The sequence below is a fragment of the Mycobacterium sp. HM-7 genome (assembly GCF_053852335.1).
The window spans coordinates 1,808,984-1,921,991 of record NZ_CM132657.1; the positions used below are offsets into that span (position 1 = coordinate 1,808,984).

At 67.5% G+C, this 113,008-nt stretch carries 112 protein-coding genes, 1 tRNA gene, 1 other RNA gene and 1 pseudogene (2 of these 115 cut by a window edge); 60 read left to right on the plus strand and 55 right to left on the minus strand.

Annotated features, from left to right (window positions below; genetic code table 11):
• On the minus strand, positions 1–425 hold the 5' portion of the coding sequence (locus ACWW1C_RS08640; RefSeq protein WP_455983048.1) for an S-(hydroxymethyl)mycothiol dehydrogenase. It extends 661 nt beyond the left edge of the window; only the first 425 of its 1,086 coding nucleotides appear in the window; its start codon is at positions 423–425; the stop codon falls past the left edge of the window.
• A gap of 112 nt (positions 426–537) precedes the next feature.
• On the opposite strand from ACWW1C_RS08640, the gene ACWW1C_RS08645 reads away from it, so the two are divergent.
• A complete protein-coding gene (locus tag ACWW1C_RS08645; protein WP_455983049.1) occupies positions 538–1,356 on the plus strand; it encodes a serine hydrolase domain-containing protein in 819 nt (272 codons plus the stop codon).
• 8 nt (positions 1,357–1,364) lie between these two features.
• On the opposite strand, the gene ACWW1C_RS08650 is transcribed toward ACWW1C_RS08645, so the two are convergent.
• Positions 1,365–2,783, minus strand: coding sequence for an NCS2 family permease (locus tag ACWW1C_RS08650; RefSeq protein ID WP_455983050.1), 1,419 nt, complete (start codon positions 2,781–2,783; stop codon positions 1,365–1,367).
• Positions 2,784–2,976: 193 nt separating this feature from the next.
• Here ACWW1C_RS08650 and ACWW1C_RS08655 point away from each other — a divergent pair, with 193 nt between their 5' ends.
• A complete protein-coding gene (locus ACWW1C_RS08655; protein WP_061006284.1) occupies positions 2,977–3,492 on the plus strand; it encodes a DUF3145 domain-containing protein in 516 nt (171 codons plus the stop codon).
• 83 nt (positions 3,493–3,575) lie between these two features.
• Here the strand turns inward: ACWW1C_RS08655 and ACWW1C_RS08660 are convergent, their stop codons facing one another.
• The 3 genes from ACWW1C_RS08660 to ACWW1C_RS08670 are packed head-to-tail and all read right to left on the minus strand — an operon-like array spanning position 3,576 to position 6,828.
• Positions 3,576–5,033 (minus strand): flavin-containing monooxygenase, encoded by a 1,458-nt coding sequence (locus ACWW1C_RS08660; RefSeq protein ID WP_455983051.1) that lies wholly within the window; start codon positions 5,031–5,033, stop codon positions 3,576–3,578.
• Positions 5,033–5,947, minus strand: coding sequence for a patatin-like phospholipase family protein (locus ACWW1C_RS08665; protein WP_455983052.1), 915 nt, complete (start codon positions 5,945–5,947; stop codon positions 5,033–5,035). Before ACWW1C_RS08665 ends, ACWW1C_RS08660 begins: the two co-directional genes overlap by 1 nt.
• Positions 5,944–6,828, minus strand: coding sequence for an SDR family oxidoreductase (locus tag ACWW1C_RS08670; protein ID WP_455983053.1), 885 nt, complete (start codon positions 6,826–6,828; stop codon positions 5,944–5,946). The genes ACWW1C_RS08665 and ACWW1C_RS08670 overlap by 4 nt, the downstream gene beginning before the upstream one ends.
• Before the next feature lie 115 nt (positions 6,829–6,943).
• Between ACWW1C_RS08670 and ACWW1C_RS08675 the strand changes: the two genes are divergently transcribed.
• The gene (locus tag ACWW1C_RS08675) at positions 6,944–7,582 is read left to right on the plus strand and encodes a TetR/AcrR family transcriptional regulator (RefSeq protein WP_455983054.1); all 639 of its coding nucleotides are present in this window, start codon (positions 6,944–6,946) and stop codon (positions 7,580–7,582) included.
• Between the two features lie 14 nt (positions 7,583–7,596).
• Here the strand turns inward: ACWW1C_RS08675 and ACWW1C_RS08680 are convergent, their stop codons facing one another.
• Positions 7,597–8,499: a diacylglycerol kinase gene (locus ACWW1C_RS08680; protein ID WP_455983055.1), complete on the minus strand. Its 903-nt coding sequence runs from the start codon at positions 8,497–8,499 to the stop codon at positions 7,597–7,599.
• The gene (locus ACWW1C_RS08685; RefSeq protein ID WP_455984200.1) at positions 8,496–10,076 is read right to left on the minus strand and encodes an FAD-binding oxidoreductase; all 1,581 of its coding nucleotides are present in this window, start codon (positions 10,074–10,076) and stop codon (positions 8,496–8,498) included. The genes ACWW1C_RS08680 and ACWW1C_RS08685 overlap by 4 nt, the downstream gene beginning before the upstream one ends.
• A gap of 50 nt (positions 10,077–10,126) precedes the next feature.
• On the opposite strand from ACWW1C_RS08685, the gene ACWW1C_RS08690 reads away from it, so the two are divergent.
• Together ACWW1C_RS08690 and ACWW1C_RS08695 are read left to right on the plus strand one after the other, a co-directional pair.
• Entirely contained in the window at positions 10,127–10,711 is a 585-nt protein-coding gene (locus ACWW1C_RS08690) for a TetR/AcrR family transcriptional regulator (RefSeq protein WP_455983056.1), read from the plus strand.
• The gene (locus ACWW1C_RS08695) at positions 10,708–12,231 is read left to right on the plus strand and encodes a glycerol-3-phosphate dehydrogenase/oxidase (RefSeq protein WP_455983057.1); all 1,524 of its coding nucleotides are present in this window, start codon (positions 10,708–10,710) and stop codon (positions 12,229–12,231) included. The genes ACWW1C_RS08690 and ACWW1C_RS08695 overlap by 4 nt, the downstream gene beginning before the upstream one ends.
• Position 12,232: 1 nt before the next feature.
• Here ACWW1C_RS08695 and ACWW1C_RS08700 read toward each other — a convergent pair whose 3' ends face one another.
• Positions 12,233–12,787 (minus strand): TetR/AcrR family transcriptional regulator, encoded by a 555-nt coding sequence (locus ACWW1C_RS08700; RefSeq protein WP_455983058.1) that lies wholly within the window; start codon positions 12,785–12,787, stop codon positions 12,233–12,235.
• A gap of 50 nt (positions 12,788–12,837) precedes the next feature.
• Between ACWW1C_RS08700 and ACWW1C_RS08705 the strand changes: the two genes are divergently transcribed.
• From ACWW1C_RS08705 to ACWW1C_RS08715, 3 genes are all read left to right on the plus strand, one after another.
• Positions 12,838–13,851, plus strand: a complete 1,014-nt coding sequence (locus ACWW1C_RS08705; RefSeq protein WP_455983059.1) for an SDR family oxidoreductase — start codon at positions 12,838–12,840, stop codon at positions 13,849–13,851.
• Positions 13,852–14,053: 202 nt separating this feature from the next.
• Complete coding sequence (locus ACWW1C_RS08710; protein WP_455983060.1) at positions 14,054–15,187, plus strand: LLM class flavin-dependent oxidoreductase; 1,134 nt, start codon at positions 14,054–14,056, stop codon at positions 15,185–15,187.
• 41 nt (positions 15,188–15,228) lie between these two features.
• Positions 15,229–16,389, plus strand: a complete 1,161-nt coding sequence (locus tag ACWW1C_RS08715) for an acyl-CoA dehydrogenase family protein (protein ID WP_455983061.1) — start codon at positions 15,229–15,231, stop codon at positions 16,387–16,389.
• A gap of 127 nt (positions 16,390–16,516) precedes the next feature.
• On the opposite strand, the pseudogene ACWW1C_RS08720 reads toward ACWW1C_RS08715, so the two are convergent.
• Positions 16,517–16,612: pseudogene (locus ACWW1C_RS08720) on the minus strand (hypothetical protein); the annotation flags it as partial.
• On the opposite strand from ACWW1C_RS08720, the gene ACWW1C_RS08725 reads away from it, so the two are divergent.
• A complete protein-coding gene (locus ACWW1C_RS08725; RefSeq protein ID WP_455984201.1) occupies positions 16,566–17,765 on the plus strand; it encodes an MFS transporter in 1,200 nt (399 codons plus the stop codon). The pseudogene ACWW1C_RS08720 and the gene ACWW1C_RS08725 sit on opposite strands and share 47 nt — an antisense overlap.
• 21 nt (positions 17,766–17,786) lie before the next feature.
• Here the strand turns inward: ACWW1C_RS08725 and ACWW1C_RS08730 are convergent, their stop codons facing one another.
• A complete protein-coding gene (locus ACWW1C_RS08730; protein WP_455983062.1) occupies positions 17,787–18,668 on the minus strand; it encodes a LysR family transcriptional regulator in 882 nt (293 codons plus the stop codon).
• An 87-nt stretch (positions 18,669–18,755) separates the two neighbouring features.
• Between ACWW1C_RS08730 and ACWW1C_RS08735 the strand changes: the two genes are divergently transcribed.
• A complete protein-coding gene (locus tag ACWW1C_RS08735) occupies positions 18,756–19,505 on the plus strand; it encodes an SDR family oxidoreductase (RefSeq protein ID WP_455983063.1) in 750 nt (249 codons plus the stop codon).
• 10 nt (positions 19,506–19,515) lie between these two features.
• On the opposite strand, the gene ACWW1C_RS08740 is transcribed toward ACWW1C_RS08735, so the two are convergent.
• From ACWW1C_RS08740 to aceE, 8 genes are all read right to left on the minus strand, one after another.
• Positions 19,516–20,160, minus strand: a complete 645-nt coding sequence (locus ACWW1C_RS08740) for a dihydrofolate reductase family protein (RefSeq protein WP_455983064.1) — start codon at positions 20,158–20,160, stop codon at positions 19,516–19,518.
• 100 nt (positions 20,161–20,260) lie between these two features.
• Positions 20,261–21,688, minus strand: coding sequence for an acyl-CoA carboxylase subunit beta (locus tag ACWW1C_RS08745; RefSeq protein ID WP_455983065.1), 1,428 nt, complete (start codon positions 21,686–21,688; stop codon positions 20,261–20,263).
• Between the two features lie 39 nt (positions 21,689–21,727).
• The gene (gene kasB / locus ACWW1C_RS08750; protein ID WP_455983066.1) at positions 21,728–22,996 is read right to left on the minus strand and encodes a 3-oxoacyl-ACP synthase KasB; all 1,269 of its coding nucleotides are present in this window, start codon (positions 22,994–22,996) and stop codon (positions 21,728–21,730) included.
• A 22-nt stretch (positions 22,997–23,018) separates the two neighbouring features.
• A complete protein-coding gene (gene kasA, locus ACWW1C_RS08755) occupies positions 23,019–24,269 on the minus strand; it encodes a 3-oxoacyl-ACP synthase KasA (protein ID WP_455983067.1) in 1,251 nt (416 codons plus the stop codon).
• The gene (gene acpM, locus ACWW1C_RS08760) at positions 24,266–24,559 is read right to left on the minus strand and encodes a meromycolate extension acyl carrier protein AcpM (protein ID WP_043400507.1); all 294 of its coding nucleotides are present in this window, start codon (positions 24,557–24,559) and stop codon (positions 24,266–24,268) included. The genes kasA and acpM overlap by 4 nt, the downstream gene beginning before the upstream one ends.
• Positions 24,560–24,634: 75 nt before the next feature.
• The gene (locus ACWW1C_RS08765; RefSeq protein WP_455984202.1) at positions 24,635–25,555 is read right to left on the minus strand and encodes an ACP S-malonyltransferase; all 921 of its coding nucleotides are present in this window, start codon (positions 25,553–25,555) and stop codon (positions 24,635–24,637) included.
• A gap of 207 nt (positions 25,556–25,762) precedes the next feature.
• Complete coding sequence (locus tag ACWW1C_RS08770) at positions 25,763–26,995, minus strand: PucR family transcriptional regulator (protein ID WP_455983068.1); 1,233 nt, start codon at positions 26,993–26,995, stop codon at positions 25,763–25,765.
• 119 nt (positions 26,996–27,114) lie between these two features.
• A complete protein-coding gene (gene aceE / locus ACWW1C_RS08775) occupies positions 27,115–29,904 on the minus strand; it encodes a pyruvate dehydrogenase (acetyl-transferring), homodimeric type (RefSeq protein WP_455983069.1) in 2,790 nt (929 codons plus the stop codon).
• A gap of 149 nt (positions 29,905–30,053) precedes the next feature.
• Between aceE and ACWW1C_RS08780 the strand changes: the two genes are divergently transcribed.
• From ACWW1C_RS08780 to ACWW1C_RS08795, 4 genes are all read left to right on the plus strand, one after another.
• Positions 30,054–30,596: a hypothetical protein gene (locus tag ACWW1C_RS08780; RefSeq protein ID WP_455983070.1), complete on the plus strand. Its 543-nt coding sequence runs from the start codon at positions 30,054–30,056 to the stop codon at positions 30,594–30,596.
• Positions 30,597–30,714: 118 nt separating this feature from the next.
• Entirely contained in the window at positions 30,715–31,137 is a 423-nt protein-coding gene (locus tag ACWW1C_RS08785) for a DUF3052 domain-containing protein (RefSeq protein ID WP_455983071.1), read from the plus strand.
• A 130-nt stretch (positions 31,138–31,267) separates the two neighbouring features.
• A complete protein-coding gene (locus tag ACWW1C_RS08790; RefSeq protein WP_455983072.1) occupies positions 31,268–31,741 on the plus strand; it encodes a peroxiredoxin in 474 nt (157 codons plus the stop codon).
• A 41-nt stretch (positions 31,742–31,782) separates the two neighbouring features.
• Positions 31,783–31,857 (plus strand) — tRNA-Val (locus ACWW1C_RS08795).
• Positions 31,858–31,899: 42 nt separating this feature from the next.
• Here the strand turns inward: ACWW1C_RS08795 and ACWW1C_RS08800 are convergent.
• From ACWW1C_RS08800 to ACWW1C_RS08840, 9 genes are all read right to left on the minus strand, one after another.
• Entirely contained in the window at positions 31,900–32,610 is a 711-nt protein-coding gene (locus ACWW1C_RS08800) for an MgtC/SapB family protein (RefSeq protein ID WP_455984203.1), read from the minus strand.
• Positions 32,611–32,811: 201 nt separating this feature from the next.
• Positions 32,812–33,891, minus strand: coding sequence for a hypothetical protein (locus tag ACWW1C_RS08805; protein ID WP_455983073.1), 1,080 nt, complete (start codon positions 33,889–33,891; stop codon positions 32,812–32,814).
• 96 nt (positions 33,892–33,987) lie between these two features.
• Positions 33,988–35,190 (minus strand): hypothetical protein, encoded by a 1,203-nt coding sequence (locus tag ACWW1C_RS08810; protein ID WP_455983074.1) that lies wholly within the window; start codon positions 35,188–35,190, stop codon positions 33,988–33,990.
• 18 nt (positions 35,191–35,208) lie between these two features.
• Positions 35,209–35,445: a hypothetical protein gene (locus ACWW1C_RS08815; protein ID WP_455983075.1), complete on the minus strand. Its 237-nt coding sequence runs from the start codon at positions 35,443–35,445 to the stop codon at positions 35,209–35,211.
• Positions 35,446–35,531: 86 nt separating this feature from the next.
• Complete coding sequence (locus ACWW1C_RS08820; RefSeq protein WP_455983076.1) at positions 35,532–36,335, minus strand: carboxymuconolactone decarboxylase family protein; 804 nt, start codon at positions 36,333–36,335, stop codon at positions 35,532–35,534.
• A gap of 16 nt (positions 36,336–36,351) precedes the next feature.
• Entirely contained in the window at positions 36,352–37,164 is an 813-nt protein-coding gene (locus ACWW1C_RS08825; protein ID WP_455983077.1) for a mycofactocin-coupled SDR family oxidoreductase, read from the minus strand.
• On the minus strand, positions 37,161–37,991 hold the full coding sequence (locus ACWW1C_RS08830; protein WP_455983078.1) for a mycofactocin-coupled SDR family oxidoreductase: 831 nt from the start codon (positions 37,989–37,991) through the stop codon (positions 37,161–37,163). Before ACWW1C_RS08830 ends, ACWW1C_RS08825 begins: the two co-directional genes overlap by 4 nt.
• Before the next feature lie 20 nt (positions 37,992–38,011).
• Complete coding sequence (locus ACWW1C_RS08835; protein WP_455983079.1) at positions 38,012–39,469, minus strand: aldehyde dehydrogenase family protein; 1,458 nt, start codon at positions 39,467–39,469, stop codon at positions 38,012–38,014.
• Positions 39,466–40,749, minus strand: coding sequence for a cytochrome P450 (locus tag ACWW1C_RS08840; RefSeq protein ID WP_455984204.1), 1,284 nt, complete (start codon positions 40,747–40,749; stop codon positions 39,466–39,468). Before ACWW1C_RS08840 ends, ACWW1C_RS08835 begins: the two co-directional genes overlap by 4 nt.
• 114 nt (positions 40,750–40,863) lie before the next feature.
• Here ACWW1C_RS08840 and ACWW1C_RS08845 point away from each other — a divergent pair, with 114 nt between their 5' ends.
• Complete coding sequence (locus ACWW1C_RS08845; protein ID WP_455983080.1) at positions 40,864–41,463, plus strand: TetR/AcrR family transcriptional regulator; 600 nt, start codon at positions 40,864–40,866, stop codon at positions 41,461–41,463.
• A 181-nt stretch (positions 41,464–41,644) separates the two neighbouring features.
• Positions 41,645–42,484: a mycofactocin-coupled SDR family oxidoreductase gene (locus ACWW1C_RS08850; protein WP_226521361.1), complete on the plus strand. Its 840-nt coding sequence runs from the start codon at positions 41,645–41,647 to the stop codon at positions 42,482–42,484.
• A 219-nt stretch (positions 42,485–42,703) separates the two neighbouring features.
• On the opposite strand, the gene ACWW1C_RS08855 is transcribed toward ACWW1C_RS08850, so the two are convergent.
• The gene (locus ACWW1C_RS08855; protein WP_455983081.1) at positions 42,704–43,300 is read right to left on the minus strand and encodes a hypothetical protein; all 597 of its coding nucleotides are present in this window, start codon (positions 43,298–43,300) and stop codon (positions 42,704–42,706) included.
• Here ACWW1C_RS08855 and ACWW1C_RS08860 point away from each other — a divergent pair.
• Together ACWW1C_RS08860 and ACWW1C_RS08865 are read left to right on the plus strand one after the other, a co-directional pair.
• Positions 43,287–45,302, plus strand: coding sequence for an Ig-like domain-containing protein (locus ACWW1C_RS08860; RefSeq protein ID WP_455983082.1), 2,016 nt, complete (start codon positions 43,287–43,289; stop codon positions 45,300–45,302). The genes ACWW1C_RS08855 and ACWW1C_RS08860 overlap by 14 nt on opposite strands.
• Before the next feature lie 134 nt (positions 45,303–45,436).
• Positions 45,437–46,786, plus strand: a complete 1,350-nt coding sequence (locus tag ACWW1C_RS08865; RefSeq protein WP_455983083.1) for an aldehyde dehydrogenase family protein — start codon at positions 45,437–45,439, stop codon at positions 46,784–46,786.
• 8 nt (positions 46,787–46,794) lie between these two features.
• Here the strand turns inward: ACWW1C_RS08865 and ACWW1C_RS08870 are convergent, their stop codons facing one another.
• The 3 genes from ACWW1C_RS08870 to ACWW1C_RS08880 are packed head-to-tail and all read right to left on the minus strand — an operon-like array spanning position 46,795 to position 48,731.
• Positions 46,795–47,133: a thiocyanate hydrolase gene (locus tag ACWW1C_RS08870; RefSeq protein WP_455983084.1), complete on the minus strand. Its 339-nt coding sequence runs from the start codon at positions 47,131–47,133 to the stop codon at positions 46,795–46,797.
• On the minus strand, positions 47,130–47,861 hold the full coding sequence (gene scnC, locus ACWW1C_RS08875) for a thiocyanate hydrolase subunit gamma (RefSeq protein ID WP_346414450.1): 732 nt from the start codon (positions 47,859–47,861) through the stop codon (positions 47,130–47,132). The genes ACWW1C_RS08870 and scnC overlap by 4 nt, the downstream gene beginning before the upstream one ends.
• A gap of 30 nt (positions 47,862–47,891) precedes the next feature.
• Positions 47,892–48,731 (minus strand): SH3-like domain-containing protein, encoded by an 840-nt coding sequence (locus ACWW1C_RS08880; RefSeq protein WP_455983085.1) that lies wholly within the window; start codon positions 48,729–48,731, stop codon positions 47,892–47,894.
• A gap of 376 nt (positions 48,732–49,107) precedes the next feature.
• On the opposite strand from ACWW1C_RS08880, the gene ACWW1C_RS08885 reads away from it, so the two are divergent.
• From ACWW1C_RS08885 to ACWW1C_RS08895, 3 genes are all read left to right on the plus strand, one after another.
• Positions 49,108–49,905, plus strand: coding sequence for a class II aldolase/adducin family protein (locus ACWW1C_RS08885; protein ID WP_455984205.1), 798 nt, complete (start codon positions 49,108–49,110; stop codon positions 49,903–49,905).
• Positions 49,905–50,777: an alpha/beta fold hydrolase gene (locus ACWW1C_RS08890; RefSeq protein WP_455983086.1), complete on the plus strand. Its 873-nt coding sequence runs from the start codon at positions 49,905–49,907 to the stop codon at positions 50,775–50,777. Before ACWW1C_RS08885 ends, ACWW1C_RS08890 begins: the two co-directional genes overlap by 1 nt.
• Before the next feature lie 68 nt (positions 50,778–50,845).
• The gene (locus ACWW1C_RS08895; protein ID WP_455983087.1) at positions 50,846–51,571 is read left to right on the plus strand and encodes a DUF5666 domain-containing protein; all 726 of its coding nucleotides are present in this window, start codon (positions 50,846–50,848) and stop codon (positions 51,569–51,571) included.
• 13 nt (positions 51,572–51,584) lie between these two features.
• On the opposite strand, the gene ACWW1C_RS08900 is transcribed toward ACWW1C_RS08895, so the two are convergent.
• Positions 51,585–51,980, minus strand: coding sequence for a VOC family protein (locus ACWW1C_RS08900; protein ID WP_455983088.1), 396 nt, complete (start codon positions 51,978–51,980; stop codon positions 51,585–51,587).
• A gap of 28 nt (positions 51,981–52,008) precedes the next feature.
• The gene (locus tag ACWW1C_RS08905) at positions 52,009–52,836 is read right to left on the minus strand and encodes an oxygenase MpaB family protein (protein WP_455983089.1); all 828 of its coding nucleotides are present in this window, start codon (positions 52,834–52,836) and stop codon (positions 52,009–52,011) included.
• 36 nt (positions 52,837–52,872) lie between these two features.
• On the opposite strand from ACWW1C_RS08905, the gene ACWW1C_RS08910 reads away from it, so the two are divergent.
• Complete coding sequence (locus ACWW1C_RS08910; protein ID WP_455983090.1) at positions 52,873–53,826, plus strand: cobalamin biosynthesis protein; 954 nt, start codon at positions 52,873–52,875, stop codon at positions 53,824–53,826.
• Here the strand turns inward: ACWW1C_RS08910 and ACWW1C_RS08915 are convergent.
• The 3 genes from ACWW1C_RS08915 to ACWW1C_RS08925 are packed head-to-tail and all read right to left on the minus strand — an operon-like array spanning position 53,780 to position 55,744.
• The gene (locus ACWW1C_RS08915; RefSeq protein ID WP_455983091.1) at positions 53,780–54,625 is read right to left on the minus strand and encodes an SURF1 family cytochrome oxidase biogenesis protein; all 846 of its coding nucleotides are present in this window, start codon (positions 54,623–54,625) and stop codon (positions 53,780–53,782) included. The genes ACWW1C_RS08910 and ACWW1C_RS08915 overlap by 47 nt on opposite strands.
• Complete coding sequence (locus ACWW1C_RS08920) at positions 54,625–55,113, minus strand: low molecular weight protein-tyrosine-phosphatase (protein WP_455983092.1); 489 nt, start codon at positions 55,111–55,113, stop codon at positions 54,625–54,627. The genes ACWW1C_RS08915 and ACWW1C_RS08920 overlap by 1 nt, the downstream gene beginning before the upstream one ends.
• The gene (locus tag ACWW1C_RS08925; RefSeq protein ID WP_455983093.1) at positions 55,106–55,744 is read right to left on the minus strand and encodes an HAD-IA family hydrolase; all 639 of its coding nucleotides are present in this window, start codon (positions 55,742–55,744) and stop codon (positions 55,106–55,108) included. Before ACWW1C_RS08925 ends, ACWW1C_RS08920 begins: the two co-directional genes overlap by 8 nt.
• A gap of 196 nt (positions 55,745–55,940) precedes the next feature.
• On the opposite strand from ACWW1C_RS08925, the gene cobC reads away from it, so the two are divergent.
• The 18 genes from cobC to ACWW1C_RS09015 all read left to right on the plus strand — a co-directional run bounded on the left by cobC (position 55,941) and on the right by ACWW1C_RS09015 (position 74,270).
• Positions 55,941–56,906: an Rv2231c family pyridoxal phosphate-dependent protein CobC gene (gene cobC, locus ACWW1C_RS08930; RefSeq protein WP_455984206.1), complete on the plus strand. Its 966-nt coding sequence runs from the start codon at positions 55,941–55,943 to the stop codon at positions 56,904–56,906.
• On the plus strand, positions 56,903–58,027 hold the full coding sequence (locus tag ACWW1C_RS08935; RefSeq protein WP_455983094.1) for a Nif3-like dinuclear metal center hexameric protein: 1,125 nt from the start codon (positions 56,903–56,905) through the stop codon (positions 58,025–58,027). The genes cobC and ACWW1C_RS08935 overlap by 4 nt, the downstream gene beginning before the upstream one ends.
• An 11-nt stretch (positions 58,028–58,038) precedes the next feature.
• Entirely contained in the window at positions 58,039–58,791 is a 753-nt protein-coding gene (locus tag ACWW1C_RS08940) for a zinc ribbon domain-containing protein (RefSeq protein WP_455983095.1), read from the plus strand.
• Positions 58,788–59,891 carry a bifunctional RNase H/acid phosphatase gene (locus ACWW1C_RS08945; protein WP_455983096.1) on the plus strand — a complete coding sequence of 368 codons (1,104 nt, stop codon included), beginning with the start codon at positions 58,788–58,790 and terminating at the stop codon, positions 59,889–59,891. The genes ACWW1C_RS08940 and ACWW1C_RS08945 overlap by 4 nt, the downstream gene beginning before the upstream one ends.
• A gap of 255 nt (positions 59,892–60,146) precedes the next feature.
• Entirely contained in the window at positions 60,147–61,205 is a 1,059-nt protein-coding gene (locus tag ACWW1C_RS08950) for a helix-turn-helix domain-containing protein (RefSeq protein ID WP_455983097.1), read from the plus strand.
• Entirely contained in the window at positions 61,202–62,275 is a 1,074-nt protein-coding gene (locus tag ACWW1C_RS08955) for a response regulator transcription factor (protein WP_455983098.1), read from the plus strand. Before ACWW1C_RS08950 ends, ACWW1C_RS08955 begins: the two co-directional genes overlap by 4 nt.
• A 344-nt stretch (positions 62,276–62,619) precedes the next feature.
• Positions 62,620–63,393 (plus strand): MlaE family ABC transporter permease, encoded by a 774-nt coding sequence (locus ACWW1C_RS08960; protein ID WP_455983099.1) that lies wholly within the window; start codon positions 62,620–62,622, stop codon positions 63,391–63,393.
• A 7-nt stretch (positions 63,394–63,400) separates the two neighbouring features.
• Complete coding sequence (locus ACWW1C_RS08965) at positions 63,401–64,255, plus strand: ABC transporter permease (RefSeq protein WP_455983100.1); 855 nt, start codon at positions 63,401–63,403, stop codon at positions 64,253–64,255.
• A gap of 3 nt (positions 64,256–64,258) precedes the next feature.
• Positions 64,259–65,692 carry an MCE family protein gene (locus ACWW1C_RS08970; protein WP_455983101.1) on the plus strand — a complete coding sequence of 478 codons (1,434 nt, stop codon included), beginning with the start codon at positions 64,259–64,261 and terminating at the stop codon, positions 65,690–65,692.
• Positions 65,693–65,731: 39 nt separating this feature from the next.
• Positions 65,732–66,757, plus strand: coding sequence for an MCE family protein (locus tag ACWW1C_RS08975; protein ID WP_455983102.1), 1,026 nt, complete (start codon positions 65,732–65,734; stop codon positions 66,755–66,757).
• A complete protein-coding gene (locus tag ACWW1C_RS08980; protein WP_455983103.1) occupies positions 66,754–68,100 on the plus strand; it encodes an MCE family protein in 1,347 nt (448 codons plus the stop codon). Before ACWW1C_RS08975 ends, ACWW1C_RS08980 begins: the two co-directional genes overlap by 4 nt.
• Complete coding sequence (locus ACWW1C_RS08985) at positions 68,097–69,401, plus strand: MCE family protein (protein WP_455983104.1); 1,305 nt, start codon at positions 68,097–68,099, stop codon at positions 69,399–69,401. Before ACWW1C_RS08980 ends, ACWW1C_RS08985 begins: the two co-directional genes overlap by 4 nt.
• Positions 69,398–70,552: an MCE family protein gene (locus ACWW1C_RS08990; protein ID WP_455983105.1), complete on the plus strand. Its 1,155-nt coding sequence runs from the start codon at positions 69,398–69,400 to the stop codon at positions 70,550–70,552. The genes ACWW1C_RS08985 and ACWW1C_RS08990 overlap by 4 nt, the downstream gene beginning before the upstream one ends.
• A complete protein-coding gene (locus ACWW1C_RS08995; RefSeq protein WP_455983106.1) occupies positions 70,553–72,004 on the plus strand; it encodes an MCE family protein in 1,452 nt (483 codons plus the stop codon). It abuts the gene before it with no gap.
• The gene (locus tag ACWW1C_RS09000) at positions 71,968–72,588 is read left to right on the plus strand and encodes a mammalian cell entry protein (RefSeq protein WP_455983107.1); all 621 of its coding nucleotides are present in this window, start codon (positions 71,968–71,970) and stop codon (positions 72,586–72,588) included. Before ACWW1C_RS08995 ends, ACWW1C_RS09000 begins: the two co-directional genes overlap by 37 nt.
• Complete coding sequence (locus tag ACWW1C_RS09005; protein WP_455983108.1) at positions 72,585–73,226, plus strand: hypothetical protein; 642 nt, start codon at positions 72,585–72,587, stop codon at positions 73,224–73,226. Before ACWW1C_RS09000 ends, ACWW1C_RS09005 begins: the two co-directional genes overlap by 4 nt.
• A 5-nt stretch (positions 73,227–73,231) precedes the next feature.
• Positions 73,232–73,591 carry a DUF732 domain-containing protein gene (locus ACWW1C_RS09010; protein ID WP_455983109.1) on the plus strand — a complete coding sequence of 120 codons (360 nt, stop codon included), beginning with the start codon at positions 73,232–73,234 and terminating at the stop codon, positions 73,589–73,591.
• A 16-nt stretch (positions 73,592–73,607) separates the two neighbouring features.
• Positions 73,608–74,270, plus strand: a complete 663-nt coding sequence (locus ACWW1C_RS09015; protein WP_455983110.1) for a CAP domain-containing protein — start codon at positions 73,608–73,610, stop codon at positions 74,268–74,270.
• A 57-nt stretch (positions 74,271–74,327) separates the two neighbouring features.
• Here ACWW1C_RS09015 and ACWW1C_RS09020 read toward each other — a convergent pair whose 3' ends face one another.
• Entirely contained in the window at positions 74,328–74,906 is a 579-nt protein-coding gene (locus ACWW1C_RS09020) for a helix-turn-helix domain-containing protein (RefSeq protein ID WP_138248576.1), read from the minus strand.
• A gap of 47 nt (positions 74,907–74,953) precedes the next feature.
• Here ACWW1C_RS09020 and ACWW1C_RS09025 point away from each other — a divergent pair, with 47 nt between their 5' ends.
• The 4 genes from ACWW1C_RS09025 to rnpB all read left to right on the plus strand — a co-directional run bounded on the left by ACWW1C_RS09025 (position 74,954) and on the right by rnpB (position 77,369).
• The gene (locus ACWW1C_RS09025) at positions 74,954–75,919 is read left to right on the plus strand and encodes an NAD(P)/FAD-dependent oxidoreductase (RefSeq protein WP_455983111.1); all 966 of its coding nucleotides are present in this window, start codon (positions 74,954–74,956) and stop codon (positions 75,917–75,919) included.
• Position 75,920: 1 nt separating this feature from the next.
• A complete protein-coding gene (locus ACWW1C_RS09030) occupies positions 75,921–76,550 on the plus strand; it encodes a class I SAM-dependent methyltransferase (RefSeq protein ID WP_455983112.1) in 630 nt (209 codons plus the stop codon).
• Positions 76,551–76,578: 28 nt separating this feature from the next.
• A complete protein-coding gene (locus ACWW1C_RS09035; RefSeq protein WP_455983113.1) occupies positions 76,579–76,929 on the plus strand; it encodes a hypothetical protein in 351 nt (116 codons plus the stop codon).
• Positions 76,930–76,954: 25 nt separating this feature from the next.
• An RNA gene (gene rnpB / locus ACWW1C_RS09040) (RNase P RNA component class A) lies at positions 76,955–77,369 on the plus strand.
• A 5-nt stretch (positions 77,370–77,374) separates the two neighbouring features.
• Here rnpB and ACWW1C_RS09045 read toward each other — a convergent pair.
• The gene (locus tag ACWW1C_RS09045; protein ID WP_455983114.1) at positions 77,375–78,880 is read right to left on the minus strand and encodes a CYTH and CHAD domain-containing protein; all 1,506 of its coding nucleotides are present in this window, start codon (positions 78,878–78,880) and stop codon (positions 77,375–77,377) included.
• Positions 78,881–78,977: 97 nt separating this feature from the next.
• On the opposite strand from ACWW1C_RS09045, the gene ACWW1C_RS09050 reads away from it, so the two are divergent.
• Positions 78,978–79,757 (plus strand): enoyl-CoA hydratase/isomerase family protein, encoded by a 780-nt coding sequence (locus ACWW1C_RS09050; RefSeq protein WP_455983115.1) that lies wholly within the window; start codon positions 78,978–78,980, stop codon positions 79,755–79,757.
• 90 nt (positions 79,758–79,847) lie between these two features.
• Here ACWW1C_RS09050 and panB read toward each other — a convergent pair whose 3' ends face one another.
• A complete protein-coding gene (gene panB, locus ACWW1C_RS09055; RefSeq protein ID WP_455983116.1) occupies positions 79,848–80,693 on the minus strand; it encodes a 3-methyl-2-oxobutanoate hydroxymethyltransferase in 846 nt (281 codons plus the stop codon).
• A gap of 161 nt (positions 80,694–80,854) precedes the next feature.
• On the opposite strand from panB, the gene ACWW1C_RS09060 reads away from it, so the two are divergent.
• The 7 genes from ACWW1C_RS09060 (at position 80,855) to ACWW1C_RS09090 (ending at position 91,403) form a co-directional block, all read left to right on the plus strand.
• Positions 80,855–82,258, plus strand: coding sequence for a WS/DGAT/MGAT family O-acyltransferase (locus ACWW1C_RS09060; protein ID WP_455983117.1), 1,404 nt, complete (start codon positions 80,855–80,857; stop codon positions 82,256–82,258).
• Positions 82,259–82,316: 58 nt separating this feature from the next.
• Positions 82,317–83,831 (plus strand): alpha/beta hydrolase, encoded by a 1,515-nt coding sequence (locus ACWW1C_RS09065; protein ID WP_455983118.1) that lies wholly within the window; start codon positions 82,317–82,319, stop codon positions 83,829–83,831.
• Between the two features lie 108 nt (positions 83,832–83,939).
• Positions 83,940–85,481 carry an alpha/beta hydrolase gene (locus ACWW1C_RS09070; protein ID WP_455983119.1) on the plus strand — a complete coding sequence of 514 codons (1,542 nt, stop codon included), beginning with the start codon at positions 83,940–83,942 and terminating at the stop codon, positions 85,479–85,481.
• A gap of 82 nt (positions 85,482–85,563) precedes the next feature.
• The gene (gene glnA / locus ACWW1C_RS09075) at positions 85,564–86,907 is read left to right on the plus strand and encodes a type I glutamate--ammonia ligase (RefSeq protein WP_455983120.1); all 1,344 of its coding nucleotides are present in this window, start codon (positions 85,564–85,566) and stop codon (positions 86,905–86,907) included.
• A 28-nt stretch (positions 86,908–86,935) separates the two neighbouring features.
• The gene (locus ACWW1C_RS09080; protein ID WP_455983121.1) at positions 86,936–89,896 is read left to right on the plus strand and encodes a bifunctional [glutamine synthetase] adenylyltransferase/[glutamine synthetase]-adenylyl-L-tyrosine phosphorylase; all 2,961 of its coding nucleotides are present in this window, start codon (positions 86,936–86,938) and stop codon (positions 89,894–89,896) included.
• A 5-nt stretch (positions 89,897–89,901) separates the two neighbouring features.
• Positions 89,902–90,546, plus strand: a complete 645-nt coding sequence (locus tag ACWW1C_RS09085) for a PaaI family thioesterase (protein WP_455983122.1) — start codon at positions 89,902–89,904, stop codon at positions 90,544–90,546.
• Positions 90,543–91,403, plus strand: a complete 861-nt coding sequence (locus ACWW1C_RS09090; protein ID WP_455984207.1) for a TIGR03619 family F420-dependent LLM class oxidoreductase — start codon at positions 90,543–90,545, stop codon at positions 91,401–91,403. The genes ACWW1C_RS09085 and ACWW1C_RS09090 overlap by 4 nt, the downstream gene beginning before the upstream one ends.
• On the opposite strand, the gene ACWW1C_RS09095 is transcribed toward ACWW1C_RS09090, so the two are convergent.
• Both ACWW1C_RS09095 and ACWW1C_RS09100 read right to left on the minus strand, forming a co-directional pair.
• The gene (locus ACWW1C_RS09095) at positions 91,404–91,820 is read right to left on the minus strand and encodes a DoxX family protein (RefSeq protein ID WP_455983123.1); all 417 of its coding nucleotides are present in this window, start codon (positions 91,818–91,820) and stop codon (positions 91,404–91,406) included. It lies immediately after the preceding gene.
• 42 nt (positions 91,821–91,862) lie between these two features.
• The gene (locus ACWW1C_RS09100) at positions 91,863–92,294 is read right to left on the minus strand and encodes a DoxX family protein (protein WP_455983124.1); all 432 of its coding nucleotides are present in this window, start codon (positions 92,292–92,294) and stop codon (positions 91,863–91,865) included.
• Positions 92,295–92,400: 106 nt separating this feature from the next.
• On the opposite strand from ACWW1C_RS09100, the gene ACWW1C_RS09105 reads away from it, so the two are divergent.
• Positions 92,401–92,694, plus strand: a complete 294-nt coding sequence (locus tag ACWW1C_RS09105) for an SRPBCC domain-containing protein (protein ID WP_455983125.1) — start codon at positions 92,401–92,403, stop codon at positions 92,692–92,694.
• A gap of 60 nt (positions 92,695–92,754) precedes the next feature.
• Here the strand turns inward: ACWW1C_RS09105 and glnA (ACWW1C_RS09110) are convergent, their stop codons facing one another.
• A complete protein-coding gene (gene glnA / locus ACWW1C_RS09110) occupies positions 92,755–94,191 on the minus strand; it encodes a type I glutamate--ammonia ligase (RefSeq protein ID WP_455983126.1) in 1,437 nt (478 codons plus the stop codon).
• Between the two features lie 167 nt (positions 94,192–94,358).
• Between glnA (ACWW1C_RS09110) and ACWW1C_RS09115 the strand changes: the two genes are divergently transcribed.
• Positions 94,359–94,850, plus strand: a complete 492-nt coding sequence (locus tag ACWW1C_RS09115; RefSeq protein WP_455983127.1) for an RDD family protein — start codon at positions 94,359–94,361, stop codon at positions 94,848–94,850.
• Positions 94,851–94,907: 57 nt separating this feature from the next.
• Here the strand turns inward: ACWW1C_RS09115 and ACWW1C_RS09120 are convergent, their stop codons facing one another.
• Genes ACWW1C_RS09120 through sucB form a run of 5 tightly spaced genes read right to left on the minus strand, consistent with a single transcriptional unit; the run spans position 94,908 to position 100,068 of the window.
• Complete coding sequence (locus ACWW1C_RS09120; RefSeq protein ID WP_455983128.1) at positions 94,908–95,663, minus strand: DUF4191 domain-containing protein; 756 nt, start codon at positions 95,661–95,663, stop codon at positions 94,908–94,910.
• Positions 95,664–95,678: 15 nt separating this feature from the next.
• A complete protein-coding gene (gene lipA, locus ACWW1C_RS09125; protein WP_455983129.1) occupies positions 95,679–96,611 on the minus strand; it encodes a lipoyl synthase in 933 nt (310 codons plus the stop codon).
• Positions 96,608–97,294: a lipoyl(octanoyl) transferase LipB gene (lipB, locus tag ACWW1C_RS09130; RefSeq protein WP_455983130.1), complete on the minus strand. Its 687-nt coding sequence runs from the start codon at positions 97,292–97,294 to the stop codon at positions 96,608–96,610. The genes lipA and lipB overlap by 4 nt, the downstream gene beginning before the upstream one ends.
• Positions 97,295–97,319: 25 nt before the next feature.
• Positions 97,320–98,228: a TIGR01777 family oxidoreductase gene (locus ACWW1C_RS09135; RefSeq protein ID WP_455983131.1), complete on the minus strand. Its 909-nt coding sequence runs from the start codon at positions 98,226–98,228 to the stop codon at positions 97,320–97,322.
• Between the two features lie 16 nt (positions 98,229–98,244).
• Positions 98,245–100,068: a 2-oxoglutarate dehydrogenase, E2 component, dihydrolipoamide succinyltransferase gene (gene sucB / locus ACWW1C_RS09140; RefSeq protein WP_455983132.1), complete on the minus strand. Its 1,824-nt coding sequence runs from the start codon at positions 100,066–100,068 to the stop codon at positions 98,245–98,247.
• A 192-nt stretch (positions 100,069–100,260) separates the two neighbouring features.
• On the opposite strand from sucB, the gene ACWW1C_RS09145 reads away from it, so the two are divergent.
• On the plus strand, positions 100,261–101,184 hold the full coding sequence (locus ACWW1C_RS09145) for an alpha/beta fold hydrolase (RefSeq protein ID WP_455983133.1): 924 nt from the start codon (positions 100,261–100,263) through the stop codon (positions 101,182–101,184).
• A gap of 24 nt (positions 101,185–101,208) precedes the next feature.
• Here ACWW1C_RS09145 and ACWW1C_RS09150 read toward each other — a convergent pair whose 3' ends face one another.
• From ACWW1C_RS09150 to ACWW1C_RS09160, 3 genes are all read right to left on the minus strand, one after another.
• Positions 101,209–101,568, minus strand: coding sequence for a hypothetical protein (locus ACWW1C_RS09150; RefSeq protein ID WP_455983134.1), 360 nt, complete (start codon positions 101,566–101,568; stop codon positions 101,209–101,211).
• Positions 101,569–101,679: 111 nt separating this feature from the next.
• Positions 101,680–103,182: a leucyl aminopeptidase gene (locus ACWW1C_RS09155; RefSeq protein ID WP_455983135.1), complete on the minus strand. Its 1,503-nt coding sequence runs from the start codon at positions 103,180–103,182 to the stop codon at positions 101,680–101,682.
• A 101-nt stretch (positions 103,183–103,283) separates the two neighbouring features.
• Positions 103,284–104,369, minus strand: a complete 1,086-nt coding sequence (locus tag ACWW1C_RS09160; protein WP_455983136.1) for an adenylate/guanylate cyclase domain-containing protein — start codon at positions 104,367–104,369, stop codon at positions 103,284–103,286.
• A gap of 63 nt (positions 104,370–104,432) precedes the next feature.
• Here ACWW1C_RS09160 and gcvT point away from each other — a divergent pair, with 63 nt between their 5' ends.
• Complete coding sequence (gene gcvT, locus ACWW1C_RS09165) at positions 104,433–105,536, plus strand: glycine cleavage system aminomethyltransferase GcvT (RefSeq protein WP_455983137.1); 1,104 nt, start codon at positions 104,433–104,435, stop codon at positions 105,534–105,536.
• 42 nt (positions 105,537–105,578) lie between these two features.
• Positions 105,579–106,709, plus strand: a complete 1,131-nt coding sequence (locus ACWW1C_RS09170) for a branched-chain amino acid aminotransferase (RefSeq protein ID WP_455983138.1) — start codon at positions 105,579–105,581, stop codon at positions 106,707–106,709.
• A gap of 71 nt (positions 106,710–106,780) precedes the next feature.
• On the opposite strand, the gene ACWW1C_RS09175 is transcribed toward ACWW1C_RS09170, so the two are convergent.
• Genes ACWW1C_RS09175 through ACWW1C_RS09190 form a run of 4 tightly spaced genes read right to left on the minus strand, consistent with a single transcriptional unit; the run spans position 106,781 to position 109,786 of the window.
• Complete coding sequence (locus ACWW1C_RS09175) at positions 106,781–107,506, minus strand: adenosylcobinamide-GDP ribazoletransferase (RefSeq protein ID WP_455983139.1); 726 nt, start codon at positions 107,504–107,506, stop codon at positions 106,781–106,783.
• Complete coding sequence (gene cobT / locus ACWW1C_RS09180) at positions 107,503–108,573, minus strand: nicotinate-nucleotide--dimethylbenzimidazole phosphoribosyltransferase (RefSeq protein WP_455983140.1); 1,071 nt, start codon at positions 108,571–108,573, stop codon at positions 107,503–107,505. Before cobT ends, ACWW1C_RS09175 begins: the two co-directional genes overlap by 4 nt.
• The gene (locus tag ACWW1C_RS09185) at positions 108,570–109,097 is read right to left on the minus strand and encodes a bifunctional adenosylcobinamide kinase/adenosylcobinamide-phosphate guanylyltransferase (protein WP_455983141.1); all 528 of its coding nucleotides are present in this window, start codon (positions 109,095–109,097) and stop codon (positions 108,570–108,572) included. Before ACWW1C_RS09185 ends, cobT begins: the two co-directional genes overlap by 4 nt.
• Positions 109,098–109,102: 5 nt before the next feature.
• Complete coding sequence (locus tag ACWW1C_RS09190) at positions 109,103–109,786, minus strand: DUF3043 domain-containing protein (RefSeq protein ID WP_455983142.1); 684 nt, start codon at positions 109,784–109,786, stop codon at positions 109,103–109,105.
• Positions 109,787–109,857: 71 nt separating this feature from the next.
• Between ACWW1C_RS09190 and ACWW1C_RS09195 the strand changes: the two genes are divergently transcribed.
• Complete coding sequence (locus tag ACWW1C_RS09195) at positions 109,858–110,928, plus strand: glycerate kinase family protein (protein WP_455983143.1); 1,071 nt, start codon at positions 109,858–109,860, stop codon at positions 110,926–110,928.
• Between the two features lie 48 nt (positions 110,929–110,976).
• Positions 110,977–111,345: a HesB/IscA family protein gene (locus ACWW1C_RS09200; protein WP_455983144.1), complete on the plus strand. Its 369-nt coding sequence runs from the start codon at positions 110,977–110,979 to the stop codon at positions 111,343–111,345.
• A gap of 32 nt (positions 111,346–111,377) precedes the next feature.
• Here the strand turns inward: ACWW1C_RS09200 and ACWW1C_RS09205 are convergent, their stop codons facing one another.
• A complete protein-coding gene (locus ACWW1C_RS09205; RefSeq protein WP_455983145.1) occupies positions 111,378–112,016 on the minus strand; it encodes an Rv0361 family membrane protein in 639 nt (212 codons plus the stop codon).
• Between the two features lie 74 nt (positions 112,017–112,090).
• On the opposite strand from ACWW1C_RS09205, the gene ACWW1C_RS09210 reads away from it, so the two are divergent.
• Positions 112,091–113,008, plus strand: the 5' portion of a protein-coding gene (locus ACWW1C_RS09210) for a carbohydrate kinase family protein (RefSeq protein WP_455983146.1). The gene runs 57 nt beyond the window's last position; only the first 918 of its 975 coding nucleotides appear in the window; it begins with the start codon at positions 112,091–112,093; its stop codon lies off the right edge, out of view.

Here is a 113,008-nt window from a genome sequence, read left to right on the forward strand (position 1 = left end):
TCGTGGACGAGGGTTTTGTCGGCGAAGGCGCCGATGCCCAGGGCGGGGGTGAGTTCGGTGCCGTCGGTGAGGGTCATTTTCTGGGTGGCGTTGAAGGTGTCGAAGCACAGGTGGGGGCGGCCGCGTTTGCAGGCGCGGCATTCGCCGCAGACGGCGCGCCAGTTGAGGATGACGAAGTCGCCGGGGGCGACGTGGGTGACGTCGGTGCCGATGGATTCGACGGTGCCGGCGGCTTCGTGGCCGAGCAGGAAGGGGTATTGGTCGTTGATGCCGCCCTCGCGGTAGGTGAGGTCGGTGTGGCATACGCCGCAGGCGATGATGTCGACGACGACTTCACCTGGGCCGGGGTCGGGGATGACGATGTCGACCAGCTCGATGGGCTGTTTCTTGGTCCGGGAGATCACACCACGCACTGTCTGACTCATGGCTATAACCTAATGCCTCCGCGCATAGTTGGAATGGTGTCCATACAAATGTCTGGTTAACGGCGCCTCGGCCTTCACCCGCCGACATTGCGGACTATGACATGGTCGTGACGTGACCGCACTCGAGCTGTTGGATTCCTGGCCGGTACCGAACGCCGCGGCCGCGGTGGTGTCGCCGGTGGGACTGCTCGCCGCGCACGGACCCGTCGACCGAGCGTTCCGGCTGGCGTCGGTGACCAAGCCGCTGGTGGCCCGCGCCGCGCAGATCGCGATCGAAGAGGGCGTCGTCGAACTGGACACCCCGGCCGGCCCACCCGGATCGACGGTGCGGCACCTGTTGGCGCACACCTCGGGGCTGGCGATGCAGACGCCCGACGCCATCGCCGCGCCCGGCACCCGGCGCATCTACTCCAATGTCGGGTTCGCGGTGTTGGCCCAGGTGTTGCAACACGAGTCCGGTATCGAGTTCGGGCAGTACCTGCGGGAAGCGGTGTTCGAGCCGCTCGGCATGGCCGACTCGGATCTGCCGGGGGGCGCGGATACCGCCGGCTACGGCGCCTGGTCGACGGTGACCGACCTGGTGGCGTTCGCCGGCGAGCTGCTGCGTCCGGCGCTGGTGTCGACACCCATGCACGCCGACGCGATCTCCGTGCAGTTTCCGGGCCTGGACGGCGTCCTGCCGGGGTTCGGACCGCAGCGTCCCAACGACTGGGGTCTCGGCTTCGAAATCCGGGACGGCAAGAGCCCGCACTGGACGGCAGCGGGCAACTCAGGGCGCACGTTCGGTCACTTCGGCCAGTCAGGGACGTTCGTGTGGGTCGATCCGGAGGTGAACCTGGCGCTGATCGTGCTCACCGACCGCGATTTCGGGGACTGGACGCACACGGTGTGGCCGGAGGTGTCCGCCGCCGTCCTGCGAGAGTTCGTCTAGCCGGCGGCTCAGCGGGCGACACCGATCATGCTGTCGATCCAGCCGCGTGCGAAGAACAGCAGGAATCCAGCAGCGACGATCCACAGCAGCGGGCTGATCTCCTTGATGCGGCCCGACGCCGCGCGCAGCACGGCCCAGGCGATGAAGCCGACGCCGATGCCGTTGGCGATCGAGTAGGACAGCGGCATGACGGCCACGGTCAGGACCACGGGCAGTGCCACCGAGAAATCGGAGAAGTCGATCTCACGCAGCACCGAGACCATCAGGGTGCCGACGATCACCAGCGCGGCGGCCGCGACCTCAGTGGGCACGATCTCCGTCAGGGGCGTCAAGAACATTGCGGCCAGGAACAGTCCACCGGTCACCAGACTGGCCAGACCGGTGCGGGCACCTTCACCGATGCCGGTGCCGGATTCGACGAACACCGTGTTGGACGATGCCGACACCGCGCCGCCGACGACCGCGCCGGTGCCTTCGATCACCAGCGCCGATTGCAGGCGCGGGAAGTTGCCGTGCTCATCGGCCAAACCGGCCTGCCGGGACAGGCCCGTCATGGTGCCCATGGCGTCGAAGAAGTTGGTGAACAGCAGGGTGAACACCAGCATCAGTGCGGCGATGGCGCCGATCCGGTCGAAGCTGCCGAAGTCGACGTGGCCGATCAGCGACAGGTTCGGCACCGCGATCGGGGAACCGGACAGCGTCGGGACCGACAAGCTCCAGCCGCCGGGTTTCTCCGTGGCCGAGCCGAGATGCCAGATCGCTTCGATGATGGCGGCGAGCACGGTCCCCGAGATCAGGCCGATGAGGATGCCGCCGCGCACCTTGCGGGCGACCAGGACACCCGAGACCAGCAGGGTGAACACGAAGACGAGGGTGGGGATCGCGCGGACCGAGCCCGTGCCGCCGGCGCCCAGGCCCAGCGGCGGCGACGGATGCCCCGTCGATGCGACGAAGCCGGCGTTGACCAGTCCGATGAACATGATGAACAGGCCGATGCCGGCGGTGATGGCCAGTTTCAGCGGCATGGGCACCGCGTCGAAGATCATGCGCCGCAGGCCGGTGACGGCCATCGCGACGATGATGAGGCCTTCGATGACGACCAGCCCCATGGCTTCCGGCCAGGTCAGGACGCCAACCACGGAGCTGGCCAGGAACGAGTTGATGCCCAGCCCGGCGGCGAATGCGAAGGGGAGCCGGGCGACGACGCCGAACAGGATCGTCATGGCGCCGGCCGCCAGTGAGGTCACCGCGGAGACCTGGTTGAACGCGAGCTTGTGCCCGGCGATATCGGCGGTGCTGGACAGGATGATCGGGTTCAGCACGATGATGTATGCCATCGCGATGAAGGTCACCGCGCCGCCGCGCAGTTCGGCGGCGACGGTCGAGCCGCGCGCGGAGATCTCGAAGAACCGGTCCAGGGCAGTCACCGTTAGAAGATAGATGGCCTGCGCTGTCTCGCGCGGCAAGCCCGGATTCTGAGGCCGTCCTGAGAGATTGCGCGACAGACTAGCGCAACAGGGGTCTCACGCGGCACAATAGACACGCACTAAACAACTGCAACATTTCAGCAACACCAGGTCGTTGGGGAAGACGTCCCTCGTGGAGCTGAAGGAGCAGATTATGCGTGCGTCGAACCAACTCGCCGACGCGACGACGGGCGTGGTGTATATCCATGCCTCTCCCGCGGCGGTGTGCCCGCATGTGGAGTGGGCACTTTCGTCGACTCTGTCGGCGCGGGCGAACCTCAAGTGGACGCCCCAACCTGCCATGCCCGGTCAGTTGCGCGCCATCACCAACTGGATGGGGCCCGTCGGCACCGGAGCCCAGCTCGCCAGCGCCTTGCGCTCGTGGTCGGTGCTGCGCTTCGAGGTGACCGAGGACCCGAGTGCCGGCGTCGACGGACACCGCTGGTGCCATACCCCGACCCTGGGTCTATGGAGCGGTTCGATGAGCGCCAATGGTGACACCATGGTCGGCGAGCAGCGCCTGCGCACCTTGATGGAGGGCGGAGCCGACATGCTCGCCGCCGAACTCGACACGGTGCTCGGCACCGCCTGGGACGAGGCCCTCGAGCCGTACCGTGGCGGCGGCGCCGAGGTCGGCGAAGTCAGCTGGCTGAACCGCGGCGTCGGTTAGTTCATCCGAGATGCCGTCGGTCCTGCGCTCAGGGCGACATTTGTCGAGTGGACAAGGCCATAGGCGCAGGATCAACGGAGACCTCAGCTGACCCGGTAGTGCTCCGGTTCGGGTTCGCTCAGCATGCGGGTGATCGTGCCGACGTCGAACGGCCACAGGTCGATCGTGCCGCCCTCGCTGAAGTACCAGGAGTTGCAGCCGGTGTTCCACACCGTCGGCTCCATGGCCTCGACCGCCGCGGCGTTGAACTCATCGGTGGCCGCCTCGGTGACCTCGACCTCGTTGACCTCACCGCGCTCGAAGCGCTTGAGCCACTTCACGATGTACCGCGCGGTGAGCTCGGCGGTGTACTGCAGAGAGATCGACCCCGTGGGTGAGTTCGGGCCCAGCACGGTGAACAGATTCGGGAACCCCGGAATCGCGGTCATCCGGTAGGCACGCGGGCCTTTGACCCACGCGTCGTCGAGGGTGACGCCGTCGCGCCCCACCACTTGCATCGGTCGCATGTAGTTGTGCGCCTGAAAACCGGTGGCCAGCACGGCGATATCGATCCGGTGGTGTTCGCCCTCGGTGGTGCGGATACCGGTGGGGGTGAATTCGGCGATGCGGTCGGTGACCAGGTGGGCGTTCGGGGCCGTGATCGCCTTGTAGTAGGTGCCCGACAGCACCTGCCGCTTGCACAGCGGTTGGTAGTCGGGGGTGAGCTCGGCGCGCAGCTTCGGGTCGCGGATCTGGGCCCGCAGGCTGAGGCGGGCGTACTGCTGTACCAGCTTGCGGCGCCAGGTCGGCTTGGTCACGATGTCGACGAGGACACTCGAGCCCCAGAGCGGAATCCGGTTGGCAATGGACTGATGCAGCGTCGGCATGGCGCGCAGCAGCGCCGTGAGTGCGCCCAGTTGCGGGAGTTTCATCGGTGCCCACAGCATCCATTGCGGCGAGCGCGCAAAGTGCAGCAGCTTGCCCGCTTCGGGCTGTAGCGCCGAAACCACCTGCACACCAGTGGATCCGGTGCCGATCACGGCGATGCGTTTGCCCGCGGTCTCGAGTTCGGCATCCCAGCGTGCGGTGTGCACGACGGTGCCCTCGAAGGAGTCCATGCCCGGGATGTCCGGCGTGAACGGGTGGTGCAGGACGCCGGTGGCGCAGATGACGAAATCGGCTGTCAGCGTGTCGTTCTCGGTCGTGACGGTCCAGGTGCGCGCGTCCTGGTCGTAGTGCAGCGCCGTGACCTCGGTGTTGAGCCGCAGGTGGTTGTCGAGGCCGAACCGCGCGACGACGTCGCGGTGATACTCCTGAATCTCCTGGCCGCCCGCCCAGATGTGGCTCCAGTCGGGCTTGGGGGCGAAGGCGAACTGGTAGATGTGCGACGGCACATCACACGTCAGTCCGGGGTAGCGGTTCCAGTGCCAGACGCCGCCGACGTCCGAACCCTTCTCCAGGATGGTGAAGTTGGTGAACCCGGCCTGCTGGAAGGTGTACGCCGAGGCGATCCCGGCGACGCCGGCGCCGATGATGACGATGCGCGGATCACGTTTGCTCATCAGGACTCCCAAGCTCGACGCACCGTCTTCGGTGCGGTGGTCATAGCGGATTCGAACGCCGCGCGCCGCTTGCTGCGCAGCATGAAGTTGGCGCCGAGGCCGGCCAGATCGGCGGTGTCCGGTCGGATCACCACGACCTCGATGCCGCGAGCCCGCGCGGCGGCGATCTCGGCATCCAGCACCCTGGACATCGGGCGGCGGAGCAACCGGTCTTCGATGATGCCGCCCAATCCGGGTGCGCGAACGCCACTTTCGGAGGCCATCGGGGTGATGACGTAGATCAGGTCGGCATCGTCGTGGCTGATGAGGTCGACCGACGCCGTGGATGCGGCGCCGCCGTCGACGAACTTGCGGTCGCCGACGCTGACCGGCGGCATCCAGCCGGGGACGCCCCACGAGGCCCGGAGTGCCTCACCCGCAGTGGCTTTCGGTGCGCCCGGTGCGCCGAAAGCGACCCGCTCGCCGCGTTGATAGTCGAATGCCACCATGCGGGCTCCCGGATGATCCAGCCAGCCGGACTTGTTGGCGAATCCAGAGGCCAAGCGCTGCAACCAGTCCGCGTTGCCGCGGCCGGTCGGCGCGATCCCGGTCGCGGCCGCCAGGCCACTCTGACTCCGTAGCAGCGCGGGGTTGAGCAGGCGGGGCGCCGGCAGGGGCGGCAGGCTCGGCGGCGTTGCGTCGATATGCCGGCTCAGACGCTCGTCGGCGCTGGTGCCGCGGTGCATCGCCACCAGGTCGTCGACGGACGCGCCGCCGCCCAGCATCGTGACGATCTCGGCACCCGCTGACGTGCCCTGCAACACCGAGGCGTCGCGCGGATCCCAGCCCGTCTGCTCCCGCAATGCGTGCAGCGCCGCGACGATCCACGCGCCGCCGATGGTGCCGCCGCAGCCGATGGCCAGCGCCCGCTTCATGCGTTCAACTCCGAATCCGATTCGGCGGCATGTTCTTTCGACTGTCGCTCGATCCGGTCCAGGTAGGCCGACCGGCCGACGGGATCCAACGCCGTCAGGGCCCGTCGGTCGTCGATGAGCGAGCGCGCCACGCGTTGGACGAACTCGGGGACCAATGCGTCGACCAGTGCCCAGCCGGGTGCCACCCATTCGGGTACCGATGTGCGGGCGGCTTTGGTGCGCAATGTCTTCAGGATCGCCTGTGCGACGTCTTCGGGGTCGACGGTCGGCATACCGCCGCCGAGCTGGACGCCGGAGGACAGTTCGGTACGCACCGCCGAGGGCAGTACCGCGCATACGGTGACGCCGGTACCGGCGTATTCGGTCCGCGCCGCCAGTGATGCCCCGACCGCGGCGAACTTGCTGGCGTTGTAGGTGACCATGCCCGGGACGGGAATCATGCCGGCCATCGAGGCCACGTTCACGACATGGCCGCCACCGTGGGTGACCATGGCGGGGATCACCGCCCGCATGCCGTTCAGCACGCCTCGGACGTTGACGTCGAGGATCAGGTCGGTCGTGGACTCGGCCTCGGACTCGAATGCGCCGAGGGGCATGACGCCGGCGTTGTTCACCAGGATGTCGACGCGGCCGGATTCTTTGCGGACGTGTCCGACGAACTCGTCCCACGATTCGCGTTGCGTGACGTCCAGTCGCGCACTGCGACAGCGGGGGATATTGCGCGCCGTCTGCTCGGCGATATCGGCGTCGACATCGCCGAGCCATACATTCGCGCCGTGTTGCGAGAAGAGTTCGGCGGTCTTGGCGCCGATGCCCCTGGCGCCTCCGGTGATGATGACGGTGGCTCCGTCGATTGGCTTTGAGCGTCGTGCTAGCTGCATCGATAGCCTCGAATCTGCTGGTAGGAGCCATGCTGGCTCGTTCGAATACCTACGGTATCTGAATACTCTCGGTAAAGCCAGTACTCGCGGTATCGCAATCCATTAATATCAACCCATGCCGCGGTTGACCAGGGTGCAGCGTCAGGAGCAGACGCGCGCCGAACTGCTCGACGCGGCGAAGGCGCGCTTTCTCAAGCATGGATATGCGTCCACCAGCCTGGAAGACATCGCCGACGACGCCGGCTACAGCAAGGGCGCCGTGTATTCGAACTTCGGCAGCAAGCCCACGTTGTGCCGCGAGGTGCTGGAGGCAATCCACCGCGAGAAGTTCGCCGAGATGTCAGAACTGGCGATGTCCGACGCCGACGTCCCGGGCCGGGTCGAGGCGGTGAACGCCTGGCTGGAGCGCACCGCCGGTGACGTGGGCTGGACGATGCTGGAACTCGAATTCGTGGTGTTGTCGCGTAACGATCCCGAGTTGGGGCAGATGATCACCGATCTGCGCAACGAAGCGGCCCAGATGGTCGTCGAGGTGTTGCGGTCGCTCTCGACTGACCTGGGGCTCGGTGAAGAACAACTGGTCGCTGCCGGCGTGATCGACAGTCTGGAAGACATCGGCAACCTGTTTCTCAGCGCCGGCATCGGGCTCGGTATTCAACGTGCGGTCGATCCGACACTGCCGGCCCGACCGGTCACCGGTGCCATCACCCGGTTGATGAATCTGCTTGCGCTCCTTGCGGCTACGCAGGACTGAAAATTGCCGCCGCGCTACGGAACCAGGACCCGCAACGCGTTCGGCACCGCGGACACCGTCACCGGCAGCGGGCACACGAATTCGCCGTCGGCATAGGCGTTTATCCCGGGCACGTCGATGGTGACGGTGCGGGCCCGCCTCGTGGTCACCTCGTCGAGGTGGACATGCGTGCCCTTGAACACCGTCGGGAACAGGCGGACCAACCTGAACCGCGATTCCGAGGCCGCCATCGTGATATCCAACAGGCCGTCGTTGAGGTCGGCGCCAGGGCAGATCAGCATGCCCCCGCCATAGCTCTTGCCATTGCCGAAAGTCGCCAGTGTCACGGGCATTTCCTGTTCAGGACCGCCGTCGAAACTGACCCGGGCCGTATGCAGCCGCAATTGCGACAGCTCGACCAGCATCGCCGCGTTGTACCGCATCCGGCCGCGTGGCCACGTCATCCGGTTGGCGCGATCGGTGACCAGCGAGTCGAATCCCGCCGACATCACCGTGCCGAACCAGCGCACGGTGCCGTCGGCGCCCTCGATCCGGCCCAGGTCGATGGTGCGGGTGCGGCCCGTCGCGATGATGTCCGCGGCGGCGTCCGGGTCGTCTCGCGGAATCCCGAACTCGCGGGCGTGGTCATTGCCGGTTCCGGCGGGGATGATGCCGAGCGGCACGTCGCCCTGCGCAAGTGCTTGCAGCGCAAGGGAGATGATGCCGTCGCCGCCGGCCACCACGACCGCGTCGGTGCCGTGGTCCAGTGCCTCGTCGAGCAGTCGGCGGGCATGGGCCGCGTCGGACCCGATCAGCTCGACCACGTCGACACCGCGCCGTTGCAGCCGGACGACGGCGCGCTGTGCCGCCGCAGAGCCCCGCCCCTGGCCGGATGCGGGGTTGGTCAGCAAGGTAACCCGCTGGAGCGTGCCTGTCACGGGATCAGCTTGCCAGGGTTGAGGATTCCGCCGGGATCGAGCACGCTCTTGACGGCGCGCAGCACCTCGACGCCCAGGTCTCCGACCTCGGCCGTCATCCACGGCTTGTGATCGGCGCCGACGGCGTGATGGTGGGTGATGGTGGCGCCGCAGCGGACCATCGCCTCGGAAGCCGCGGTTTTCGCCTTGCGCCACTGCTCGATGGGGTTGCCGCGCTGGCCGGCCACCACCGTGAAGTACAGCGAGGCACCGGTGGGGTAGACGTGGGAGATGTGGCACATCACCAGAGCCGGTGTGCCGCTTTCCTGTAGCGATGTCGTCAGCGCCTCGGTGACGGCGGCCTTCAGCGCCGGCACGTTGGACCACGTGGTTGCGGTCTCCAGGGTCTCGCACAGGGCGCCCGCCGTCAGCAGCGAGTCGCGCAGGTACGGGGCGCCGAACCGGCCGTGCTGCCAGGCTCGGGCCGGTGCCTCGCCGAGCGAGGTGCCACCCTGGGCGGCCAGCAGTGCGCGGGTTTCGTCGTGGCGGCTCTCGGTGTGCGCGGCCGAACCCTCGAACAGCGTGATCGCCAGGCAGCCGCCGGTGTTGGTCTGCTCGCCGATGCTCTCGGTGGTGGCCAGGTTGATGCCGGTCTCCACCTCGTCGGACAACCGGATGACTGTCGGGCCGGTCCCGGTCTGGACGACGGCGCGCAAAGCCGCTGCGCCGGTGGCGAAGTCGGGGAAGGACCACGCTTCGTAGCGGGTCGTCTCGGGCACGGGATGCACGCGCACCCGCACCCGGGTGATGACGCCGAAGGTGCCCTCCGAGCCGACGATCAGCTGCCGCAGGTCGGGGCCGGCTGCCGAGGCGGGGGCGCGGCCCAGGTCGAGGACGCCGGCGGGGGTGACGACCGTCAGGCCGCGCACCATGTCGTCGAACCGGTTGTAACCGGCGGAGTTCTGGCCCGACGACCGCGTCGCGGCGAACCCGCCGATGGTGGCGAACTCGAAACTCTGCGGGAAGTGGCCGAGGGAAAAGCCCTCGGCGCCAAGGAGTTCCTCGGCCTGCGGGCCGGTGACGCCGGCCTCGAGCTCGGCCTCGCCGGACTCTTTGTCGAGGGCCACCAGCCGGTCCAGGCGGCGCAGGTCCAGTGACACGACGGCGTTGAAGCCGGTACGGGTCGGGTCGAGTCCGCCGACCACGCTGGTGCCGCCGCCGAACGGGACCACTGCGATGCGGTGCTCGGTGCAGTACCGCAGGACTCGCGCGATCTCGCCTTCGGAGCCGGGCAGCAGGATCGCGTCCGGTGCGTCCTGCTCGCCAGTATCCTTGCGGCGCAGCAGGTCCAGTGTCGACTTGCCGCCGGCCCGCAGCAGGCGGTCGTGATCGTCGGTGCGGCAGAACTCGTCGCCGACGATGGCGGCCAGCGCGACGCGGTCGGCGTCCGCCAGTGCGGACGGGCGCAACGTGACCTGGTCGGCCTCGAGCTCCTCTGCCGCGGCCGCATCGATACCCAGGGCCGCGGTCAGCAGGCCTCGGATGCCGTCGGACAGTGGCTTGGCTGCCGCGGGGTCACCCCAGGCGTTCCACTTCATCGGCGGTTCGAGGTGGTCACGTGTAGCGGTCATGCGTTACAGTATTACACATGATGTCAATCAGTAACGATGAAGCCCGGGATTCCTTGGACGCCCGAATCATCGACGCTGCGGCTGACTGCGTGATCGCCTTCGGCGTGGAGCGCGTGACGCTGGCCGAGATCGCCCGCCGCGCCGGGGTCAGTCGGCCGACGGTGTACCGGCGCTGGCCGGACACCCAGGCGATCCTGGCGGCGCTGCTGACGGCTCGAATCACCAACTCGCTCAACGAAGTCGCCGTCAACGGCACTGATCGGGCGGCGATCGTCAAGCGAATGGTCGGCATGGCCGAGCGACTGCGCGACGACGAGGTCATCATGTCCGTGCTGAGCAGCGCGCCCGCGCTGGCGATGGTCTACATCGCCCAGCGGATGGGCACCAGCCAGCAGATACTGCTGGAAGTGCTGGCCGGCGCCCTGGCCACGGCGCAAGCCGACGGCAGCGTCCGCCCGGGTGACCCCACACAGCTCGCGGCGATGTGCCTGCTGATCGTCCAGTCGGCCATCCAGTCGGCACAGATGGTCGCGCCCGTCCTCGACGTCGCGGCCCTGGATGTCGAACTCGCCCACTCCCTGAACGGATACCTCAAGCCATGACTGCTGCCCTCAACGCCGCCCGCCGGACGTCGGAGCTGACGGCGCTGGCCGACGGCGAGAGCGTCGACGTCGTCGTCATCGGCGGCGGCATCACCGGCGTGGGTATCGCGCTGGACGCCGCGACCCGCGGACTGTCGACGGTGCTCGTCGAGAAGCACGACCTGGCGTTCGGCACCAGCCGGTGGAGTTCCAAACTCGTGCACGGCGGCCTGCGCTACCTGGCGACCGGCAACGTCGGTATCGCCCGGCGCAGCGCCATCGAGCGTGGCATCCTCATGAGCCGCAACGCCCCGCATCTCGTGCACGCCATGCCGCAGCTCGTGCCGCTGCTGCCCGAGATGAACCGGGCCTCAAGGGCTTTGGTGCGCACGGGCTTCGTCGCCGGCGATGGTCTGCGCCGGCTCGCCGGCACCTCGGCCGCGGTCCTGCCGCGCTCGGGTCGCGTCAACGCGGCCCGCGCTGCCGAACTGGTGCCCGCGGTCCGTCGCGACGGACTCGACGGCGCCTTGCTCGCGTACGACGGCCAACTGATCGACGACGCCCGCCTGGTCACCGCAGTGGCGCGTACCGCCGCCCAGCACGGCGCCCGCATCCTCACCCGGGTGGCGGCATCCGACGCCACCGGCACGTCGGTGCGGCTGACCGACCAGCTCACCGGCGAGTCCTTCGATCTGACCGCGCGCGCGGTGATCAACGCCGCCGGCGTGTGGGCCGGTGAGATCGACGGCGCCATCAAGCTGCGTCCCAGCCGCGGTACCCACCTGGTGTTCGACGCCGCGGCGTTCGGCAATCCGACTGCGGCGCTGACGGTCCCGATCCCCGGCGAGCTCAACCGCTTCATCTTCGCCATGCCCGAACAACTCGGCCGCGTCTACCTCGGTCTCACCGACGAGGACGCACCCGGCCCCATTCCCGATGTGCCGCAACCGACTCCGGCCGAGATCAACTTCCTGCTGGACACCGTCAACACCGCGCTGGCGACGAGCCTGGGGCCGGACGACGTCCTGGGTGCCTATGCCGGGCTGCGGCCGCTCATCGACACCGGCGAGGGGAACACCGCCGATGTGTCCCGCGATCACGCCGTCGTCGAGTCGGGCGACGGCGTGCTCAGCGTCATCGGCGGCAAGCTCACCGAATACCGGTACATGGCCGAGGATGTGCTGAACCGCGCTGTGGCTATGCGTGGCCTCGGCGCGGGGGCGTGCCGGACCCGGAATCTGCCTCTGGTCGGGGCCCCGGAGAACCCGGTGGCGGTGGATCAGGTTGCGGCGCTGCCGGAGTCGTTGGTGGCGCGCTACGGCGCCGAGGCGCCGTACGTGTTCGCCGCGGCGACCTGTGAGCGCCCCACCGAACCGGTGGCCGATGGAATCGACGTCACGCGGGCCGAATTCGAATACGCGGTCACGCACGAGGGAGCGCTCACCGCCGACGACATCCTGGACCGTCGGACCCGGATCGGCTTGGTGTGTGCCGATCGCGAGCGGGCTGCCACAGCGGCGGCGGAGTTCGCGGCGGGGTGATCTACTGCCCCAGCGCACGAACCGTGAGATTCACCAGGACGGCGTGTAACTCGTTGTCCGGCAAGTGGGCAAGCCGCCGCAGCGCCGGTGCCAGATCGTTGAGAATCCAGTAGCCCGCGATCTCGTCGAGAGTGGGCTGGTCGCCGAAGGCAAGGTACAGGCCACGCTGGGCGAGATCGTCGATGGCTCGGGTGATCTCGACGTTGCGTCGCATTCCGGGGTCGCCGAGATGCAGCGGCCCCAGGGTTCGGTACGACTCGATCACCGTCGCGATCCGTCCCTCGATCAGGAACATGCGGCGCTCGTGGATGTCCGAAATCTGCTCGGCCCGGTCCAACAGCTCACCGAGCGCGCGCAGGAACGGATCGAGGAGCGCTTGGAGCAGCGCCTCTTTGGTGCGGAAGTAGTAGTACACGTTGGCTTTGGTAACGCCCATGGTGTCGGCGATCTGCTGCAGCGAGGTGCCGTCGTAGCCGTGTTCGGCGAATAGCCGTCGGGCTGTGCGCAGCACTTCATCGCGGGTCTGCTCGGCTTGCTGGGCGCGGGTGCTCGGCATTGCGCTATGGTAGTTCATTAGCCGACCGGCTAATGAATTGGGAGGGTGGCATGGGTGGCGAGGTCTTGGTCACGGGCGGCACCGGATATGTCGCTGGTTGGTGCATCGCCGAGTTGCTGCAGAACGGTCATTCGGTGCGTGCCACAGTGCGCGATCTCGCCAAGGGGCAGGCAGTACGCGACGCGGTGTCGCGGGTCGTGGATCCCGGCGACCGGTTGGAGTTCGTCACGGCTGATCTGATGGCCGATGACGGTTGGGATGAGGCGGTGACCGGCTGTCAGCACGTGCTGCACGTAGCGTCGCCGCTGACTGCCACGCGCGACGAGCAGCAGGTCATCCGCCCTGCGGTCGACGGCGTGGTGCGGGTGTTGCGGGCCAGTCGCGACGCGGGCGTCCGGCGGGTGGTCTACACGTCGTCGTGCGGCGCCGTGTACTACGGCCATCGACCCCGAAAAGAACCGTTCGACGAATCGGATTGGACCGACATCGAGACCGGAAAGATGAGCGCCTACGTCAAGTCGAAGGCACTCGCCGAACGGGCCGCGTGGAAGTTCATCGAGGACGAGGGTGGCGGCCTCGAACTCACGACGATCAATCCGACCGGCATTTTCGGGCCCGCGCTGTCGGCTGGTGCGGTGTCGTCGCTGGGTCTCATCAAGCGGCTGCTGGACGGCATGCCCGCATGCCCTGACGTGTGGATGTGCGTTGTCGACGTCCGCGATGTAGCCGACCTGCACCTGCGGGCGATGACCGCTCCGGTGGCCGGGCAGCGCTACATCGCCAATTCCTCCGATCCGCTCTCGATGCTCGATATCGCACGAGAGCTTCGAGAAATCCTGGGGGAGAAAGCGTCTCGAGTCCCGCGGCGCAAGATGCCGGACTGGACGGTCCGGTTGCTCGGCAGATTCAACACTCAGATGAACGACCTCGTCCCGCTGTTGGGGCAACGGCGCAACGCCACGGCGGCCAAGGCGCAACGCGAGCTCGGTTGGCACGGCCGGAGCTGGCAGGAAACGGTGATGGCCAGCGCGCAGAGCCTGATCGACCTCGGCGAGTTCGGCTGACGTCGTGCGTCCAGATCACGGGCGCACGGTCACACCGATTTTCGTTCGGTCATGGTGCCGGGGAACCCGCCGAAACGAGTGCGTTGGAATCAGCATGATTCTGACGAAATCGCAGCCGCGTCCAGTGGTCAAGCTTGTTGCGGCGGCGTGAACCGATCTGGCGGCGTTATCCGGCGGCCTTGGTTGCCTCTACATTTCGCTGATGGCCATCACCTTGCACTGGTTCCTGCCGACCAACGGTGACTCGCGCACCGATCTGAGTCTTGGCAACGCGGTCGGTGGGGCCGGCAGCCGGGCAGACGCTTTCGGCGCCGACCGCGCACCCGACCTCGACTACCTCAGTCTGGTGGCCGGTGCCGCAGAGAAACTCGGGTTCACCGGAGCGTTGACGCCCACCAGCAGCTGGTGTGAGGACGCCTGGGTGTTCACCGCGGCACTGACGCAACGGACCGAACATTTCAAGTACCTGGTGGCCTTCCGGCCGGGGTTGCAGGCGCCGACCCTGGTCGCCCAGGCCGCCGCCACCTATCAGCGAATCTCGCGGAATCGATTGCTGCTCAACGTTGTCACCGGCGGCGACGATGTCGAGCAACGCCGCTTCGGTGACCACCTCGGCAAGTCGGAGCGTTACGAGCGGGCGGCCGAGTTCCTCACGATCTTCCGGCAGCTGTGGTCCGGCGACCCCGTCACCTTCACCGGCAAGCACCTGTCTGTGGAGAACGCGACCATCATCCCTGCCGAAACCTGGCCCGATATCTACCTGGGCGGCTCGTCGGCCGAAGCACTTGAAGTGGCCGCCGAACACGCCGACGTGTACCTGACGTGGGGCGAGCCGCCCGCTCAGGTCGCCGAGAAGCTCGATGCGGTGCGCCATCAGGTCAAGAACCTGGGTCGCGCGCGGCTCGCCGCCGGAGAACTGCGGTTCGGGATTCGGCTGCACGTCATCAGCCGTCCCACCGAAGAGGAGGCGTGGGCGCAGGCCGACAAACTGCTGGCGGGCCTTGATCCGGAGAGCATCAGCCGCGCCCAGCAGATTCAGCGCAATTCACAGTCAGAGGGTCAGCGGCGGATGTCAGCCCTGCACGGCGGACGGACCGACAACCTGGAGGTGTCGCCCAACTTGTGGGCCGGTATCGGACTGGTCCGTGGTGGCGCCGGCACCGCACTGGTCGGCAGTCATGAGCAGGTCGCCGACCGCATCGCCGAGTATCACGAGTTGGGCCTCGACGAGTTCATCCTGTCCGGCTATCCGCACCTGGAAGAGGCCTTCACGTTCGGCGAGGGCGTCGTCCCCATCCTCACGGAGCGCGGCCTGCTCGCTGATCGGCACTCCTGACCATGGTGCGCACCCGGGCTCCCAGGACGCACGCACAAGTCGTGGCGGTCGCGGAAGAATTCGCCGCTGCGGTGAAAACAGGTGCAGCAGAACGCGATCGGGTGGGTGCGGTGCCCCGCGCCGAAGTGGCCGAGTTCGACAACCTGGGCCTGCCGGCCGCCACGGTGCCGATCGACGATGGGGGAGACGGGCTCGGGCCGCGGACGCTGGCCGAGGTCATCAGGATCGTCGCAGCGGCGGACCCGGCCCTTGCGCAGACTCCGCAGGGTCACTATCTGGCCGTCGACATCCTGCGCCTGCTCGGTACTCCACTGCAGCGGGCCCGAATCCTGCCCGCTGTCGTCACGGGCGCGCGCATCGGGCCGGTGCTTGCCGAGCGTGGCGGCCATCATGCGCAAGATCTCAAGACTCGTCTGATCAGTGATGGCACGCGGTGGCGACTCGATGGCACCAAGTACTACTGCACCGGCGCCATCACGTCGCAGTGGCTGGCGGTCAGCGCGCTCGACCCCGACGGTCGTCTCGTGCTGGCGTTCGTCGAACCTGACGCGCCCGGGGTGAGCATCGACGAAGACTGGGCGGCGATGGGCCAGCGCTCGACCGTGAGTGGCACCACTACCTTGGACGGTGTCGCCATCGACCCTGACCTGGTGTTGCCCTATTGGTCGGCATTCGAGAAGCCGCAGTTGCTCGGCGCGCGTGCCCAGCTCGTCCACGCCGCGATCGAAGCCGGCATCGCCGAAGGCGCCCTGGCCGACGCCGCCGAGTTCGTCCGCACCCGCAGCCGCCCGTTCTTCGAGGCGGTGCGTCACGGAGGGGCCGGCACCGCAAGCGATGATCCGCACATCGTGCTGCGATTCGGTCAACTCGCCACCCGGACCCGCGCGTCGACCCAACTACTGCGTTGGGCCGCAGGCGAACTCGAGGACATCGGGCTCGACGTCACCGATCCCGACGCGGCCGCGCGCGGTTCGATAGCGGTCGCACAGGCCAAAGCCTTCGCCAGTGACGTGGCCGTCGACGTCGCCAGCCAGGTCTTCGCGTTGACTGGCGCGAGCGGAACCGACCGCCGTTATGACCTTGACCGGCACTGGCGTAACGCGCGGACCCACAGCGTGCACGATCCGGTCGACTGGAAGTACCACCACATCGGCGCGTGGGAACTCTCCGGCGTGGCGCCGCCGAATCACGGGCAGATCTGAATGCAGTTGCGATCCGGCGGATTCTGAATGTTCGGACGCGGTCCGGTACCCGATAGCGTCGCGAGATGTCCGCGAATCTAGAAGAGGCGCAGGCCGATTCGACCTCGGTCAAATCGCAGCCGGTCAAATCGCAGCCGGTCAAATCGCAGCCGTTCAAACCGGCGCTGTTCGTGGCGGTGACGGCGGGCCTGGGATACGGCTTCGACTCGTACGCCGTGAACATCTACGGCCTGGTACTGCCCGAGATCAAGAAGACCCTGCAGATCACCGAGGCCCAGGCCGGGTACATCGGGTCGATCTTCCTGGTCGGCTACACCATCGGGACGATCGGTTTCGGTATCGCGGCCGACCGGTGGGGACGCAAGACCACACTCGGCGCGTCGATTCTGCTGTACGGCATCACCACGGCACTGGCTGGCATCACCACCAATCTGGCCGCATTCACCGGTCTGCGGTTCCTCACCGGAGTCGGCGGCGCCGGCGAGCTCGCGGTGGGCGCCCCCTATACGGCCGAGGTGTGGCCGACGAAAACCCGGGCCATCGGTGTGGGCGGCGTGATCTTCTCGTTGTTCTCGCTCGGTTATGTCCTCGCGGCGGCCGTCGCGCTGGTACTGGTGCCGTGGTTCGGCTGGCAGTCGTCGTTCATCGTCGCCATCGTCCCGGCCATCATCTTGTTCCTTGTCCGCCAGGGCATTACGGAATCGCCCCGCTATACCGAGGTCAACGAGACGCGGAAGCGGGACGGCATTCCGCGGGCGAAACTGTGGCAGCTACCGGGCGTACGGCGGCGGCTGATCGTCGGCTGGCTGATCTACACGGCCAACGCAGTCGGCTACTGGGGTTCGACCCTGTTTCTGACCACGTACATCGTCAAGAGATTCCATGCGTCCACCGCCGACGCGATTCGCTACGCCCTGGTGTTCTTCCTGCTGCAGGTCGTCTTCGTCTTCATCGGCACCGCGCTGGCCGACAGGTTCGGGCGCCGCCCTTCCGCGATTCTCGGCGCCGTCATCGAGGCCGGATCCGCGATTCTGGCGGCCACCTCGGATTCGCTGGCCGAATACCAGGTCTACGGTGCGATATCCATCGCCACGCTCGGCTGGCTGTGGGGGGTCGGGGATGCCTACATTTCCGAGTTGTTCCCAACGGTGCTGCGTGGCACGGGGTTTGGTGTCGCCGTCGGCGGCGGCCGCATCGTGTCGATCGCCGCACCGACCGTCGTCGGCTGGGCCATCGGCCATTACGGCGTGCAGGCACCCTATCTGGCGCTGTCTGCCATCTGGCTGCTGACCGTCGTCGGCTATCTGTTCGGACCCGAGACCAAGGGCAAGGAACTCGACGACCTCGCCGACGAGGCGCTGCTCGCACGCACCTGAACTCCGCCGCGCGCCACCGGGTCAACCCTGCCGGGCGAGCAGCAGGTCCCGGATAGGTGAGCGCGTGTGGCGCTGCCACATGGCCTGTACGGGCAGCAGCAGCGGTGGCTGGAGGTCGACGACCGTCACCCGGCCGCCCATCACCGGCCCCACCGGATACGTGACGAACGCGATGGCGCCCGTCGTCAGCGGTGCGGCCACCGTCGCCGCGCCCTGTACCCGGCTGATCACGTAGTCCGGTTCGAAGCCGGCCCGTCGGCACGCGCCCAACAGCAGATCGCTGTAGTACGACGCGCCGGGCGGTGCCCAGAGTGCGATCCGCTCGTGGGCCAGGTCGGTGAGGTCGACGGCGTCGCGCCGCGCCAGCGGGTGCGAACTCGGCATGGCAACGCGTACCGGGTGATAGCCCAGCACCGCCGTGGCGAGATCGGGGTCCGGTACCACGCCGCGGCGCAGCGCGAGCTGGATCGATCCGTCGAGCAGCGCGGGGGACAGCTGATCCGGAAACATCTGGCGGAAGGTGAAGGACACGTCGTCGAAGGTGTCGATCACCGGTTCGAGCAGTGTGTACACCTCGACGCTGTCGAGCGCGGGCGTGTGCCCGACGACGTAGTTCTCCCGCGCCGCGCTGGCTGCCCGCTGTACGTGGTCGGTGACGGTGTGAGCGGCGGCGAGCAGGGTGCGCGCATCGCTGTGCAGTTGGCGGCCGGCGGGCGTCAGTGTGACCCGGCGGCCGTCACGATCGAAAAGCGTTGCACCCAACTCTTTTTCGAGTTGGCGGATGGAGCTGCTGAGGGCCTGCTGGCTGAGATGCAGCTGATCGGCGGCGCGGGTGAATCCGCCGGCGTCGGCGACCGCGAGGAAGTGCTGCAGGCGACGCAGATCGGGATACGGCCGGGTCATGGCTGCACTCTATCTACAAGCATTGGTTGTGAATAGGTAGGAAAGTTCCGTTTCTATTTGTGGATTGTCCTGTCTACCGTTGGTGTCATGAGCAATCTCGAAGGTAAGTCAGCAGTCGTCGCCGCCGGAGCCAAAAACCTGGGCGGCCTGATCAGCACCACCCTCGGCGCGCGTGGCGTCAACGTCGCGGTGCACTACAACAGTGCCGCCACCGAGGCCGACGCCGACCAGACCATCGCCGCGATCGAGGCCGCCGGCGCCAAGGCCATCAAGGTACAGGGCGACCTGACCGTGCCGGGCAACGTCGAGAAGCTGTTCGACGCGGCGGTCGAAGCGTTCGGTGGCGTCGACATCGCGATCAACACCGTCGGCAAGGTGCTGCGCAAGCCGATCGTGGAAACGACTGAAGCCGAATATGATTCGATGTTCGACATCAACGCCAAGGCCGCATATTTCTTTCTGCAGCAGGCCGGCCGCCGGCTGAACGACGGCGGATCGGTGATCACGATCGTGACGGCGCTGCTCGCGGCCTTCACCGACGGCTACAGCACGTACGCCGGCGCGAAGAGCCCCGTCGAGCACTTCACCCGCGCCGCGGCGAAAGAGTTCGCGGCCCGCGGGATCAACGTCAACAACGTCGGCCCCGGACCCATGGACACGCCGTTCTTCTACGGCCAGGAAACCCCGGAACGCGTGGCGTTCCACAAGTCGCAGGCGATGGGCAACCGGCTGACCGACATCGAGGACATCGCCCCGCTGGTCGTGTTCCTCGCGGACGAGGGCCACTGGATCAGCGGCCAGACCATCTTCGCCAACGGCGGCTACACCACGCGGTAGACGCGAAAGCTCAGCGGCGCCAGAACAAGTGGTGGATGACGCCACTGGAGCTGGGCACGACATCGCAGTGGTACCGGTCGAGCAGCTCGTCGGGGGACTCCCAGAGTCGTGAGCCCTCGCCGAGCGTCACGGCGGGGGACACCACGATGTGCAGGGTGTCGATCAGGTCGGCATCGAGGAACTCCCGGACCGTCGTCGCCCCGCCGCCGATGCGGATGTCCTTGCCCTGCGCGGCTTCTCGCGCCTGCTGGAGCACCTCGGCAGGCGCCGCGTCGACGAAGTGGAACGTCGTGTCCGACAACGTGAACGACGGCCGCGGGTGGTGCGTCATCACGAAGACCGGGGTGTGGAACGGCGGTTCGTCGCCCCACCAGCCCTGCCAGTCGAGGTTGGCCGGCCCGCGGTAGGGGCTGAATTTGTTGGCGCCCATGATCTCTGCGCCGATGTTGTGGTGGAAGTCGCGCACGAGGAAGTCATCGAGACCGCGGGTGCCACCCGGTTCCGTGCGGTTGGGCCAATTGGCGGTTGCGCCGGCCCAGGCGAACATGGTCCCCGGGTCGGCGTGGCCGAAGGGCCGCTCGAAGCTCTGTCCGACGCCGGCCCCGAAGCCGTCCGCCGACACGTTGAAGTTCTGCACCTTCACCAGTTGCGTCATGTACGGATTGACCTCCGTGGTCGCCAAAACTCATCGTGGATCGACGCAAATATCCCCGCACGCCAAGCGTGCGGGGATATTTGCGACTGTTCGCGAAAAACTACAGCGCGATGTTCTTGTGGCGACCGCGGCGGGCCGGGGCCTCGGCGAGGGCCTGGGTGATCTTCGACCGGGTGTGGGCCGGGTCGATCTTCTCGTCGACCACGCCGATCTCGATGGCCGAGTCGACGCCACCGGCGATCCGCTCGTGCTCGAGGGCGAGTTCTTCGTGCAGGGCCTCACGCTCGGCGGCGTCCTCGACAGCGGCCAGCTTGCGCTTGTGCAGGATGCCGACGGCGGCCTTGGCGCCCATGACGGCGACCTCGGCGTCCGGCCAGGCGAACACCTTCGACGCACCGAGCGACCGCGAGTTCATGGCGATGTAAGCGCCGCCGTAGATCTTGCGGGTCACCAGCGTGACGCGGGGGACCTCGGCCTCACCGAACGCGTGCAGCAGCTTGGCGCCGCGACGCACCACGCCGCCCCACTCCTGGTCGACGCCGGGCAAGTAGCCGGGCACGTCGACGAGAACGACGAGCGGGATACCGAAGGCGTCGCACAGGCGCACGAAACGTGCTGCCTTCTCGGCGCTTTCGGAGTTCAGGCAGCCGCCCAGGCGCAGCGGGTTGTTGGCGATGACGCCGACAGAGCGACCGGCGAGGCGGCCCAGGCCGACCACGATGGACGGCGCCCACTTGGACTGGAACTCCTCGAACGGCACGCCTTCGTCGAGCAGGGCTTCGACGATCGGGTGCACGTCGTAGGCGCGCCGCGCCGACTCGGGCATGAGGGCCCTGATGTCGGTGTCGCCGGCCTCGGCCTTCGTGCGGTCGAAGTGGCCCTGCTGGCTGAACAAGCCGACCAGACGCTGGCCGCGGGCGTAGCAGTCGAGTTCGTCGTCGGCGACGATGTGGCACACGCCGGACTTCTTGTGGTGCGTGTCGGGGCCACCGAGCGAGACCATGTCGACGTCCTCACCGGTGACGCTGCGGACCACGTCCGGGCCGGTGACGAAAACGCGGCCCTCCGGGGCCATGACGATGACGTCGGTCAGCGCCGGGCCGTACGCGGCACCACCGGCGGCGAAGCCGACGACCAGCGAGATCTGGGGGATGTAGCCCGAGGCCCGGATCATGGCCTCGAAGACCTGGCCGACCGCGTGCAGCGCGCGCACGCCCTCGGCCAGACGGGCACCACCGGAGTGCCAGATACCCACGATGGGGGCCTGCTCGTCGATGGCGGTGTCGTAGGCGCGGACGATGTGCGCGCAGCCGTCGACGCCCATGGCGCCACCCATGACGGTGCCGTCGGTGGCGAACGCGATGGTGTGCACGCCGTTGACGGTGCCGGAGGCGGCCAGGACGCCCGACTTGTCGCGCTCGTGCAGCGGCTTGACGCTGCCCGGGTCGAAGAAGGTCGAGAGCCGCAGCAGCGGGTCGCGAGGATCAAGTGATTCGGCGGCCGTCGCCTCAGGTGCCAGGGTCGTCATTTTCTAATCTCCTTGATCTCGCGGTATGCGCTTCGTTGCTCAGTACCGGCCGAAGGCGAGTGCGACGTTGTGCCCGCCGAACCCGAATGAGTTGTTGATTGCGTACTTGTAGTCGCCCTGTCGCGGAGCCTTGGAGACCACGTCCAGATCGATCTCCGGATCCAGGTTCTCCAGGTTCAGTGTGGGCGGTACGACGCCGTCGCGCAGCGCGAGCACGGTGAGGATGGACTCCACCGCGCCGACCGCACCCACCGAGTGGCCCAGTGCCGACTTCGGGGCGTACACCGCGGGCCGGTGGCCCTTCATGGCGTTGTTGATGGCCACGCCCTCGGCGACGTCTCCGACACTGGTGCCGGTGGCGTGCGCGTTGACGTGGTCGATGTCGGACGGCACCAGTCCGGCGAGCTCGATCGCCCGGGACATGGCGTAGCCGGCCTGCTCACCGTTGGGGTCCGGGGCCACGATGTGGTAGCCGTCCGAGGTGACGCTGGCACCCATCAGGCGGGCCAGGATGTTGGCGCCGCGGGCCTTGGCGTGTTCCTCGGTCTCCAGCACCAGCATGGCGCCACCCTCGCCGAACACGAAGCCGTTGCGGTCGCGGTCGAACGGGCGGCAGGCACCGGCCGGGTTGTCATTGGTGTTGGACAGCACGATGCGCATCTGGGCGAACCCGGCGATCGGCACTGCCTCGATCTTGGTTTCGACGCCACCACAGATGGCGACGTCAGCCTCGCCCAGCACCAGCTGACGCCAGGCGTTGGCGATGGCTTCCGAACCGGAGGCGCACGCCGAGATCAGGGTGGACACCCCGGCCTTGGCCTTGCGGTCCAATCCGACGGCAGCCGCTGCGCCGTTCGGCATGAACATCTGGACCACCAGCGGCGACACCGCTCGCAGACCGCGTTCACGCATGCCGTCGTAGGCGAAGACCAGCTCTTCGGCGGAACCGATGCCGGTGCCGATCGACACCATGAGCCGGCGCGGATCAACGTCCGGCGAGCCTGCGTTTTCCCAGACTCGCCGGCCGATGACCGTCGACATTTTCTGCAGATATGACAGCCGACGCAGCTCGACGCGCGTCAGTTCACTTTCGAAATCCTCGTGCAGGTGCCCACCGATGCGGACGGGGAGGTCGTACTCCTCGATGAACGGGTCATCGAGGAGCCGGATCCCACTCTGTCCGTCGAGGAGCTTCTGCCACGTGGTTTCAGCGTCGGTCGCCAGGGCGGTCGTCATGGCGATGCCGGTGACGACCACGTTGGGGAGACCATTCCCCGTTGACAACCCTTGTGCGGTTACCCCTGCCATTACTGCTCAATGTCCCTTCGACTTAATAACGCCCAAAGGCCAGGGCGACATTGTGTCCACCGAAACCGAACGAGTTGTTGATGGCGTACTTGAAGTCGCCATAACGAGGCTCGCCCGCAACAACATCGAGATCAATCTCAGGATCCGGCGTTTCGTAATTCAGCGTCGGGGGGATGACGCCGTCGCGCAACGCGAGCACCGTCAACACCGACTCGAGCGCACCGACCGCACCGATGGAGTGGCCGAGAGCCGACTTCGGTGCGTACACCGCGGCGTTCTGACATCCGGCAACCCGGATGGCATTGGCCTCGGCGGTGTCACCGATCGGAGTCGCCGTGCCGTGGGCATTGATGTGGTCAATGTCCTTGGCATCCAGCCCAGCGGTCTCCAGTGCGCGCTTCATTGCGGCACCGGCGCGCAGGCCGTTGTCGGCCGGGGCCACCATGTGGAACGCGTCCGAGGTGATACCGGCACCCATGAGGCGGGCGATCGGCTTGGCGCCACGAGCCAGCGCGTGCTCTTCGGTCTCGATGATCATCATCGCGCCGGCCTCGCCGAACACGAAGCCGTCACGATCCTTGTCGAAGGGCCGTGACGCGCGCTCGGGCTCGTCGTTGCGGGTCGACATGGCGCGCATCATCGAGAACGCCGCGATCGGCAGTGCCTCGATGGTGCCTTCCACACCGCCGACGACGGCGAAGTCCGCGTCGCCCATGACAACCTGACGCCAGCCGTGGGCGATGGCCTCAGAGCCCGACGAGCACGCCGAGACCGGCGTGATGACCCCGGCGCGGGCGCCGAGCTCAAGACCGGCGACAGCGGCCGCACCGTTGGGCATGATCATCTGAACGGCGAGCGGGCTGACCTTGCGGATGCCACCCTCGTTCATCGCGTCGTAGGTTTCGACGATCTTCTCGCCACCACCGAGACCGGTGCCGATCACGACCGAGAAACGGTCAGGATCGACCTCGGGCGCCCCGGCGTTCTGCCAGAGCCGTCGGGCCAGCACGAGCGACAAGCGCTGCACGTAGGAATTGCGGCGCAGTTCGACACGGGTCAGCTGGCTCTCGATGTCATCAACCAGGTGGCCACCGATACGCACCGGAAGGTCCCACTTGGTGACGAAGTCGTCGGTCAGCTCACGGATGCCGCTTTCGCCTGCCAGGAGGCCCTTCCACGTGCTCTCGACATCAGCAGCGAGCGCCGTGGTTGCCTCCACGGCGGTCACCACGACGTTCGGGAAGCCTCCGTTAGCAGTGGAAGGCCTGGTCACTTCGTGAACTTATCGCGCAGCGCGGCAGCAGCCTCGGGGTTCTCTTCCTCGAGCTTCTGGATGTAGGCGACGACGTCACCAACGGTGCGCAGGCCGGCCAGGTCCTCGTCCGGGATCTTCACGCCGTACTTGTCCTCGGTCTGAACGGCGATCTCAACCATCGACAGCGAGTCGATGTCCAGGTCGTCGACGAAAGACTTCTCCGGGGTGACCTCAGACGGCTCGATACCGGTGACCTCTTCGATGATCTCGGCGAGGCCGGCGATGATTTCTTCCTGGTTGGCAGCCACGATGGCTCCTTCTTTTTGTTGTGCCGGCACACCGGAGTTGGTGTGCCGGGTTGGTTGTTGCGGCAAGCGGGCCTGTCAGAACTCGGTGAGTCCGTCCAGGTCTGCAGGTGTCTTGATGGCGAAGGTGGGCACGCCCTTGACTTCGCGCTTGGCGATACCGGCGAGGGTGCCGGCCGGCGGGAACTCGATGATGCCGGTCACTTCCTGACCGTCGAACCGCTCGCGCAGGGTGGCCGAGCAGAGGTCCCAACGCACCGGGCGGGTCATCTGGGCAACCAGCTTGGCCATGGCGTCGGCGGCGTCGGTGACGGGCTGGCCGTCGGCGTTGGACAGCAGGGTGGTGGTCGGCTCGCCGGGGGTCACGGTCGCCGCGGCAGCCGCGTACGGCTCCTGCGCCGAGCCCATGAAGTGCGTGTGGAAGGCGCCGGCGGTGGCCAGCACCCGGACGCGGGCCTTGGCCGGCGGATCCTCGGCCAGCTTCTCCAGCGCCGAGACGGCACCGGCGGCGACGATCTGACCCGCCGCGTTGCGGTTGGCCGGGACCAGTTCGAGAGCTTCGAGACGGGCAAGCACCTCGGCCTCGTCGCCGCCGAGCACCGCAGCCATGCCGGTGGGCTCCAGGGCACAGGCCTTGGCCATCTCCGCGCCACGGGTGGCAGCGAGCTTGATGGCCTCGTCGGCGGAGATGACGCCCGCGATGGCGTAGGCGGCGATCTCGCCGACCGAGTGGCCGGCCACAATCGTGGTGGCTCCGGCCAGCAGGCCGCGCTTGGTCAGTTCTTCGTATGCCAGCAGCGTGGCCGCGACGACCAGGGGCTGGGTCACCGCGGTGTCGGTGATCTGCTCGGCGGTCGCCGTGGTGCCCAGCTGGGCCAGATCCAGGCCGCTGATCTGCGACCAGGTGGCGAGACGGTCAGCAGCGCCGGGCAGCTCCAACCAAGGGGTGAGCATGCCGGGCGTCTGAGATCCCTGCCCGGGGGCAAGCAGCGCAAGCACAGGTGTTTGAGGCACGGATTAAGAAAACACTGTGAAGCGGGTTTTATGCCGTGTAAGAGATTATGAACCTCGTCTTAAAGTTTTGTGGAATGTCTACAAAAACGCACGTTATGCAACGTCGGCGAGACCTCCCTGCGATGTGGATCACTCTGCCGGACCGCTAGTTACCGCTGGGTAGCCCTGTTTCGGGTGTCCTGATCAGGCGGTTTATTGGTTGGTTTGCGCCGTGTGACGGCTCAATCGGCCTACTGTCGAGGCCACACGAAGCACATACGCATCCCTGGGCACCATCGGATCGCGGCCGGTGAAGTCGGCGATCCGACGGAGGCGGTAGCGGACGGTGTTTGGATGAACGAACAATTTACGGGCGCACGCTTCTATGGCGCCGCCGGTATCGAGATAGGCGTCGAGCGTCTCAGAAAGCGCCGGACCCGCGTCTGCCAGCGGTCGGACCACCTCCAATTCCAGAGCGGCGATGGCCGAGCGATCGCCCAGCAACGCGCGTTCGGGCAGTAGCTCGCGGGCCGGCACCGGCCGGGGTGCACCGGTCCAGCCGCTCACCGCATTCATCCCCGCGATGGCTTCGGTGGCGCTGTAGTGCGCTGCCGCCAGCGTCGCGGCGGTGGGCCCGACCACCACGGGACCGTCGGCGAACACGGCCATCAGCTCGCCCAGGAAGCGGTCCGTGGGAGCGATCGGGCCGGACACGATCGCCACCAGCCAGGTGCCGTGCACGTCGGACAACGCGACCCGGCCGTGGCGGATGGCGACGTCGTGGACGTCCTCGCCGGCCAGGTCGGCGCGGTCGGGCTGCGGGAAACCCACCACGACGGTCGCGGGGGCGGTGGCGTCCCAGTTCAGTGCCGCAGCTTGTGACTGCAGACTGGTGCCGACATCGCCGCGCACCACGGCGTCGACGACGTTGGCCTCCATTCGAGTGTCCCAGGCGCCGCGGGCCTCGGCCTGGTCTGCGTAGGCGCTGGCCGCCGCGAACGCCAGGTCGCGGCTGTACCGCAGGATGCCGGCGGTCAGCGCGGTCAGCTGCTCCTCGGTGCGGGCCAGCAGCGGCACCACTTCCTCGAAGAACTCCATGGTGGTCCGCACCATCTCCACCGACTGCCGTAGCGCGATCCGGCGGCGCAGATCCTGGGGCACCACCTCGAAGGCCTCGGCGGTGTAGCTGACGTCGCTGTTCGGGTCGCGCATCCACTCGACGAAGTTGACGACCGCGGTCTGCACCACCAGATGGACGCTGGCGCGCTGGGAGGCCTCCAACTCGGCGAAGAACGGCAGCCGCTCTTCGAGGGCGTGCACCGCCTGCGTGGCCAATGTGCCGGAGTACTGCTTGAGGCGACGCAGCACCGTTTCCGGAACGTTCTCCAGCACTTCGAGCGTCGACTTGGGAGGAACGAACCGCTTGCCGGCTGCGTTGTCGGGCATGGCTAAAAGCTACGCCTGATTTCTGGAGATTTCCGCCAATCCTGGCGCGCCGAGATGACGGTTCCTGACGGGTATCGGGCGTTTTTCGTCAGAAACCGTCATGTCGGCGCATGTAGGGCCTAGGCGCTGCCGGTGTCGGCGTACGACACCTCGGCAGCCGAGACGTCGTCGATCCGGTACTGCTTGGCGGCCGCGACGGCCACCGACGGGTCGATCTCGCCGTCGCGAGCCAGTGCCTCCAGCACCGCCACCACCACCGACTCGGCGTCGGTGTTGAAGTAGCGCCGGGCCGCCGGGCGGGTGTCGGAGAAGCCGAACCCGTCGGTGCCGAGGGTGACGTAGGTGTTCGGCACCCACGGCCGGATCTGCTCAGGTACCGCTCGCATCCAGTCGGACACCGCCACCACGGGCCCCGCGGTCTTCGCGAGCTGGGCAGTCACATACGGCACCGGCGCCTGCTGGTCCGGGTGCCGCAGCGCATGCCGGTCGATGGCGACGCCGTCGCGGTTCAGCTCGCCCCAGCTCGTCACCGACCACACGTCGGCCGCCACATCCCAGTCCGCGGCCAGCATGTCCGCCGCCCGCAGCGCGTCGGGCATCGAGACCCCCGAGGCCAGGATCTGCGCTGTGCTCGAACGCTTCTCGGTCGCGGCGCGGAACCGGTACATACCGCGCAGCACGCCCTCGGGGTCGAAGTTCTCGGGCTCGGCCGGCTGGATGTACGGCTCGTTGTAGATGGTGATGTAGAAGTAGACGTTCTCCGGGTCCTCGCCGAACATGCGCTCGAGACCGCTCTCGATGATGTACGCGATCTCGTACGCGAACGCCGGGTCGTAGGCCACCACCGCGGGGTTGGTCGAGGCCAGCAGCAGCGAGTGCCCGTCCGCGTGCTGCAGGCCCTCGCCGGTGAGCGTCGTGCGCCCGGCGGTGGCGCCCAGTACGAAGCCGCGGCCCATCTGGTCGGCCGCCGCCCAGAACCCGTCACCGGTGCGCTGGAACCCGAACATCGAATAGAAGATGTAGATCGGGATCATCGGCAGGTCGTGCGTGGCGTACGACGTCGACACCGCGGTGAACGACGCCGTCGAACCGGCCTCGTTGATGCCCTCGTGCAGGATCTGGCCGACCTCGGATTCCTTGTACGCCAACATCAGATCGGCGTCCACGGCCGTGTAGAGCTGGCCGTTGCGGTTGTAGATCTTCAGGCTCGGGAACCACGAGTCCATGCCGAACGTGCGGGCCTCGTCGGGGATGATCGGCACGATGCGCGGCCCGATGTTCTTGTCCCGCAACAGTTCTTTGAAGGTACGCACCGTCGCCATGGTGGTGGCGACAGCCTGGTTGCCCGAGCCCTTCTTCAGCGATTTGTAGGTGTCGCGGCCCGGCAGCGGCAGCGGCTTGGACTTGGTGCGCCGCTCCGGCAGGAAGCCGCCCAGTGTCCGACGCCGGTCGAGCATGTACCGGAGCTCCGGCGACTCGGTGCCGGGGTGGTAGTACGGCGGCAGGTACGGGTTCTCCTCGAGCTGGGCGTCGGTGATCGGCACCCGCGTCGCGTCGCGGAACTTCTTGAGGTCGTCGAGCGCCAGCTTCTTCATCTGGTGCGTCGCGTTGCGGCCCTCGAAGTGGCTGCCCAGGGTGTAGCCCTTGATGGTCTTGGCCAGGATGACCGTCGGCTGGCCCTTGTGCTCCATGGCCGCGCGGTAGGCGGCGTACAGCTTCCGGTAGTCGTGGCCGCCGCGCTTGAGGTTCCAGATCTCCTGGTCGGTCATCGGGTCGACCAGCGCCTTGGTACGCGGGTCGCGGCCGAAGAAGTGGTCGCGGACGTACGCGCCGTCGTTGGCCTTGTAGGTCTGGTAGTCACCGTCGGGCGTGACGTTCATCAGGTTCACCAGCGCGCCGTCCTTGTCGGCGTGCAGCAGGGCGTCCCATTCGCGGCCCCACACCACCTTGATGACGTTCCAGCCGGCGCCACGGAAGAACGACTCCAGTTCCTGGATGATCTTGCCGTTACCGCGGACCGGGCCGTCCAGACGCTGCAGGTTGCAGTTGACGACGAACGTGAGGTTGTCGAGCGCCTCGTTGGCGGCGACCTGGATCAGGCCGCGGCTCTCGGGCTCGTCCATCTCGCCGTCGCCGAGGAACGCCCACACGTGCTGATCGCTGGTGTCCTTGAGTCCGCGGTCGTGCAGGTAATGGTTGAAGCGCGCCTGGTAGATGGCGTTCATCGGGCCCAAACCCATTGACACCGTGGGGAATTCCCAGAAATCGGGCATCAGGCGGGGGTGCGGGTACGACGGCAGGCCGCCACCGGCGTGGCTGTGCTCTTGGCGGAAACCGTCCAGCTGGTCGGTCGACAGGCGGCCCTCGAGGAAGGCGCGGGCGTAGATGCCGGGGGAGGCGTGGCCCTGGATGAAGATCTGGTCGCCACCGCCCGGGTGGTTCTTGCCGCGGAAGAAGTGGTTGAAGCCGACCTCGTACAGCGAAGCCGACGACGCGTACGTCGAAATATGGCCGCCCACACCGACTCCCGGCCGCTGCGCGCGGTGCACCATGATCGCGGCGTTCCAGCGGATCCAGCGGCGGAAGCGGCGCTCGACCTCTTCGTCACCGGGGAACCACGGCTCCAAGTCGGTGGGGATGGTGTTGACGTAGTCGGTGGACGTCAGCGCGGGGATGGAGACGCGCATCTCACGCGAGCGCTCCAACAGCCGAAGCATCAGGTAGCGGGCACGCGCGGGCCCCGAGCGACCCAACAGGTCGTCGAACGATTCCAGCCATTCGGCGGTCTCGTCTGGGTCGATGTCGGGTAGGTACGACGCGACGCCATCACGGATCACCCGGACCCGGTCGGGTTCGGCTGAGGTACTGGAGTTTTGAGCCAGGTCTTGGCGCACGAACTCAGTGGTCAACTGCCACTCCTTGGTATTCGATTTTGGGGATGCTTTTGGCACTGCCCATCGTCCCCCCATCGTTGCGCAGATTAGGCGTTGGGGTGGGCTACCGGCGAGTACGCGTTCGGATGACCCGGATTGGCACATCGACCCTGTACGGTCAGCTGATGATGACCAGCGCGGCAGGTGTGTCGCGGCTTCGCGCAGCCGCTTTGGTGTTCGGGGGCGTGGCGGTATCCGCCATGGTGATCGTCGGCTGCAGTAAGTCTGTCCAGGGCAGTTCCACGGTCGACCAGCCCGGCGCGGCGGCGTACCGCACCTCGGTGTCGCTGTCGGCGGCAGCGGCGGCCAGTGCGAGTTCGTCGAGCGCTTCCGCGGCGGCGACAGAGGCTGCCTGCCAGACGTTCGTCGACACCGGCAAGCCGGCCATGCAAGCGGTCAATGCTTACGTCGACGCCGAGAACGCCGGCGGCACCGACCCCGCCAAGCTGCAGGCCGCGGTCGACGCACTGCACCACGCCGCCGACGCGGTGACCAAGAGTGCGACGACGGTGCAGTCCGACACCCTCAAGGGAGCGCTTGCCGGCTGGTCGGCGGCGGCGCAGGCGCTGGCGACGGCGATCAGCACCAACGCGTCGACCTCTGATTTCAATGCGGCGGTCGACGCGTTCAACAACGCCAAGTCGACCACCGAGACAGCGTGCGGGTAGGACACGCGCTGATCTTGTCGACCAAAGATGTGTCTTGCGTCGAATGAATCGTCGCCGCGTGCGACTATTGGGTTCCACACACACGGACTGCAAACAAGCAGGTTAGAGGAGGACACCGGTGGCCCCGGCGGACGCGCCGAACTACGCCCAGAGACTGGGCATTCATAAAAATCAGATCGTCCAGGAGCTGGGTTGGGACGAGGACACCGACGACGACATCCGTCTCGACATCGAAGATGCGTGCGGCGGAGAGCTTCTCGACGAGGATTCTGACGAAGTCGTGGACGTCGTGCTGCTGTGGTGGCGTGACGATGACGGTGACCTGGTGGACCGCTTGATGGATGCGATCACCCCGCTCGCCGATGACGGCGTGATCTGGGTGGTGACTCCGAAGACCGGCAAGGGTGGCCACGTCCAGCCTGCCGAGATCGCGGAGTCGGCACCGACCGCCGGGCTGGTCGTCACGTCGTCGGCCAACCTCGGGGACTGGATCGCCAGCCGCCTCGTGCAGCCCAAGTCGAAGGCTGCGGGCCGGCACTAGTGGTCGGCGCTCGGGAGGCGTCGCAAGGTAGGTCCGAAGGGCCCGTCTCTCTGCGACAAATCCGTTGTTCGTGGGAAGTCGCCGCCGCGAGCCTGACTGAGCGGCGGAATTGCGGCCCCATTTTCGCCATGTGGTCAGGTTCGCGATCGTGATCGCCGTCGGGTCCGTCGCGCCGGACTTCACTCTCAAGGACCAGCACGGTCGCGCGGTGACGCTGTCGGCGTTGCGTGGCAAGTCTGTGCTGCTGGTGTTCTTCCCGCTGGCGTTCACGCCGGTGTGCGCGGGGGAGTTGGGTGAGATTCAGGAGAACCTGGCCCGGTATCGGAATTCCTCGGTGGAAACGCTGACCATCTCGGTCGGCCCGCCGGCCACCCACAAGGTGTGGGCCCGGGAGTCGGGCTTCGAGTTCCCGATCCTGTCCGACTTCTGGCCGCATGGCGCGGTGTCCCAGCTTTACGGGGTTTTCAACGCTGACGCCGGCTATCCGGACCGGGGGACATTCCTCGTGGATCGGAACGGTGTGGTGCGGTTCGCGGAGTGCACGTCACCGGGCGAGGCGCGGGATCAGTCGGTCTGGGTTTCGGCGCTGACCGCGCTCGACTGATTTTCCCTTGGCCGCCATCGGCGTGTAGCGTGCCCGAGGCGGGGCGCGTAGCTCAGTGGTAGAGCTCTGGTTTTACACACCAGCGGTCGGCGGTTCGATACCGTCCGCGCCCACCAAATTTCCCCTGGCAGCCGTTTTGTCGACCGGCAGGGCTGTTTCTAGTCGACCGGGCTCATGTCGTCGGCGCTCCAGCGCACCGCGGTGACAGCGGGCGCCTTGATGACATCGGCGAGGGCGGCCTCGATGCGGTGGTCATCGCGTTCGTCGGCGATGACGGTGGCCGTGATGCGGACCCCTTCGTCGTCGGGCAGGTCGACCGCGGCGATGGATCGCACCGTGAGGTTGGGGTGCGAGATGGCATCGAAGATGAGACTGCGGATGTGGAGCTCGGCGGTCGTCGCGCACCGCACCTCGAATCGGTATTCGGCAGAGGACTCTTCGGCGCCCGGGCGGCGATGACGGTCCAGCGTGCGCCCGACCGGCCGCAGGAAGATGTTGGCGGCGATCACCGCGCAACTTCCGATGACGGCGGGCAGCATCAGTCCACCGCCGGCGAGGGCGCCGATGGCGGCGGAGGCCCACAGGGTGGCCGCGGTGTTGAGCCCGGAGATCGTGGCGCCCTGTTGCATGATCACGCCGGCGCCGAGGAAGCCGATACCGGATGCGACCTGGGCGGCGACCCGGGTGGGGTCGGCGTGTTCTCCCGCAAAGGTGTAGCCGCCCATGATCACGAACAGAGTCGACCCCAGGCTGACCAATGCAGCGGTGCGTAATCCCGCGTTGCGGGAGCGCCACTGTCGCTCGAGCCCGATCGCCGCGCCAAGACCCAGGCCGGCGGCGATCCGCAGCGCGATATCCAGTGTGTCGATCACCTTGTGCTCCTGTTGCTTTCGAGTTCCACGGCGCGCTCTCGGCGCGTTCGTGGCTGCGACGGCAGTAGGGGCGGATGGTAGGGACAGCGTGCGAACTCAAGGTGAACGGCGGCTGACCCGCAGTGCACTACGAGACGCGGATAACGTTGTATCCGTATGGATTTCACATAGCTGCGGCAGCTCGGGTTCTACTGGACCTCAAGCCGCGGCCGGCGCGGGCGACGCGGTCTTCTGGTCGCGGGTCTTCTTGCTGAACTTCGGCTTTGGCTTCTTGGGGCCGGCTTTCTTCTCGGTCTTGCTGCCGGTGTCCGACGTGCCAGGGCCGGCGTTTGAGGTGGTTGCTGCCCCGGTGGTATCCGGCTTGGTGTCTGTATCTGTCCCTTTACTGGGGGTCGCCTTCGAGAGCGCTTCGGGCGCTGTGGCGTCCTTGGTGTCCGTCGGGTCCCTGGGGTCGGTGGCCGCGGGCTTGGCTGCCGTCGGTACGGGCTTGACCTTCGTCGCGGTGATCTTCGGTATCGCGGTGGCCGCGACCCCTGCTGCCGGCGTGGGCGTGGTGGCTGCGATGGGTGCCGGCTGGGTCGCGAGCGCCTTGGCGATGGTGTTCTGCGCGAAGGCGATTCCGTTGATCACGTTGCCGGCGCCGGTGTTGAGGCCCTGGACGACGAGTTTGACGCCATCGACGACGGCCGTGACGAGATTGCCGATGTCGATGGGGAGTAGGGCCGCCACGACGTTCTGGGCGGCGATGATCGCCGAGGTCGCGACGGCGTTGAATCCGCCGAGCAGGCCGGTGCCGAGACCGATCAGCGCTACCGGGACTGCCTGCACCAACGCCTGGTCCACCGCCAGCGCGCGTTGGTCGCGCGCGATCATGGACACCAGGATCGGTCCGCCGATGACGGTGACCGCACCGATCACTCCGGCTTCAACAGTGCCGAGGGCGCCCACGAGGTTGCGGGCCAGTATCTGTTGCGCGACAGTGACCACGAGTCCCGGGATGGCGCTGATGGTCTGCCCGACGCCCTGGCCTGCTTTGGCCAGGCCCGCCCCGATTGTCACGAAGTCGGTGATCTGATTGGCGACCCACTGCTTGAACGCGGGGAACTGCAGGATGTCCGCGATCGTCGCGGTGAGCTGGATGTCCGGCATTTGGACGCTGTGAATCACCGGTGCTGGGAGGGCAGTCAACACGGGTGGCGGCGGAGCGGTGACGATGATGCCCGCGGCCATGACGGCGGCGGCGGTGGGCAGGCTCAGACGGGCTGTGAGTGTATGCATTTGAAAGCTCCTGACCGAGGGTGTGGAACTCAAGCAATATTGACGGTAGCGACAAATTTGCTTGGGTGTGGAGCTATCGCAAATGTTGGACCGCAGTCAGTGCTGCGGACGGTGCTCGTCGGGGTGGAAGCTGCCGGGTGCCATTTTCGGGGCCTCGGGTTCGGCCGCCAGAGTCCGGCGCAGCCGCTGGCCCAACTCATGGTTCTGCACCGGCTTGCCGACGTGCGGGGCGAGCGCGCGCGCAATGGCCTGCAGGACGGGCTCTCGGGGTGGGATCGGGATGAAGTGGTCGCCGATGACCAACCAGCCGCCACCGCCGGCGGCTGCGCCACCGAACAGCTTGCCGACCAGGTCGGGCAGGTCGAGGCCTCCGGCCGGAACGTGCAGCTGGGCGAGCACCGACACCGTGTTGTTGTACTGGTTGGTCGCGTAGACCCGCGATCCGTCGGGCGAAACCGTAACGGTCCCTGCGTAATTCCCGATTTTGACGGTGTCCGACACGGTCATGGTGGCACTGTCGATCCGACTCACATCGCCGGTCAGTTGGGTGGCGTACACCGCCGAACCATCGGGCGCGACGGCGATGTCGGTGAGCTCCTGGCCAAGCGGGAAGGTGATGCCGGTGGTGACCGTGCCGGTGCCGACGTCAACCACGGTCACATTGCTGGTGGTCATGCCGAACTTGACCTCACCCAACACGTAGAGACGACTGTTGTCGGGGCTGACGACGAATCCGCCGATCGGCTTGTTGAACGCGAACGTCTTGACCACGCTGTGGGTGGCGGTGTCGACGGCCCAGATCAGTCCGTCGTTGTAGCCCGTGACATACAGCCGGGCGCCATCGGGGCTGACGGCCAGATAGTAGGCCCCATCAACTTTGATGGTTCCGGTCACGGCATTCGTTGCGGTGTCGACCAGCATGATCTTCGGGTCGGGATTGCCACTGCTGTCGCCGCCCGAAGCGAGGTAGACGGTGGAGCCGTCGGGGTGGATTGCCACCTGTCCGCCCCAGTCGAACGGAACCACGGCCACAACGGATTTGGTGTTGATGTCGATCGTCGACATCCCACCGAAGCCGTTGCAGTACAGCCGCGTACCGTCCGGGTGCACGACCAATTGTTGGAGGCCCTGCAATCCGACGCCGGGTCCGATGGTGTCGATCACCGTGTTGCTTACCGTGGCGATCACCGAGACCGTCGGGTTGGCGATGTTCCCGACGTACAGGCGGTCACCGTTCGGGCTCGGCACCGCCGCCCTGGGACCTCCGCTGTCCGGAATCGTTGCGATGACTGCCAGCATGGCGAAGGCTCCTCGGATTTAGAGCGATTCGATAACGCGAGTCGCGGTGGGCAGGTCGACTCCGGCCTCGTCGCGGTAAGCCTTGATGGCAGCGATCTTGTTGCCGGCGGCGAGCAGTTCGCGCACTCGCGCCGATACCTGTGATTGCGCCATCGACCGTACATCGGGTAGCGGAATCCCGGTCTGTGCGTAGAGATGTCGGACCAACTGTTCCAGTGCGCCGAGCCGTTCGTAGATGTCGTTCGTCGTCGTCACGTCGCCAGTGTGGCACCAATGTGCCGTGTGCGGACCGAAAGCGCCATCAAGTACCGGTGGGCTCCGGGTTGATTGACTGCCGGTGATCAGCCGGCTTCGTCGGCCTCCGCAGCCCATTCCTGGGTGACGCGCCGTTTCTGCTCGGCGGCAACCTGACTGAGATGTGCGGCTTTGGGCCATCCGCAGTGCGCGGCGAAATGCAGCGTCAGTTCGTCCATCTCGTCGAACGACACATCGCCGCTCTTCAACGCGGCGTAGACGTGGCTGACGATGGGAAAGGGCGCGTCCTGGAAGGCCACGCAGGCCACGGTGATCAGGCGCCGTTCCTTTCGGTCCAGCCCAGGCCGCAGCCACATTTCGCCGAACACGAAGTTCAGGATGCCGGCGCCTTGGAATGGGTTGTCCTGGTGGGGCGCAAACGGCAGGCAGTTGATGTCCTTGAAGCACTCCGCGCCGACGGCCAGCCGTTCTTCCGGGTCGCTGGGAGTGGATAGCGGCAACAGCGCCTCGGGGTCGGGCACCGGCAGGCCCCGCTCCTGATGGATCCGGCTCCACTCCTGGTCGACGATCGTGTTGAAGCGGGACGCCTTCGGCCACCCGGCGTACACCGCGAAATGCAGTACGGTTTCCCGGATTTCGCGGATCGTGATGTCGCCGCTGTTCAGCGCGGCATAGACATGCGCGCGCAACGGGTCTTCGGCATCGGCGTCCGCGACACAGGGGAGGGTGATGAAGCGCCGTTCACGCCGGGTCAGTCCCGGGCGCTGCCACACGTCGCCGAAGACCACATCCATCAGGTGATCGTCCACCGGTGTGGAGTGCGATGGTGCGGGAACCGTCATGACGTCGGCGTAGGCGCGCCGGCCGCGGTCGATGTCCGGTCTCGTCATGCTTTTCCTTTCTGGCTCACCGAATCGTGACGCCGGCGTCGACTTTGAATTCGAGGCCGGTGACGTATCGGGACTCGTCGGACACCAGGTACAACACGGCGTTGCTGATATCGATGGGCTCGGCCATGACGACCGGTAAGGCATTGGCGAAAAGCGGTGCCAGATCAGGTCGTTTATCCCGGATCAGGCCATGCAGGGAAGCTGGCTGCATTCCGGTCGGTACCCCGGTGGGATGCACCGTGTTCACCCGAACACCCTGCGCGGCAAGCTCATTGGCCAGACTCTTGCTGAGTCCCACGATCCCATGCTTGGACGCGGTGTAGGGCAGGTGCAGCGGGGTGCCTTTGGTGCCGGCGGCAGAGCTGATGTTGACGAGGCTGCCGCCGCGGTCGACCAGGTGGGGCAGCGCCGCCGAGCACGTGTTCCACGTGCCGATCAGGTTCACATCGACGACGGTGCGCCATTGTTCGGCGGTAGTGGCGTCCCACGTTCCCGCCGTGAGTACACCGGCGTTGGCAACGGCACCGTCGAGACCGCCCAGCTGCCGGACGCCGTCGTCAACCGCGGCCCGCATTGCGTCGGCATCGCGAACATCGACGACGTGTGTCACGGCGCGGCGGCCGTATTCCCGGACAAGCCTGGCGGTTTCGTCGAGGTCCTCGCGGGTAGCCAGTGGGTACTCCAGGACCGAGAGGGACGCGCAGACGTCCACGAGGAGGAGATCGGCACCCTCCTCGGCCAGGCGCGTGGCGTGGCTGCGGCCCATTCCGCGTGCTGCGCCCGTGATCAGGATCTTCTTACCGGCGACTCGTCCGGTTGCCGTGCTCATAGCTTGTTGCAGAAGCCGGCGTCGACCGGGAGGGTGACTCCGGTGATGTATTGCGCGGCATCGGACACCAGGAAGGCCACGGCATGACTGATGTCTTCAGGCTCGAGCAACCCGACCGGCATGGGGTTCTGCAGGTGTGGTCCGCCGTCGGGGTAGTTCTCCAAGAATGCCGTCATCACCGGGTTCACTGCCATCATGGTGTTGACCGCGGTCGGGTGCACGGTGTTTACCCGAATGCTCTGCGGCGCCAGCGCATTGGCCAGAGTCCGCATCAGCCCGACAATTCCGTGCTTGGATGCCGCATAGCCCAGGCCGCCGGCCTGTGAACCGCCGAAGCCCTTCAAACCCGCTGTCGAGCTGGTGAAGACGATGGACCCGCCGCGCCCGCCGTTGATGAGATGCGGGATCGCCGCCTTGGCGGTGTGCAGGGCGCCGGTCAGATTGACGTCGATGACGTCGGTCCACATCTCGAGTTCTTCTTCGATGGTCAGTTCACGGAACGCCATCGTCGCGATACCGGCGTTGGCGCAGACGATGTCGAGACGGCCGAACTGCTCGACGCCGGCGTCCAGCGCCGACTTGAGTGCGGCGAAGTCGCGGACGTCGGCGACCGCGGCGACGATCTTGCCGCCCGCTGATTCGACCAGTTCCGCGGTTTCGTCGAGTTCGTCACGGCTGGCCATGGGGTAGCCGTTCGAGGCGATATCGGCGCAGATGTCCACAGCGATGATGTCCGCACCTTCCCTTGCCAGGTGCACGGCGTGGCTGCGCCCTTGTCCACGGGCCGCTCCGGTGATGAAAGCAACTTTCCCGTCCAACGATCCCATCTGAACTCCTTGTCGTGCACTCAAAGTTGGGCGTAAACCGTCTTGGTCTTCAGGAAGCTCTCGATGCCGTCGCGTCCCCACTCGTGGCCCCAACCGGACTGCTTGTAGCCGCCGAACGGCATCGAATGGTCGAACACCATCTGGCAGTTCAGCGTGACGGTGCCGGCGTCGAGACGTTTGGCGAGCCGGTGTGCGCGGCCGATGTCCTTGGTCCAGGCCGTCGCGGCCAGCCCGTACTCGGAATCGTTGGCGAGGGCCACGACTTCGTCGTCGTCATCGAACGGCAGGATCGCGACCACCGGACCGAAGATCTCCTGCTGGTACAGCCGCGCGGTCGGCGCGACATCGGTGAGAACCGTTGGGTGCACGAAGAACCCACTGCGATCCAGCCGGTTTCCGCCGGCGACTATCTCAACGCCATCCCGGCGGCCCCCGTCGATGAAGCCCAGCACCTGGTCGAGTTGCTTGGCGCTGATGATCGGGCCGATGAGGACGCCGTCCTCTGTCGGTGCACCGAGCTTCACCGAGTTCGCGATGTTGGCGACGCCCTCGACCACCTTCTCGTACACATTGCGCTGCGCGAAGATTCGCGATCCGCTGATGCAGCCCTGCCCGGAATGGATGAAGATGCCCATTGCCGCCATCGTGATGGCGGTGTCCAGGTCGGCATCGTCGTAGATCAGAACCGGTGACTTGCCGCCCAATTCGAGCGCGACCCGCTTGAGGTTGCCGCCGCCGGCGGCCTGCACGATCTGCTTGCCCACCTCGGTGGAGCCGGTGAAGGCCACCTTGTCGACGCCGGGATGTGCAGTGATCGCCGCCCCGACAGTGTGGCCGTATCCGGTGACGAGGTTGACCACGCCGTCCGGCACGCCGGCCTCGGCGAGGATTCGCTCCAGCAGCAGGGCCGAAAGCGGGGTTTCCTCAGCGGGTTTGACGATGCAACTGCACCCCGCGGCGAGCGCAGGTGCGAGCTTGGTGCAGGCGTTGAATACCGGCCCGTTCCACGGGAAGATCAGCCCGACCACCCCGTACGGCTCCTTGAGGGTGTACGCGTGCATCGTGGTGAACGCCCCCGTGATGCCACCGGTCTGCTGCACGTCGTGGGCGATGCCGTTGAGCTTGGTGCACCAGCCCGCGTAGTAGCGGAACGATTCGGCGCACGTCGACATGATCATGGATGCCTGGAAATACGGCATTCCCGTGTTCAGCGAATCGATCTGGGCGAGTTCATCGGCGTGCTGGTCGATCAGATCGGCCACTCGCCACAGCACTTTCGCCCGCTCACTACCGGGCAACCCGCTCCACACGCCCGACGTGAAACTCTCACGCGCACGGGTGACGGCCGCGTCGACGGCTGCGGCGCCGCCGTCCCGGAACTCAGCGATCACTTCCTCGTTGGCGGGGTTGATGATCGGGATGACGTCGCCGGTTCCGGGCCGACTTGCGATGTCATCCAGGACCGACTGCACCGTCATCGCCGCGCCTCGGTGAATTCGATGTGCAGCTCGGTGAGGCCGCGCAGGAGGAACGTCGGCTCGTAGCCGTAGTTGCGGTTGCCGGGTGCGCCGTGCTTGGCCTCACTGATCCGGATGTCGCGTGTGCGGTCGAGCAGGCGGTTGATGGTGACGCGGCCCTCGACCCGGGCCAGGGGAGCGCCGGCACACGTGTGAATGCCACGGCCGAAGGCGATGTGTTCGCGGACGTTCTTGCGATCGAGTCGGAACTCGTTGGGATTCTCGAACTTTCGGGGGTCCCGGTTGGCCGCCCCGAGACACAGCATCATCACGGTGCCGGCCTTGACCGGCACGCCGCCCAGGGTGGTGGACTTGCGGCAGAGACGGAAGTCGACCTTGGTGGGGCTCTCGATGCGCAGTGCCTCCTCGATGAAAGGGGAGATCAGGTCGCGGTTCTCCCGCAGGTGCTGCTGGAGCTCGGGGTTGTCGCCCAGCACCTTGACCGCGGAGCTGAGCAGCTTCGTCACGGTTTCCTGGCCGGCGGCGAACAGGAACGTCGCCGGGCGAACCACCTCCAGCAGCGGCGGGACGGAGCCGTCGGGATAGGTTGCGGTCGCCAGCCCGGTCAGCACATCCTCGCGCGGGTTCTCGCGCCGGTCGGCGATATAGCCGCTGAACAGATCGTCAAGGTACTGAAGGGGATTGGAGCCCACAGGCTCGTGGTCCAGGGCACCGACCGCGGATCCCGGCACGTTGCCGGCTCCGAGGTTGCGCCGTATCTCGGGGCGATCATCCTCGGGCACGCCGAGCAGGTCCGCGATCGCCAGCGTGGCGAACGGCTTGCCGTACTCGCCGAGGAATTCGCACCGGCCGTTCGCGATGAACTCGTCGAACTGCCGGTCGGCGAGGCCCCACATGTAGTCCGAATTCTCCTGCAGGCGCCGTGGTGTCAACAGCCGGCTCAGCAGGGATCGGGCGTTCTCGTGCTCGGGCGGATCCATCACCACCATGTGTTCGAAGATCGGGAACTCGTGACGGTGCGCCTCGATGAGCTCGCTGATGTCGTCCCCGTCCGGGGTGAACGGGAGCGGCGGGAACGGGCCGCCGATGGCATTGACCGCCGAGAACGAGTCGACATCCTTGAAGGCGGCCTGGACTTCTTGGTACCCGGTCACCGCCACCACGCCGTAGTGCGGTTCGCGAACGACAGGCCCCTGCTGACGCAGATGATCCCAGTACGCGTACGGGTCCTGGGCGATATCGGGGTTCGTGAAGTAGTCGACGTCGGCGAGGTCGGCCACTGTGGACTTGGGCTGCATGACAGCAACTCCTGATCGATCGATCAAAATGTTAGACTGCCGTATGCCTATCACGCGCCGCGACGGCCGGTCAAGCATTTCGGGGCGGGCTCGTCGATGACCCAGGCGCGGAAATCGAAGGCCGATGACGGCGGCGCCCGGCAGCGCCTGATCGAGGCGACGGTGCAGATCATGCACGACGAGGGGTACGCCGCGGCCACCTCGCGGCGGGTCGCCGCCCAGGCCGGCGTCAAGCAGGCGCTGGTCTATTACTACTTCCCGACCATGGACGACCTGTTCGTCGAAGCGCTGCGCGCGGGCGGGGAAGTGGCGCTGGAACGGCTGCGGGAAGTGTTGCTCGACGAGGACCCGCTGCGGGCGTTGTGGCGCATCAACAGTGATCCGCGGCAGACGGTGCTGAGCACTGAATTCATGGCATTGGCCAACCACCGCAAGGCTGTTGGTGTCGAATTGAAGGCCTACTCGGAGCGCGTGCGGGACATCGAGACCGCAGCGGTGACCCTCGTTCTGCGGTCCGGCGGCGTGGATTTGACCGCCTACCCGCCGGTGGTGCTGTCCATGATCGTCGCCCAGATCGCGCGCAGTGTCGGCAACGAGGCCGCGGTCGGTGTGACCCGTGGTCACGAGGAACTCCGCGACTTCATCGACCGGCAGATCGCGCTGCTGACGAAGTCCGCGGAAGTCGTGCGCGACTGACCTTCGGCCGGCTGGGTCGGTGGGCTCGCCTGCGCGGCGACGCCACCACCTTCATCACATCTCGTCATTGACACTGTGCGGCGTCTCGTGCAATGGTTCCTGATCGATCGACCAAATTTTGCGTCGACGGACCGAACCGCCTTTCTGCGGCGGCGGCGACAACCAACAGCGAGGTGGATTCATGGCGGGACGGGTAGAGGGCAAGGTCGCATTCATCACCGGAGCGGCCCGTGGTCAGGGGCGTAGTCACGCGGTGCGGCTCGCCGAAGAGGGCGCCGACATCATCGCCATCGACATCTGCGGTCCCGTGAGCAGCAACCCCCAGATCGCACCCGCGACGCGGGACGACCTCGCCGAAACGGCGGATCTGGTCAAGCAGCTGAACCGGCGCATCGTCACCGCCGAGGTCGACGTGCGCGACTACGCCGCGGTCAAGGCTGCTGTCGACAACGGCGTCGAACAGCTCGGCCGGCTGGACATCATCTGCGCCAATGCCGGTATCGGCAACGGCGGCCAGACGCTGGACCACACCAGCGAAGAAGACTGGACCGACATGATCGACGTCAACCTCTCCGGCGTCTGGAAGTCGGTCAAAGCCGCAGTGCCGCATCTTATTTCGCAGGGTCAAGGTGGCTCGATCATTCTGACCAGCTCGGTGGGCGGACTCAAGGCCTACCCGCACACGGGGCACTACATCGCGGCCAAGCATGGTGTGGTCGGGTTGATGCGGACCTTCGCCGTGGAGCTGGGTCACCACTCGATCCGGGTGAACTCGGTGCACCCGACGAACGTGAACACCCCGCTGTTCATGAACGAGGGCACCATGAAGCTGTTCCGTCCCGACCTGGAGAACCCGGGCCCGGACGACATGAAGGTCGTCGCACAGATGATGCACGTGCTGCCGGTGGGCTGGGTCGAGCCAGTGGACATCAGCAATGCCGTGCTGTTCCTGGCGTCGGACGAATCCCGTTATGTGACAGGTCTTCCCATGACTGTCGACGCCGGAAGCATGCTCAAGTAATCCCTTTCGCGCCAACTGCATCGCAACCAACTGAATAGGAATCAACCCAACGGCAACGGAGCCAAAGCCCATGGCCAGTACCAGTTCTCGTATCAACCCGCTGTTCGCCGCCGCCGCACCCGACGTGCCCGCGTCCCACGCCTGTCCGAGAGTTGCCAAGCTCGGTGGCTATGGCGGCCTGGCGGTCGCGGCCTGGCTGGCCACCGCAGTGGCGACCGGTCATGGAGTTGCCGTCGCGGATACCGCCGGTGGGTCGGCGAGTTCATCGTCATCGAGTTCGGCGAGCGCGTCGGCTGGGTCGACATCCTCGGGTTCGACCGGCGGAACATCGGGCGCTGCGGGCGGTGCGACGTCCGAGCCGACGGGGACCACCGGTACGACCGGGACGGCGGGGGCCACGGGAGCGACCGGTGCCACAGGAACCACGGGCCCCGCCGGTGCCACCGGATCGTCTTCTGTCACAGGGACGTCGGGCACGTCACCGACATCCGGATCGACGTCGTCGAGCACCGAGGTGGGTTCGGGGGTGGTCGTCAGCAGCAGTGGGGGAGCCCACACCGGCAGTTCGTCGACGACTCCGACGGGCGACGCGCACGAAAGCGGCAGTGCGGCAACCGGATCGGCCAAGTCGCGCACGAGTGCCAAGTCCTCGTCCAAATCGAGTACTAGCACCAAGTCTGTGGCCAAGTCGACCCGTGCCGAGACCACCAGCGCTGCCTCGGCGGCCTCGGCACAGTCGACGTCGAACGTCGCCGTCAGCACGACCGTCACCACCAAGGCCACCGCGGCGACCGTGCCGTCCGTGGCCGCTCCCACGACGCAGACGACGCAGCTCGCCGCGACCGCCGCGATGGCCACGGTCGCGACACCCGCCGCCGTGACGACTCAGGTCCTCTCTCCGGCAACGGGTTTGGCGGGCTTTCTCAACAGTGTGGTGACCAAACTGCTCAACCCGTTCGTGAAGCCGGCACCCAACACGGCGGACCCGTTGACCCCGGCGGTGTGGGCGGTGCTGGCCTGGGTGCGGCGCACCGTGTTCAACCAGGCTCCGACGATCGCCTACAACCCGACCACCACGGTCCAGACCGGGCAGACGCTGACCGGCAACCTCGGCGCCTCCGACGCCGAGGGCGATGCCCTGACCTACAAGGTGACCCAAGGGCCGAAGTACGGCACCCTGACCATCGATCAGGCCACCGGCAACTTCACCTACACCCCGAACGACATCAATTACACGGCGGTGCAGACCGATTCGTTCTCAGTGTCGGTGACCGACGGCAAGTTCAACCTGCTAGGCCTGTTCAGCCCGCACAGCGCCAAGGCCGGCATCGACGTTTCGGTGCTCAACCCCGAAGTCGAGCGGGTGATCCTGAACCTGCCCGGCACCATTGCCAGCCCGGCGAATCCGCGCTACTCGGCCGACGGCCAATCCATCTTCTTCGCCGGCCAGCCGACCACCGGGGGCCGCTCGGAGATCTACCAGATCAAGACCGACGGAACGGCGCTGCAATGTGTGACCTGCGGTGTCACCGTCAGCGAAACCGGAAATCTGGCCAAACCCGTTCCCGTCGATGATGGTTCGGGCCGCGTGTTGGTGCTGGTGAACGTCGCCGGGCAGACGCCGCGTTACTCCATGCTGGAGACCGGAATCAATGGGACCCAGCTGGTTTCGATCACCACGCCGGCCGGCGGTGGTTACGCCATCGATCCGCAACGCGAGATGCGGGTGTCGCCGGACGGCACCCACGTGTTGTACACCCGAATCGTGATCGGGCCCAACAACCTTCTGCAGGCCTTGCCGATTGTCGGCACACTCACCCGCGCCGATACCGGCTATACGGTGACCGATGCCCGGGTCGTGTACCCCACCGGCGAAGGCAAGCAGTGGACGCCGGACGGCAAAGGCGTGGTGATCCTCGGCGGCCAGTTCGACGCCGGCAACGTCGACGATATCGAGGTCGACCTCGCCACCGGCAAGGCGACCAGGGTGACTGCCAACCTCGACTACGACGAGGACATGGACTACTCGCCCAACATGCAGTGGATCGCCATCGGCAGCACCCGCGGGCTGGACGCACTGACCCCGATGACGCGGATCATCCGGCAGAACTTCCTGCCGGTGTATGTCGGCGCACCCGTGTACCTGGAGTGGGCGAGCCCGGTCAACATCTCCAACCAAGAGTGGATCGTCGCCGTCGGCGATGAGCTCAACCGGGAGAACGGAGTTCCGCTGTTCGACACCGGCGACGGGTACGCCGCCCGCAGCATGCCGAGCTGGAATCCCGATGGCACCGCAGTCACGTTCTGGGAGTCCAGCGCCACCGATCCGACGGTGTCCCGACTGGTCATCGCGAACCTGAAATACACCACCAGCGTCGGCCCGGTGGCCGCGGACCGGTCGACCCCGAGCTCAGATTCGTGGGCCCCCGCTCTCGGCACCTACGTCGCTGCCACGACACCCCTGCCGGCCACCGGAACCTATTCGGGGAAGGGTGGTGGCACCGCGGTCGTGACCGAGGCGCCGGACCCGAACGATGCCACGCGGACCGTCCGTACCGTCACCTACAGCAACTATGTGAACGAACTGGGTGAGATTCTCAACGGCACCGAATCGGCCGATTACAACGCCAGTCAGACGACGGTCCATTACCTGGCCGACATCACCGTGACCGGAGCCCACACCGGCTATCTGACGGCTGACGCGAACATCAACGCCTTCCAGCAGTCGTTGACCGGCACCATCACCTCCAGTGTCGACGGCGATGTGCAGTCACTGCCGGATCCGGATGCGGCCCACCAGGCACAGCAGGACGCCTAACAGCCTGCCATTGAAAGGACCGCATCATCGGAAGTATCGACGAATTACCCAGTGGTGCAATACTGCTCGGCGAGGATCGCGTCACGGGATCCTCCGGAGGGACGCACCACCATGTGTATCCCGGCACCGGTCGCGTGAACGCCGTTGTCGAGATGGCCGGAGCCGTGGAAGTCGACAAGGCGGTCGAGACGGCCGCGCGGGCTCAGCGAACCTGGATGGCGTACCCGCCCGACCGGCGCCGCGACATCTTGTTCGACCTGGCGGACCTCATCAGTGAGCACCACGCCGAGTTCGCCCGGATCAACACCCACGACTACGGCGTGCCGACGTCGTTGGCCGCGACGTCAGTGCTGACCGAGCGGTTCTTCCGGTTCTACGCCGGGTACGTCGACAAAGCCGATGGCGCAAGCACTCCCGTTCCGGGCGGCTTCGACCTCAATCTGGTAGAGCACGAACCGTACGGCGTTGTGGGCGTCATCGCGCCATGGAACGGCGCGCTCGTGGTGATCGGGCTGGCGGTCGCTCCGGCCCTGGCTGCGGGCAATGCCGTCGTCGTCAAGCCGTCGGAACTTGCGCCATTTGCGGCACTGCGGTTCGGCGAGCTGTGTCTGGAAGCCGGCTTGCCGGCCGGGCTCGTCAATGTGCTGCCCGCGGGAGCAGAGGGTGGCGAGGCTCTCGTGCGGCACCCCGGAGTGGGCAAGGTTCATTTCACGGGAGGCACCGCCACTGCCCGCAGGGTGCTGACGGCCGCCGCGGAGAACATCACCCCGGTGGTCGCGGAACTCGGTGGCACAGCTGCCGCCATCATCTTCGACGACGCTGACCTGGAGGCCGCCGCGAACCTGTCCGCGCACCAGGGGCCGATCATGCAGGCCGGGCAGAGCTGCGCCTGCAGTAGCCGAATCCTGGTTCACGACAACGTCTATGACGCGTTCATGGAGAAGTTCCTCGCCGCTGTCACGCGAGCGCCGATCGGCGACCCGCTGCGCTCGGATGTGCTCTTCGGCCCGGTGATCAACCAGGCCGCCGTCGACCGCGTCCTGGGCACCATCGCGCGGGCGACCACCGAAGGATCCGGCGATCTCGTGCTGGGCGGCAACCGGATCGGCGGCGAGCTGGCCGCAGGCTTCTACGTCGAGCCGACGGTGTTCGCGGACGTCGACAACCGCTCATCCCTGGCCCAGGAGGAGACGTTCGGGCCGGTCGTGTCGGTGCTGCGGTTCCGCGACGACGCCGAGGCCGTGGACCTGGCCAACGACACCCGCTACGGACTCAACGCATTCGTCCACACCACGAATCTGCAACGCGCCCATACCGTGTCACGGCAACTTGAGGCGGGGTCGATCTGGGTGAACAGCCGAAGCGACATCCAACCCCAAGGTCCCTACGGCGGATACAAACGCAGTGGGATCGGCCGGTCGGGCGGAATCGAAGGCCTCCGAGAGTTCCGCCAGACCAAGAACATCCGGATCAAGGTGTCCTGACCGCGGGGTCAGGCCTCCAGCCTGGCCCGAACACTCGCGAGTCGTTGCTGCAACTCGGCCTCGCTGATGACGCCGCGGGCGACCAGTGAATGTGCGAGCGAGACCAACTGGTTCTCCGGGTACGGCAGGCTCGCGTACACGGTGGCCGAGAGGGCATCCTCCTCGTCGCGACGTTCTTTGAAGCTGAGAACCTCTGTGTCGCAGGCGGAATGGTCGAGCGCGTCGCACAGTCCGTCGAGGCTGGTTTTCCATGGGGGAACCGGGTTTTCCACACCCCACTTCGCGGCCATGCGTGCCCAGACCTGGTCGCGCTCCACGATGTCCCGCAGCGGTGCGATCTCGGTCATCCGGCTGTCCCTGGGTGCATCGCCGGACGCGTCGTCACGATCGCGTTGGTGGTCACGCCCGGCTTGGGGAGCGCTACCCCGATCAGGCAGTCGCGCGTGATGATCTCGGCCAGTTGGTCTTCGGTCCACCCGTCGGTGCCCTCGGGGCGCATCGGCATCACCATGAACCGGTGCTTCTGGTTGGAGTCCTCGACCCTGACCTCGATGTCGTCCGGCAGGTACAAGCCGAATTCGGCCAGCACCTGGCGCGGCCAGCGGACCAGGCGCCGCCGGTAGTTGGGCGTGCGGTACCACTCCGGCGAGTTTCCCAGAATCGGCCGGGGATAGCACGAGCACAGCGCGCAGACGATGACGTGATGCACCGTCGGTGTATCGGCGAGAATCTGGAACGCGACGAAATCGCTTGGGGTACCGAACCCCGTCGGCTCCAGCCAGTCGACACCGACGGCCTTGCTCGCCGCCAGTGAGTCGTTGACGGCGAGTTCGGCGAACTCGGGATCGAGCCAGGCACGTGCGACGAGCCGGGCCGCCGGGGTGGGGCCGATCTGCTCGGCGAACTCGGTGAACCGTCGATGCTCCTCGGCGGTGAAAATGCCCTTCTCGATGCACAATTCGCGCAATGCGATCTCGAGGACCTCGAAGTCGGTGATCTCGTCGACCATGGGCTTCACGGTGCGGGCGTGATCGTGGTCATGATCGTGGTGGTGATCGGAGCCGTGATCCGACATGCAAATCCTTTCTGGCAACAGGGAATCGAGCTAGGTGGCTGCTTCCAGCCAGCGTTCGGGGATTTCGGTGCGCAAGGTGTCCTGCGCCGTGCCGGTGTAGTCGTGCCACAGTTCGGACTGGTTGAACTCGACGACGTAGAACCACTCAGGGGGAGCCTCGGGGATGTCCCAGGTCTCGTCCTCCGGCGCCGGACTTTCGTAGGCCAGTACGGCGATCCTGCCGGTCGCGCCGCGCACGTACTCCGGGGTGCGGGTGTAGAAGATCACCGGCAGCTCGCGCACCGTCACCGCGTCGCCGACCTTGAACTTCGGCGTGCCGGCCTGCCCCGCGTAAATCTGCGGATCGCCGATGCCGACGGCATCGATGTGGTGCTTGTTGCGCTTGACGTTCGCGCCGTCGCCTTCCGACCGGGGCGTGGCTTCGAGGGTCTTGCCGTCGAGTCCGCCCTCGTAGCGCGCCTTGACCTCGGCCATGCGCTCCATGAGCTCGCCGAGGGCGATGTGGTGCTTCTCGAGCAGGACCCGCGCGACCGACAGCAGCCACCGGCCGTAATAGGGGAGACCCAGATACTCCGCCCGGCCGACGTCGACGTTGCCGATCCGGCGCCGCTCCTCCGACAGCCAGATGCCGCGCCAGGCCAGCACCTCGCAGATGACGTACGTCATGTGTTCCCACAGCTCGTACTGCTTGTTGACGTACTCCATCGGCGCATCGGGCTCACCACCCACGTCGTGCACCGGTTTCAGGTACGCCTGGATGCGGGCGGAGTCCAGCATGTCGGGGTAGGGGGCATCGGGAAGTTCCGGATAGGACGATTTCAGTCGGGACACCAAGCCCAGCTGGGCTGCGCGCTCGGCCGCTGTGCTCATGACAGCTCCTCGTGTTGTGCAGACGCGACAAACTGACGCGAGGGTCGATCCCGCATCAAACACGTACTGAGGAACGAACGCACCCCCGCGTCCTGGCTCACTTGACTACCCAGCGACGATAACGCGGTCGCGGCGGCCACGTGCCGCTTTGGTGGTATTCGTAGAACCTGTTGGCAGACAACGCTATTCGGATGCGACTGGGCGGTGGTCGGCGGGTGGCGGCCCCACCTGCGGTCCGCTGGGGCACCGATCGAGTTCGCTGCGGCGGTTGTCGGCAGATCTCCGTCTTTCCCCAGCCGACGTGACGTGTGATGCTGTGCTCGGTATCGGCGTCGGAAGGGCCTGGGCGATGGACGTGAACACGATCAGCGACGACATGCGGGAACTGCTGGAACGCGCGCTCGGCCCCTTGCCCGATTCATGCGACCTACCCATTCCACCCATGGGACTGTCGGTCGAGGAAGAACGCGAGCAACGCAAGCGTGACCTCGCCGTCGCGTTCCGGGTGTTCGGCAAGCTCGGCTTCTCCGAAGGCGTCGCCGGGCACATGACCGCTCGCGATCCGGAGCACCCGGAATTGTTCTGGGTGAACCCGTTCGGCATGAGCTTCAACCAGATTCGCGTCAGTGACCTGATCTGCGTCGACCACCAGGGCCGCGTCGTGCACGGCACGCGACCGGTCAATGCGGCAGCGTTCACCATCCACGCCCAGGTGCACAACGCGCGGCCCGACGCCGTCGCCGCCGCTCACACGCATTCGCTGTACGGCAAGGCGTTCTCGGCCTTGGGCATCCCGCTGGAGCCGCTCACCCAGGACGCCTGCCCCTTCTACGAAGACCAGGGCCTCTACCTCGACTACCGCGGTGTGGTCCTGGCGGAGGAAGAAGGCAAAAACATCGCCGCCGCGATCGGTGACAACAAGGCAGCCATCCTGCGTAACCACGGCCTCATCACCGTCGGCACCTCGGTCTCGGCGGCCGCCTGGTGGTTCGTCACGATGGAGCGGTCGTGTCAGGCGCAACTGCTCGCGATGGCTGCGGGTGCGCCCACCGTCATCGACCACGACACCGCCAAGTTGGTGCACAGCCAGATCGGCAGCGACCTGGTGGCCTGGTTCCAGTTCCGGCCGCTGTGGGAGCAGATCGTCGCCGGCCAGCCGGACGTCTTCGACTGATGGGACTGTTCCCGGGGTTCACCGACGCGCGGCTGGCCGTCAACGGCGTCGAGATTCAGGCTGTCGTCGGCGGCTCCGGCCCGCCGCTGCTACTGCTCCACGGCGCGCCGCAGTCCCACGTGATGTGGCATCACCTCGCACCCCGACTGGCCGAGCGGTTCACCGTCGTCGCGACGGACCTGCGCGGCTACGGCGACAGCTCGAAACCGCCGGGCGGCGGCGACCACGCCGACTACAGCTTCCGGACCATGGCCGCCGATCAGGTCGCGGTCATGAAGCAGCTCGGCCACGACGTCTTCAGTGTCGTCGCCCACGATCGCGGTGCCCGTGTGACGCACCGGATGCTCCTCGATCACCCCGAGGCCGTCACCCGCGCGGCGTTGCTCGACATCGTCCCCACCAAATACGTCTACGACCACACGGACCGCGCGCTGGCCACCGCCTACTTCCACTGGTTCTTCTTCATCCAGCCGGCGCCGCTGCCCGAGCTGATGATGCAACCGGCGGCGGGCGTCCTGCTCAAGGCCTTTCTCGGGGCGTTCGGCGGCACGGACTGCTACGACCCCGAGGCCATGGCGGAGTACGAGCGCTGCTTCTGCACCCCGGAAGCCATCCACGCCATGTGCGAGGACTACCGCGCCGCCGCCGGCATCGATCTGCGGCACGACGCCGCCGACGAGGGACGGATGATCGAGTGCCCGTTGCTGATCCTGTGGGGGTCGCGCGGCGTGGTCGGGCAGCTGTATCAGCCGCTCGAGGTGTGGCAGCGGTACGGCAGCGACGTCCACGGCCTCGCCATCGACGCCGGCCACTTCCTGGCCGAAGAGCGCCCCGACGAGACGTTCGCGGCGCTGGACGAATTCCTCAGTTGAGCGCGGCGCCCAGCGTCTTCATATCAATATCTGAGCTGATTCATTGCTGGACCGTTCACTGTGGGCTCATGTCCACCACATCCCGTACCCGCCGCTACGGCGTCGTCACCCTCGCCGGATTCGCTGCGCTCTCCCTGGCGGCATGCGGATCGTCCAACACGCCGTCGGCCGGCTCCACCGCCGGCAGCTCGTCGCCATCGTCCGCCAGCCCCGCTCCCGCGGGTCCCGGGGGTCCGGGGGGTCCCGGCGGCAAGGACCGGCTGTCCGGGCTGGTCAATTCGGTGACGGGCGGCACCGTGTCGATCACGGGCAAGGACGGGCCGGGCACCGTGAATATCACCGATTCGACCCGCATCACTCAGCTCGGCCCCGGTCAGCTGACGGACGTCACGGCCGGTGAATGCGTCGCAGTCCGCCCGGTCAAGGGCAGCAACGACACCGGGTCCGCGGTCACGGCCGCCAACGTCCTGGTCGGCCGGCCCGGCAACGCGCAATGCGGTCAGAAGGGCGGAAAGCGCGAGCACGGCATCAACGGCACCGTCGCCTCGGTGAACGGCGGCACGATCATGGTCACCGACGCCGACAACGCCCAGATCACCGTGACAGTGACGCCCGATACCCGCTACACCAAGAGCTCCAGTGCCGACGCGAAGGCGATCGCCGCCGGGATGTGTCTGGGCGCGCGCGGTACCAAGGACGGCAACGGCGCCCTGCAGGCGACGTTCGCGATGGTCCGGCCCGCCGTGAACGGGGCGTGTGGCGGGGGCGGGGGTGGTGGGCACGACCACCACTGAAGTCACTCCGGGATCACCCCGGCGGCGCGAAGAACTCCAGCGCGATGCCGTCGGGGTCGCGGAAGCTCAGCCCCGAGCCGTACGGCGCGTCGATGACGCCGCCGTGGGTGATGCCCAGCTCCTCGAGTTTGGCGGCCCAGTCGACGAGTTCGGCCCGTGAAGCGCAGCCGAAGCCGACGTGGTCGAGGCCGGCCCGGAACTCACTGAACTGGCCCGGCGCGATGGGTCGGTCGTGCTCGTGGATACCGAACAGCGTGCCACCGGGTAGTGCCCACACCAGATGTCGGTAGCCGGCGTCGGTGTGCTCGTCGAGCACCGGATCCTCGCCGATGAGGGTGCGGTACCAAGGGCCGCTGACGGCCATGTCGCTGACCGTGACGGCGACGTGGTTCAGTGCTGCGAACGCCATGAGATGCCTCCTGCTGTTGGAAGTTGTTTCACACCACAGGTTTTCCGCGCCGCGCGCGCGCCCGCATGTCCCACAGGTACAGCTGGTAGCCGAACAGCCACACGTCGCGCGGGATCACCCGGTCGGCCAGCCGCAGCGTCGTCATCAGCCGGTCGAACCAGTACTGCTGGCTCGGCGTCCATCGCAGCTTCATGTGGGTGCGGAACTCGGCGGGCAGGAAGCCCGTCGTCGCAAACAGATTGAACGGCCCGGCCAGCCGGCGCAGCGGGGTGGGCAGGAAGGCCAGCGATGCCACCCCGTGCAGGTGTTCGCGCACGGGTTCGTCGATCCGCAGCTCGTCGAGCGTCCGTTTCCAGTACTCGTCGAAGGCGACGCGGTCGGCCGGCCACATGTCCTCCCGCACCTGCAGCGTGGTCCCGAGGGTGCGCGCGTCCCGATAGATGGCGTCGGCGGCGTCGGGGCTGAGCGGTCCGTAGAGGAACTCGTGCTGATCGACGTAGTAGCGGTAGAGGCACGACGCCACCCACAGCTGCAGTTTCGGGTCGAACGCGTGGTACCGGACCGGGCTGGACGCCGTCGACCGCACCAGCGTGTGCACCCGGTCCACCTCGCGGCGGATGAGCGCACGGTCGTCGTCCGTGCCGTACACGGCGGCGGCCAGATAGGTGCCTGTGGTGCGGGCGCGCTTGAACGGGTGCTTGTACACGTTGCCGCTGTCGACGGGGCTCTCCAGCACACCGTAACCCACCCCGGGCAGCGCCAGTTGCATGATCACATTGGCCGCCGGCGCCAGCGCCGCTGCGGGGTTGACGAGGTCGACAACCCGCGTCGGGTGCCGAGGTGGACCGAGCCGCATGATGCCGAGTAAACACCCTGTGAGACGCTGCCCGGCGTGTTTGACAGAAGCGCCCCGCGGGCGGCCGGTCTGGCGCTCGGCTACCTGGCCGACGTGTGCTGGGCCGACCCGCGCCGCGGCCATCCCGTAGCGCTGTTCGGAACGGCCGCGGCCGCGCTGGAACGGCGTACCTACGCCGACAACCAGCTGGCAGGGGCCGGTCACACCGCGGCACTGCTGGTCGGTTTGGGCGCGCTCGGCTTCGGCCTGGAACGCGCCGCGCGGGGCCCGGTGGCCAAGACGCTGGTCACCGCGGTGGCGACCTACACGGCGCTGGGCGGCACGTCACTGGCCCGGACCGGCGCCGACATGGCGGCGCGGTTGGGGCGCGGCGACGTGGTCGCGGCCCGTGAGCTACTGCCGTCCCTGTGCGGGCGCGACCCGTCGGCGCTCGAGGCGGACGGGCTGGCCCGGGCCGCACTGGAATCTGTCGCGGAGAACACCTCCGACGCGCAGGTCGCGCCGATCCTGTGGGGCGCGGTCGCCGGGGTGCCGGGACTCCTGGTGTACCGCGGCGCCAACACCCTCGATGCGATGATCGGTCACCTCAACCCGCGCTACACCCGGTTCGGCTGGGCGGCAGCACGATTCGACGACGTCCTCAACTACGTGCCGGCCCGTGTGACGGGGCTGTGCGTGATGGTGGCGTCCCGTCGGCCGGCCGCGGCGTGGCGGGCCTGGCGCGCCGACGCGCGCAAGCACCCGAGCCCCAATGCCGGTGTGGCGGAAGCGTCCTTCGCCGGGGCTCTCGGCGTGCAACTCGGGGGAGCGACGCAGTACGCGCACCGGCTCGAGATGCGGCCGACCCTCGGCGACGGACCGGCTCCGGCCGTGGCGGACCTGAAAAGGGCGGTGCGACTGACCCGCCGGGTGCAAGCGCTGGCGACGGTGGTTGCGGTGGGGCTCAGCGCCGCCGGCCGTAGCGGTCGGCGAGCTTCTCCTCGGCGGTGACCGGGGCGGCCGGCTCGTCAGGATCGGGGCCGCCGGAAGTCTCGGCGCCCGAACCGGATTGGGCCTTCTCGAGCCGGCGCTGACGGATCTCGGCCACCACGAAGTACCCAAGCCCGAGCGGCGCGACGATGCCGAACGCGATCCACTGGATGCCGTACGAGAGGAACGGTCCGGCATCCAGGTTGGGCAGGGCGATGACTCCCAGACCACCCGGCTGGCCGTCGACCAGCTGCAGGTAATCGCCCGCGAGCGGCACGCCCGTCACCTGCGAAATCTGGGTCAGGTTGATCGAGTACACCTGCTGAATACCGTTCTGTTTGAACGGTTCCTTGCCTGACATGAGCGGTTCGGGGTCGCGCAGGCGCCCGATGATCGTGACGGTGCCGGCCGGTGGCGCGGCGAACGGCGGCACCCCTTCGCCGGCCTTGATGTAGCCGCGGTTGACCAGCACCGTCGGGCCGCCGTCGACGGCGAACGGAGTCAGGACCTCGTATGACGGGTCACCATCGTTCGTCCGCAGCCGGACCAGGACCTCCGCCTCCGGGCGGTAGTGGCCCGTCGCCGTCAGCCGTCGCCACTGCGCGTCCGGGGCCGACGAATCCTGGTGCGGCAGAACCGAAGTCAGCGGAACAGGTTCGGTGTTCAGCGACGATGCGATCTGGTTGTTCTCCCGCGAGGTGCGGGTGTTCTTACCCAACTGCCACGGCGCGAGCACCGTGAAGCACAGGTAGGCGAACGCGATCACCACGACGAACAGGGCCAGCCACTGCGGCCGGAAGAGGAACCCGAGGCGGCGCATCAGTCGCCTCGTTCCGCCAGCAGCTTGTCGACCCACTCGTGCAGACCCGGCAGGGAGGCCTCGATCACCGCGAAGGTCTCTTCGAAGTCGTCGATGTTGCCGTAGTACGGGTCTTCGACGTCCAGCGCGTGGGCGCCCGACCGCGGATCGAACGAGCGCATCATCCGCACCCGGTCCGGGTCGGCGCCCAGGTCGTTCAGGATGCGGGTGTGGTTGCGGCCCATGGCGACGACCATGTCGGCGGCCAGATGGTCGGCGGCGATGGCCGCGGCCGCATGCGCGGTGGGGTAGCCGTGCGCACGCAGTACCCGCTCGGCACGGCTGTCGGCGGGGTCACCGGCATGCCAGCCGCCGGTGCCTGCGCTGGTCACCCGGACCACGTCGGCCAGCCCGCGCTCGCTGATCTGGTGGGCGAACATCTTCTCGGCCATCGGCGACCGGCAGATGTTGCCCGAACAGATGAACGTCACGTGCACCTGGTCAGACACCCAGCACCTCCCGTAGCTCGTCGACGGTGGCGACCCGCCGGACCGTCGCGTCGTCAGTGAAATCGGTTGCGCCGTAACCCCAGTCGACGACGATGGTGTCGATCCCGTGGTGCGCGGCGCCGTGCACGTCGTGCGACCGGTCGCCGACCATCAGCACGTGGTCGGGTACCGGGGTCAGCTGGGCGAGCGCGTGGGCGACGACGTCGGCCTTCGCCGACCGGGTGCCGTCGACGCTGGCGCCGGCGATCACCTCGAAATGTTCGTCGATGCCGAAGTGCTCGACGATGCGCCGGGCGGTCGGTTCGGCCTTGGACGTCGCGACGGCCAGGCGCACCCCGGCGGCCCGCAGATCGGCCAGGAGGTCCTCGATGCCGTCGAACATCCGGTTCATGGACCAGCCGCGCGCGGTGTAGTCGGCGCGGTAGGCAGCGATGGCATCGTCGGCCTTCTCGCCCAGACCCAGCGAGCCCAGCGTCACGTGCATCGGCGGGCCGACGATGCGTTCGACGAGGTCACCGTCGGGTATGTCGGCGCCGATCGCACCGAGCGCGTGGCGGAAGCTGGCGACGATGCCCTCGGCGGAGTCGGTCAGCGTCCCGTCGAGGTCGAATAGCACCAACTGCGGGGTCACGCTGTCATTCTCCCTGATGGACCTGGGCGCCCGCGCCGCGCACCAGACGAGTTCCTCCTCGGGAGGGACCAAATGGCTGCTTTGAGGGTCCGACGAGCGACCATTTGGTCCTTCTCGGCTTCTGACAGCTCTGATCTAGGGTTTACCTGTGGAACCCGGGGCGCGCTATCACGGCGATCAGGCTGTGATTCCCGGCATGCTCGACTTCGCGGTGAACGTCCGCGCCGGCGGCCCGCCGCAGTGGCTCGCCGACCGGCTCGCGGCGCGGCTGGCCGACCTGGGCAGCTACCCGACCTCATCCGACGTGGCCGCGGCGCGCGCTGCCGTGGCCGCCCGACACGGCCGTGACCTGCATGAAGTGGCGCTGCTGTCGGGCGGTGCCGAGGGATTCGCGCTGCTGCCGCTGCTGCGACCCCGCCTGGCGGCGCTGATCGCGCCGTCGTTCACCGAGCCCGAAGCCGTGTTCGACGCCGCTGGGGTGCCCGTCGCGCACGTGGTGCTGGACGCGCCCTTCCGGCTGTCCGGGGCGGCCGCGGTACCGGCCGAGGCCGACCTCGTGATTGTGGGCAATCCCACCAATCCGACCGGCGTCCTGCACCGCCGTGACGAGATTCTGGCGCTGCGGGCCCCGGGACGGATCATCGTCGTCGACGAGGCCTTTGCCGACGCTGTGCCCGGCGAACCGGAGTCGCTGGCCGGTCGGTCGCTGCCCGACGTCGTGGTGCTGCGCAGCCTGACCAAGACCTGGTCGCTGGCGGGACTGCGGGTTGGCTACGCGCTGGGCGCACCCGACGTGCTGGCGCGGCTGACTGGGCAGCGGCCGCACTGGCCGCTGGGCACACTGCAGCTGGAGGCGCTGACGGCGTGCTGCCAAGCGGCCGCGGTCGCCGAGGCCGAGGCCGGAGCGCGACGGTTGACCGAGTTGCGGGCCGAGATGGCGGCGGGTCTGACGGCAGCTGGTTTCCCGGTGGCCGACGGGGTGGCCCCCTTCGTCCTGTTCTCGGTGCCGGACGCCGAGCTGGCCCGGAAGCACCTGGCGGGCAAGGGGATCGCGGTGCGCCGCTGCGACACGTTCTTCGGGCTGCCCGACGGCTACTTGCGCGCGGCAGTCCGTCCGGAATGGTCTGTGCTTGTCGAAGCGCTAGAGGAGGTGCCCTGGTGAGTGTGCCGTTGCGGGACGTCATCGCCGTGCTGGACCGCGCATATCCGCCGGCCCTGGCGCACAGTTGGGACTCCGTGGGTCTGGTCTGCGGCGACCCGTCCGAGGCCGTGGCGTCGGTGACGATCGCGGTCGACGCCACCGCGGCCGTCGCGGCGTCGGTGCCGGACGGCGGGCTGCTGCTGGCGCACCACCCGCTGCTGCTGCGCGGGGTCGACACGGTGGCCGCCGATACCGGCAAGGGCGCGCTGATCCACTCGCTGATCCGCCGCGGCGCGGCGCTGTTCAGTGCGCACACCAATGCCGATGCCGCCGCGCCCGGGGTGTCGGATGCGCTGGCCGAGGCACTGGGCCTGCAGGTCGACGGCGTGCTCGACCCCGCCGAGGCGCGGGCTGACCTGGACAAATGGGTCGTCTTCGTGCCCCACGTGAACGCCGACGCGGTCCGGGATGCCATGTTCGCCGCCGGTGGCGGACAGATGGGTGACTACTCGCACTGCAGCTGGGCGACCATGGGCGTCGGCCAGTTCCTGCCGCTCGAAGGCGCAACGCCGACCATCGGCATGGTTGGTGCCGTCGAGCAGGTGGCCGAAGACCGTGTCGAGGTGATCGCGCCGTCGCGGCTGCGTCGGGCGGTGCTGACGGCGATGCGCGCGGCTCACCCCTACGAGGAACCGGCGTTCGACGTTCTGACCTTGGCGCCTCTGCCGTCGGACGTGGGGATCGGGCGTATCTGCTCGTTGCCGGAGTCGGAACCGTTGTCGGCCTTCGCTTCCCGCGTCGCGCGTGGATTGCCCACCACGTCGTGGGGTGTGCGCGCATCGGGCGACCCGGACGCCCTGGTGTCCCGCGTCGCGGTCTGCGGGGGCGCGGGCGACTCACTGCTGGACGCGGTGACCAGGGCCGGTGTCGACGTCTACGTGACATCCGATCTACGCCATCATCCGGCCGACGAGCACCGCCGCGAATCGGACGTGGCGCTGGTCGACGTGGCGCATTGGGCGAGTGAATTTCCATGGTGCGAGCAGGCCGCCGGGGTCTTGCGTGCACAATTCGGTGATGCGTTGCCGGTGCGGGTCAGCCAGATTCGTACCGACCCCTGGAACGTCGAGATAACCTGCTGAGAGACGTGAACATGAAAGCTGAAGTGTCGCAACAACGTTTGTTGCTCGAGGTGGCCGAAGTGGACGCCGCGCTGACCCGCCTGACGCACCGGTCGACGCATCTGGTCGAGCAACAGCGCTTCGACGCCGTGCAGGCCGAGCACCGCGAGGCCAACGATCGGCTGGCGGCACTGAGCATCGCTGTCGAGGATCTGGACGCGCAGATCGCCAAGTTCGAGTCCGAGATCGACGCGGTGCGCCAGCGCGAGACGCGCGACCAGCAGCTCATGGACAGTGGTTCGGTCGGGGCGAAGCAGGTGGCCGAACTGCAGCACGAGCTGGAGACGCTGCAGCGCCGGCAGGCCGCGCTGGAGGAGCAGCAGCTCGAGATCATGGAGCGGCGCGAAGAGCTGCAGGGCGAGCGGAACGAGGAGCTGGCCCTGATCGACGCGCTGCAGGGTGACCTGACCTCGGCGCAGGTCGAGCGCGATCAGGCGCTGGTGTCCATCGACGAGTCGCGGCAGGTGGCGTCCGATCGCCGTGCGGCGCTGCTGGGTTCGGTGGCCCCGGAACTGGCCGAGATGTACGAGAAGCAACGCAAGCAGGGTGGTGCCGGCGCGGGACTGCTGCAGGGCGGTCGGTGCGGCGCCTGCCGCATCGACCTTGATCGTGGTGAGCTGTCCCGGGTTTCGGCGGCCGCCGACGACGATGTGCTGCGCTGCCCCGAGTGCGGGGCGATTCTGGTGCGGGTCAAGGACTTCCGCGCTGGGGAAACCGGTCTGTGAGAGTTCTGGTCGAGGCCGACGGCGGCTCACGCGGCAATCCGGGACCGGCGGGCTATGGCGCCGTGGTGTTTTCGGCCGACCGGGCCGAGGTGCTGGCGGAGAGCAGCGCCTCCATCGGGGTGGCGACCAATAACGTCGCCGAGTACCGGGGTCTGATCGCGGGCCTGGAAGCCGCGGCCGCTCTGGATGCCGATGACGTTGCGGTGTCGATGGATTCGAAGCTGGTCGTCGAGCAGATGTCCGGCCGCTGGAAGGTCAAGCACCCGGACCTGGTGCCGCTGAACCAGGAGGCCGCGGCGTTGGCCCGACGCTTCGGGCGGGTGAGCTACACGTGGATTCCGCGCGCGCAGAACTCTCATGCCGACCGATTGGCCAATGAGGCCATGGACGCGGCGGCCGCGCCGACGCGGTCAGTATCCCCGGCGGCGGTGACAGAATCGAAAGCCGCTGCGGCACAGCCATCCCCACCTGGCTGGACTGGCGCTGTCGGGGCGCCGACCCGGTTCCTGCTGTTGCGCCACGGCCAGACCGAGCTGTCGGTGCACCGTCGTTACTCGGGCCGGGGTAACCCGCCGCTCACCGAACTCGGTCGCGAGCAGGCTGCGGCGGCCGCCGCGTATGTCGCTGGCATCGACGGAATCTCAGCGGTGCTCAGCTCGCCGTTGCAGCGCGCGCTGGACACCGCGAAGGCTGCAGCGGATGCGCTTGGCCTGGCTGTCACCGTCGACGACGACCTCATCGAGACCGACTTCGGCGATTGGGAAGGCTTGACGTTCCGCGAAGCGGCCGAACGGGATCCGGAGTTGCACGGCCGCTGGCTGGGGGATACCAGCGTCGCGCCGCCCGGCGGCGAGAGCTTCGATACGGTGACCCACCGGATTCGCCGTGCCCGCAATCGGATCATCGCCGAACACGGCGCGACGACGGTCCTGGTCGTCTCGCACGTCACGCCGATCAAGACCATCCTGCGGCAGGCGCTCGATGCCGGACCGGGGATCCTGTACCGCCTGCACCTGGACCTGGCGTCGTTGAGCATCGCCGAGTTCTTCGGCGACGGTGGCTCCGCGGTGCGGCTGGTCAATCAGACCGCGTATCTGTAGCTCCGGCGGTTTGCTGACTCACAGGTTTGTCGTGTGAGGACAGAGCGGGGCGGGTAGTCCTCGTTTTTTCGTCGGTTGCGGACATAGTTCGACAGCTGTCGCCCGCGCAGAATCGGCGTAGCAACATTTCGAACGGTTGTTGAACGCGCATTGATCGCAGCTGGGCAGAGCTGCCGCGCGTCCGACCCGGTTGGCCGCGCACGCCGCGGAACGTGTTGACATCAGTCACGGTTCGACCTCAAGGCAGGGGAGTGAATGGCCACGCTCATCGCCGGGCACGCTGAGACGACGGCAGGAGCGGACCATCTGCACTCGCTGGGCCGCAATCTTCGTGGTCACGGCGCGCATCGCGAGCTGGACCGGCAGCTGGATCGCTTCCGGCGCCGCCTCGAGCGGCAGCGCACCACCGGCGGCGCGACCGACGACCTGTTGGCGGGTGTCCAGCGGCTCCGGCGTGACTTGAGCGGTCGCGCGGTGGCCCATGGTGTCGGGCGCCTGAATGCCATTCGGCATGCCGTCGACTCGCTACGTGGCGTTTCGTCGCGGGAGACCATCAAGGCCGCGACGACGTTGTTGTGCCGAGACTTCGGATTCAGCCGGGTGATGGTCTCCACAGTCCGCGAGCACGACTGGCTGCCGCGGCATCTGCACGCGCGTAGCGCGACATCTGGTTCCTTCCACGGGTTCTCGATGGGCGTGGCGGTCCGGTTCGAAGATTCCGAAGCGGAGGCCGCCCTGGTCCGGGGGCGACACGGCGTCGTCGTGTCCCGGCCGACCGCGTCGGCCCGGCAGGACTACCTCGCGGCGCCGATCACCGTCGGCGGCACGGTGATCGGGATGCTGCATGCCGACTTCCCGGAAGCCTCCGGCACCACGATCATGGATCAATTCGATCTGCTCGAAGCGTTCGCCGAGTGCCTGGCGGTGGTGTACGAGCGCGCGGTTCTCGAAGAGAAGGTGTCGCAACAACGGGTCGAGGTCGACAAGCTGTGCGCCACAATGGATCAACTCATGACCCCGGCGGTGCCGGGTGGCGCGGCAGCGTCGGATGCCGGTGGTTGCGACCCGGTTGCTCAGACCGCGAGTGAGCCGGCCGTCTTGCCCGAGCTGACCCCGCGTGAGCGGGAGGTCATGTCCTATGTGGCGACCGGTGCCACCAACCGTGACATCGCGCGGTGTCTGCTGATTTCCGAAGGCACCGTGAAGTCGCACCTCAAACGCATCGCCGAGAAGTTCAACACCACAAATCGCGCGGCCGCCCTCGCGATGTACCTGGCGATGGACGCCGGCGTGGGGAGCGGACGGTCACGATGACGCGCCGGGCGATGGTGACCAGGCTGAACCAGATTGACGGCCACCTACGCAGCGTGCTCAACCTGCCCCGATCGACCAAGGCGACCACCCTCGAGCAGGCCATCGCCAACTCGGCGGCCACAACCGAGGAAGTGCTCTTCGGTGATGACGGTGACGGCATCGCCCTCATGCCCGCCGTGGCGCAGCGGCTCTTGATGGCGTCGCTGCAGGCGCAGGTCGAGGCGCGCCTGATCTCAGGTGACGACTCGGGCACGACCGCACGGTCGGTGATCGACAGCATCCGGCGGTTGAAAGCCGCGTCGTCCGTTCCGGCGCTCGAGCGTCAGGTATGCACCGAGCTATGTCACACCATCGGGTTCAGCAGTGCGGTGCTGTCGTCGATAGCACCGGACAAGTTCATCCCCGTGACGTCGCACGGTACGCGTGGCACCGGAAACCCGGTGCCACGCAGCGCGTCCCTCGCCGAACAGGACTGCGTCAGGTTCCGTCGCGTCGTCCACGCCGGCGAAGCCGAGGTGCCGGCCACCGAAGGCTTCCGTGAAGTTCTGGGCGCCGCGGACTATTTGGTCGCGCCCATCGTGGTCGAGTCGAAAGTGGTTGCGCTGGTCCATATGTCGCGCGCCCGCGGCGCCGTGGCCGACGGCGACATCGAGACGCTGGGCCTGCTGCTGTCGGTGTATTCGTTCGTCTACGAGCGGTTGCTGAATTCGGGGCGGGTGGAACAACTCCGGGTGTCGATCATCGGCGCCGCCGCCCGATTGGCCGAGGAAGCCGACCGCATCGCCGGAACGGCCGTCAGCCTGTATGCCATCGGCGACGATGACACGGTCGAGGCGGACGCGGCGGTCGATGCGTTCACGGCGGCGTTGTCCAAGCGCGAACGGGACGTATTCGCCAGGATGGTGCGCGGTGAGTCCAACGCGGAGATCGCGGACGAGCTCGTCGTGTCGGTGGAAACGGTCAAGACTCATGTGAAGCGCATCCTGCGCAAGATCGGCGCCGGCAATCGGTTGGAGGCCATCACGCTCTACATGGATGCGCAATCCGGATTCGGTGAACAGGCGCAATAGTCGCGCGCTTTTCTGTATCTGCAGTTCTTTTGAATTTCTTCAATTATTGTCGCTGCGGTCTGCTGCGCCGTATTCGGAATGGTCATTCGGGAGCGGATTCAGCAATTTCGTGATACCGCTTTATTCGTATTGTCAGGCGGAATTGACATTCCGCAGCGTCGGGTGTTGTGCAGATCACACCTGTCCCCCCGATGGGGGGTACCTCACAGGAGTAGATCCCTCCATCTGGAGGTAGTCGTCATATGACCTGCGTTGATAGCGTCCCTACCCATGTTGGCCGCAGCGATCGCTCATCGACCGTGTGTAGTGGATTTGGCGCGTTGGTTGGAAAGCGCGGGCGGCAAATGGTAGCGATTGCGCGCACTGCCGCTAAGCCGGTTACCTCATTGGGTGGCTTCTTCGCCATGGCTTTCGACACTTTTGTGCAAATGTTCCAGCCGCCGTTCGCGTGGCATGAATACGTCATGCAGACGTGGTTCGTGGCACGCGTGTCGGTACTGCCCGCGCTGCTGCTCACGATGCCGTTCGCAGTGCTGTTGACATTCACCTTCAACATTCTGCTGACCGAATTCGGCGCCGCGGACTTCTCCGGCACCGGCGCCGCAATCGGCACGGTGAACCAGATCGGCCCGATCGTCACGGTGCTCGTGGTGTCCGGGGCGGGCGCGACGGCGATGTGCGCCGACCTCGGGGCGCGGACCATCCGCGAAGAACTCGACGCGCTGCGCGTGATGGGCATCAACCCCATCCGGTCGCTTGTGGTGCCCCGCGTGCTGGCCGCAACGACGGTGGCGCTGGCGCTGTCGGCGACGGTGATCCTCGTGGGCCTGACGGGCGCGTTCCTGTTCTGCACCACGGTGCAGCACGTCTCGCCAGGCGCCTTCGTCGGTGGCCTGAACCTCCTGACCGGACCGGGCGACATCATCGTCGCGCTCATCAAAGCCACGTTGTTCGGTATGGCTGCCGGCCTGATCGCCTGCTACAAGGGCACTTCCGTGCGCGGCGGTCCCGCGGGCGTCGGCAACGCCGTCAACGAGACCGTGGTGTTCACCTTCATGGTGCTGTTCGCCATCAACGTCATCGTGACCGCTGTCGCGATTCAGTACACGGTGTCGTGAGGGAGAGATGACTGTCGACGTCCCGAGCCGCAGGTTCCCGCGGCTCGACAAACTGACCAAGAGCTGGGTCGCGCGCTGGAACCGTATCGGTGAACAGGGCGCCTTCTATTCGCACACCGTCGGGTCGATTCCCGATGCCGTCGTCAACTACCGCGCGGAGCTGCTACGGCTCATCGCCGCAACAGGATTGGGCACCGGCGCGCTCGTCGTGGTCGGTGGCACCGTCGCGATCGTCGGCTTCTTGACGATGACGACCGGTGCTCTGGTGGCGATCCAGGGCTACAACCAGTTCTCGTCCGTCGGCTTCGAGGCTCTCACCGGATTCGCGTCGGCGTTCCTCAACGTCCGGATGATCGTGCCCGCGACCACTGCCGTCGCGCTGTCCGCCACCATCGGCGCCGGCGCCACGGCGCAGATCGGCGCCATGCGGATCAACGAGGAGATCGACGCCCTCGAAGTGATCGGCATTCGCAGCATCACCTACCTCGCCTCCACTCGGGTGCTGGCGGCGGTGGTCGTGGTGATTCCGCTGTACTGCGTTGCGGTCATGATGGCGTTCTTCGCCGCGCGCATGGGTACCACCACCGTCTACGGGCAGGGTGCCGGTGTGTACGACCACTACTTCAATACGTTCCTCAATCCGACCGACCTGATCTGGTCGTTCGTCCAGTGCGTCGCCATCACCATCGTGATCATGTTGGTACACACCTACTTCGGGTTCGCCGCCTCCGGTGGTCCGGCCGGTGTCGGTGAAGCGGTCGGGCGCGCGGTGCGCCTGTCCATGGTGATCGCCGCCGTGGAGATCGTATTCATCTCACTGGCCATCTACGGCCAGTCCGGCAACTTCAACATGGCGGGTTAGCCGGTGGAAGCGCGCAAGGGAGATCGTCGGATCTCGAATTCGTGGTGGGCACTGATCCTGATCACCGCCGTGGTGCTGTTCATGGCAGTCACCGTCGTCATCTTCACCGGGGCGGCCAAATCCTATGTGCCGGTGACCGTCATGGCCGACCGCGCAGGTCTGGTGCTGGAGACCAATGCCAAGGTCAAGATGCGCGGCGTACTGGTGGGCCGCGTCAGCCAGATCGACGTGAGCAAGTCAGGGGCAACACTCCAACTCAAGCTCGACCCGGACCAGGTGAAGTACATCCCCGCGAATGTCGGTGCGCAGGTGAGTGTTACGACGGCATTCGGCGCCAAGTTCGTCGACCTGGTGTATCCGCAGGCGCCGAGCAGCGCTCGGCTGGCCGCCGGCACGGTGCTGAAATCCATGCACACGACGACTGAGGTCGACACCGTCTTCGAGAACATCGTGAACCTGCTCGACATGGTGGATCCGGCGAAACTGAACTCGGTGCTCAGCGCCGTCGCCGAAGGCGTCCGCGGCCAGGGCGCGCGAATGGGCCAGGCCACAACGGATCTCAATGAGGTGCTGACGGCACTCAACTCGCGCTCGGACAAGATCCGTGACGACTGGCGGTCGTTCAAGCAGTTCAGCGACACCTACGGTGCGGCCGCCGACAACATCGTCAAAATCCTCAACGCCGCGAGCACCACCAGCAGCACGGTGACGGGCAAGGCCAAGGCCCTCGACAACCTGTTGATGAACGTCATCGGATTCTCCGAAGCCGGCACCGATCTACTGGGGCCCAACGGGGACAACCTCGTCGACGCGATCAACGGGCTGGAACCCACGACGAGCCTGTTGTTGAAGTACAGCCCCGGATACACGTGCTGGTTGGAAGGCACCAAGAAGTTCCTCGACACCGGTGCGTGGGGTGTGTTCGGCGGCGCCGACGGCCGCTCGCTGATCCTCGACGCGACGCTTTTGCCGGGCAAGAACCCGTACGTGTTCCCCGACAACCTGCCGATCGTCGCGGCGAAGGGCGGGCCGGGCGGACAACCGGGCTGTGGCTCGCTGCCCGATGTCGCCAAGAACTTCCCGGTGCGGCAACTGATCACCAACACCGGTTGGGGGACCGGGCTGGATATCCGCCCGAACCCGGGCATCGGCAGTCCGTGCTGGGGCCAGTGGTTCCAGAGCACCCGCGCGGTGCCGCAGGCCCCGAGCATCCGGCAGTGCCTGCCCGGGCCTGCTCCCGGTCCGATCCCGTATCCGGGAGCGCCGCCCTATGGCGCGCCGCTGTACGGACCCGGCGGGATACCGCTGTGGCCGGGCGTGCCGCCCGCACCGCCGAATCCCGCTGACGCACAACCGCAATCGGCGCCGGCGGCCGTCGATGCGCCGCCTCTGCCCGCTGAGGTGCCCGCGTTGCCGGCCGAGGCAGGCGGTAACTGACCGTGATGACCAACCAACGATCGAGGCAGGAGGGAAGCCGTGGAGAACCTTAGAGGCACGCTGCTGCGGCTGTCCGTCTTCCTGTCGGTATGTCTACTCGGCACGGTCGCCCTCTGGGCCGTCTTCGCCGACCTGCGGTTCGACGAGGGCCACACCTACTTCGCCCGGTTCGTCAACGTCTCGAACATGAAGAAGGACAGCCACGTTCGCATCGCGGGTGTCGAGGTCGGCCAGGTGAAGAACGTCGCCATCAACCGCGATTCGACCGTGACCGTCGAGTTCACCGCCGACAGTTCCGTCGTGCTGACCGAGGGCAGCCGCGTCGTGATCCGGTACGACAACGTCGTCGGAGATCGCTTCCTGGCCCTCGAGGAAGGCGCCGGCGGCACCAAGAAACTCAACCCGGGCGACACGATCCCGGTCAACCGGACGCAGCCCGCACTGGATCTCGACGCCGTCATCGGTGGCTTCCGTCCGCTGTTCTCCGCGCTGAGTCCCGACAAGATCAACGATCTGAGCGGGCAGCTGATCCAGGCGCTGCAGGGGCAGGGGCCGTCGATCGGCTCGTTCCTGGCGCAGGCGGCGGTGGTGACCAACACCCTGGCCGACCGCGATCAGTTGATCGGGCAGGTCGTCACCAACCTCAACACGGTGCTGACCTCATTCGGCGGCAAGAGCGACAAGCTCGACAAGGCCGTGATGTCGCTGTCGGAGCTGGTGGACCGCCTGGCGCAACGCAAGACCGACGTCTCGAACGCGGTGGCGTACACCGATGCGGCCGCCAACTCGATCGCCGGCCTGCTGACCGAGGCCCGGCCGCCATTGGCCAAGACGGTGCACGAGGTGGACCGGACCGCGGGGATCGTGCTGGCCGACCACGACTACTTCGACAACTTCCTCAACACGTTGCCGGACAAATACAAGGCGCTGTCGCGGCAGGGCATCTACGGCGACTTCTTCAGTTTCTACCTCTGCGATGCGGTGCTCAAGCTCAACGGCAAGGGGGGACAACCGGTCTACGTGAAGGTCGCCGGGCAGACCTCGGGACGGTGCACGCCGAAATGAAACCTTTTGCCGAGCGAAGCCATTTCGCCCTTGGCGCGATAGGCATCAGCGCCGTGGTGGTGATCGCGACCGTCGCACTGCTGTTCCAGAAGATCCCGTTCGTCAGCGGCACGACCACATACTCCGGATACTTCGAAGACGCCAGCGGCTTGCACACCGGTGCGCCCGTGGACATCTCGGGTTTTCCGGCGGGACGGGTCGCCAGCATCGATCTCGACGGTCCGCGCGTGCTGATCAAATTCACCGTCGACGACAACGTGCACCTCGGGGAGCGCACCGAGGCCGCGATCAAGACCAAAGGCCTGCTTGGCAGCAAGATGCTGGAAGTCGTGCCCAAGGGCGACGGCGACCTCGCGGGCACCATCCCGCTCGAGCGGACCGTGTCGGCATACCAGCTGCCGGACGCCCTCGGTGATGTGACCAACGCGATCAGTGGGCTCGACACCCATCAGCTGTCGGACTCGCTGGCCACTGTCTCGGAGGCGTTCGCGAACACCGCCCCGGATCTGCGCGACGCGGTGAACGGCATCGCGCGATTCTCCAAGACCCTGAACGACAGGGACGCCCAACTGCGCAGCCTGCTGGACAATGCGTCGAAGGCGACGACGGTGCTGGCCAAGCGCAGCGACCAGGTGGTGGGCCTGGTGAAGAACACCAATGCGCTTCTGGTGCAGCTGCGTTCGCAGAGCGCCGCGGTGAGCCGGCTGTGGAACAGCCTGTCGGCGGTCTCGCAGCAACTCAAGGGGCTGATAGCGGAGAACAAGACTCAGCTGCGGCCGGCGCTGGACAAGCTCAATGGCGTCGTCGCGATGCTCGACAATCGCAAGGAGCGGCTGCAGCAGGCCGTCAAGGGACTGAGCCAGTACGCCCTGGCGCTGGGCGATGCGGTGAGTTCGGGCCCGTTCTTCAAGGCGTACATCGTGAACCTGTTGCCGGGTCAGTTCGTGCAGCCGTTCGTCGATGCCGCCTTCTCGGACCTCGGGGTCGATCCGAACACGAAACTGCCGTCGCAGCTTCAGGATCCGCAGACCGGCCAACCGGGCACGCCGCCGCTGCCGGTGCCGTTCCCGCGCACCGGCCAGACGGGGGACCCGAGGATGACCATTCCGGATGCGATCACCGGCAAGCCCGGCGACACCGCCTGTGGTCCACCCGGAATCCCGCTGCCCGGACCTGGCTGCTACCCGGTCCGTGAAGCGCAGCCGGCCCCGGCGCCCGGCGGGCCACCACCTGGACCGCCGGCGCTCGCACCCGGACAGACCGCCATGCCCGAACCACCGAAAACCCCGCCACTGCAGGTGTCGGACCCCGTTGAAGTACCGACCGAAGGAGGCCGGCAATGAGCAAGCTGCCCGCGCGCCTGCTCGTCGTGACAGCCGTACTGGCCCTTGTCGTGGGCGGCGGATACTTCGCGGTGCAGGCGTTCCAGCGCGCGTCGCGCAACGAGGTGGTCGGCTACTTCCAGAACACCAACCAGTTGTTCAGCGGTGACGATGTGCTGATCCAAGGGGTGCCGGTCGGCAAGGTCGAGAAGATCGAACCCGGGCCCGAAAAGGTCAAGGTCACCTTCTGGCTCGACGACAAGTACCAGGTGCCGGCCGACGCCAAGGCCGTCATCCTGTCGCCACAGTTGGTGACCGGCAGGGCAATTCAGCTGATCCCGCCCTACCGGGGCGGACCGACGCTACGGGGCGGCGCCGTCATCCCGCTCGATCGCACGGCAGTGCCCGTCGAGTGGGATCAGGTCCGGACCCAGCTGCAGCGCGTGGCCGATCTGCTCAAACCCGACCAGGCGGGCGGGGTCAGCACCCTCGGCGGGTTCATCAACACCGCGGCCGACAACCTGCGTGGGCAGGGTGCCAGCATCAGGGAATCGGTGATCCGGCTATCCCAGGCAGTCTCGATCCTCGGCGACCACAGCAACGACCTGTTCTCGACGTTCAAGAACCTCTCGATCCTGGTGTCGGCGCTGCAGGACAGCACCGGACTGCTGGAACGGCTCAACACCAACCTGGCCGAGGTGACCGGGCTGGTCACCGACGACCCCAACAAGGTGGGGCAGGCGCTCCACGACATGAGCTCGGTCGCCGACGACCTGCGGTCGTTCGTCGCGGACAACAAGGAAGCCGTCGGGACAGCGTCGGACAAGCTGGGGTCGGTCAGCACCGCGATCGTGGGCAGCCTGGACGACATCAAGCAGGTATTGCACGTTGCGCCAACGGCATTGGCGGACCTGAACAACATCTACGAGCCGGCGGTCGGTTCACTGACCGGCATCCTGGCGGCGAACAACTTCGCCAATCCGGTCAGCTTCATCTGCGGCGCGATCCAGGCCGCGTCGCGCCTCGGCGCGGATCAGTCGTCGAAGTTGTGCGCGCAGTACCTGGCGCCGATCGTCAAGAACCGGCAATACAACTTTCTGCCGCTGGGCGAGAACTTGATGGTGGGTACCCAGGCGCGGCCCAATGAGGTCACCTACAGCGAGGATTGGATGCGGCCCGACTACGTGCCACCGTCCCGACCGGCGGCCCCCGTGGCGCAACAGGCGGCCGCGGCACCCCAGCCGCAGGCTCCGCAGACCATGGCCACCGACGCCAATGCCGGGCTCGCCGGGATGATGACGCCGCAGGCAGGTGGGTCATGACCCGATTGCGTACGACCGGGGGCTGCCTGCTGGCGGCCCTGACCCTGCTGGCCTCGGCGGGCTGCTCGGGCTGGCGTGGCGCCAACAGCCTGCCGCTGCCCGGCACCGAGGGCGGCGGGCCCGGGGCGTTCGAAATCCAGGCGCAGATGCCGGATGTCACCAACCTGCAAGAGAATTCGCGCGTCCGGGTCTCCGACGTCACCGTCGGCACGGTCACCAAGATCGAGCGGCAGGGCTGGCACGCGCTGGTCACCATGCGACTCAACGGTGACGTGAACGCGCCGGCGAACTCGACGATCAAGCTCGGCCTGACCAGCCTGCTGGGCACGTTGCACGTCGAGCTCGGACCGCCGAAGGACGGCCGGCCGCACGGAAAACTGCACCAGGGGTCGGTGATTCCGCTGGCAAGCAGCGGCAGTTTCCCGTCACTCGAGCAGACGCTGTCGGCGGTGTCGATGGTGCTCAACGGCGGTGGCATCGGCAACGTCCAGGACATCACCGAGGCGTTCAGCACGGCGTTCCACGGGCGCGCCGAGGACCTGCGCAGCCTCATCAAGCAGCTCGACACGTTCACTGCGAACGTCAAGGACCAGACGCCCGACATCATCGCGGCGTCGGAGAGCCTGAACGTCGTCGTCGGCAAGCTGGCCGCGAGCCAGCCGGTCCTGGACAAGGCCATCGACACCATCCCGGAAGCGCTGGCGGTGCTCAGTGGTGAGCGTGAGAACCTGGTCAAGGCCGCCGACAAACTGAGCAAGTTCGCCGCCCTCGCCACGGACACCGTGGACCGGTCAAAAGAGAACGTGATCAAGGAATTACGTGCCCTGGGACCGACCCTGGAACAGCTCGCCAACGCCGGGCCGGCCATGACCCGGGCGCTCAGTTTCATCCCCACGGTGCCGTTCCCGAGCGACACCATCGAGAAGTGGCAGCGCGGTGACTACGCGAACCTCACCGCGATCGTCGACCTCACCCTCAGCCGCATCGATCAGGCGTTCTTCACCGGCACCCGCTGGGAGTGCGACCTGACGGAGCTCGAACTGCAGTGGGGTCGCACCATCGGCCAGTTCCCGAGCCCGTGCACCGCGGGTGGGCCGAACAACCCGGGCAATCCGCTGACCATTCCGTACCGCTGGGATCAGGGGCCGTAAATGCATCTCGACAGACGCGTGAGAATTCAACTCGCGATCTTCGCCCTCGTCGCGCTGGTCGCCGTGACCATGATGAGCCTGATCTATATGCAGTTGCCGGCCAAGCTCTTTGGCATCGGACGCTACGTGGTGAAGATGGAACTGCCCGAGACCGGCGGCCTCTACGCCACCGGCAACGTCACCTACCGCGGCACCGTGGTCGGCCGGGTGCAGTCCGTCGGGCTGACACCGTCCGGGGTCCAGGCCGAGCTGTCGCTCAACTCGGGCACCGACATCCCCTCCGACGTGCAGGCCGACGTCCACAGCCAGATGGCAATCGGTGAACAGTTTGTGTCGCTGACGCCGCGCAGCGCGAGTTCTCGGCCGCTCAAAGACGGCGACGTGATCCCGTTGGCGCACACCTCGGTGCCGCCGGACATCAACACCGTCATCGACTCGCTGACCAAGGGTCTGCAAGCGGTGCCCAAGGACAATCTCAAGACAGTCATCGACGAATCGGCGACGGCCGTAGGCGGTTTGGGGCCGGAGCTGTCGCACATCGTCAAGGGCGGCAGTCAGCTGGCCATCGACGCGCGCGCGAACCTCGACCCGTTGCTCAGTCTCATCGACAACGTCAAGCCGGTGCTCGATTCACAATCCAACACCTCGGACGCGATACAGGCATGGGCGGCAAATCTCGCAACGGTGACCGGCGAACTGCAGGCCCAGGACAAGGCTGTGGGCACCGTACTCGACAAGGGCGGCCCGGCGTTCGGCGAGATGGGCCAGTTGTTCAACCGGCTGCAGCCGACGTTGCCGATCCTGTTGCAGAACCTGGTGTCCATCAACAAGGTGGCGATCACCTACCAGCCGAACCTCGAACAACTCCTGGTTCTGCTGCCTCGGACAACTGAAGCGGCGCAGGGCGTTACGTTGGCGAACCGCGACACGAAGCAGGCGTACAAGGGCGCCTACCTGAGCTTCAACCTGAACCTCAACCTGCCGCCGCCCTGCACCACCGGTTACCTGCCGGCTCAGCAGATGCGTAACCCGGCGCTGGAGGACTATCCCGAACTCCCGGCCGGCGACCTGTACTGCCGGACCCCGCAGGACGGCATGTTCAACGTGCGGGGCGCCAAGAACCTGCCGTGCGAGACGGTGCCCGGCAAGCGCGCCGCCACCGTCAAGCAATGCGAGAGCGACGAGCAGTACGCGCCGCTCAATGACGGTTACAACTGGAAGGGCGATCCCAACGCCACCTGGACCGGACAGGACGTGCCGCAATTGCGGCCGGGCCCGCCGCCGGAGGGCGCGGCTCAACGGCCACCACCAGTCGCGGTGGCCGAGTACGACCCTGCCAGTGGGACGTACATCGGCCCTGACGGAAAGAGCTATACCCAAGCCGATTTGGCGCACACAGCTCCGAAGGAGAAGACATGGCAAAGCATGATGACGCCGCAGCCGGGGAGCTGATCGAGGGCGGCGGGGTCGCCGTACTCGATCCCGACACCGACGACCTTGACACGACGGATGGCGCGGGCGCAGACGAACCCGTCGCCGAACCGGCGAAGCCGAAGTCGGTGCGCAGGCTGGCAGCGGTGAGCGGGCTGATCCTGGTGGTCGCACTCAGTGCCCTGGTCGGCTGGCAGGTGGTGCGGACGCACCGCGCGACTCAGATCGACGAGCGGCAGAGCCAGATCGTCCAGGCGGCGCGGCAAGGCGCACTGAACCTGACCACGATCGATTGGCAGCACGCCGATGCCGATGTCCAGCGCATCCTCGACAGCGCGACGGGGGATTTCTACGACGACTTCGCCAAGCGCTCAGCGCCTTTCATCAAGGTCGTCAAGGAGGCGAAGTCGACGTCCACGGGCTCGATCACCGAGGCCGGGCTGGAATCGGAGTCCGGTGACTCGGCACAGGTGCTGGTGGCGGTGGCCGTGAAGACCTCGAATGTCGGTGCGCAGGCGCAGGAACCACGCGAGTGGCGGATGCGCCTCGCGGTGCAGAAAGTCGGTGATGTGATGAAGGTGTCGAACGTGGAGTTTGTGCCGTGAAACTGACCAAGTCCCGCGGCGACAATGCCGCAGCTGAAAAATCCGACGAGGCAACGGCTTCGGTGGCTGAACTCGAAGAGGTCGAGGCCGACGCCGCAGTGTCCGACGAAACAACAGAGACCACCGACGCGGCGCCTGCAACGCCGCGGCGCCGCGTCGCGTGGTCGAACGTCGCCGTTTACGGCCTGCTGCCTGCGCTCGTGCTCGCGCTCGGGGGAGCCGCCGGCTACCTGCAGTGGAAGGACGTGTCGCTGAACCAAACCGACACGGCCAAAACCGAATCCACCAAGGCCGCCACCGCGGGCACCATCGCGCTGCTGTCGTACAAGCCGGAGACCGTCGACAAGGATCTGGAAGCCGCCAAGAAGTACATGACCGGCAACTTCCTCGACTCCTACACCAAGCTGACTCGCGACGTGGTGATCCCGGGCTCCAAGCAGAAGAAGATCTCGGCCGTCGCCACCGTACCCGCGGCGGCGTGGACAAAGGCGACGCCGAGCCACGCTGTGGTGATGCTGTTCGTGGACCAGACGATGATCATCGGCGAAAGTGCGCCGACCAGCACCGCGTCGAGCGTGCGCGTGACCTTGGACAAGGTCGATAACCGTTGGCTCATCTCGCAATTCGATCCGATGTGAGCCGCATGACCAGACGGTGGACTTTGGGGTTGCTCGCGGTGTTGGTGCTGGCCGTGCTGTCGGTACCTGCGACGGCCCAGGCTGACACGACGGCCTACCTGATCGGCGTGACCGTGCGGCCCGGCTACAACTTCCCCGACGGTGATGCGGCGCTGCGCTATGGCTACGGCATCTGCGACAAGGTGGCGGCCGGTCAACCATTCTCCCAGGTGATGGGCGACGTACGAGGCGATTTCAACACCGACGATGACTACCAGGCGTCGTATCTCATCTCGCAGGCCGTCAACGAACTGTGCCCCGCACAGATCTGGCAGCTGAGAAACTCCGCGGCGCACTACCAGTCGCCGCCCGGTGTTCATCCCTGACGCAAAGGAATCCAACATGAGACGTCGACCACTGGTGCTGTCCGCGTTGGCTGTCGTGCCCGTCAGCGCTGTGCTCTGCTCTCCGCTCACGCACGCCGACAACGGCAACACCCTCATCCCGAACAACAAGCGGCTCAACGACTCCGTGGTATCCAACGTCTACACCGTGCAGCATCAGGCGGGGTGCACCAACGACATCGCCGTCAACCCGCAGCTGCAGGAGGCCGCCGCACGCCAGGCCAGAGACATGATGGCGAACCGGAATCTGGACGGCGACATCGGTTCTGACGGATCCACACCCCAGGCGCGGGCGGCCGACGCCGGCTACCGCGGCGGGCCGGTGGCGCAGACGGTGGCCATCAATCCGGCGCTGGCGATCAGCGGAGTCGAGCTGATCAACCAGTGGTACTACGACCCGGTCATCAAGCAGATCATGTCCAACTGCGCGAACAACCAGATGGGCGTGTGGTCGGAGAACAGCCTGGACCGCACCGTCGTCGTCGCCGTCTACGGTCAGCTACCCGAACCGCCGCACCGCGACGGCAGGGAGGGCGGCACCAACAACGGCTTCGACCCGAGCCCCGACTACGACGGCAGCGACGAGATCGAACACTTCTTCAACTGGTTCCCCTGGATCCTCCGCGGGGTGAACCCGCCGCCGGCCTATCCGGCGAACTAGGGCTCTCGTGTGTCGCGAGTGTGCGGACAGATCGGGAAAAGCGCGGCGGATGCGGGCTCAGTTGCGGATGTGCAGCTTCTCGCCATGCGGCCCGAAGATGGCGATCGCCTCGACCGGGCCGTCGACGGTGCCGAACCAGTGCGGTGTCCACGTCGAGAACTCCACGGCCTCACCAGGTTTGATGGTGAAGTCGCGGTCGCCCAGCAGCAGCCGCAGATTGCCCGACAACACGTAGAGCCACTCCTGGCCGTCGTGCACCGGCAGCTCGGCGGGCGGTGTCCGGCGCCGGGTGCTCACCCGGATCTTGAACGTGTGCAGACCGCCGGCCGGCCCGCCGCGAGTGAGCGGCCAGTAGGTGATCCCGTCGCGGCTGTGTGACGCCCCACGGACCCGGGGATCCTCGGCTTCGGGTGCGCGCATCAGTTCGTCGGTGCTGATCGACAGGGCGGCGGCGAGCCGGGGCAGGTGGTCGAGCGCGAACCGGCGCTTACCGGATTCCAGGCGGCTCAACGTCGAGATATCGATATCGGCAGCGCGCGCAACGTCTTCCAGCGTCATGCCGCGTTGCGTGCGCAGTTCCCGCAGCCGCCGCCGGACCCGCGCCTCGATGTCGTCATCCTCAGGGTTTGCCTGCATGGCAAATTAGCTTGGCATTTTCGGCGTCGACCGGCAAGGTCGGTGTCATGAACAACGAATGGGAATGCGCCATCGTCGGTGGCGGGGCGGCGGGACTGAGCGCCGCGCTGGTGCTCGGCCGTGCCCGCCGACGCACGCTGGTCATCGACGCCGGTGAACAGAGCAACCGCGCGGCACACGGCATCGGGGGACTGCTGGGCCACGACGGGCGGCCGCCGGCGGACCTGTACGCCGAGGCGCGCCGCGAGCTCGCCGAGTACCCGTCGGTCCAGGTCATCGACGGGCAGGTGACCGGCGCAAAGGCTCACGGCGGCAACGCGTTCCGGCTCGACCTCGCCGATGGATCAGAGCACCACGCCCGGCGGATCCTGCTGGCCGGCGGCATGCGGTACGAGTCTCCCGACATCCCGGGACTGGCTGACCATTGGGGCCGATCGGTGTTCCACTGCCCGTTCTGCCACGGCTGGGAAGCGCGCGATCAGGCGCTGGCCGTCCTGGCCGATGGCGACCGCGCCGTGCACATGGCGCTGATGCTGCGAGGCTGGAGCGACGACGTCGTCGTCGTCACGAACGGTCCCTCAGGCCTGGACGACGACCAGTACCGCGCGCTGGACGACGCCGGTGTGCAGGTCGACGAGCGCAAGATCGTGAAATTCGCTTCACGCGACGGCGCATTGGCATCCGTGGTGTTCGCCGACGGCGACGAACTGAAGCGGGAGGGCGCGCTCGTGGCGAGCGCGCTGCGGCAGCGGACCGACCTGGCGGCCCAGCTCGGGGTGCGGCTCGCCCCGCCCGGCCCGGTCGTCGTCGACGCCGTGATGGTCGATCAGATCAACCGCACCTCCGTTCCGGGGGTCTTCGCCGCGGGCGACGTCTGCGCTCAGATGCCCCAGGTGGCCTCGGCGATCGCCGCCGGTTCCGCCGCCGCCGCCGCGATCGTGCAGAGTCTGCTGCACGACCAGTTCGGCCTACCCGTCATGCCCTGGCCCAACTTCGATCAGCAGGAGAACTGACATGTCCACGACCGAGACGCCGCAGGAACACTGGGAAGGCCGGTACGCCGAGAAGCCACAGATGTGGAGTGGCCGGGTGAACGCCCATCTGGCCACGGTCGCGGGCGGATTGACCCCGGGCCGCGCCCTGGACCTGGGCTGCGGCGAGGGCGCCGACGCGCTCTGGCTGGCCACCGAGGGCTGGAACGTCGTGGCGGTCGACATCGCCACGAATGCCCTCGATCGGGCCCGCAGCGCGGCCGAAGCCAGGGGAGTGGCCGAGCGCATCGACTTCCGGCACCACGATCTGTCCCACAGTTTCCCGGCGGGCAGCTTCGATCTGGTGTCGGCGCAGTTCCTGCATTCCACGGTTCATCTGGAGCGCCGGCAAATACTGCGGCAGGCGTCAGCAGCCGTCGCGCCAGGCGGCACGCTGCTGATCGTCGACCATGGCGAGGCGCCGCCCTGGGCCTCCAAACACATCCATGACCACCACTTTCAGTCAGCTGACGAGGTTGTCGCCGAGCTCGACCTGCCCGAGGAAGGGTGGCAGCGGCAACACGTCGGTACTGTGGAACGCGAGGCGATCGGTCCCACTGGCGAAGACGCCGTTTTGCGGGACAATCTGATTGTCCTGCGCCGCACGCACTGAGCCGTACGCACTGATCGGAGGTCACCAGGTGGTCAAGCACCGGCTCGACATCCGACTGGCTGCGGAGTCGATGCTCCTGGTGACCGCGTGCCTGTGCCTGCTGTTGGGCGGCCTCCAAGCGGCTGATTTCCTGACCGACGCCATGGGCAACTCGTTGGCCACCTCCGGCGACTGGTCGCTGGGACCCGCCGCCGCGCTGCTGCTGTACGGACCGCGGCAGGTGTGGGCGCACTGGGCGATCACGGTCCCGGTGATCGTGGTGCTCGGCCTCGGCCTGGCCGTCGCCCGAAGCCGCCGCGACGGGCCGCGCTGGCTGAAACAGGTGCTCCTGGCGTACGGCGCGATCGTCGTGCTGGACTCGCTGGTCGCGGCGCTCTGACCAGCTGATATGGTATCGGCGCGGACGAGTTGGCCGGGCGGCCGCGGGACCGAGAGGTTTCGAGGAAAGTCCGGACTTCACAGAGCAGGGTGATTGCTAACGGCAATCCGAGGTGACTCGCGGGACAGTGCCACAGAAAACAGACCGCCGACTGGGTCTCAGGGCGAAGCCCTGGGGTTCAGACGGTAAGGGTGAAACGGTGCGGTAAGAGCGCACCAGCATTCCGGGTGACCGGAGTGGCTAGGTAAACCCCACCCGAAGCAAGGCCAAGAAGGCCGCAACCTGGTTGCGGTTGCGCAGGTGCCCGAGGGCTGCTCGCCCGAGCCTGCGGGTAGGCCGCTTGAGGCACCCGGCGACGGTGTGCCCAGATGGATGGTCGCCGCCCCACCACCAGTGATGGTGGCGGGGAACAGAATCCGGCTTACAGGCCAGCTCGTCCGCCCCGCTACTTCTTGACCTTGCCCATGGCGCGGCCGAGCGCCTTGAGCGAGGCATCCAGTTGCAGCCGGGCGTACTCGGCGACCTCGGCCTCCTGCTGGTACAGGATGCCGTAGGTGAAGGAGTCCTCACCCGCGGCGTGCGCCGCCTCGGCCTGCTGCACCAGATGCCCGCGGCTGACGTAACTGTCCTGGTGATCACCGAGCAGCGTCTGGATGTCCTTGGCGCAGTCAGCGACCTTCGCTTCGCCCATGGCCGCGGCCGTGTAACGAAGACGCTTGGCGCCCTTCCGGATTCGGTGCAGCGCCTCCTCGCTGTCCTCGGCGCCGGTGGCCTCCGCGGCCTCGGCCCGGCGCACCGACTTGCGGACCCGGCGGTAGGCGCCGGCAACGGTCACCGGCTGGGCTTCCTCCTCCGCGGTGGCCGGCTGGGTGTTGTCGACGACGATCGCATCGAGTGCGTCGAGCAGGTGGAAGTAGCGCTCCGACCGCATGGCCGTGAGCGACCGGCGCAGCCCGGACTGGTAACGCCGCTGCGAGCCGTCGACCAGTCGCTCGCGCACCTGCCCACGCACCAGCTCCGGCGCGAGCCCCTTCAACGCGTCGTCGTACCGCTGTGCGAGCACTTCGGCGTCCCGCGCCGTGCCCAGTACCGCGGCCAGCAGCTTCAGCTCCTCGAGCACCCACTCGCGGTCACCCAGATTGCCGGTCTCCTGCAGCAGGCTGCGGATCTTGCGGATGGTGACCCGCATCTGGTGCACCGAATCGTAGGTGTCGGCGCGGACCGCACGATCCCAGTCGATCAGTTCGGACACGTGCGCCGCGATGGCGCGGTGCACCTTGTCCGTCGGCTCGGGGGCCGGCTGCGGGGCGTCCTCGCCCCGGGCCGCGGCGAGCACCTTGGCCAGCTTGGAGCCGTGCCCGGCGGGCTGCGCGCCCGCGTCGAAGAGCCGGTTGGCCAGTCGGTCGAGCAGTTCGGGGCCCGAGTCGGCCTCCTCCGAACCGGCACCGACCAGTTCCAGCTCCCACTCGCGCCAGGTCTGCAGGGATTCGCCCGCCGTGGCGGTCACGCGGTCGTCGCAGAATTCGGCCAGCTCGGCGTCGTCGGGGCCGTGCAGCATGGAGACGGTGCGCTCGGTTTCGATCCGTGCGACGGGTTGCAGCGGGCGGTCGCGCACGATCGCCAGCACGATGTCACGCAGTTCGTCGGGCACGCTCTCGCGCGCCGCGGTGATCGGCAGCCGCACCTCGGTGCGTGCGTCGGGACCGGCGGGCAGCTTCAGATGCCAGCCCGCGTCGGTGCCGCCGGTGCGGCGGCGCAGGGTGATCTTGTGTGCCGCCAGATCGTGGTCCGGGGTGTCGAAGTACACCGCGTCGAGGTGCGCGACGGGAAGTTGCTCGACGCTGCTGACGGCGGACAATCCGTCGAACGACGGGGATACCGTGCTGTCGCTCACCGCGAACTTGCGTTCAATCTCGGTGTGGCGGGACGGTTTACGCTTGCCAGCGGCCATGTTCACCTTCATTTGCGACCCGGGACGGGCAGTACCAACGCTGCCATCAGCGTGCCACATCGCGACGCGGCATCTGCTGCCGATAACGTCTTGACCCGTGACCGAATTCGAGACACTGAAGTTCGCCCAGTCCGGTGCCGTCGTGAATATCGTGCTCGACCGGCCCCAGGCGGCCAACGGCATGAACGACGCCCTCACCCGCGACCTGGCGGCGGCCGCCGTGTTGTGCGACACCCCGGCCGTGAAGGTCGTCACCCTGACCGGTGCCGGCCGGTTCTTCTGCGCCGGCGGCGACCTCAAGGCCATGGCCGCCGCCGCTGATCCGGGTGCGTTCGTCAAGGGGATCGCCGACGACCTGCACCGCGCCATGTCGACGTTCGCGCGCATGGACGCCGTGCTGATCACCGCTGTCAACGGCGTCGCGGCCGGCGCGGGTTTCCCGCTGGGCGTGTCCGGTGATCTGGTGCTGGCAGCCGAGTCCGCGTCGTTCACCATGGCGTACACCAAGGCCGGCCTGAGCCCCGACGGCGGATCGTCGTACGTGCTGCCGCGGCTGATCGGCCTGCGTCGCACGCAGGAACTGATGATCACCAACCGCGTGCTCACCGCGACCGAGGCCGCCGACTGGGGCCTGGTCACGCGCGTCGTGCCCGACGCCGAGCTGACCGCCGCGCTGGACGCGCTGGCCGCCGAGGTCGCCACGCAGGCCGGCGGCTCGAACGCCGCGGTCAAGCAGCTGCTACTGACCACCTACGGCGCCGACTACGAGACCCAGCTGGAACGCGAAGGCCGGCTGATCGCCAAGTGTGCGTCGTCGGCCGACGGCAAAGAGGGTGTCGGCGCGTTCGTCGGCAAGCGCAAGCCGGCATTCGGCTGAGCCGAATATCAGACCCGAGCGCCTAACGACGAGTGTGAGGGCTGCGCACGCGTTTTCGCGGATCAGCGTGCACAGCCCTCACACTCGTGCTCAGTAGGAGTGTTCCTCGGCGGGGAACACGCTGGACGCCACCTCGGCGGCGTATTGCCGTGCGGCACGGCCCAATTCGGCCCCGACGTCGCCGAAGCGCTTGACGAACTTGGCCGTCTTGCCGCTCGTCATACCCGCCATGTCCTGCCACACCAGCACCTGCGCGTCGCAGTTGGCTCCGGCGCCGATGCCGACGGTCGGGATGGTCAGCTTGCCGGTGATCTGGGTGGCCAGCTCGGCCGGCACCATCTCGAGGACGACGGCGATCGCGCCGGCCTCGGCCACGGCGATGGCGTCGTGGATGGTCTGGTCACCGGCATCGCCGCGGCCCTGGACGCGGAAGCCGCCCAGCCCGTTGACGCTCTGCGGGGTGAAACCGATGTGTGCCACGACGGGGATACCGGCCTGGGTCAGCGCGGCGATCTGCTCGACCATCCGCTCACCGCCCTCCAGCTTGACCGCGTGCGCGCCGGTTTCCTTCATGAAGCGCGTCGCGGTGGCGAGAGCCTGGCGCGGGCCTTCTTCGTAGCTGCCGAACGGCAGGTCGGCGACCACCAGCGCGTGCGGGGCGCCCTTGACCACCGCACGGGCCAGGGGGATCAGCTCGTCGATGGTGATGGGCAGGGTGGTGTCGTAGCCGTAGACCACGTTGGCCGCGGAATCGCCGACCAGCAGAACGGGAATCTCGGCATCGTCGAAAATACGGGCCGAGGAATAGTCGTAGGCCGTGAGCATCGCCCACTTGTGGCCTTCGGCCTTCCATTTGGCGAGGTGGTGGGTACGGACTTTGGTGCGCGGGGTGCTACAGACAGACTCCGGGGCAGCGCCGTAAACCTGATCAGACATCGTCGTCCTCAAATGTGTTGGTCGGTTCGAACCTCGAGGCCCATCTGGGTCCCCGGGACGTTTGACAGGGTCAAGTCTGCCACCACCGGACCCCCTAGGTGAACGACACGTGAAGTGGAATGCCTCACATTGGTTCAGGGGTGCCGCCTACGATCACGGCCATGCCCGGATACCAACGGCTCAGCGGCCTCGACGCCAGCTTTCTCTATCTGGAGACCGCGGTGCAGCCCCTGCACGTGTGCTCGGTGCTGGAACTCGACGCCGCCACCATTCCGGGCGGCTACACCTTCGACAAGATGCGCCAGATGCTCAGCGAGCGCATCGCGGCCATGCCCGAGTTCCGCGAGAAACTGGCCGACTCGCCCCTGAACCTCGACCACCCCGTGTGGGTGGAGGACCCGGATTTCGACATCGACCGGCACATGCACCGGATCGGGCTGCCGTCCCCGGGTGGCCGGGTGGAGCTCTCCGAGATCTGCGGGCACATCGCGGCGCTGCAGCTCGACCGGAGCCGCCCGCTGTGGGAGATGTGGGTGATCGAGAACATCGCCGGAACGGACGCACACAACGGCGGCCGGCTGGCCGTCATGGTCAAGATGCACCATGCCGGGATCGACGGGATCACGGGCGCCAACCTGATGTCGCAGCTGTGCACCCTCGAGCCGGACGCGCCGGCGCCCGAGCCCGTCGCGGGCAGCGGCACCGCATCCGAACTCGAGATCGCGGTGGGCGGCGCGGTCAAGTACTTCACCCGCCCGCTCAAACTGGCCAACGTGCTGCCCTCCACGGCGACCACCGTCATCGACACCGTCCGCCGCGCGGCCAAGGGACTGACCATGGCGGCTCCCTTCGCCGCCCCGAAGACCGCCTTCAACGTCAACGTCACCGCGCACCGCAATGTGGCTTTCGCCCAGCTGGATCTCGACGACATCAAGACCGTCAAGAACCACTTCCACGTCAAGGTCAACGACGTGGTGCTGGCCCTGGTGGCCGGGGCGCTGCGCCGCTACCTGGCCGAGCGTGACGCACTGCCGGAGTCCACGCTCGTGGCCATGTGCCCGGTGTCGGTGCACGGCAAATCCGACCGTCCCGGCCGCAACCAGGTGTCCGGCATGTTCGCCAAGCTCGAGACCACCATCGAAGACCCCGCCGAGCGGCTCCGGGCGATCGCCGACTCGAGCACCGTTGCCAAACAACACAGTTCGGCGATCAGCGCGACGCTGCTGCAGGACTGGTCGCAGTTCGCCGCGCCGTCGGTCTTCGGGGCCGCGATGCGCGTGTTCGCGGCGACCGGCCTGGCGGAGGCCAAGCCGGTGCACAACCTCGTCGTCTCGAACGTGCCCGGTCCGCAGGATCCGCTGTACATGCTCGGCGCCGAGGTCAAGGCGATGTACCCGCTGGGCCCGCTGTTCCACGGGTCCGGGCTGAACATCACCGTGATGTCCCTGGCCGGGAGGCTGGACGTCGGCCTGATCTCCTGTCCCGAGCTCGTCCCGGACCTCTGGGACATGGCCGACGAATTCGCCGGCGCACTGGAGGAGCTGGTTGCCGCCGCCACCGTCTGACGCCGCGCGGCAACGCCCTCATCAGGTCAGACCAGCGCTCATGGCACCATGGTCGACCATGAACCTCAGACGGGGGAGCCTCGCCGCAGCAATGGTCCTGGTGCTGGCGACGGGATGCAGCACGGTGATCGATGGACGCGCGATTCGCGCGGTGCCGAAGCCGGGTGCGCCCCTGCAGTGGTCGCCGTGCCAGACCACGTCCCCGGACTCCCAGTCGCGCATCCCGAAGGGGGCCGAGTGCGCGATGCTGTCGGTGCCCGTCGACTACAGCAAGCCCGACGGCGACGTCGCGCAGCTGGCGCTGCTGCGGATCAAGGCGACCGGCGACAAGATCGGTTCCCTGGTGATCAACCCCGGCGGACCGGGGGAGTCCGGCGTCAGCGCGGCGGTGTCGCTGCTGAACAACATTCCCGACTCGGTGCGTCAGCGCTTCGACCTCGTCGGCTTCGACCCCCGCGGCGTCGGTTCCTCCAAGCCCGCGGTGTGGTGCAACTCCGACGCCGACAACGACCGCCAGCGCGCTGATCCGCAGGTCGATTACTCGCCGGCCGGTGTCGCGCACATCGAATCCCAGACCAAGGAGTTCGTGCAGCGCTGCGTCGACAAGATGGGCAAGGACTTCCTCGAGAACGTCGGAACCGCCAATGTCGCCAAGGATTTGGATGCCATCCGGGCCGCGCTCGGCGACGACAAGCTGACGTACCTGGGTTACTCGTACGGCACCCGGATCGGCGCGCAGTACGCCGAGGACTACCCGGACAAGGTGCGCTCGATGATCCTCGACGGCGCCGTCGACCCCAACGCGGATCCGATCGAGGCCGACATCAACCAGGCCGCCGCGTTCCAGACCGCGTTCAACAACTACGCCGCCGACTGTGCGACCAGCCCGGACTGTCCGCTGGGCACCGACCCGGCCAAGGTCAACGACGTCTACCACAGCCTGGTCGACCCACTGGTCCAGAAGCCTGCTGCCACAAAGGATCCGCGCGGCCTGAGCTACAGCGACGCGTTGGTCGGCACCATCCTGCCGCTCTACTCACCGGCCATGTGGAAGGACCTGACCGCCGGCCTGAGTGAGCTCAAGGACGGCCACGGCGACATCATGCTGCGACTCGCGGACGCTTACATGGGCCGCGATGCCGACGGCCACTACGACAACTCGACCGACGCCCGCGTGGCGGTCAACTGTGTCGACGAGCCGCCGATCACCGACCGCACCAAGGTCATCGCCGAGGACAAGCGCACCCGCGAGGTGGCGCCGTTCATGAGCTACGGCCAGTTCACCGGCGACGCCCCGCTGGGCACCTGCGCCTTCTGGCCGGTGCCGGCGACGTCCAAGCCCCACGAGATTTCGGTCAAGGGCCTGGCACCCACGCTGGTGGTGTCGACGGTCCACGACCCGGCGACGCCGTACCAGGCCGGTGTGGACCTGGCCAAGGAACTCGGTGGCAGTCTCCTGACGTTCGACGGTACCCAGCACACCGTGGTGTTCCAGGGCAACGGCTGCGTCGACGACCACGCCGCCAGCTATCTGGTCAACGGGACCATGCCGGACGCCGGCGCGAAATGCTGAGTCGCGAAAAGTCGAGTGCCGCCGCGAGATAACTGTTCGGTCACCGTCTGATTGCCGGGTTGTCTCCCTCCGGAACCAGGCTTCGACACAGCTGCGCGCCGTGCGACCATGTTTGCCATGTTGCGGGCGGGCAGTCGGGGACGACGGTGTGCGGTAGGGGTCGTCGGATTGCTGGTGGCCATCAGCGCCGCGCCGGGATCGGTCGCGCATGCGGCCCCCGAATCCCTGCAGTCCTTCTACGAACAGGCGCCGGCCTGGAGCAGCTGCGAACCGTTCATCGGTGACACCACGGACCTGCCGACAGCACGGTGCGCCAACATCAGCGTCCCCGTCGATTACGCGAATCCGCAAGGGCCGCAAGCGAAGCTGGCCGTCATCCGGGTCCCGGCTTCTGGCCAGCGGCTGGGTGTCCTGCTGGTCAATCCGGGTGGTCCGGGAGCGTCGGCCGTGAACACCGTCGCCGGCATGGGCGCCGTCCTGGCCGACACCGAGATCGGCCGCAGCTTCGATCTGGTCGGTTTCGACCCGCGTGGCGTGGGGCATTCGACGCCGCCACTGCGGTGCCGCAGCGACGCCCAGTTCGACGCCAACCGGCGCGACCCGATGGTCGACTACAGCCCCGCCGGGGTGGCGCACATCGAAGCCGTCAGCGCGCGCACGGCGCAGGACTGCCTGCAGCAGATGGGCAGCAGCTTCCTGGCCAACGTCGGAACCGCCTCGGCGGCAAGGGATATGGACGTCGTGCGGGCCGCGCTCGGGGAACCGCAGATCAACTATCTGGGCTTCTCATACGGCACCGAGCTGGGGGCGGCGTACGCCGAACGGTTCCCGGACCGGGTGCGCGCCATGGTGCTCGACGGTGCCGTCGACCCCAATGCCGATCCGGTCACCGAGAACCTGCTCCAACTGGCCGGATTCCAAACGGCTTTCAACGACTATGCGGCGGACTGCGCGCAGTCACCCGGCTGCCCGCTGGGTACCGACCCGACGCAGTCCGTGGCGCGATACCAGCAGCTGGTCAATCCGCTCGCCGTGCGCCCGGGCCTGACGTCCGATCCGCGCGGCCTGAGCTACTCCGACGCGATCACCGGCACCATCAACGCGCTCTACACGAAGAAGTACTGGAAGTTCCTGACCAGCGGGCTGCTCGGACTGCAACGCGGCGGCGATGCCGGTGACCTACTGCTGCTGGCCGACGATTATCAGCACCGTGATCAGAACGGGCGCTACGCGCCGCTGCAGGACGCGTTCACCGCGATCCGGTGCGTCGACGCGCCTTTCCCGACCGATCCCGCGACCTGGGCGGCCGCCGACCAGCGGGCGCGTCAGCTCGCGCCGTTCATGAGCTACGGCCAGTACACCGGCTACGCGCCGCGCGACGTCTGTGCCATGTGGCCGGTGCCCGCCACCTCCCGTCCCCACACGCCGGCGTCGCCCGGTCCGGGCAAGGTCGTCGTCGTATCCACGACGCATGACCCGGCCACGCCGTACCAGGCCGGGGTGAACCTGGCGCAGGAACTGGGCGCGTCGCTGATCAGTTACGAGGGCACCCAGCACACGGTGGTCTTCAGCGGCAACCGCTGTGTCGACACGGCCGTGGTGGCGTTCCTGACCCAATCTGTGCTGCCGGCGGCCGGATTGCGGTGCTGACCTGAGCGTCTCACCAGCGAAACATGCCGAACAGAGTCCACTTGGTAACACGGATTTAACAGCTGCTGCCTACGCTGCGGACATGGATCGCCAGAAGGAATTCGTGTTGCGCACGCTGGAAGAACGCGACATTCGCTTTGTCCGGCTGTGGTTCACCGACGTGCTCGGATACCTCAAGTCCGTGGCGATCGCGCCGGCCGAGCTGGAGGGCGCCTTCGAAGAGGGCATCGGCTTCGACGGATCCGCCATCGAAGGCTTCGCCCGCGTCTCGGAAGCCGACATGGTGGCCCGCCCGGATCCGTCCACGTTCCAGGTGCTGCCGTGGACCACCAAGAGCGCCGGCAAGCACTACTCGGCCCGCATGTTCTGCGACATCACCATGCCCGACGGTTCGCCGTCCTGGGCGGATTCGCGCCATGTGCTGCGCCGTCAGCTGTCCAAGGCCGGCGATCTGGGCTTCTCCTGCTACGTGCACCCGGAGATCGAGTTCTTCCTGCTGCAGCCCGGCCCCAACGACGGCTCGGTGCCGGTCCCGGCCGACAACAGCGGCTACTTCGACCAGGCCGTGCACGACTCGGCGCCAAACTTCCGCAGGCACGCCATCGACGCGCTGGAGTCCATGGGCATCTCGGTCGAGTTCAGCCACCACGAGGGCGCGCCCGGCCAGCAGGAGATCGACCTGCGCTATGCCGATGCCCTGTCGATGGCCGACAACGTCATGACCTTCCGCTACCTGGTCAAGGAAGTCGCGCTCAACGAAGGTGTGCGCGCCACGTTCATGCCCAAGCCGTTCAGCCAGTACCCGGGCTCGGCGATGCACACCCACATGAGCCTGTTCGAGGGCGAGACCAACGCCTTCCACAGCGCCGACGATCCGCTGCAGCTGTCGGACGTCGCCAAGTCCTTCATCGCCGGCATCCTGACCCACGCCAGCGAGATCAGCGCCGTCACCAACCAGTGGGTGAACTCCTACAAGCGGCTGGTGCACGGCGGCGAGGCGCCGACGGCCGCGTCGTGGGGCGCCGCCAACCGCTCCGCCCTGGTCCGGGTTCCGATGTACACGCCGCGCAAGGCGTCGTCGCGCCGTATCGAGGTGCGCAGCCCCGACTCGGCATGCAACCCGTACCTGGCGTTCGCGGTGCTGCTGGCCGCCGGTCTGCGCGGCATCGAGAAGGGCTACGAGCTCGGGCCGCAGGCCGAGGACAACGTCTGGAACCTCACGCCCGAGGAACGTCGCGCGATGGGCTACAAGGAGCTGCCCGGCAGCCTGGGTGTGGCGCTCGGCGAGATGGAGAAGTCCGAACTCGTCGCCGAGGCCTTGGGGGAGCACGTCTTCGACTACTTCCTGCGCAACAAGCGCAGTGAGTGGGAGTCCTACCGCAGCCATGTGACACCGTTCGAGCTCAAGGAATACCTGTCTCTGTGATGGCCTGAAGGTGCGCTAACGTCGGGTGGTGCCCAACCCCGCGACGCAGCGCCCCACACAGCCCAGCGTCGGGCGCCTCGGATTGGTGACGCCTTCGGCTCGGGCGGATCTGGACCGGCTCGGCTGGACGACCGACGCGCACGTCCCGTTGTTGTGGTCGCTGTCGCGTGCCCCTGACGCCGACAGCGCGCTGCGCGCCATCGTGCGGATAGCGGACGCCCTCGAAGGTGACTGGGCCGAACTCAGCACGCTACTGGTGACCGACACGGCGCTCCGGGGTCGGCTGTTCGCCGTCCTGGGCTCCTCGCTGGCCCTGGGCGATCACCTGGTGGCACACCCCCTTTCGTGGCGACTGCTGCACGGTGACATCACGCTGCCGTCCCGTGCCGAGCTGCTCGACGACTTCGAGCGGTTGGCGGCCGAAGTCGCCGGTACGCCAACGGCTTCCGCGGTATTGCAGACCTACTACCGCGACCGCATCCTGGTGCTGGCCGCGCTGGACGTCGCGCCGACCGTCGAGAACGAGCCGGTGCTGCCGTACGTCGAGGTGGGCGAGCACCTGTCCGACCTGGCCGATGCGGCGCTCGGGGCGGCCTTGGTCGTCGCGACCCGCACGGTGTGTGGCGATGAGGCCGGACCCCGGCTCGCCGTCATCGCCATGGGCAAATGCGGTGCGCGCGAACTGAATTACGTCAGCGACGTGGACGTCATCTTCGTGGCCGAGGCGGCGGATTCGGTGACCACCCGGGTGGCCGGCGAGATGATGCGATTCGCCGGTGAGACCTTCTTCGAGGTCGATGCCGCACTGCGGCCAGAGGGCAAAGCCGGTCAACTGGTGCGCACCCTGGAGTCGCATGTCGCGTACTACCAGCGCTGGGCCAAGACCTGGGAATTCCAGGCGCTGCTGAAGGCCCGGGCGGCCGTCGGCGATGCCGAGCTGGGCGAGCAGTACATCGACGCGCTGATGCCGATGGTCTGGGCCGCTTGTGACCGCGAGGATTTCGTGTCCGATGTGCAGGCGATGCGCCGCCGCGTCGAGGAACTGGTGCCCGCCGGGGTGCGGACGCGGGAACTGAAATTGGGCAAGGGCGGCCTCCGGGACGTCGAGTTCGCGGTGCAGCTGCTGCAGCTGGTGCACGGCCGCAACGACGATTCCCTGCATGTCGCCTCGACGGTCGACGCATTGGCGGCGCTCGGCTCCGGTGGTTACATCGGTCGCGACGACACCGCGAATCTCACTGCGTCCTATGAGTTTCTGCGGCTGCTGGAGCACCGGCTGCAACTACAGCGGCTCAAGCGGACCCACCTGCTGCCCGAGGACGGCGACGACGAAGCGTGGCGCTGGCTCGCGCGGGCGGCGCACATCCGGCCCGACGGTCAGCACGATGCGCTCGGGGTGCTGCGCGAGGACCTGAAGCGGCAGAACATGCGGGTGTCCCGGCTGCACGCCAAGCTCTTCTACCAGCCGCTGCTGGAAGTGGGGAGCCACTTCGGTCCGAGCCTGACCACCGCCGCGGCCGAAAGGCAGTTGGCCGCACTGGGTTACGAAGGACCGCAGAGCGCCCTGACGCACCTGGCCGCTTTGACGAGTGCGAGCGGGCGCCGTGGCACGGTGCAGCAGGTGCTGTTGCCGACGCTGCTGGACTGGCTGTCGGACACCCCGGACCCCGACGCGGGCCTGTTGGCGTACCGGCGGATCAGCGAGGAACTCGGGGACCAGCGCTGGTTCCTGTCCACGCTGCGCGACGAGGGCGCCGTCGCCAAGCGGCTGATGCGGGTGCTCGGCACCTCGGCCTATGTACCGGAACTGCTGATGCGGGCGCCGGAGGTCCTCCAGCAGTACGCAGACGGTCCGCAAGGGCCGAAACTGCTTGAGGTGGAACCGGATGCGGTCTTCCGCGCGCTGGTCGCCTCGGCCGGGCGGCATGCCGACCCGGCCCGGGCCATCGCCGCCGCACGCACGCTGCGTCGTCGTGAGCTGGCCCGGGTGGCCTCGGCCGACCTGCTGGGGCTGCTCTCCGTCGTCGATGTCTGCAAGGCGCTGACGTCGGTGTGGGTGGCGGTGCTGCAGGCTGCCCTCGATGCCGTGACCCGGGCCCGCTCGGGACCCGGCGGTCCGCTGGCGCGCATCGCCGTCATCGGCATGGGCCGGCTCGGCGGCGGCGAACTGGGCTACGGCTCGGACGCGGATGTGATGTTCGTGTGCGAACCCGTCGAGGGTGCGGCCGGGGTGGACGAATCCGCCGCGGTGCGCTGGGCGATCGGAGTCGCCGAGCAGGTGCGAACGCTGTTGGGGCAGCCCAGTAGTGATCCGCCGCTCGAGGTCGATGCCGGACTACGTCCCGAAGGGCGAAACGGCTCGCTGGTGCGGACTTTGGCGTCGTATGAGACGTACTACGCGCAGTGGGCGCAGCCGTGGGAGATTCAGGCTCTGCTGCGGGCCCACCGGGTGGCGGGCGATCTGGAACTCGGCGAGCGGTTCCTGCTGATGGCCGACAAGACCCGGTACCCGGCCGACGGCGTCTCGGCGGACGCGGTTCGAGAAATCCGGCGGATCAAGGCCCGGGTCGACGCCGAGCGGCTGCCCCGCGGCGCCGACCCGAACACCCACACGAAGTTGGGCCGCGGTGGCCTGGCCGACGTGGAGTGGACCGTGCAGCTGCTCCAATTACGTTATGCGCCCAAGGTTCCCACGCTGCACAACACCTCGACGCTGGAAGCGCTTGATGCCATCGAAGCGGCCCAGCTGATCGAGGGCGACGAAGCGGACATCCTGCGTCAAGCCTGGCTGACTGCCACCCGCGCGCGCAACGCCCTGGTGCTCGTGCGCGGCAAGGCCACCGACCAGCTGCCCGGTCCGGGCCGTCAGCTCAACGCCGTCGCGGTGGCCGCCGGCTGGCCGAGCGGTGACGGCGGCGCCTTTCTGGACAACTATCTGCGCGTGACTCGTCGTGCCAAAACCGTGGTGCGCAAAGTGTTTGGGGAGTAAGCAGCGTGACAGAGGCAATTGGTAGTTCCTCCTTCGACGTGATCACCGCCGAGGAGTACCAGCGCCAGTGCGCCGTGTACGAGCCGTTCACCGATGCGGTCCGCAAGCTGATCGATGCCGGGATTCGTACCGGGGTCGATGCGGCGACCCTCGCCGATGCGCAGGCCGAGATCGAAGCGATCGTGGACAAACTTCTTGCGGTGGAAAAGCCGGTGCCCTCGATTGTGCGGCTCGCCGACACCGGCCGTCCGCTGTCTTACGCCAATCCGACTGTGGGGCTGCGCAACGCCATCGCCCCACCCATGGGCATCACCCATGACGACGGTCCGGACGGCCGCTGCTGGGCGCAGTTCGACCTGGGGCTGCCCTACGAAGGTCCGCCCGGCCTCGTGCACGGCGGAATCTGTGCCATGGTGCTGGATCAGCTGCTCGGCGAGGTGGCCAGCGCCCGGCTGACCAAGCCGCATTTCACGGGCACCATCACCGTGCGCTATCTGCGCGGCACCCCGCTGGGGCGGGTCCGGGCCGAGGCCTGGGTGGACCGCACCGACGGCGTCAAGACCTTTGCGCGGGGCACCCTTTCGGACGCCGAGGGCGTCACCGTCGAAGCCGACGGCATCTTCATCCGCCCGCAATGGGCGCGCGGGTGAAGTTCTACGTCTCCCTGGCCTTCCTCGATATCAACGAGCTGGTCGAGATCGCCCGGGCCGCAGATGAACTCGGCTACGACGGCATCGCGATCCCGGATCACGTGGTGAACCTGGAGACGCTGAGCACGCCATACCCGTACACGCCCGACGGGCAGCGGCGCTGGCAGCCGTTCACGCACTGGCCCGATCCGTGGGTGCTGGTCGGCGCGCTGGCGCAGGTGACCAGCCGCGTGAAATTCGTGACCACGGTGTACATCCCGGGCATGCGCGATCCGTTCTCGGTCGCGAAGTCCGTCGGGACCGCGGCCTGTCTGTCCGGCGGCCGGGTCGAGTTCGGTGTCGGCGTGGGCTGGTGCGCCGACGAATTCGCTTTGATGGGGCAGGCTTTCGAGCGCCGCGGCAAACGTACCGACGAGATGCTGCAGCTGATCCGGCAGCTCTGGCAGCCAGGGTGGACGTCGTTCGACGGCGAGTTCTACCAGGTGCCGCGGCTGGAAATGGAGCCCACACCGCCGCCGGTGCCCATCTACGTCGGCGGGCTCAGCGAGATCGCCCTGCGCCGGGCCGCGCGCCACGACGGCTGGATCGGCGACCTGATCACGTTGGAGCAGGCCATCATCGCGGCCACCCGGGTGCGCGAGCTGCGCGTCGAAAACGGTTTACCGCTCGAGCGTTTCGAGATTCTGACGCCGTTGTCCGATGCCTACCTGCCGGAGCATTTCGAGCGCGCCGCGGAGGCCGGCATCACGGGCAACGTCACGATGCCCTGGATGTTCTACAGCGGTCCGCAGGCCACGCTGGACGAGAAGATCAACGGACTCAAGCGCTTTCGCGCGGACCTGGGGCTCGACGGCTAGCTAGCGTTTCCGTAGCGCGTCCAGGGAGAGCGCTCCACCGCCGGTGAACACCAGCAGGAACAGCGCAAAGCAGTAGAGGACCGCGGGCTCGCCGCCGTTGGCGATGGGCAGCAGGCCGTGCGGCTGGTGCTCCATGAAATAGGCGAAAGCCATTTCGCCGGAACCGATGAAGGCGGCGATGCGGGTGGCCAGGCCGGTGAAGATCAGGATGCCGACGATCAGTTCGATCGCACCGGCGTACCAGCCCGGGAAGCTACCGAAGGCAGGCGCGGCCATGCCGGGTGCGGTATCGACGGGCCACTTGAACAGCGTGGTGGCGCCATGGAGCGCGAACAGGAAGCCGATGACTATCCGGAAGACGGACAGGACGAGGGGGGCGACAGTGTCGAGGCGGGATTCGATGTCCAGCTGAGCCATGGGTCGATCCTAGGGTGCGTCGAGCCCCGGCGCCGATGTGCGTCAGCCTTTTCGGCGCAACGCATCCACTGCGTACGCGCCGCCACCGATGAAGACCAGCAGGAAGAAGCCGAAGCAGTACACCACGGCGAGTTCACCGCCGTTTTCGATGGGCAGCAGGCCATTCGGCTGGTGCTGGGTGAAATAGGCGAAGGCCATCTCGCCGGAGGCGATGAAGGCCGCGATCCGGGTGAACAAGCCGGTGAGGATCAGCAGGCCGACGACGAACTCGATGAGACCGCCGTACCAGAACGGCCAGGTGCCCACCGGGACCGCGGCGCCGACGAGCTCGCCGGCCTTGTTCGGCATGCCGACGGGCCAGGCGAACAGTTTCTGGGCGCCGTGGATCGTCAGGAGGAAACCCATGACGATGCGGAACAAGCTGATGACAGCGGGGGCCTGCGCGGAGAGCCGAGTGTCCAGTCGAGTCGTCATGGACCGACGGTACGACCGGCCGCACGGTTGCGAGCCGCCGTGCGCGGCCGCGTTATCGGACCGTCATCGGGTTGGTGCCTGGCGTGAATTTCGGCGGTGGAGACGCATGACCGATTCGGTGACCCTCGTTCGGACCTTCGACGCACCGCAGGACCTGTGGGTGGGCAGCTTCCTCGAACTCGATCCGCCGCACCGCGTGGTGTTCGACCTGACCGATGAACCCGACAACCCGGAGCGCCTGCCGGTCACGGTGACGCTGCGGCCCGTCGACGGCGGCACCGAACCGACCCTGGCGCAGCAGACGCCCGGCTGGCCCGCCGAGGACCGCGCCGCGCTCGAGCACGGTTACAACGCGTTCCTCGATTCCATGGGCCGGCTGCTGGACCGGTTGCCCGCCTGACTGGGCGCAGATGCAAACTGCCCCTCTCCGGGAGGAGAGGGGCAGTTGTGCGTCCGCGACTCAGCAGTCGTAGTAGAGCGAGAACTCGTACGGGTGAGGGCGAATCTGCACCGGCAGGATTTCGTTCTCCCGCTTGTACGAGATCCAGGTCTCGATCAGGTCCTCGGTGAACACGCCGCCCTCGGTGAGGTAGTCGTGATCCTGCTCGAGGCGGTCGATGACGGCAGCCAGCGAGGTCGGGGCCTGCGGGATGTTGGCGGCCTCGTCCGGCGGCAACTCGTAGAGGTCCTTGTCGATCGGAGCCATGGGCTCGATCTTCTTCTTGATGCCGTCGATACCGGCCATGAGCATCGCCGAGAAGGCCAGGTACGGGTTACCCGAGCTGTCCGGGCAGCGGAACTCGAGGCGCTTGGCCTTCGGGTTGTTGCCGGTGATCGGGATACGCACACACGCCGAGCGGTTGCGCTGGCTGTACACCAGGTTGATTGGGGCCTCATAGCCCGGCACCAGACGCTTGTAGGAGTTCACCGTCGGGTTGGTGAACGCCAGCAGCGACGGGGCGTGGTGCAGGATGCCGCCGATGTAGTGGCGCGCCATGTCGGACAGGCCCGCGTAGCCGGACTCGTCGTGGAACAGCGGCTTGCCGTCCTTCCACAGCGACTGGTGGGCATGCATACCCGAGCCGTTGTCGCCGAACAGCGGCTTCGGCATGAAGGTGACGGTCTTGCCGTTCTGCCATGCGGTGTTCTTGATGATGTATTTGAACAGCAGCACGTCATCGGCCGCGGCCAGCAGCGTGTCGAACTTGTAGTTGATCTCGGCCTGGCCGGCGGTGCCGACCTCGTGGTGGCCGCGCTCCAGGGTGAAGCCGGAGTTGATCAGGTTGGTCGACATGTCGTCGCGGAGGTCGACGTAGTGGTCGTACGGCGCGACGGGGAAGTAGCCACCCTTGGGGCGGACCTTGTAGCCGCGGTTGGCGGAGCCGTCGGCCTCGAAGGGCTCGCCGGTGTTCCACCAGCCCGACTCGGAGTCGACCTCGTAGAAGGTGCCGTTGATCTTGGAGTCGAACGCCACCGAGTCGAAGATGTAGAACTCGGCCTCGGCGCCGAAGTAACAGGTGTCGGCGATGCCGGTGCTGGCCAGGTAGTTCTCGGCCTTGCGTGCGACGTTACGCGGGTCGCGGGAGTAGGCCTCGCGCGTGAACGGGTCGTGCACGAAGAAGTTCATGTTCAGCGTCTTCGCGGCGCGGAACGGGTCGATGCGCGCGGTGTTGGCATCCGGCAGCAGCATCATGTCGGATTCGTGGATCGACTGGAAGCCGCGCACGGATGAACCGTCGAACGCGAGGCCGTCTTCGAAAACGCTCTCGTCGAAAGCCGAAGCCGGGATCGAGAAGTGCTGGACAACACCAGGCAGATCGCAGAAGCGAATGTCGACGTACTCGACGTTCTCGTCCTTGATCAGCTTGAAAATGTCGTCAGACGTCTTTTCTGCCACGTAAGTGATCTCCTTTACTGGTGTTACCCGCGGTTGAACCTAGGGACACGATGTTGCACGCCAATCAACCGTATGTTTCGCGGACGTTACGCGATCGTCTGTTTCTGAATCGCGGACCGTCCCCAACGCGGTTCGGTTGAACGAACGCGCACGCCTATCCTGACAGCATGTCCGGTGCAGATGGATTTCGGCTCGGTTCATGGCTGTCCGGGCCTGAATCGCAGCGCCCCGTTGATGACTCCACATATCCCGGTAAAGCCCTTGGGCTGCCGGAATCCGGCCCCGGTTCCCTCGCGCGATTCGGCCGTCGATTCGCCGCGCTGTTGGTGGACTGGCTGATCTGCTACGGCCTCGGCACCCTGAGCGTGGTGTTCGGCGGGCTCAGCGAATACGAATATCAATACGTCTGGCACGGCACGCCCGCGATGATCGCCTGGGTCGTCGTCGGCACCGTGTCGGTGCGCCTGTTCACCTTCACCCCGGGCCAGTTCGTGCTGGGACTGCGCGTCGTATCGGTCGGCCGGAGCCAGTACGTCGGACTCGGCCGGGCCTTCGTGCGCATGCTGCTGGTGCTGCTGGCCGTGCCGGCGCTACTGACCGACGCCGACGGCCGCGGGCTGCAGGACCGGCTGACCAACACCGCCGTCCTGCGCCGCTGACCACGGTGATTTGTGCACGAAAATCCGCGCCGACCGCGGATCATCGTGCACAAATCCCTACTTGCGACGGGCGGTGCGCTGCATGCCCTTCATCTTGGCTCCTGCGGGCAGCGGGCCCTTGGGCAGACCGCCGGGGCCCAGCTTCGAACCGAGGGCGGCCAGCCGGGATTCCAGCGCGTCCATCTGCTTGGTGGTGATGTTGGCGGGCAGCTTCGTCAGGTGCCGTTCCAGTTTGGACAGCGGCACCTGGTCCTCTTCGTTGCCGACCACGACGGTGTAGATCGGCACCTCGCCGACCAGTCGAGCGGTGCGCTTCTTCTCCTGCGCCAGAAGCGGTTTCAGGCGCTGCGGCGAACCCTCGCCGACGAAGATCACACCCGGGCGGCCGACCACGCGGTGCACGGCGTCGAAGCTGCCGGTCGCGGCGACGCCCTGCGTGACCCGCCACTGGCCGCGCATGTTGTCCAGCGCCCAGGCCGCGGCGCCGGTCTGGCCGTCAGCCTTGCTGTAGACCGACTTCTGCGCCCGCCGGCCGAAGATGATGAACGCGACCAGGCCGCCGAGCAACACACCGAGGATGGGCAGCGTCACCCACGTGAAGATGCTGTCCGAGTACACGGCCATGCCGACGCCGAGAGCCACGATGAGGACGAACGCGGCGATCATGTACGGCAGGAGCCGCTTGTCCTCTTTGCGCTGAATCTGGAACGCCTGCCAGAGCTGGGCGCGGCGCTGCTTCGAGGCGGCCTTGCGGGCCGCCTTCGCCTCGGCCTTCGCGGCCTTCACAGCGGCAGGATTGGTGGTCTTTGCCATGCCACCAGGATAGATTCAGGAAACCGGTGGGCGTAACCGGGCAGCCTGGGCGTACAGCTTCCCGGCCCGGTAGGACGACCGGACCAGCGGTCCGGCCAGCACACCGGCGAACCCGAGACCCTCCGCGAACTGCTGGTGCTCGACGAATTCCTCCGGCCGCACCCACCGCTCGACGGGGTGGTGCCGCGGCGACGGACGCAGGTACTGGGTGATGGTGACGATGTCGCATCCGGCGTCGTACAGGTCCTGCAGGGCCACGCGGATTTCCTCGGGCGTCTCGCCCATCCCCAGGATCAGGTTGCTCTTGGTCACCAGGCCGTAGTCGCGGGCGGCGGTGAGCACGCCCAGGCTGCGCTCGTAGCGGAAGGCCGGGCGGATGCGCTTGAAGATGCGCGGCACCGTTTCCACGTTGTGCGCGAACACTTCTGGGCGCGAGTCGAAGACCTCTTCGAGCAATTCGGGCACGCCGTTGAAGTCGGGTGCCAGCAGTTCGACGCCGGTGTTCGGATTGAGCTCGTGGATCTGGCGAACCGTCTCGGCGTAGAGCCAGGCGCCGCCGTCGGGCAGATCGTCGCGGGCCACACCGGTGATCGTGGAGTAGCGCAGGCCCATGGTCTGCACGCTCTCGGCGACCCGGCGGGGTTCGTCACGGTCCAGGTCTGCGGGCTTGCCGGTGTCGATCTGGCAGAAGTCGCAGCGGCGGGTGCACTGCTCGCCGCCGATGAGGAAGGTGGCCTCGCGGTCTTCCCAGCATTCGTAGATGTTGGGGCAGCCGGCCTCTTCGCACACCGTGTGCAGACCCTCGCGTTTGACCAGGCTCTTGAGGTCTTTGTATTCGGGGCCCATCTTGAGTTTGGTCTTGATCCACGGCGGCTTGCGCTCGATCGGCGTCTCCGCGTTGCGGACCTCCAGGCGGAGCAGCTTGCGGTTACCGGGATCCACACTCATGGTGTCGATGTTAGTGCGGTGTAGGGGGTGCCGACGGCCGCCCCGAGTGCCGAGCACACCGCGGCGGCCACCCGGTCGATGACGTCCCCGGGTGTGACCTCTCGGCCCAGCTCCTTCGTCAGCGACGTCACACCCGCGTCGGCGATGCCGCACGGCACGATGCCACCGAACGCGCCCAGGTCGCAGTTGCAGTTCAGGGAGAAGCCGTGCAGCGTCGTGCCACGGGCGACGCGGATGCCGATGGCGGCGATCTTGCGTTCGGGCCGCAGCCCGTCGGCCGCCAGCCAGACGCCGGACCGGCCGTCCACCCGGATGGTCTCCAGGCCGAGTTCGGCGCACACCGACATCAGCGCATCTTCAAGCAGCCGAACGAATTTCACCACGTCGAGCGGCTGCGCCAGGCCGACGATCGGGTAGCCCACCAGCTGTCCGGGGCCATGCCAGGTGATCTTGCCGCCGCGGTCGGTGTCGATCACGGGCGTGCCGTCGGTCGGGCGCTCGTGCGGTTCGGTGCGACGGCCGGCGGTGTACACGGGCGGGTGCTCGAGCAGCAGCAGCGTGTCGTTGCCGCGCTCGTCGGAGCGGGCGGCGGCGAGTTCGCGCTGGAGTTCCCAGGCGTCGTTGTAGTCGATGGTGCCCAGGCGGCGCACGTCGATCGGGCCGCCGGCAGATCGGATCGTCACCGAACTGACGCTACCCCTGCCGGACTCAGGCTGCGTTGGGGGCGGTGACGTACGACAGCGCCTCGCCGATGGTCCGCTGGTGGAACTCGAAACCGGCGTCCTCAAGCGCGGCCGGGATCGCGCGCTGGCCGCCGAGCAGGCCTTCCTCGGCGAACTCGCCGAGCGCCGCCCGCAGCGCGAAACCCGGCATCAGCAGCGGGGTGGGGCGGTGCAGTGCCCGTCCCAGCGCCTCGGTGAACTCACCGTTGGTCACCGGTGCCGGGCCCGTCAAGTTCAGCGGCCCGGACAGGTCGTCGTGATTCAGCGCGAACAACAGGGCCCGCACCTCGTCCTCGAGCGTGATCCACGGCATGTACTGGCGCCCGCTGCCCAGCCGCGCACCAAGCCCGAGCCCGAAGACGGGACGCAGCCGGGCCAGCATGCCGCCCGCCGGCGCCAGCACCAGGCCGGTGCGCGCGAGCACGACGCGGACACCCGCGTCGGCCGCCGGCCGGGTGGCGGCCTCCCAGTCCAGGCAGAGCCGGGCCAGGAAACCGGCGCCGGCAGGGGACTGCTCGTCGGCGATCCGGTCCCGTGTATCGCCGTAGAAGCCAACGGCACTGGCGTTGATGAGCACCGGGACCCCGGCGTCGACGACGGCGTCGGTCAGCACCTCGGTGGGGCCGATGCGACTGTCGCGCAGGCTCTGCTTGAACGCCCCTGACCACCGGCGGGATCCGATGCTCACCCCGCACAGGTTGACGACGGCGTCGACGTCATGCAGTGCGCGCCAGTCGAAGTCGCCGGCGTCGGGGTTCCAGTAGACCTCGTCGGCGTTGGCTGGTTGACGGCGCACGATGCGCACCACCCGATGGTCGGTGGCACGGAGCGCCGACACCAGTGCGGAGCCGATGAGTCCCGACGAGCCCGCGATGGCTATGACCGCGTGCGCCATGCGATTACCGCCCGGCCTAGAGACCGAGGTCGGCCTCGAACGCACCCTCTTCGAGACGACGTTTGATGGTGGTCACGAACCGTCCGGCGTCGGCGCCGTCGATCAGGCGGTGGTCGTACGTCAGCGGCAGGTAGCAGACCGACCGGACGCCGATCGACTCGTTGCCGCCTTCGTCCACGACGACCCGCGGCCGCTTGACGATGGCACCGGTGCCGAGCATCGCCGCCTGCGGCGGAACCAGGATCGGGGTGTCGAACAGGGCCCCCTGGCTACCGATGTTGGTGATGGTGAAGGTGCCACCGGCCAGCTCGTCGGGCCGCAGGTTGCCCGAACGGGCGCGGTCGGCGATGTCCACGATCGCGCGGGCGAGGCCACCGAGGGACAGGTCACCGGCGTTGTGCACGACCGGCGACAGCAGGCCCTGCTCGGTGTCCACCGCGAAGCCGAGGTGCTCGGCGTCGTAGTAGGTGATCTCCTTGGTTTCCTCGTTGTAGCTGGCGTTGACGTTCGGGTGGACCTTCAACGCGTCGATCACCGCGCGGGCGATGAACGGCAGGTAGGTCAGGTTCACACCCTCGCGCTCGGCGAACGAGTTCTTGGCGCGCGCCCGCAGCGAGACGATGCGGGTCATGTCGACCTCGTGGGTCTGGGTCAGCTGCGCCGTGGTCTGCAGCGACTCCCGCGTCTTCTTGGCCGTGATCTGGCGAATGCGAGTGGCCTTCTGCGTGGTGCCACGCAGGTGGGCCAGCGCCGGAGCGGGCGCCGCCGCCGGGGCCTTGGCGGCCGGAGCGGTGGGGGCAGACGCAGCGGGGGCCGGAGCGGCCGGCGCCTTGGCGGCCTCGGCCGCGGCGAGCACGTCCTGCTTGCGGATGCGGCCACCGACGCCGGTGCCCTGCACCGAAGAGAGATCAACGTTGTTCTCGGCAGCCAACTTTCGCACCAGCGGCGTGACGTATGGGCTGGCATCGTCAGACGGTGCGGCCTGCGCGGACGGAGTTGCGGCCGCGGGTGCCGGCGGCGGGGTCGGCGCGGCAGGGGCCGGCGGAGCCGGCGGGGGCGTCGGCGCGGCGGGTGCCTTCGGGGCGGGGGGAGGCGTCGGCGCAGCCTTGGCTTCGGGCTCGGGCTGCGGCTCGGGCTCGGGGGCCGGAGCCTTCGGGGCGGGCGCCTCGGCGGGGGCGGAACCGGCGGCACCGATCTTGGCGAGCTCGCCGCCGATGGACACGACGTCGTCCTCGTCGGCGGTGATGGACAGCAGCACGCCGGCGATCGGCGACGGGATTTCGGTGTCGACCTTGTCGGTGGAAACCTCGACCAGGGGTTCGTCGACCTCGACGGAGTCGCCGACCTTCTTGAGCCAGCGGGTGACGGTGCCTTCGGTGACCGACTCGCCGAGCGTCGGCATCACGATCGAGGTGGCGTCGGCGGCATCGGAAGCCGCCGGCGCGGGGGCCGAAGCGGGTGCCGGGGCCGGAGTCTCAGGGGCCGGAGTCTCGGGGGCCGGAGCCGCCTCCGCGGCGGCCGGCTCGGCGGCCGGGGTGGGCTCGGGTGCGGGAGCAGCCGCGGGCTCGGGGGGCGAAGCGGGGGCTGCGGCCGGTTCCGAGCCGGCCTCACCGATGACGGCGAGCTCGCCGCCGATCTCGACGGTGTCGTCTTCCTGCGCAACGATCTTGGTCAGGACGCCTGCTGCCGGCGACGGGATTTCGGTGTCGACCTTGTCGGTGGAGACCTCGAGCAGGGGTTCGTCGACCTCGACGGTGTCGCCCTCCTGCTTGAGCCATCGAGTGACGGTTCCCTCGGTAACGCTCTCACCGAGTGCGGGCATCTGGACGGAGATGGCCATTACGTTGACTCCTCGAAAAGTCGCTCGTCACTTCGAATGTCTACAGGGCCCATCCTGTCATGCTCGCGCAGTCGGGGAGTGGCGGGCCGGGACTTTGTCCCGCTCTGTTGACACCCTCGCTGAGCAGGCTACTGTCGCATCACAACCGGTACCGGCGGTACGGGATACTTTGAGGTCAGGCAGGGTTTGACGATGCGGTTTGTGGACAGCGCGGACGGGACTCGGATCGCGACCTACGAGGAGGGCAACCCAGGCGGTCCGGTGGTGGTCCTGGTGCACGGTTGGCCGGACTCGCACGACATGTGGGACGCCACGGTGCCCTACCTGGCCGACACCTACCGGGTGATCCGCTACGACAACCGCGGCTCGCGCAATTCTGGTGTGCCCAAGAAGGTTTCGTCGTACACCATGGCGCACTACGCCGACGACTTCGCGGCCGTCGTCGCCGCTTTGGCGCCGGGCGAGAAGGTCCACGTGCTGGCCCACGACTGGGGCTCGGTCGGCATCTGGGAGTACCTGTCGCGGCCGGAGTCGGTGGACCGCGTCGCGTCCTTCACCTCGACCTCGGGGCCGAGCGCCGACCACACCCGTCGCTACATCATGGACGGCCTCAAACGGCCCGACCGGCCGGTGCGGTTCCTGCGCTCGGTATCGCAGTTCCTGCGACTGACCTATCAGGGTTTCTTCTCGATCCCGCTGGTGGCGCGAGTGCTGGTCCGGGCCACCGTTCCCACCATCATTCCGCAGCTGCTGAAGCGGCTGGATGGCATGTCCGACAACCAGATTCGGCATTCGGACACCTTCGCGACAGATGCCGCCAACAGCCTCAAGGTGTATCCGGCCAACTACTGGCGCACCCTGTTCAAGGGGCGGCGTGACCACTACGTGAACGTGCCGGTGCAGGTGATCGTCAACCGTGGCGACCAGTTCGTCCGGCCGCACCTGTATGACGAGACGCCGCAATGGGTTCCGCAACTGTGGCGCCGGGACATCGAGTCGGGCCACTGGTCGCCGATGTCGCATCCCGAGCTGCTCGCCACCGCGGCCCGCGAGCTCGCCGAGCACGTGGCCGGCGCTGAGCAGACCCGTGCCCTGCAGCAGGCCCAGGTGAGCTGAGCCGCCGACCGACGCTCTGCGGCGTCATCCCATCGGCTTGCCGTCGACGGTGATGTTCCTGGGGTCGACCTGCTGACCGTTGATGGTGATCTGGTGATTCCCATTGCCGTCATGGTTGACGTTCACGTTGAGCGTCGGGGGCGGGCACAGCTCGTTGTTTCCGACCCACCCGCCGCCGGGCGCGCACTCGTTCGGCGCGCCGGCGCCGATGTTCTGGTTGTCGTCGTTCCCGCCGGGATCGCACTGATCGTTCCCGCCCATGCGGTCGATCACATTGCGGAACGGACACAGCTGATCAGGGACGGGTTCCTGGTCGGGGTCGGCGAGTGCCATGCCGGTGCCGCTCAATCCGGCTAACTCCAAGCCGATAGCAGTGACTGTCACAGCAGTAACCCGAACGAACTTGTTCATGCAGGAAAAATACGCTGCCGTGGGGATTGGCACCCCGAAAATGCGGTAACTGACGTCGATTCAGCTACCGCATCGGGCGGATGGCTAGCCGTTCTTCGCGATGTCTTCCAGCACGGCGAACATGGTCAGCGTCGGGACGCCGGTGCCGCCTTTACCGGTGTAGCCCCAGGGGCCGCCGGTGTTGTAGGCCGGGCCTGCGACGTCGAGGTGCGCCCACTGGACACCGTCGGCGACGAACTCGCGCAGGTAGACCCCGGCCACCGACATGCCGGCGTTGCGCGCGCCGCTGACGTTGGCCAAGTCGGCGACCGTCGACTTGAGGTCATCCTTGAGTTCCTCGGGCAGCGGCATCGGCCAGGCGTTCTCGCCGACCTCCTGGGAGAGCTTGGCGACCCGGTCACGGAATTCGTCGGTGCCCATCACACCGGGGGTACGCACGCCGAGTGCCACGAGCTGCGCCCCGGTCAGCGTCGCGGTGTCGATCAGGTAATCGGGGTTGTCCTCGCAGGCGCGGACGATGGCGTCGGCCAGGATCAGCCGGCCCTCGGCATCGGTGTTGAGCACCTCGATGGTGGTACCGCCGTACTGGGTCAGCACGTCGCCGGGGCGCTGCGCCGTCGACGACGGCATGTTCTCGGCCATGGGCACGGTCGCGATGACGTCGACCGGCAGCTGCTGGCGCGCCGCCAGCACGATGGTGGCGATGACGGCGGCGGCACCGCCCATGTCGGAGGTCATGTGGTGCATGTTGGCGGCCGGCTTGATCGAGATGCCGCCGGTGTCGAAGGTGATGCCCTTGCCCACGAGCGCCACCTTCTTGGCGTTCTTCTTGCCGCAGCGGTAGGTCAGCCGTACCAGTCGCGGCCCGCGCGACGAGCCCTTGCCGACGCCCACTATGCCGCCGTATCCGGCGTCCTCCAGCTCCTTCTTGCCCAGCACCTCGACCTCGAGGCCCGCAGACTTACCCAAAGCCTTTGCGCGCTTGGCGAATTCACCCGGGTACAGGTGGCTCGGCGGGGTGTTAACGAGGTCGCGGGCGGTTGCCACGGCGGTCGCCACATCGACACCGCGCGCTGCCGCGGTCTCGGCGTCGTCGGCGGTGGACAGCACGGTCAGTGCCGTCAGGCCCCGCTCTTTCGGAGCGGTCTTCGCGCTGCGGAACTCGTTGAACCGGTACGCGCCGAGGATCAGGCCCTCGACGGCTGCCGCCACATCCAATTCGGACAGGGTGGTCACGACGGTCTCGGTGCCGTTGAGCGAGCGTGCCGCCACGCCGGCGGCGCGGCGGATCACGTCGGCCGGCCACTCGTCACGGTCCTTGCCGAGGCCGACCGCCAGCACGCTGGCCACCGGCAGGGATGGCACGAGTACGCGGGTCAGTTGCTCGGTCGAGCCCTTCGCGCCCAGGGTCTTCAGCGCCACCTCGATCTCACCGGTGGCTTCGGCGTCCAGGAACGGGTTGGCCAGGACCGTGGCCTCGTCGTTCTCGCTGGTGATGACCGGAACGATCAGCACCGCAGAATCCAAGTCCGACGGCAGGACGGATGCGACAGTGACGGCAGGGGACTGGTAACCGGGTGTGCTCACGCCGTTCACCCTAGCCGCGCGACGATCGAGCGGCGAGGGACGAGCCGCGATGAGGAGTGCGGCCAATCGAACCTGGCCACCGGCGTTTCGTCCGGCAGCTGTCAGAGTCGGTCACACAACTGGTAGGCCGTGACGGGCTCGTCAAAACCTTTGAGCGTCAACGGTTCCTGTACTTGGATCGGCCAATCCTCGGGAATGTTGCACCAGGGCGCGGCAACCAGGATCTGCCCGGGCTGGGCCGCCGCCACCAATCGCGCCGCGAGGTTGACCGGACTGCCGAAGTAGTCGCCGCCGATGGCCAGCACCTCGCCGTAACTGAGCCCGGCGCGCACCTGGATCTCAGAGGCCGCGACCCGCGGATGGTGCACCAGGTCCAGCGCGGCCTTGGCCAGCAGCTCGGGCGTGGCGCTCACCCACATCACCGCGTCGCCGATGAACTTGACCACGCGGCCACCGTCGGCGTTCACCACGTCCGCGGCCATTCCGCTGAATTCGTTGAGCAGCTTCGACAATTCGTCGGCGGTGCTCATGCGGGTGAGCCTGGTGAAGTCGGACAGGTCGGCAAAGCCGATGCCGACGTCGACCGTCGACGATTCGTGGTGGACCACGCCGTCGAAATACGTTCGGGCAGCGGCCAAATGGTGGCGGTGAAAGGCGTCGATCATGCCGCCGATGCGCGGGATGAACTGAGCCGCAGACCGGTACGCGCGGGCGGTCAGCAGTTCGTCATGGGTATTGGCCAGGTCCAGATTGGGCAGCCCGGTGCGCGTCATCGTCGACTCGGCCTCCGCCAGCCGCGCCATGCTCGCCCCGAGCACCCGCAGGAAACCCAGCGCGGCATCCTCGCCGATCGCGGCGCGCATCTCGGCCCACGTGCGCAACGCCTCGATGTCGCAGTCGGTGAGCGCCGGCACATTCGGGTCGGCGACCGTGAGGCCGAGCACCGCCCAGGCCTGCTCGACGTCGGCCAGCGGCAGCTCGATCTCGTGGGCGACCTCGGCCAGGCTGTGGCTCGGCTGCCCCGACCACTGCACGGAGTCACCGGCCAACGCGAACAACCGGCCGCGGCGCTCGGCCCCGACCATCTGATCGGGGGTGAAGCCGAGGCCGTCCAAGTATTCGATGAGTTCCGCGCGACCGCGGGCATCAGCGATTCCGGCGGCTTCGAGCGCGTCGTAATCGATCACGAAAACGAGTCTGCCAGCAATGGGGCGACGCCGGGAGCCGTCAGGCGACTACGCTGTCTGGCCGTGAGCGAACTGTTGCAGGGCCCGCTGGAAGACCGTCACCGCGAACTCGGTGCGAGTTTCGCCGAATTCGGGGGCTGGTTGATGCCGGTGTCCTACGCCGGCACCGTGGCCGAGCACAACGCCACCCGCGAGACCGTCGGACTGTTCGACGTGAGCCACCTCGGCAAGGCCCTGGTGCGTGGCCCCGGCGCCGCCGAGTTCGTCAACTCCGCCTTCACCAACGACCTGCGCCGCATCGGGCCGGGCAAGGCGCAATACACGTTGTGCTGCAAGGAAGTTGACGGCGTGGCCGGTGTCATTGATGACCTGATCGCCTACTACGTCTCCGACGAAGAAATCTTCCTGGTGCCCAACGCGGCCAACACCGCCGCCGTGGTCGCCGAGCTGCAGCGCCTCGCTCCGCCCGAGCTGACCATCACCGACGAGCACCGCTCCTATGCCGTACTGGCGGTGCAGGGGCCGAAGTCCACCGAGGTGCTCACCGCGCTCGGGCTGCCGACCGACATGGACTACATGGGATACGCCGACGCCGAGTACGACGGCGTTCCGGTCCGGGTGTGCCGCACCGGCTACACCGGTGAGCACGGCTACGAACTGTTGCCCGAGTGGGACCGCGCGGGGATCGTGTTCGACGCGCTCGTCGCCGCGGTGAAGGCTGCCGGCGGTGAACTCGCCGGGCTGGGCTCGCGCGACACCCTGCGCACCGAGATGGGTTACCCGCTGCACGGACATGAACTGTCGCTGGACATTTCGCCGCTGCAGGCCCGCTGCGGCTGGGCCATCGGCTGGAAGAAGGACGCGTTCTGGGGCCGCGATGCCCTGCTCGCGGAGAAGGAAGCCGGCCCCAAGCGGACGCTGCGTGGCCTCAAGGCCGTCGGCCGCGGGGTGCTGCGTGCTGACCTGACGGTGCTGGACGGCGAGACGCCGGTCGGCATCACCACGTCGGGCACCTTCTCACCGAGTCTGAAGGTTGGCATCGCGCTGGCGTTGCTCGACACCGCGGCCGACATCGCCGACGGTGCGCGGGTGACCGTCGACGTCCGCGGCCGGGCACTCGAGTGCGAGGTCGTCGCGCCGCCGTTCGTGGCGGCCAAGACGCGTTAGCCGCGGCGAAAACGCGCTAGCCACGGGCGATACAATCGGCATATGACCGATGGCCCCCTCGAATTCACCGTGTCGCGCGCGAGCAATCCTGCGAGCGACGAGGTAAGGGCCCAGGTTCTGGCCGACCCCGGATTCGGGCGGTTCCACACCGACCACATGGTGTCCATCGACTACAGCGTCGACCGCGGCTGGCACGACGCCCGGGTGACCGAGTACGGGCCCATCGAACTGGACCCGTCGGCCATCGTCCTGCACTACGCGCAGGAAGTCTTCGAAGGTCTGAAGGCGTACCGCTGGAACGACAACTCGATCGTGTCGTTTCGCCCCGATTCCAATGCGGCCCGGCTGCAATCGTCGTGCCGGCGCCTGGCCATCCCGGAGCTGCCCGAGGACGTCTTCGTCGAGTCGCTGCGGCAGCTGATCGCCGTCGACAACGAGTGGGTGCCGGCTGCCGGCGGTGAGGCGTCGCTGTACCTGCGGCCGTTCATCATCGCCACCGAGCCGGGCCTCGGCGTGCGACCCGCCAACGAGTACCGCTACCTGGTGATCGGCTCGCCGGCCGGCGCGTATTTCAAGGGCGGCATCAAGCCGGTGTCGGTGTACCTGTCCACCGAGTACGTGCGGGCCAGCCCGGGCGGCACCGGTGCGGCCAAGTTCGGCGGCAATTACGCCGCCTCGCTGCTGGCCCAGGCGCAGGCCGCCGAGATGGGCTGCGACCAGGTGGTCTGGCTCGACGCCATCGAGCGCCGGTACGTCGAAGAAATGGGTGGCATGAACCTGTTCTTCGTCTTCGGCAGCGGTGGCTCGGCGCGGCTGGTCACCCCGGAGCTGTCCGGCTCGCTGTTGCCCGGCATCACGCGGGATTCGTTGCTGCAGTTGGCGGTTGACGCGGGGTTCGCCGTCGAGGAACGCAAGATCGACATCGACGAGTGGCAGAAGAAGGCCGCCGCTGGGGAGATCACCGAGGTGTTCGCCTGCGGCACCGCGGCCGTCATCACCCCCGTCGCGCATGTGAAGTACGGCCAGGGTGAATTGGCCGGTGAATCGGCGGGCGAGTTCACCATCGGTGACGGCCAGCCCGGTGAGGTCACCATGGCACTGCGCGACACCTTGACCGGCATTCAGCGCGGCACGTTCGCCGACACCCACAACTGGATGACGCGCCTGGGTTAACCCCCCGCCGAACGTGAAGAAGATCGCGAGATTTCCAGCTGGAAATCTCGCGATCTCCTTCATGTTGGAGGCTAGAGGTGGGCGGCCAGCCCCAGCGCGGTCAGCGTGGTCGTGACTTCGGCGGCCGCACCCAGTACGTCGCCGGTGATCCCGCCGAACCTGCGGACGCAGTGCGTCACCAGTAGCGCGGTGATCCCCAGTGCGACGAGCACGACCACCGGGCCCTGCCACAACCGCGGCGTCGCCCATGCGGCCGCGGCCGCCACCGCAGCCGTCCACGCCGCGACCACCCACACCGGTTGGCTGCCGGCGACCATCGCGCCCAACGTGCTGCCCGGTGCGGCCGGTACCGACGTCCGGCAGGCGGCGAGCGCCGCGATGCGGCCCGCGGTGACGGCAACGACGACCGCCGCCGGGTCGAGCGCGGCGAACGTCATGCTCTGCGCGCCGATCGCCACGACGATAGCGGCCACCCCGAACGGGCCCGCGGTGCCGCCGCGCATGACGGCCAGCGCCCGCTCGGGCGGTCCGTAACAGCCGAGGCCGTCGACCGTGTCGGACAGCCCGTCGATGTGCAGGCCGCGGGTCAGCAGAAGCAGCACCGCCACCGCGAGCAGCCCGGCGAGCGGGCCGGTCACGTACACCTGGCCGGCACCCCACGCCACCGCCGCGGCGATCCCGCCGAGAACGATGCCCACCACCGGAAGCGCGGTCAGTGTGCCCCGGCCGAACGGCCGGTCGCCACGCACCGGGAGGACGGTGCTGAACGCGAAAGCCGAAGCGAGGGCAGAGATCACAATGGTTTGTCGGCCGGCTTGTCGGTGACGTTCGCCTCGCCGAACGTGGCCATGGACGCCAGCGTCGCCACCGCGGCACGCAGCACCGGCAGCGCCACCGCGGCACCGCTGCCTTCGCCCAGGCGCATGCCCAGGTCCAGGATCGGGGTCAGCTGCAGGCGCTGCAGCGCCACCGAGTGCGCGGGTTCGGTCGACAGGTGGGCGGCTTGCCACCAGGCTTTCGCGCCGGGGGCCAACCGGTCGGCGACCAGCGCCGCGGCCGTCACCACCACGCCGTCGAGCAGGACCGGGGTTCGCCGTACCGCGGCCTGGGCCAGGAAGCCGGCCATGGCGGCCAGATCCGCGCCGCCGCAAACGGCCAGCAGCGCAACCGGATCGGCCTTGACCTGGCGGGCGCGGAACAGCGCGTCACGGATGGCCGCGGTCTTGCGGGCCCAGCCCTCGTCGTCGACGCCGGTGCCGCGTCCCACCACCCCGACGGGTTCGGACGCCGTCAGGGCGGCAACCAGAGTCGTTGCCGGCGTGGTGTTTCCGATGCCCATGTCGCCGGCGATGAGCAGGTCGGCGCCCCCGTCGACCTCCTGGTCGGCAATGGTGCGACCGGCCGCGATCGCCGCGACGGCCTCCTCCGTCGACAACGCGTCCTCGATGGCGATGTTGCCGCTGCCGCGGCGGACCTTGTGGGCGCCGATCGCGGGGGAGTGGGCCTCGCCGTCGACGGCGATGTCAGCCACGCGCACGGTGGCGCCCGCCACCTCGGCCAAGACGTTGATGGCCGCGCCGCCGGCGTCGAAGTTCGCCACCATCTGTGCGGTGACCTCGGACGGAAACGCGGAAACTCCGGCTGCCGTCACGCCGTGGTCGCCGGCGAACACCACGACCCGGGCCCGCTCGAATTGCTTTGGCGGACAGACACCTTGGCAGGCCGACACCCAGACCGACAAGTCCTCCAGGCGGCCCAGGGAGCCCGGTGGTTTCGTCAGGGTGTGCTGGCGCGCGAGCGCGGCCTCCCGCACATCGGCATCGGGTTTGGTGAGATCGGGAAACTGGGCGCGGGGATCGCTCATCGAGACTCCTTGACGGTGAGAGGCTGGCCGGCCACCACCAGCACCACGCGGTCACAGACCGCGGCCAATCGCTGGTTGAGCGAGCCCAATTCGTCGGCGAAACGGCGGCCCGACTCAGTGGCCGGGACGACGGTCAGGCCCACCTCCGGGCTGACCAGCGCCAGTGGCGCGGTGAATGCGCTGACCGCCGAGGTCAATTCGTCGATCTCGGCCTGGATCGAGCCGCCGGTCCAGGCGGCGCGCCGATCCATCGCGGCAACCAGCCAGCCGCCGATGTCGTCAACCATGGTGGCGGCCGCCGATTCACGCAAAGTGCGTGCCACGTCGGCCGATTCGACGGTCGACCAGTAGGCCGGCCGCCGGCTCTGATGGGCCGAAACCCGGGCCGCGAAGTCGTCGTCGCCGTTGACGGAGCCGGTCGCGACGTAGCGCACCGGCTCGCTCGGACCCGCCGCATGGCCGATCCAGTCCTCGGCCCACTGCGACTTTCCCGACCGGATGCCGCCGAGCACCAGGGTGCGCACCGGGCTCAGTCGACCTTGGCTCCGCGGTTGACCTGCGGCTTCGGCACGCGCATCCGGCGCAGCTGCGAAGCCCGGCTGGAGGCGTAAAAGCCCAGTTTCCAACCACTTTCGGTGTTGTCCGGGAACTTCGCGTCCACGCGCTTGTTGATGCGCCGGCTCAGCAGGACGCCGTCGATTGCCATGATCACCATCAGGCCCAGCATCGCGACCGACAGCAGACCCTGGGTCTGGACCGGCGGCAGCGCCATCATGAAGAACACCAGCACCAGGGCCGACGGCATGAACAGACCCAGCACGTTGCGCCGGGAATCGACGAGGTCGCGGACGTAGCGCTTGACCGGCCCCTTGTCGCGGGGCAGCAGGTAGGCCTCGTCACCGGACATCATCTTGGCGCGGCGCGCATCCATGTCGGCTCGACGCGCCTGGCGCTCGGACTTGCGCTCTTCCTTGGACTGGGAGCTGCGCAGTTCCTTGCGTCGTTTGCGTGCCTCGGCGGTCGTCATCGGCGCCGGAGCGACCGGGCCGCGCTTGCGCTCCGCGGCGCTGCGCTTGGGCGTCGGGCGACCCTTGGGCGCGGTGGTGCCCCCAGCGGCGTCGACGTCCGAGTTGCCGGTCACGGCGACGTCGTCAGCGTTGCCGCTCTCGTCTCCGGAGTCGGCGTTGTCCTTCTTGCGGCCCAGCAGATTCACGCTGTCAGGTTACTTCGGTGGCCGCGGTCGGCCGTCATGCACCCGAGCCGTGGGCGGCTTAACCTGCTCCGATGAGAGTCCTCGTCGCCCCCGACTGTTACGGCGACAGCCTCACCGCGGTGCAGGCCGCGGCGGCGATCGCCGCGGGCTGGGCCGCCGCGCGGCCGGGCGACACCCTGGTGCTCGCCCCGCAGTCCGACGGCGGCCCCGGCTTCGTCGACGTGCTGGCCGAACGGTTGGGCGGTCTGCGGACGGCCACGGTGCGAGGCCCGCTGGATTGCGACGTCACCGCGCACTGGGTTCTGCATCAGGACACCGCGTACATCGAGTGCGCGCAGGCCTGCGGATTGGCGCTGCTGGGCGGGCCGCCCACGGTCCAGACCGCGCTGGACGCCGGCAGCTTCGGAGTCGGGCAGCTGGTCGACGCCGCGCTGGTGGCCGGCGCACAAAGAGTGGTCGTCGGCCTCGGCGGTAGTGCCTGCACCGACGGCGGCCAGGGCCTTGTCGCGGCGCTGGGCGGGTTGACGCCGGCTCATCGGAGGCTGGCCGACGTCGAGGTCATCGTCGCCTCCGACGTCGAACACCCGCTGCTGGGGCCGATGGGTGCGGCGGCGGTCTTCGGTCCACAGAAGGGCGCCGATCCCGCGACGGTGGAGTTGTTGGAGCAGCGGCTCACGGCGTGGGCCGGCGACCTCGAATCCGTGGCCGGCCGTGATGTCGCCGGCGAACCGGGAGCCGGCGCCGCCGGCGGCCTGGGGGCAGCGCTGCTGGCGCTCGGCGGGCGGCGGGAATCCGGCGCGACGGTGATCGCGGCGCACACCGCGCTGGCCGACGACCTGGCCGCCGCAGATCTGATCGTCACGGGCGAGGGCCGGTTCGACGACCAGTCGCTGCACGGCAAGGTGATCAGCGCCCTCGCCGCGGGGGCCCGCGCGCACGGTTCGCCGGTCCTGGTGCTGGCCGGGCAGGTGACGCTGGACCCCGCCGGTCTGGCCAACGCCGGGGTCGCGGCCGCGTATTCGATCGCCGACCACGCCGGTTCGGTGGAGCTGGCCATCAGCGACGCGGCCCGTCAGCTGACCGGATTAGCTACCGGCGTAGCCGCTGAACTCGGGAATAACGGCCGGACAAGGTACCGTTGATGGTGCCTGGATAGTGCCAGGCAATCGAGTGTGCACCAGGGAGAAGCAATGACTGTTGAGGACACGACCACCACCGGTACCTCGACCGAGACCCACGGCGTGATCTTGTCGGACGCTGCGGCCAGCAAGGCCAAGGCTCTGCTGGACCAGGAAGGCCGTGACGACCTCGCGCTGCGTATCGCCGTGCAACCGGGCGGCTGCGCCGGCCTGCGTTACAACCTGTTCTTCGATGACCGCACCCTCGACGGTGACCTCACCACCAACGTCGGCGGCGTCAACCTCACCGTCGACCGGATGAGTGCCCCCTACGTACAGGGCGCCACCATCGACTTCGTGGACACCATCGAGAAGCAGGGTTTCACCATCGACAACCCGAACGCCACCGGCTCCTGCGCCTGCGGCGATTCGTTCAACTGATTCAACCGGTACCGTGCTGGTCCGGCGGCCTCCTACAGGGAGTCCGCCGGACGTGGCAGGTACGAGCAGACCAGGGTCTCTCGCGGCTGCACCAAGAGCTGAGCGACGGCCTGGAATTCGTTGCTCTTCACCGAACCGCGCGGCAGCCGGCCTGACGGCGCCACCTTCATGGTGAACAGCACCTGCGCCTGATTCGGCGACAGCATCACGATCTTGTCGATCGACGTCACATCCGCCTGCCCGAACTGCTTGCGAAACGCATCACTGGCCAGATTCGCCACGGTGTAATCCGTGGCGTGGTCCTTGACGCCGTCATACAAACCACACAGCGCGTGCCGGGCCACGGCTTGCTTGTCCTGCTGCAGCAGCGCGTTCAGATAGCCCTGGATCGCGGACTTGGCGGTGGCGTCGGTCAGACCGCGGTCGCTGGTGCTGCGGACAGCGAAGATGATGCCGCCGACGACCGCGACGACCGCCAGAACGGCGCCGACGACCAGCAGGATGCGCTTGGTGTTGTTACCGCCGCCCGACGGGTACTCCACGGCGGGTGGCAGCGTCGTCGGGTAAGAGGGAGGCGGCCCGGCGGCGGGTGCACCGTAGGCACCGTAGGTGGAGTTCCCCGGACCCGGCTGCGGGGGGATCGATTCCGGGTACGGATATGCGCCGTCCATGTTGTCCACAGGCTAGCGCACCGGCACGGGTGGACCGGTCCGGCTACTTCCGCTGCGCTGGGTAAGCTCGCCGGATGACCATTGCCGTGACCGGATCGATCGCGACCGACCATTTGATGCGCTTCCCGGGCCGATTCGCCGAGCAGTTGCTGGCCGAACACCTGCAGAAGGTGTCTCTGAGCTTCCTGGTCGACGACCTGGTGGTGCACCGCGGCGGCGTCGCCGGCAACATCGCCTACGCCATCGGCATCCTGGGTGGCAGCCCGACGCTGGTCGGTGCCGTGGGCACGGACTTCGATGACTACCGCGGCTGGCTGACGGCGCACGGCGTCGACTGCTCGCAGGTGCTGGTGTCCGAATCCGCCTACACCGCTCGATTCGTTTGCACCACGGACGAGGACATGGCGCAGCTGGCGTCGTTCTACCCCGGTGCCATGTCCGAGGCGCGCAACATCAAGCTCGCCGACCTCGTCGCCGCCCAGGGCGCGCCCGAGCTCGTGATCATCGGCGCCAACGATCCCGAGGCCATGTTCCTGCACACGGAGGAATGCCGGAACTTGGGTCTGGCCTTCGCCGCGGACCCCAGCCAGCAGCTGGCCCGGTTGTCCGGCGACGAAATCCGCCGCCTCATCGACGGTGCCTCGTACCTGTTCACCAATGACTACGAGTGGGACCTGCTGCTGCAGAAGTCGGGCTGGTCGGAGGCTCAGGTGATGAGCCAGATCGAGCTCCGCGTCACCACGCTGGGGGAGAAGGGCGTCGACATCGTCGGCCGCGACGGCACGTTCGTGCACGTCGACGTGGTGCCCGAGAACGAGAAGGTCGACCCGACCGGTATCGGTGACGCGTTCCGTGCCGGCTTCCTCACCGGCCGTGGCGCCGGCCTGAGTCTGGAGCGGGCCGCTCAGCTGGCCTCGCTCGTCGCCACCCTGGTGCTCGAAGCGCCGGGTCCGCAGGAGTGGACCTGGGACAAGGCCACCGCGCTGCCGCGC

Excerpts from the sequence above, each read along its gene's own strand:
- ACWW1C_RS09120 (WP_455983128.1), bottom strand. The coding sequence starts at position 95,663 with ATGGCAAAGACCACCAATCCTGCCGCTGTGAAGGCCGCGAAGGCCGAG.
- kasB (WP_455983066.1), bottom strand. The coding sequence starts at position 22,996 with ATGGCAGGGGTAACCGCACAAGGGTTGTCAACGGGGAATGGTCTCCCC.
- ACWW1C_RS08655 (WP_061006284.1), top strand. The coding sequence starts at position 2,977 with ATGCGTGCGTCGAACCAACTCGCCGACGCGACGACGGGCGTGGTGTAT.
- ACWW1C_RS08660 (WP_455983051.1), bottom strand. The coding sequence starts at position 5,033 with ATGAGCAAACGTGATCCGCGCATCGTCATCATCGGCGCCGGCGTCGCC.
- ACWW1C_RS08965 (WP_455983100.1), top strand. The coding sequence starts at position 63,401 with ATGACTGTCGACGTCCCGAGCCGCAGGTTCCCGCGGCTCGACAAACTG.
- ACWW1C_RS08825 (WP_455983077.1), bottom strand. The coding sequence starts at position 37,164 with ATGAGCACGGCAACCGGACGAGTCGCCGGTAAGAAGATCCTGATCACG.
- ACWW1C_RS09030 (WP_455983112.1), top strand. The coding sequence starts at position 75,921 with ATGTCCACGACCGAGACGCCGCAGGAACACTGGGAAGGCCGGTACGCC.
- panB (WP_455983116.1), bottom strand. The coding sequence starts at position 80,693 with ATGTCTGATCAGGTTTACGGCGCTGCCCCGGAGTCTGTCTGTAGCACC.
- ACWW1C_RS09170 (WP_455983138.1), top strand. The coding sequence starts at position 105,579 with ATGACCGATGGCCCCCTCGAATTCACCGTGTCGCGCGCGAGCAATCCT.
- ACWW1C_RS08915 (WP_455983091.1), bottom strand. The coding sequence starts at position 54,625 with ATGCGCCGCCTCGGGTTCCTCTTCCGGCCGCAGTGGCTGGCCCTGTTC.
- ACWW1C_RS09010 (WP_455983109.1), top strand. The coding sequence starts at position 73,232 with ATGACCAGACGGTGGACTTTGGGGTTGCTCGCGGTGTTGGTGCTGGCC.
- ACWW1C_RS08700 (WP_455983058.1), bottom strand. The coding sequence starts at position 12,787 with ATGCCGAGCACCCGCGCCCAGCAAGCCGAGCAGACCCGCGATGAAGTG.
- ACWW1C_RS09195 (WP_455983143.1), top strand. The coding sequence starts at position 109,858 with ATGAGAGTCCTCGTCGCCCCCGACTGTTACGGCGACAGCCTCACCGCG.
- ACWW1C_RS09105 (WP_455983125.1), top strand. The coding sequence starts at position 92,401 with ATGACCGATTCGGTGACCCTCGTTCGGACCTTCGACGCACCGCAGGAC.
- ACWW1C_RS09135 (WP_455983131.1), bottom strand. The coding sequence starts at position 98,228 with ATGGCGCACGCGGTCATAGCCATCGCGGGCTCGTCGGGACTCATCGGC.
- ACWW1C_RS08675 (WP_455983054.1), top strand. The coding sequence starts at position 6,944 with ATGCCGCGGTTGACCAGGGTGCAGCGTCAGGAGCAGACGCGCGCCGAA.
- ACWW1C_RS08820 (WP_455983076.1), bottom strand. The coding sequence starts at position 36,335 with ATGACGAGACCGGACATCGACCGCGGCCGGCGCGCCTACGCCGACGTC.
- ACWW1C_RS08900 (WP_455983088.1), bottom strand. The coding sequence starts at position 51,980 with ATGGCGTTCGCAGCACTGAACCACGTCGCCGTCACGGTCAGCGACATG.
- cobC (WP_455984206.1), top strand. The coding sequence starts at position 55,941 with ATGCTCGACTTCGCGGTGAACGTCCGCGCCGGCGGCCCGCCGCAGTGG.
- ACWW1C_RS09100 (WP_455983124.1), bottom strand. The coding sequence starts at position 92,294 with ATGACGACTCGACTGGACACTCGGCTCTCCGCGCAGGCCCCCGCTGTC.
- ACWW1C_RS09020 (WP_138248576.1), bottom strand. The coding sequence starts at position 74,906 with ATGCAGGCAAACCCTGAGGATGACGACATCGAGGCGCGGGTCCGGCGG.
- ACWW1C_RS09060 (WP_455983117.1), top strand. The coding sequence starts at position 80,855 with ATGCCCGGATACCAACGGCTCAGCGGCCTCGACGCCAGCTTTCTCTAT.
- ACWW1C_RS08870 (WP_455983084.1), bottom strand. The coding sequence starts at position 47,133 with ATGACCGAGATCGCACCGCTGCGGGACATCGTGGAGCGCGACCAGGTC.
- ACWW1C_RS08940 (WP_455983095.1), top strand. The coding sequence starts at position 58,039 with ATGAAAGCTGAAGTGTCGCAACAACGTTTGTTGCTCGAGGTGGCCGAA.
- ACWW1C_RS08710 (WP_455983060.1), top strand. The coding sequence starts at position 14,054 with ATGGCCATCACCTTGCACTGGTTCCTGCCGACCAACGGTGACTCGCGC.
- ACWW1C_RS08950 (WP_455983097.1), top strand. The coding sequence starts at position 60,147 with ATGGCCACGCTCATCGCCGGGCACGCTGAGACGACGGCAGGAGCGGAC.
- sucB (WP_455983132.1), bottom strand. The coding sequence starts at position 100,068 with ATGGCCATCTCCGTCCAGATGCCCGCACTCGGTGAGAGCGTTACCGAG.
- ACWW1C_RS08990 (WP_455983105.1), top strand. The coding sequence starts at position 69,398 with ATGACCCGATTGCGTACGACCGGGGGCTGCCTGCTGGCGGCCCTGACC.
- cobT (WP_455983140.1), bottom strand. The coding sequence starts at position 108,573 with ATGAGCGATCCCCGCGCCCAGTTTCCCGATCTCACCAAACCCGATGCC.
- ACWW1C_RS08670 (WP_455983053.1), bottom strand. The coding sequence starts at position 6,828 with ATGCAGCTAGCACGACGCTCAAAGCCAATCGACGGAGCCACCGTCATC.
- ACWW1C_RS08805 (WP_455983073.1), bottom strand. The coding sequence starts at position 33,891 with ATGCATACACTCACAGCCCGTCTGAGCCTGCCCACCGCCGCCGCCGTC.
- ACWW1C_RS08735 (WP_455983063.1), top strand. The coding sequence starts at position 18,756 with ATGAGCAATCTCGAAGGTAAGTCAGCAGTCGTCGCCGCCGGAGCCAAA.
- ACWW1C_RS08745 (WP_455983065.1), bottom strand. The coding sequence starts at position 21,688 with ATGACGACCCTGGCACCTGAGGCGACGGCCGCCGAATCACTTGATCCT.
- ACWW1C_RS08845 (WP_455983080.1), top strand. The coding sequence starts at position 40,864 with ATGACCCAGGCGCGGAAATCGAAGGCCGATGACGGCGGCGCCCGGCAG.
- ACWW1C_RS08985 (WP_455983104.1), top strand. The coding sequence starts at position 68,097 with ATGAGCAAGCTGCCCGCGCGCCTGCTCGTCGTGACAGCCGTACTGGCC.
- ACWW1C_RS09015 (WP_455983110.1), top strand. The coding sequence starts at position 73,608 with ATGAGACGTCGACCACTGGTGCTGTCCGCGTTGGCTGTCGTGCCCGTC.
- ACWW1C_RS08810 (WP_455983074.1), bottom strand. The coding sequence starts at position 35,190 with ATGCTGGCAGTCATCGCAACGATTCCGGACAGCGGAGGTCCCAGGGCG.
- ACWW1C_RS08665 (WP_455983052.1), bottom strand. The coding sequence starts at position 5,947 with ATGAAGCGGGCGCTGGCCATCGGCTGCGGCGGCACCATCGGCGGCGCG.
- ACWW1C_RS08960 (WP_455983099.1), top strand. The coding sequence starts at position 62,620 with ATGGTAGCGATTGCGCGCACTGCCGCTAAGCCGGTTACCTCATTGGGT.
- ACWW1C_RS09025 (WP_455983111.1), top strand. The coding sequence starts at position 74,954 with ATGAACAACGAATGGGAATGCGCCATCGTCGGTGGCGGGGCGGCGGGA.
- ACWW1C_RS08835 (WP_455983079.1), bottom strand. The coding sequence starts at position 39,469 with ATGACGGTGCAGTCGGTCCTGGATGACATCGCAAGTCGGCCCGGAACC.
- ACWW1C_RS09145 (WP_455983133.1), top strand. The coding sequence starts at position 100,261 with ATGCGGTTTGTGGACAGCGCGGACGGGACTCGGATCGCGACCTACGAG.
- ACWW1C_RS08850 (WP_226521361.1), top strand. The coding sequence starts at position 41,645 with ATGGCGGGACGGGTAGAGGGCAAGGTCGCATTCATCACCGGAGCGGCC.
- ACWW1C_RS08955 (WP_455983098.1), top strand. The coding sequence starts at position 61,202 with ATGACGCGCCGGGCGATGGTGACCAGGCTGAACCAGATTGACGGCCAC.
- scnC (WP_346414450.1), bottom strand. The coding sequence starts at position 47,861 with ATGTCGGATCACGGCTCCGATCACCACCACGATCATGACCACGATCAC.
- ACWW1C_RS08980 (WP_455983103.1), top strand. The coding sequence starts at position 66,754 with ATGAAACCTTTTGCCGAGCGAAGCCATTTCGCCCTTGGCGCGATAGGC.
- glnA (WP_455983120.1), top strand. The coding sequence starts at position 85,564 with ATGGATCGCCAGAAGGAATTCGTGTTGCGCACGCTGGAAGAACGCGAC.
- ACWW1C_RS08770 (WP_455983068.1), bottom strand. The coding sequence starts at position 26,995 with ATGCCCGACAACGCAGCCGGCAAGCGGTTCGTTCCTCCCAAGTCGACG.
- ACWW1C_RS08895 (WP_455983087.1), top strand. The coding sequence starts at position 50,846 with ATGTCCACCACATCCCGTACCCGCCGCTACGGCGTCGTCACCCTCGCC.
- ACWW1C_RS08740 (WP_455983064.1), bottom strand. The coding sequence starts at position 20,160 with ATGACGCAACTGGTGAAGGTGCAGAACTTCAACGTGTCGGCGGACGGC.
- ACWW1C_RS08705 (WP_455983059.1), top strand. The coding sequence starts at position 12,838 with ATGGGTGGCGAGGTCTTGGTCACGGGCGGCACCGGATATGTCGCTGGT.
- ACWW1C_RS09045 (WP_455983114.1), bottom strand. The coding sequence starts at position 78,880 with ATGGCCGCTGGCAAGCGTAAACCGTCCCGCCACACCGAGATTGAACGC.
- ACWW1C_RS08890 (WP_455983086.1), top strand. The coding sequence starts at position 49,905 with ATGGGACTGTTCCCGGGGTTCACCGACGCGCGGCTGGCCGTCAACGGC.
- ACWW1C_RS08880 (WP_455983085.1), bottom strand. The coding sequence starts at position 48,731 with ATGAGCACAGCGGCCGAGCGCGCAGCCCAGCTGGGCTTGGTGTCCCGA.
- ACWW1C_RS08885 (WP_455984205.1), top strand. The coding sequence starts at position 49,108 with ATGCGGGAACTGCTGGAACGCGCGCTCGGCCCCTTGCCCGATTCATGC.
- ACWW1C_RS08695 (WP_455983057.1), top strand. The coding sequence starts at position 10,708 with ATGACTGCTGCCCTCAACGCCGCCCGCCGGACGTCGGAGCTGACGGCG.
- ACWW1C_RS08905 (WP_455983089.1), bottom strand. The coding sequence starts at position 52,836 with ATGCGGCTCGGTCCACCTCGGCACCCGACGCGGGTTGTCGACCTCGTC.
- ACWW1C_RS08830 (WP_455983078.1), bottom strand. The coding sequence starts at position 37,991 with ATGGGATCGTTGGACGGGAAAGTTGCTTTCATCACCGGAGCGGCCCGT.
- ACWW1C_RS09200 (WP_455983144.1), top strand. The coding sequence starts at position 110,977 with ATGACTGTTGAGGACACGACCACCACCGGTACCTCGACCGAGACCCAC.
- lipA (WP_455983129.1), bottom strand. The coding sequence starts at position 96,611 with ATGAGTGTGGATCCCGGTAACCGCAAGCTGCTCCGCCTGGAGGTCCGC.
- ACWW1C_RS08690 (WP_455983056.1), top strand. The coding sequence starts at position 10,127 with ATGATGTCAATCAGTAACGATGAAGCCCGGGATTCCTTGGACGCCCGA.
- ACWW1C_RS08685 (WP_455984200.1), bottom strand. The coding sequence starts at position 10,076 with ATGAAGTGGAACGCCTGGGGTGACCCCGCGGCAGCCAAGCCACTGTCC.
- ACWW1C_RS09070 (WP_455983119.1), top strand. The coding sequence starts at position 83,940 with ATGTTTGCCATGTTGCGGGCGGGCAGTCGGGGACGACGGTGTGCGGTA.
- ACWW1C_RS08780 (WP_455983070.1), top strand. The coding sequence starts at position 30,054 with ATGATGACCAGCGCGGCAGGTGTGTCGCGGCTTCGCGCAGCCGCTTTG.
- ACWW1C_RS09065 (WP_455983118.1), top strand. The coding sequence starts at position 82,317 with ATGAACCTCAGACGGGGGAGCCTCGCCGCAGCAATGGTCCTGGTGCTG.
- ACWW1C_RS09115 (WP_455983127.1), top strand. The coding sequence starts at position 94,359 with ATGTCCGGTGCAGATGGATTTCGGCTCGGTTCATGGCTGTCCGGGCCT.
- ACWW1C_RS09095 (WP_455983123.1), bottom strand. The coding sequence starts at position 91,820 with ATGGCTCAGCTGGACATCGAATCCCGCCTCGACACTGTCGCCCCCCTC.
- ACWW1C_RS09000 (WP_455983107.1), top strand. The coding sequence starts at position 71,968 with ATGGCAAAGCATGATGACGCCGCAGCCGGGGAGCTGATCGAGGGCGGC.
- ACWW1C_RS09205 (WP_455983145.1), bottom strand. The coding sequence starts at position 112,016 with ATGGACGGCGCATATCCGTACCCGGAATCGATCCCCCCGCAGCCGGGT.
- ACWW1C_RS08730 (WP_455983062.1), bottom strand. The coding sequence starts at position 18,668 with ATGACCCGGCCGTATCCCGATCTGCGTCGCCTGCAGCACTTCCTCGCG.
- ACWW1C_RS08995 (WP_455983106.1), top strand. The coding sequence starts at position 70,553 with ATGCATCTCGACAGACGCGTGAGAATTCAACTCGCGATCTTCGCCCTC.